This window comes from Stenotrophomonas sp. MH181796, from assembly GCF_009659995.1.
Lineage (GTDB): Bacteria > Pseudomonadota > Gammaproteobacteria > Xanthomonadales > Xanthomonadaceae > Stenotrophomonas > Stenotrophomonas riyadhensis.
In genome coordinates this window covers 230,687-341,740 of sequence record NZ_RAHU01000008.1, presented here as the reverse complement: position 1 = coordinate 341,740, position 111,054 = coordinate 230,687, and the positions used below count along the sequence as shown (strand labels likewise).

Annotated in this window: 105 protein-coding genes, 1 tRNA gene and 2 riboswitches (1 of these 108 running past the window's edge); of the genes, 44 read left to right on the top strand and 62 right to left on the bottom strand. The window is 67.3% G+C overall.

Translation table 11 applies throughout. From position 1 onward, the window contains the following. Nucleotides 1-445: 445 nt before the first annotated feature. The 4 genes from D5301_RS20855 to birA form a co-directional block, all read right to left on the bottom strand. Nucleotides 446-521: transfer RNA gene (locus D5301_RS20855), tRNA-Thr, on the bottom strand. Nucleotides 522-562: 41 nt separating this feature from the next. Beyond that, entirely contained in the window at nucleotides 563-1,417 is an 855-nt protein-coding gene (locus D5301_RS20850) for an SPOR domain-containing protein (RefSeq protein WP_110710771.1), read from the bottom strand. A gap of 9 nt (nucleotides 1,418-1,426) precedes the next feature. Beyond that, on the bottom strand, nucleotides 1,427-2,158 hold the full coding sequence (locus D5301_RS20845) for a type III pantothenate kinase (protein ID WP_004153755.1): 732 nt from the start codon (nucleotides 2,156-2,158) through the stop codon (nucleotides 1,427-1,429). Continuing rightward, on the bottom strand, nucleotides 2,155-3,123 hold the full coding sequence (gene birA / locus D5301_RS20840; protein ID WP_324187364.1) for a bifunctional biotin--[acetyl-CoA-carboxylase] ligase/biotin operon repressor BirA: 969 nt from the start codon (nucleotides 3,121-3,123) through the stop codon (nucleotides 2,155-2,157). The genes D5301_RS20845 and birA overlap by 4 nt, the downstream gene beginning before the upstream one ends. A 144-nt stretch (nucleotides 3,124-3,267) precedes the next feature. Here birA and D5301_RS20835 point away from each other — a divergent pair, with 144 nt between their 5' ends. Beyond that, nucleotides 3,268-3,552, top strand: a complete 285-nt coding sequence (locus D5301_RS20835) for a hypothetical protein (RefSeq protein WP_110710769.1) — start codon at nucleotides 3,268-3,270, stop codon at nucleotides 3,550-3,552. Beyond that, the gene (locus D5301_RS20830; protein WP_324187363.1) at nucleotides 3,519-4,310 is read left to right on the top strand and encodes a M90 family metallopeptidase; all 792 of its coding nucleotides are present in this window, start codon (nucleotides 3,519-3,521) and stop codon (nucleotides 4,308-4,310) included. Before D5301_RS20835 ends, D5301_RS20830 begins: the two co-directional genes overlap by 34 nt. A 469-nt stretch (nucleotides 4,311-4,779) precedes the next feature. Here D5301_RS20830 and D5301_RS20825 read toward each other — a convergent pair whose 3' ends face one another. From D5301_RS20825 to dusA, 4 genes are all read right to left on the bottom strand, one after another. After that, nucleotides 4,780-6,204 (bottom strand): sensor histidine kinase, encoded by a 1,425-nt coding sequence (locus D5301_RS20825; protein WP_094001618.1) that lies wholly within the window; start codon nucleotides 6,202-6,204, stop codon nucleotides 4,780-4,782. A gap of 25 nt (nucleotides 6,205-6,229) precedes the next feature. Further along, entirely contained in the window at nucleotides 6,230-6,913 is a 684-nt protein-coding gene (locus tag D5301_RS20820; RefSeq protein ID WP_004136763.1) for a response regulator transcription factor, read from the bottom strand. A gap of 73 nt (nucleotides 6,914-6,986) precedes the next feature. Continuing rightward, nucleotides 6,987-7,361, bottom strand: a complete 375-nt coding sequence (locus tag D5301_RS20815) for a hypothetical protein (RefSeq protein WP_110710766.1) — start codon at nucleotides 7,359-7,361, stop codon at nucleotides 6,987-6,989. Nucleotides 7,362-7,574: 213 nt separating this feature from the next. Further along, a complete protein-coding gene (gene dusA / locus D5301_RS20810) occupies nucleotides 7,575-8,606 on the bottom strand; it encodes a tRNA dihydrouridine(20/20a) synthase DusA (RefSeq protein ID WP_194936658.1) in 1,032 nt (343 codons plus the stop codon). 247 nt (nucleotides 8,607-8,853) lie between these two features. On the opposite strand from dusA, the gene D5301_RS20805 reads away from it, so the two are divergent. Both D5301_RS20805 and D5301_RS20800 read left to right on the top strand, forming a co-directional pair. Continuing rightward, entirely contained in the window at nucleotides 8,854-9,144 is a 291-nt protein-coding gene (locus D5301_RS20805; protein WP_153856750.1) for a type II toxin-antitoxin system RelE/ParE family toxin, read from the top strand. Nucleotides 9,145-9,182: 38 nt separating this feature from the next. Continuing rightward, on the top strand, nucleotides 9,183-9,491 hold the full coding sequence (locus D5301_RS20800) for an addiction module antidote protein (RefSeq protein ID WP_153856749.1): 309 nt from the start codon (nucleotides 9,183-9,185) through the stop codon (nucleotides 9,489-9,491). A 57-nt stretch (nucleotides 9,492-9,548) separates the two neighbouring features. Here the strand turns inward: D5301_RS20800 and D5301_RS20795 are convergent, their stop codons facing one another. Continuing rightward, complete coding sequence (locus D5301_RS20795; protein WP_153856748.1) at nucleotides 9,549-11,003, bottom strand: SulP family inorganic anion transporter; 1,455 nt, start codon at nucleotides 11,001-11,003, stop codon at nucleotides 9,549-9,551. Nucleotides 11,004-11,235: 232 nt separating this feature from the next. Between D5301_RS20795 and D5301_RS20790 the strand changes: the two genes are divergently transcribed. Further along, on the top strand, nucleotides 11,236-12,192 hold the full coding sequence (locus D5301_RS20790) for a cation transporter (protein WP_153856747.1): 957 nt from the start codon (nucleotides 11,236-11,238) through the stop codon (nucleotides 12,190-12,192). 111 nt (nucleotides 12,193-12,303) lie between these two features. Continuing rightward, entirely contained in the window at nucleotides 12,304-12,729 is a 426-nt protein-coding gene (locus D5301_RS20785; protein ID WP_014035621.1) for an organic hydroperoxide resistance protein, read from the top strand. A 209-nt stretch (nucleotides 12,730-12,938) separates the two neighbouring features. On the opposite strand, the gene mmsB is transcribed toward D5301_RS20785, so the two are convergent. The 5 genes from mmsB to D5301_RS20760 are packed head-to-tail and all read right to left on the bottom strand — an operon-like array spanning nucleotide 12,939 to nucleotide 18,478. Further along, on the bottom strand, nucleotides 12,939-13,829 hold the full coding sequence (mmsB, locus tag D5301_RS20780; RefSeq protein ID WP_004136647.1) for a 3-hydroxyisobutyrate dehydrogenase: 891 nt from the start codon (nucleotides 13,827-13,829) through the stop codon (nucleotides 12,939-12,941). Then, nucleotides 13,826-15,001, bottom strand: coding sequence for an enoyl-CoA hydratase/isomerase family protein (locus D5301_RS20775; RefSeq protein WP_153856746.1), 1,176 nt, complete (start codon nucleotides 14,999-15,001; stop codon nucleotides 13,826-13,828). The genes mmsB and D5301_RS20775 overlap by 4 nt, the downstream gene beginning before the upstream one ends. After that, entirely contained in the window at nucleotides 14,998-15,795 is a 798-nt protein-coding gene (locus D5301_RS20770; RefSeq protein ID WP_153856745.1) for an enoyl-CoA hydratase, read from the bottom strand. Before D5301_RS20770 ends, D5301_RS20775 begins: the two co-directional genes overlap by 4 nt. After that, nucleotides 15,792-16,958, bottom strand: a complete 1,167-nt coding sequence (locus D5301_RS20765; protein ID WP_153856744.1) for an acyl-CoA dehydrogenase family protein — start codon at nucleotides 16,956-16,958, stop codon at nucleotides 15,792-15,794. Before D5301_RS20765 ends, D5301_RS20770 begins: the two co-directional genes overlap by 4 nt. Nucleotides 16,959-16,972: 14 nt before the next feature. Next, complete coding sequence (locus D5301_RS20760) at nucleotides 16,973-18,478, bottom strand: CoA-acylating methylmalonate-semialdehyde dehydrogenase (RefSeq protein ID WP_049399840.1); 1,506 nt, start codon at nucleotides 18,476-18,478, stop codon at nucleotides 16,973-16,975. Nucleotides 18,479-18,593: 115 nt separating this feature from the next. Between D5301_RS20760 and D5301_RS20755 the strand changes: the two genes are divergently transcribed. Beyond that, nucleotides 18,594-19,961: a short-chain fatty acyl-CoA regulator family protein gene (locus D5301_RS20755; RefSeq protein WP_324187362.1), complete on the top strand. Its 1,368-nt coding sequence runs from the start codon at nucleotides 18,594-18,596 to the stop codon at nucleotides 19,959-19,961. Nucleotides 19,962-20,384: 423 nt separating this feature from the next. Further along, a complete protein-coding gene (locus tag D5301_RS20750) occupies nucleotides 20,385-21,338 on the top strand; it encodes a DUF1028 domain-containing protein (protein ID WP_153856743.1) in 954 nt (317 codons plus the stop codon). Between the two features lie 73 nt (nucleotides 21,339-21,411). Here D5301_RS20750 and D5301_RS20745 read toward each other — a convergent pair whose 3' ends face one another. Next, a complete protein-coding gene (locus D5301_RS20745) occupies nucleotides 21,412-23,304 on the bottom strand; it encodes a patatin-like phospholipase family protein (RefSeq protein WP_153856742.1) in 1,893 nt (630 codons plus the stop codon). A 188-nt stretch (nucleotides 23,305-23,492) separates the two neighbouring features. On the opposite strand from D5301_RS20745, the gene D5301_RS20740 reads away from it, so the two are divergent. The 4 genes from D5301_RS20740 (at nucleotide 23,493) to pncA (ending at nucleotide 27,916) form a co-directional block, all read left to right on the top strand. Continuing rightward, the gene (locus D5301_RS20740) at nucleotides 23,493-24,548 is read left to right on the top strand and encodes a bifunctional nicotinamide-nucleotide adenylyltransferase/Nudix hydroxylase (RefSeq protein ID WP_324187366.1); all 1,056 of its coding nucleotides are present in this window, start codon (nucleotides 23,493-23,495) and stop codon (nucleotides 24,546-24,548) included. Between the two features lie 64 nt (nucleotides 24,549-24,612). Continuing rightward, the gene (locus D5301_RS20735) at nucleotides 24,613-26,022 is read left to right on the top strand and encodes a nicotinate phosphoribosyltransferase (protein ID WP_153856740.1); all 1,410 of its coding nucleotides are present in this window, start codon (nucleotides 24,613-24,615) and stop codon (nucleotides 26,020-26,022) included. A 134-nt stretch (nucleotides 26,023-26,156) separates the two neighbouring features. Then, nucleotides 26,157-26,386: riboswitch (cobalamin riboswitch) on the top strand. A 160-nt stretch (nucleotides 26,387-26,546) separates the two neighbouring features. Beyond that, the gene (locus D5301_RS20730) at nucleotides 26,547-27,233 is read left to right on the top strand and encodes an epoxyqueuosine reductase QueH (protein WP_162621986.1); all 687 of its coding nucleotides are present in this window, start codon (nucleotides 26,547-26,549) and stop codon (nucleotides 27,231-27,233) included. Nucleotides 27,234-27,289: 56 nt separating this feature from the next. Further along, entirely contained in the window at nucleotides 27,290-27,916 is a 627-nt protein-coding gene (gene pncA / locus D5301_RS20725) for a bifunctional nicotinamidase/pyrazinamidase (protein ID WP_153856739.1), read from the top strand. A 111-nt stretch (nucleotides 27,917-28,027) separates the two neighbouring features. Here pncA and purU read toward each other — a convergent pair whose 3' ends face one another. Further along, on the bottom strand, nucleotides 28,028-28,879 hold the full coding sequence (gene purU, locus D5301_RS20720; protein ID WP_032128205.1) for a formyltetrahydrofolate deformylase: 852 nt from the start codon (nucleotides 28,877-28,879) through the stop codon (nucleotides 28,028-28,030). A 114-nt stretch (nucleotides 28,880-28,993) separates the two neighbouring features. Between purU and D5301_RS20715 the strand changes: the two genes are divergently transcribed. Next, entirely contained in the window at nucleotides 28,994-29,905 is a 912-nt protein-coding gene (locus D5301_RS20715) for a LysR family transcriptional regulator (RefSeq protein ID WP_110710752.1), read from the top strand. A gap of 3 nt (nucleotides 29,906-29,908) precedes the next feature. Here D5301_RS20715 and D5301_RS20710 read toward each other — a convergent pair whose 3' ends face one another. The 3 genes from D5301_RS20710 to D5301_RS20700 all read right to left on the bottom strand — a co-directional run bounded on the left by D5301_RS20710 (nucleotide 29,909) and on the right by D5301_RS20700 (nucleotide 32,448). Next, nucleotides 29,909-31,009: an NADH:flavin oxidoreductase/NADH oxidase gene (locus tag D5301_RS20710; RefSeq protein WP_110710751.1), complete on the bottom strand. Its 1,101-nt coding sequence runs from the start codon at nucleotides 31,007-31,009 to the stop codon at nucleotides 29,909-29,911. 174 nt (nucleotides 31,010-31,183) lie between these two features. Beyond that, entirely contained in the window at nucleotides 31,184-31,990 is an 807-nt protein-coding gene (locus tag D5301_RS20705; protein WP_110710750.1) for an NAD-dependent protein deacetylase, read from the bottom strand. 56 nt (nucleotides 31,991-32,046) lie between these two features. Then, complete coding sequence (locus tag D5301_RS20700) at nucleotides 32,047-32,448, bottom strand: acyl-CoA thioesterase (RefSeq protein ID WP_004153688.1); 402 nt, start codon at nucleotides 32,446-32,448, stop codon at nucleotides 32,047-32,049. Nucleotides 32,449-32,538: 90 nt separating this feature from the next. Here D5301_RS20700 and D5301_RS20695 point away from each other — a divergent pair, with 90 nt between their 5' ends. Then, nucleotides 32,539-33,174: a LysE family translocator gene (locus D5301_RS20695; protein WP_110710749.1), complete on the top strand. Its 636-nt coding sequence runs from the start codon at nucleotides 32,539-32,541 to the stop codon at nucleotides 33,172-33,174. 34 nt (nucleotides 33,175-33,208) lie between these two features. Here D5301_RS20695 and D5301_RS20690 read toward each other — a convergent pair whose 3' ends face one another. The 3 genes from D5301_RS20690 to D5301_RS20680 all read right to left on the bottom strand — a co-directional run bounded on the left by D5301_RS20690 (nucleotide 33,209) and on the right by D5301_RS20680 (nucleotide 37,620). After that, nucleotides 33,209-33,841, bottom strand: coding sequence for a hypothetical protein (locus D5301_RS20690; protein ID WP_153856738.1), 633 nt, complete (start codon nucleotides 33,839-33,841; stop codon nucleotides 33,209-33,211). A gap of 216 nt (nucleotides 33,842-34,057) precedes the next feature. Then, a complete protein-coding gene (locus tag D5301_RS20685; RefSeq protein ID WP_008264781.1) occupies nucleotides 34,058-35,077 on the bottom strand; it encodes a ribonucleotide-diphosphate reductase subunit beta in 1,020 nt (339 codons plus the stop codon). Nucleotides 35,078-35,217: 140 nt separating this feature from the next. Beyond that, entirely contained in the window at nucleotides 35,218-37,620 is a 2,403-nt protein-coding gene (locus D5301_RS20680) for a ribonucleoside-diphosphate reductase subunit alpha (protein WP_014035599.1), read from the bottom strand. Nucleotides 37,621-38,149: 529 nt separating this feature from the next. On the opposite strand from D5301_RS20680, the gene D5301_RS20675 reads away from it, so the two are divergent. Continuing rightward, nucleotides 38,150-38,986, top strand: a complete 837-nt coding sequence (locus tag D5301_RS20675) for a DUF2884 family protein (protein ID WP_153856737.1) — start codon at nucleotides 38,150-38,152, stop codon at nucleotides 38,984-38,986. Between the two features lie 93 nt (nucleotides 38,987-39,079). Here D5301_RS20675 and zapE read toward each other — a convergent pair whose 3' ends face one another. Both zapE and D5301_RS20665 read right to left on the bottom strand, forming a co-directional pair. Continuing rightward, entirely contained in the window at nucleotides 39,080-40,180 is a 1,101-nt protein-coding gene (zapE, locus tag D5301_RS20670; RefSeq protein WP_059034176.1) for a cell division protein ZapE, read from the bottom strand. After that, nucleotides 40,177-40,848, bottom strand: a complete 672-nt coding sequence (locus D5301_RS20665; RefSeq protein WP_153856736.1) for a CocE/NonD family hydrolase — start codon at nucleotides 40,846-40,848, stop codon at nucleotides 40,177-40,179. The genes zapE and D5301_RS20665 overlap by 4 nt, the downstream gene beginning before the upstream one ends. 43 nt (nucleotides 40,849-40,891) lie before the next feature. On the opposite strand from D5301_RS20665, the gene D5301_RS20660 reads away from it, so the two are divergent. Next, the gene (locus D5301_RS20660; RefSeq protein WP_153856735.1) at nucleotides 40,892-41,749 is read left to right on the top strand and encodes an EamA family transporter; all 858 of its coding nucleotides are present in this window, start codon (nucleotides 40,892-40,894) and stop codon (nucleotides 41,747-41,749) included. A gap of 126 nt (nucleotides 41,750-41,875) precedes the next feature. Here D5301_RS20660 and D5301_RS20655 read toward each other — a convergent pair whose 3' ends face one another. The 3 genes from D5301_RS20655 to D5301_RS20645 form a co-directional block, all read right to left on the bottom strand. Next, complete coding sequence (locus tag D5301_RS20655) at nucleotides 41,876-43,321, bottom strand: ExeM/NucH family extracellular endonuclease (RefSeq protein WP_153856734.1); 1,446 nt, start codon at nucleotides 43,319-43,321, stop codon at nucleotides 41,876-41,878. Between the two features lie 173 nt (nucleotides 43,322-43,494). Further along, nucleotides 43,495-44,013: a c-type cytochrome gene (locus D5301_RS20650; RefSeq protein WP_005407662.1), complete on the bottom strand. Its 519-nt coding sequence runs from the start codon at nucleotides 44,011-44,013 to the stop codon at nucleotides 43,495-43,497. A 220-nt stretch (nucleotides 44,014-44,233) separates the two neighbouring features. After that, nucleotides 44,234-44,848: a TetR/AcrR family transcriptional regulator gene (locus D5301_RS20645; RefSeq protein WP_110710741.1), complete on the bottom strand. Its 615-nt coding sequence runs from the start codon at nucleotides 44,846-44,848 to the stop codon at nucleotides 44,234-44,236. A gap of 159 nt (nucleotides 44,849-45,007) precedes the next feature. On the opposite strand from D5301_RS20645, the gene D5301_RS20640 reads away from it, so the two are divergent. From D5301_RS20640 to D5301_RS20630, 3 genes are read left to right on the top strand one after another with little or no spacing between them, the layout of a single operon-like run. Beyond that, nucleotides 45,008-46,171, top strand: a complete 1,164-nt coding sequence (locus tag D5301_RS20640) for an isovaleryl-CoA dehydrogenase (RefSeq protein ID WP_153856733.1) — start codon at nucleotides 45,008-45,010, stop codon at nucleotides 46,169-46,171. 10 nt (nucleotides 46,172-46,181) lie between these two features. Further along, nucleotides 46,182-47,792 (top strand): carboxyl transferase domain-containing protein, encoded by a 1,611-nt coding sequence (locus tag D5301_RS20635; RefSeq protein WP_153856732.1) that lies wholly within the window; start codon nucleotides 46,182-46,184, stop codon nucleotides 47,790-47,792. Nucleotides 47,793-47,818: 26 nt separating this feature from the next. Continuing rightward, a complete protein-coding gene (locus tag D5301_RS20630) occupies nucleotides 47,819-49,801 on the top strand; it encodes an acetyl/propionyl/methylcrotonyl-CoA carboxylase subunit alpha (RefSeq protein ID WP_153856731.1) in 1,983 nt (660 codons plus the stop codon). A 39-nt stretch (nucleotides 49,802-49,840) separates the two neighbouring features. Here the strand turns inward: D5301_RS20630 and D5301_RS20625 are convergent, their stop codons facing one another. Further along, nucleotides 49,841-50,998 carry a putative peptide maturation dehydrogenase gene (locus tag D5301_RS20625; RefSeq protein ID WP_153856730.1) on the bottom strand — a complete coding sequence of 386 codons (1,158 nt, stop codon included), beginning with the start codon at nucleotides 50,996-50,998 and terminating at the stop codon, nucleotides 49,841-49,843. A 126-nt stretch (nucleotides 50,999-51,124) separates the two neighbouring features. Between D5301_RS20625 and D5301_RS20620 the strand changes: the two genes are divergently transcribed. After that, the gene (locus tag D5301_RS20620; protein WP_153856729.1) at nucleotides 51,125-51,409 is read left to right on the top strand and encodes an NHLP-related RiPP peptide; all 285 of its coding nucleotides are present in this window, start codon (nucleotides 51,125-51,127) and stop codon (nucleotides 51,407-51,409) included. A 10-nt stretch (nucleotides 51,410-51,419) separates the two neighbouring features. On the opposite strand, the gene D5301_RS20615 is transcribed toward D5301_RS20620, so the two are convergent. From D5301_RS20615 to aceB, 4 genes are all read right to left on the bottom strand, one after another. Next, a complete protein-coding gene (locus D5301_RS20615; RefSeq protein ID WP_153856728.1) occupies nucleotides 51,420-53,888 on the bottom strand; it encodes a putative peptide modification system cyclase in 2,469 nt (822 codons plus the stop codon). A gap of 16 nt (nucleotides 53,889-53,904) precedes the next feature. After that, nucleotides 53,905-54,945: a GGDEF domain-containing protein gene (locus D5301_RS20610; RefSeq protein WP_110710737.1), complete on the bottom strand. Its 1,041-nt coding sequence runs from the start codon at nucleotides 54,943-54,945 to the stop codon at nucleotides 53,905-53,907. A gap of 417 nt (nucleotides 54,946-55,362) precedes the next feature. Beyond that, on the bottom strand, nucleotides 55,363-56,664 hold the full coding sequence (gene aceA / locus D5301_RS20605) for an isocitrate lyase (protein WP_004153647.1): 1,302 nt from the start codon (nucleotides 56,662-56,664) through the stop codon (nucleotides 55,363-55,365). 64 nt (nucleotides 56,665-56,728) lie between these two features. Then, entirely contained in the window at nucleotides 56,729-58,351 is a 1,623-nt protein-coding gene (aceB, locus tag D5301_RS20600) for a malate synthase A (protein ID WP_110710736.1), read from the bottom strand. A gap of 109 nt (nucleotides 58,352-58,460) precedes the next feature. On the opposite strand from aceB, the gene D5301_RS20595 reads away from it, so the two are divergent. Together D5301_RS20595 and D5301_RS20590 are read left to right on the top strand one after the other, a co-directional pair. Continuing rightward, complete coding sequence (locus D5301_RS20595) at nucleotides 58,461-59,429, top strand: LysR family transcriptional regulator (protein ID WP_012509737.1); 969 nt, start codon at nucleotides 58,461-58,463, stop codon at nucleotides 59,427-59,429. Nucleotides 59,430-59,704: 275 nt separating this feature from the next. Then, nucleotides 59,705-60,613, top strand: coding sequence for a LysR family transcriptional regulator (locus D5301_RS20590; RefSeq protein WP_032956221.1), 909 nt, complete (start codon nucleotides 59,705-59,707; stop codon nucleotides 60,611-60,613). 82 nt (nucleotides 60,614-60,695) lie between these two features. Here D5301_RS20590 and D5301_RS20585 read toward each other — a convergent pair whose 3' ends face one another. After that, nucleotides 60,696-61,952: an MFS transporter gene (locus D5301_RS20585; RefSeq protein ID WP_153856727.1), complete on the bottom strand. Its 1,257-nt coding sequence runs from the start codon at nucleotides 61,950-61,952 to the stop codon at nucleotides 60,696-60,698. 124 nt (nucleotides 61,953-62,076) lie between these two features. Then, entirely contained in the window at nucleotides 62,077-62,703 is a 627-nt protein-coding gene (gene lepB / locus D5301_RS20580; RefSeq protein ID WP_014035578.1) for a signal peptidase I, read from the bottom strand. A gap of 182 nt (nucleotides 62,704-62,885) precedes the next feature. Here lepB and D5301_RS20575 point away from each other — a divergent pair, with 182 nt between their 5' ends. Further along, entirely contained in the window at nucleotides 62,886-63,287 is a 402-nt protein-coding gene (locus D5301_RS20575) for a hypothetical protein (RefSeq protein ID WP_110710732.1), read from the top strand. Nucleotides 63,288-63,290: 3 nt separating this feature from the next. Further along, nucleotides 63,291-63,737, top strand: coding sequence for a 3-dehydroquinate dehydratase (locus D5301_RS20570; RefSeq protein ID WP_004153636.1), 447 nt, complete (start codon nucleotides 63,291-63,293; stop codon nucleotides 63,735-63,737). A gap of 183 nt (nucleotides 63,738-63,920) precedes the next feature. Here D5301_RS20570 and dcp read toward each other — a convergent pair whose 3' ends face one another. The 3 genes from dcp to arfB form a co-directional block, all read right to left on the bottom strand. Beyond that, the gene (dcp, locus tag D5301_RS20565; RefSeq protein WP_153856726.1) at nucleotides 63,921-66,077 is read right to left on the bottom strand and encodes a peptidyl-dipeptidase Dcp; all 2,157 of its coding nucleotides are present in this window, start codon (nucleotides 66,075-66,077) and stop codon (nucleotides 63,921-63,923) included. 111 nt (nucleotides 66,078-66,188) lie between these two features. Next, entirely contained in the window at nucleotides 66,189-66,791 is a 603-nt protein-coding gene (locus D5301_RS20560) for a lysophospholipid acyltransferase family protein (RefSeq protein ID WP_014035575.1), read from the bottom strand. A 4-nt stretch (nucleotides 66,792-66,795) separates the two neighbouring features. Next, nucleotides 66,796-67,227, bottom strand: a complete 432-nt coding sequence (gene arfB / locus D5301_RS20555) for an alternative ribosome rescue aminoacyl-tRNA hydrolase ArfB (protein ID WP_153856725.1) — start codon at nucleotides 67,225-67,227, stop codon at nucleotides 66,796-66,798. A gap of 133 nt (nucleotides 67,228-67,360) precedes the next feature. Here arfB and D5301_RS20550 point away from each other — a divergent pair, with 133 nt between their 5' ends. After that, complete coding sequence (locus D5301_RS20550) at nucleotides 67,361-67,888, top strand: DUF2059 domain-containing protein (protein WP_010487093.1); 528 nt, start codon at nucleotides 67,361-67,363, stop codon at nucleotides 67,886-67,888. A gap of 75 nt (nucleotides 67,889-67,963) precedes the next feature. On the opposite strand, the gene D5301_RS20545 is transcribed toward D5301_RS20550, so the two are convergent. The 4 genes from D5301_RS20545 to D5301_RS20530 form a co-directional block, all read right to left on the bottom strand. Continuing rightward, on the bottom strand, nucleotides 67,964-68,707 hold the full coding sequence (locus D5301_RS20545) for a pseudouridine synthase (protein ID WP_180846191.1): 744 nt from the start codon (nucleotides 68,705-68,707) through the stop codon (nucleotides 67,964-67,966). A 131-nt stretch (nucleotides 68,708-68,838) separates the two neighbouring features. Then, nucleotides 68,839-69,417: an O-methyltransferase gene (locus D5301_RS20540; protein WP_153856723.1), complete on the bottom strand. Its 579-nt coding sequence runs from the start codon at nucleotides 69,415-69,417 to the stop codon at nucleotides 68,839-68,841. Between the two features lie 5 nt (nucleotides 69,418-69,422). Further along, nucleotides 69,423-71,078, bottom strand: coding sequence for a ubiquinone biosynthesis regulatory protein kinase UbiB (gene ubiB, locus D5301_RS20535; protein ID WP_110710728.1), 1,656 nt, complete (start codon nucleotides 71,076-71,078; stop codon nucleotides 69,423-69,425). Beyond that, nucleotides 71,075-71,710: an SCP2 sterol-binding domain-containing protein gene (locus D5301_RS20530; RefSeq protein ID WP_110710727.1), complete on the bottom strand. Its 636-nt coding sequence runs from the start codon at nucleotides 71,708-71,710 to the stop codon at nucleotides 71,075-71,077. The genes ubiB and D5301_RS20530 overlap by 4 nt, the downstream gene beginning before the upstream one ends. A gap of 424 nt (nucleotides 71,711-72,134) precedes the next feature. On the opposite strand from D5301_RS20530, the gene ddlA reads away from it, so the two are divergent. Continuing rightward, nucleotides 72,135-73,229, top strand: a complete 1,095-nt coding sequence (gene ddlA / locus D5301_RS20525; protein ID WP_153856722.1) for a D-alanine--D-alanine ligase — start codon at nucleotides 72,135-72,137, stop codon at nucleotides 73,227-73,229. A gap of 146 nt (nucleotides 73,230-73,375) precedes the next feature. On the opposite strand, the gene D5301_RS20520 is transcribed toward ddlA, so the two are convergent. From D5301_RS20520 to oleC, 3 genes are all read right to left on the bottom strand, one after another. Further along, entirely contained in the window at nucleotides 73,376-73,531 is a 156-nt protein-coding gene (locus tag D5301_RS20520; protein WP_049429804.1) for a DUF1328 domain-containing protein, read from the bottom strand. 82 nt (nucleotides 73,532-73,613) lie between these two features. Further along, nucleotides 73,614-74,606, bottom strand: a complete 993-nt coding sequence (gene oleD / locus D5301_RS20515) for a 2-alkyl-3-oxoalkanoate reductase (RefSeq protein ID WP_153856721.1) — start codon at nucleotides 74,604-74,606, stop codon at nucleotides 73,614-73,616. After that, the gene (gene oleC / locus D5301_RS20510) at nucleotides 74,603-76,261 is read right to left on the bottom strand and encodes an olefin beta-lactone synthetase (RefSeq protein ID WP_153856720.1); all 1,659 of its coding nucleotides are present in this window, start codon (nucleotides 76,259-76,261) and stop codon (nucleotides 74,603-74,605) included. Before oleC ends, oleD begins: the two co-directional genes overlap by 4 nt. Nucleotides 76,262-76,365: 104 nt before the next feature. Here oleC and D5301_RS20505 point away from each other — a divergent pair, with 104 nt between their 5' ends. Then, nucleotides 76,366-76,791: a YkgJ family cysteine cluster protein gene (locus D5301_RS20505; protein ID WP_097048174.1), complete on the top strand. Its 426-nt coding sequence runs from the start codon at nucleotides 76,366-76,368 to the stop codon at nucleotides 76,789-76,791. 88 nt (nucleotides 76,792-76,879) lie between these two features. Here D5301_RS20505 and D5301_RS20500 read toward each other — a convergent pair whose 3' ends face one another. The 4 genes from D5301_RS20500 to D5301_RS20485 form a co-directional block, all read right to left on the bottom strand. Beyond that, entirely contained in the window at nucleotides 76,880-77,770 is an 891-nt protein-coding gene (locus D5301_RS20500; protein ID WP_153856719.1) for an alpha/beta fold hydrolase, read from the bottom strand. A gap of 140 nt (nucleotides 77,771-77,910) precedes the next feature. Continuing rightward, a complete protein-coding gene (locus tag D5301_RS20495; RefSeq protein WP_014035559.1) occupies nucleotides 77,911-78,927 on the bottom strand; it encodes a 3-oxoacyl-ACP synthase III in 1,017 nt (338 codons plus the stop codon). A gap of 103 nt (nucleotides 78,928-79,030) precedes the next feature. Further along, nucleotides 79,031-79,348, bottom strand: a complete 318-nt coding sequence (locus D5301_RS20490) for a DUF4156 domain-containing protein (RefSeq protein ID WP_005407628.1) — start codon at nucleotides 79,346-79,348, stop codon at nucleotides 79,031-79,033. Nucleotides 79,349-79,537: 189 nt separating this feature from the next. Then, nucleotides 79,538-82,387, bottom strand: coding sequence for a pitrilysin family protein (locus D5301_RS20485; RefSeq protein ID WP_153856718.1), 2,850 nt, complete (start codon nucleotides 82,385-82,387; stop codon nucleotides 79,538-79,540). A gap of 416 nt (nucleotides 82,388-82,803) precedes the next feature. Here D5301_RS20485 and D5301_RS20480 point away from each other — a divergent pair, with 416 nt between their 5' ends. Both D5301_RS20480 and D5301_RS20475 read left to right on the top strand, forming a co-directional pair. Then, nucleotides 82,804-83,280 carry a hypothetical protein gene (locus tag D5301_RS20480; protein ID WP_153856717.1) on the top strand — a complete coding sequence of 159 codons (477 nt, stop codon included), beginning with the start codon at nucleotides 82,804-82,806 and terminating at the stop codon, nucleotides 83,278-83,280. Between the two features lie 69 nt (nucleotides 83,281-83,349). Further along, on the top strand, nucleotides 83,350-83,829 hold the full coding sequence (locus tag D5301_RS20475) for a tRNA (cytidine(34)-2'-O)-methyltransferase (RefSeq protein WP_005407625.1): 480 nt from the start codon (nucleotides 83,350-83,352) through the stop codon (nucleotides 83,827-83,829). A gap of 854 nt (nucleotides 83,830-84,683) precedes the next feature. On the opposite strand, the gene D5301_RS20470 is transcribed toward D5301_RS20475, so the two are convergent. Beyond that, on the bottom strand, nucleotides 84,684-85,847 hold the full coding sequence (locus D5301_RS20470) for an acyl-CoA dehydrogenase family protein (RefSeq protein WP_153856716.1): 1,164 nt from the start codon (nucleotides 85,845-85,847) through the stop codon (nucleotides 84,684-84,686). A gap of 316 nt (nucleotides 85,848-86,163) precedes the next feature. On the opposite strand from D5301_RS20470, the gene D5301_RS20465 reads away from it, so the two are divergent. Both D5301_RS20465 and D5301_RS20460 read left to right on the top strand, forming a co-directional pair. After that, nucleotides 86,164-87,840, top strand: a complete 1,677-nt coding sequence (locus tag D5301_RS20465) for an electron transfer flavoprotein-ubiquinone oxidoreductase (protein WP_153856715.1) — start codon at nucleotides 86,164-86,166, stop codon at nucleotides 87,838-87,840. A gap of 65 nt (nucleotides 87,841-87,905) precedes the next feature. Beyond that, nucleotides 87,906-88,307, top strand: coding sequence for a c-type cytochrome (locus D5301_RS20460; protein ID WP_153856714.1), 402 nt, complete (start codon nucleotides 87,906-87,908; stop codon nucleotides 88,305-88,307). On the opposite strand, the gene D5301_RS20455 is transcribed toward D5301_RS20460, so the two are convergent. Beyond that, the gene (locus tag D5301_RS20455) at nucleotides 88,301-91,900 is read right to left on the bottom strand and encodes a transporter substrate-binding domain-containing protein (RefSeq protein WP_153856713.1); all 3,600 of its coding nucleotides are present in this window, start codon (nucleotides 91,898-91,900) and stop codon (nucleotides 88,301-88,303) included. The two genes, D5301_RS20460 and D5301_RS20455, sit on opposite strands and share 7 nt — an antisense overlap. A gap of 75 nt (nucleotides 91,901-91,975) precedes the next feature. Here D5301_RS20455 and D5301_RS20450 point away from each other — a divergent pair, with 75 nt between their 5' ends. The 5 genes from D5301_RS20450 to pnuC all read left to right on the top strand — a co-directional run bounded on the left by D5301_RS20450 (nucleotide 91,976) and on the right by pnuC (nucleotide 97,507). Continuing rightward, a complete protein-coding gene (locus D5301_RS20450; RefSeq protein ID WP_110710719.1) occupies nucleotides 91,976-92,614 on the top strand; it encodes a response regulator transcription factor in 639 nt (212 codons plus the stop codon). Nucleotides 92,615-92,804: 190 nt separating this feature from the next. Beyond that, on the top strand, nucleotides 92,805-93,212 hold the full coding sequence (locus tag D5301_RS20445) for a glycine zipper 2TM domain-containing protein (protein WP_014035547.1): 408 nt from the start codon (nucleotides 92,805-92,807) through the stop codon (nucleotides 93,210-93,212). A 127-nt stretch (nucleotides 93,213-93,339) separates the two neighbouring features. After that, nucleotides 93,340-94,464, top strand: coding sequence for a phosphotransferase (locus D5301_RS20440; protein WP_153856712.1), 1,125 nt, complete (start codon nucleotides 93,340-93,342; stop codon nucleotides 94,462-94,464). A 109-nt stretch (nucleotides 94,465-94,573) separates the two neighbouring features. Continuing rightward, nucleotides 94,574-94,669, top strand: a riboswitch (TPP riboswitch). Nucleotides 94,670-94,739: 70 nt separating this feature from the next. After that, nucleotides 94,740-96,929: a TonB-dependent siderophore receptor gene (locus D5301_RS20435; protein ID WP_153856711.1), complete on the top strand. Its 2,190-nt coding sequence runs from the start codon at nucleotides 94,740-94,742 to the stop codon at nucleotides 96,927-96,929. A gap of 8 nt (nucleotides 96,930-96,937) precedes the next feature. Further along, nucleotides 96,938-97,507, top strand: coding sequence for a nicotinamide riboside transporter PnuC (gene pnuC, locus D5301_RS20430; protein ID WP_012509709.1), 570 nt, complete (start codon nucleotides 96,938-96,940; stop codon nucleotides 97,505-97,507). Between the two features lie 106 nt (nucleotides 97,508-97,613). Here the strand turns inward: pnuC and D5301_RS20425 are convergent, their stop codons facing one another. Beyond that, nucleotides 97,614-98,027, bottom strand: coding sequence for a hypothetical protein (locus tag D5301_RS20425; protein ID WP_110710716.1), 414 nt, complete (start codon nucleotides 98,025-98,027; stop codon nucleotides 97,614-97,616). Between the two features lie 85 nt (nucleotides 98,028-98,112). Then, nucleotides 98,113-99,087, bottom strand: a complete 975-nt coding sequence (locus D5301_RS20420; RefSeq protein WP_110710715.1) for a Dyp-type peroxidase — start codon at nucleotides 99,085-99,087, stop codon at nucleotides 98,113-98,115. Nucleotides 99,088-99,290: 203 nt separating this feature from the next. On the opposite strand from D5301_RS20420, the gene D5301_RS20415 reads away from it, so the two are divergent. Then, nucleotides 99,291-100,223, top strand: coding sequence for a DUF6624 domain-containing protein (locus D5301_RS20415; RefSeq protein WP_153856710.1), 933 nt, complete (start codon nucleotides 99,291-99,293; stop codon nucleotides 100,221-100,223). Nucleotides 100,224-100,244: 21 nt separating this feature from the next. On the opposite strand, the gene D5301_RS20410 is transcribed toward D5301_RS20415, so the two are convergent. From D5301_RS20410 to D5301_RS20395, 4 genes are all read right to left on the bottom strand, one after another. Next, the gene (locus tag D5301_RS20410) at nucleotides 100,245-100,571 is read right to left on the bottom strand and encodes a hypothetical protein (protein WP_153856709.1); all 327 of its coding nucleotides are present in this window, start codon (nucleotides 100,569-100,571) and stop codon (nucleotides 100,245-100,247) included. 60 nt (nucleotides 100,572-100,631) lie between these two features. Beyond that, nucleotides 100,632-101,000 carry a VOC family protein gene (locus tag D5301_RS20405; protein ID WP_153856708.1) on the bottom strand — a complete coding sequence of 123 codons (369 nt, stop codon included), beginning with the start codon at nucleotides 100,998-101,000 and terminating at the stop codon, nucleotides 100,632-100,634. 68 nt (nucleotides 101,001-101,068) lie between these two features. After that, nucleotides 101,069-101,836, bottom strand: a complete 768-nt coding sequence (locus tag D5301_RS20400; protein WP_153856707.1) for a DUF6597 domain-containing transcriptional factor — start codon at nucleotides 101,834-101,836, stop codon at nucleotides 101,069-101,071. 121 nt (nucleotides 101,837-101,957) lie between these two features. Continuing rightward, nucleotides 101,958-102,533 (bottom strand): Ax21 family protein, encoded by a 576-nt coding sequence (locus tag D5301_RS20395; RefSeq protein ID WP_004134798.1) that lies wholly within the window; start codon nucleotides 102,531-102,533, stop codon nucleotides 101,958-101,960. 206 nt (nucleotides 102,534-102,739) lie between these two features. Here D5301_RS20395 and D5301_RS20385 point away from each other — a divergent pair, with 206 nt between their 5' ends. The 5 genes from D5301_RS20385 (at nucleotide 102,740) to D5301_RS20365 (ending at nucleotide 106,380) form a co-directional block, all read left to right on the top strand. Further along, a complete protein-coding gene (locus D5301_RS20385; RefSeq protein ID WP_153856706.1) occupies nucleotides 102,740-103,690 on the top strand; it encodes a DUF2268 domain-containing putative Zn-dependent protease in 951 nt (316 codons plus the stop codon). A gap of 211 nt (nucleotides 103,691-103,901) precedes the next feature. Further along, nucleotides 103,902-104,174 carry a hypothetical protein gene (locus tag D5301_RS20380; RefSeq protein ID WP_010487149.1) on the top strand — a complete coding sequence of 91 codons (273 nt, stop codon included), beginning with the start codon at nucleotides 103,902-103,904 and terminating at the stop codon, nucleotides 104,172-104,174. Nucleotides 104,175-104,331: 157 nt separating this feature from the next. After that, nucleotides 104,332-105,024, top strand: coding sequence for a L,D-transpeptidase (locus tag D5301_RS20375; RefSeq protein ID WP_180846199.1), 693 nt, complete (start codon nucleotides 104,332-104,334; stop codon nucleotides 105,022-105,024). A gap of 210 nt (nucleotides 105,025-105,234) precedes the next feature. Continuing rightward, nucleotides 105,235-105,525 (top strand): hypothetical protein, encoded by a 291-nt coding sequence (locus D5301_RS20370; protein ID WP_110710709.1) that lies wholly within the window; start codon nucleotides 105,235-105,237, stop codon nucleotides 105,523-105,525. A gap of 480 nt (nucleotides 105,526-106,005) precedes the next feature. Continuing rightward, a complete protein-coding gene (locus tag D5301_RS20365; protein ID WP_110710708.1) occupies nucleotides 106,006-106,380 on the top strand; it encodes a hypothetical protein in 375 nt (124 codons plus the stop codon). 60 nt (nucleotides 106,381-106,440) lie between these two features. On the opposite strand, the gene D5301_RS20360 is transcribed toward D5301_RS20365, so the two are convergent. Beyond that, on the bottom strand, nucleotides 106,441-107,106 hold the full coding sequence (locus D5301_RS20360; protein WP_153856705.1) for an Ivy family c-type lysozyme inhibitor: 666 nt from the start codon (nucleotides 107,104-107,106) through the stop codon (nucleotides 106,441-106,443). A 113-nt stretch (nucleotides 107,107-107,219) separates the two neighbouring features. Here D5301_RS20360 and D5301_RS20355 point away from each other — a divergent pair, with 113 nt between their 5' ends. Continuing rightward, nucleotides 107,220-107,696, top strand: a complete 477-nt coding sequence (locus D5301_RS20355) for a nuclear transport factor 2 family protein (protein ID WP_153856704.1) — start codon at nucleotides 107,220-107,222, stop codon at nucleotides 107,694-107,696. A gap of 88 nt (nucleotides 107,697-107,784) precedes the next feature. Here D5301_RS20355 and D5301_RS20350 read toward each other — a convergent pair whose 3' ends face one another. The 5 genes from D5301_RS20350 to D5301_RS20330 all read right to left on the bottom strand — a co-directional run bounded on the left by D5301_RS20350 (nucleotide 107,785) and on the right by D5301_RS20330 (nucleotide 110,870). After that, nucleotides 107,785-108,810, bottom strand: coding sequence for an NAD(P)H-dependent glycerol-3-phosphate dehydrogenase (locus D5301_RS20350; RefSeq protein ID WP_153856703.1), 1,026 nt, complete (start codon nucleotides 108,808-108,810; stop codon nucleotides 107,785-107,787). A gap of 20 nt (nucleotides 108,811-108,830) precedes the next feature. Further along, on the bottom strand, nucleotides 108,831-109,349 hold the full coding sequence (secB, locus tag D5301_RS20345) for a protein-export chaperone SecB (RefSeq protein ID WP_005407596.1): 519 nt from the start codon (nucleotides 109,347-109,349) through the stop codon (nucleotides 108,831-108,833). Between the two features lie 100 nt (nucleotides 109,350-109,449). Beyond that, complete coding sequence (locus tag D5301_RS20340; protein WP_004153552.1) at nucleotides 109,450-109,887, bottom strand: rhodanese-like domain-containing protein; 438 nt, start codon at nucleotides 109,885-109,887, stop codon at nucleotides 109,450-109,452. A 57-nt stretch (nucleotides 109,888-109,944) separates the two neighbouring features. Next, complete coding sequence (locus D5301_RS20335) at nucleotides 109,945-110,370, bottom strand: hypothetical protein (protein ID WP_110710705.1); 426 nt, start codon at nucleotides 110,368-110,370, stop codon at nucleotides 109,945-109,947. Nucleotides 110,371-110,402: 32 nt separating this feature from the next. After that, nucleotides 110,403-110,870, bottom strand: coding sequence for a YiiD C-terminal domain-containing protein (locus D5301_RS20330; protein ID WP_110710704.1), 468 nt, complete (start codon nucleotides 110,868-110,870; stop codon nucleotides 110,403-110,405). 35 nt (nucleotides 110,871-110,905) lie between these two features. Here D5301_RS20330 and D5301_RS20325 point away from each other — a divergent pair, with 35 nt between their 5' ends. After that, nucleotides 110,906-111,054: the start of a uroporphyrinogen-III synthase gene (locus D5301_RS20325; RefSeq protein WP_153856702.1), read on the top strand. It continues 661 nt past the right edge of the window; only the first 149 of its 810 coding nucleotides appear in the window; its start codon is at nucleotides 110,906-110,908; its stop codon lies beyond the right edge, outside the window.

Here is a 111,054-nt window from a genome sequence, read left to right as displayed (position 1 = left end):
TGCCCAATTGCCACCCTCGACCTGCAGGCAGACGCCCGACTCTTCAACGGCGAAGTTATCCCCCAAAGGATGACGCTCTTGTCGCCCGACATGAAGCCCAGGGGGCCGATGTACCCGCCACACTCATTCTTGGCGTTGGCCCGGCCACAGGCGACGATGCCGAACTCCTCAGTGAAGTTGGCGCACACGTCCCGGACCTGCACGGCGTCCGGGTCCCAAGGGGGCCCGTGAACGGGCCGGCGTGTCGCAGGTCGATCTGGCCGAACGGCTGGGCAACACGCAGACGCTCGTGTCGAAGTGCGAGCGCGGGGACGTCGGATAGAGGCCGGGAGCGGATCAAGTTCTCCGAGGCGCTCGGCCTGCTGGGCGAGTACCTCGAGCAGCGCGCTGCCAGACTCCAGCCGAAGTCCAGAAAGAGCAAAGCAAAGGGGCGCTGACTGTACGATGGTGCCGCTTATCCGAATCGAACGGATGACCTACTGTTTACAAGACAGTTGCTCTACCAACTGAGCTAAAGCGGCATGGGTGCATCACCGGCGGCAGTGCCGCGGTCCGGGGGATTCTAGCGCAATCGCGCGCATTCCAGCGACCGGCTCTGCGCCGCCCCGCTGCGCTGCTGGGCCTGGGCCGGCTGCGTGCCTGCCGCCAGCTGCCCTTCCAGCCACCATTGGCCGGCGTCGCCGCTGGCGACCAGGCGCGGCTGGAAGCCTGCGGCCTGCACCGCTGCCATGCGGCGCTCGGCGCCTTCGCGGTTGCGGTACTGGCCCAGCGCCACGGCGTTGGCTTCCTCGCCCTGGCTGATGATGTAGTAGTCGCTCAGGCCTGCGGCGACGATGCGCTTCACCGTGGCCTGGGCCTCGTCGCGATTGGCGGCGGCCGGCAGCATCACCCGGTAGCGGGCACCGCCGCTGGCAGCAGGCTGTTCGCGCAGGCGCACCTGGTTGAGCACAGCACCGGCCCTGCCCTGTGCACTGGTCGCGGAGGCACGGTCGGCGAACGGGCCCAGCGCGATACAGCGCGGCGGCTCGGCAACCGCAGGCGGAGCTGCGGGCTTTTCCGGTGCCGGTGCGGGCGCCGCCACGGGTTTGGCAGCGGCGGCAATCGATGCAGCGGCAGGCGCAGCCTCGGCCGTCTGCGGCTTGGCAACGTCCTGCTTTGCCGGCACGGCTGGCGCAGGCGTCGCAGCCACGGTGGTCTTCGCCGCTGGTTCGCGTTCCACCAGCGGCGAGGCCGGGGCGGCAACCGTGGCTGCGGCGGCCGCGGTTGCATCCACGCCACCGGGCACCCAGCGCAGCTCGGCCACGCCAGCGGGTTGCGGCGGCGGCGCAGGCTTCTGCGGTGCATCGCGCAGCAGCCACCAGCAGGCGACGCCAAGATTGAGGATGGCCAGTACGACGATCAGGGCACGGGTCAGCATGCGCGGATACTAGCCTGCGGGCTGGTGCACCGCCCAGCGGGCGAGGCCATCCAGCACCAGCGACGGGTGGTAGTCGGCGCCAGGCAGCAGCGGCATCAGCGCCGGTGCGCCGCCACCGTGCACCAGCAGCGACGGTGCCACGCCCAGCAGCGCATGCGCCTGCTGCGCGCTGCGTTCGATCAGCGCCACCGCCGCACCGTCGCAGCCGGAGGCCAGCGCGTCAGCGGTGTCGTTGGCAAATTCGCTGTAGTCGCCGCCGGTCGCGGGCAGCTGCACGGCACGGGCATGCAGCGCTTCACGCATGGTGGTGGGCGACGCGGAAATGCGGCCGCCGTGGTGCTGGCCGTCGGCGTCGAGCAGGTCGATCGTCAAGGCGGTGCCCACGCCAACCACCAGCACCGGGCGCTGCGCCTTGGCAGCGGCCAGCAGGGCCAGGAAGCGATCGACACCGAATTTTTCCGGCTTGGCATAGGCAATGCGCACGCCCGCGCATTCGGCGCTGGTGCGCACCACATGCACATGCTCGAAGCGGCGCTGCAGCTGGTCCAGCATGGCGCTGGTCAGCGACGGCGCGGCCACGCTGGCCACGAACGCGGTGGTGCCGCTGGGCAGGCTGTGCGGCGGCTGCCCGGCCATGCCTTCGGCGCCGTGCGCCCAGGCCTGCACGTCGCCGGCACGGTCACCCTGCAACGGCGCGAACTTGAAGCGCGAGTTGCCCAGGTCGAACAACCAATCGCTCATGCCGCCCTCACGCTGACTTCGCCGGCGTGCAGCAGGCGTTCCTGGCCATCGATGCGCACGCGCAGCGCGCCGTCGTCAGCCAGGCCAAGTGCGGTGCCGTGCTGCCACTGCCCGTCCAGTTCCACGCGCACTTCGCGGCCGGCCAGCATGTCGAACGCGGCGTAGCGCGGCAGGAACGGAGCGAGGCCTTCGCGATCGAATTCTTCCAGCGCCGGCAGCAGGCGCGTCAGCACGGCAGCAACGACCACGTTGCGATCCACCGGCTTGCCGGCCAGCGTATCCAGGTCCACCCACGGCTGGGTGATCTGCTCGGCGAACGACGGCGGCATGTGCGTGTTGATGCCGATGCCGATCACCGCGCGCGCCGGGCCCGCGTATTCGCCACCACCTTCTGCGAGCAGGCCGACCAGCTTGCGGCGGCCATCGACGATCAGGTCGTTCGGCCATTTCAGCTGCGCCTGGGTATAGCCCAGGTCGTGCAGCGCTTCGGCCACGGCGATACCGGCCACCAGGCTCAGCCCGGCCAGGCGGCCAAGGCCACCGGAGTACAGGCGCAGCACCGACAGGTAGATATGCGCGGCCAGCGGCGAGGCCCAGGTACGGCCACGACGGCCACGGCCACCGGTCTGGCGCTCGGCCAGCAGGACGCTCACCCCGCGCTGGGGCGCGCTGCAACGCAGCAATTCGGCGTTGGTCGAGTCGACCGTCCAGGCCACCTGCAGGTCGTGCAGCAGGGGCAGAACCCCGGCAGGCAGGCCAGCACGGATCGCGTCCGGGTCCAGCAGGTCGACCGGGCGGGTCAGGCCATAGCCTTCGCCGGCGCGGCCCTCGACGTCCACACCGGCGGTTCTAAGTCCTTGAATACGCTTCCAAATGGCCGCCCGGGTCTGGCCCAGCTCACGGGCCAGGGCGTCGCCGGACAGGCGACCGGCAGCGAGTTTGGCCAGCAATTGGCGATCGTCCACGGCAGCTTCCACGAAGTCAGGAAGGAATTATGCGGGAAAGCCGCCAGCGACGCCCGCCACGCTGGGTTCCGTGGGGGCTTCCAACGGAGCGGCAAGTTCGGGCTAGAATCGGGAACTCACCTTCCCTTAACGTGGATGTCGTCAATGCGCCGTTATGCCCATTGCCTGATCCTGCTGATGATGCCCTTCGCGGCGTCTGCGACAGCAGCGCTGGACGACAGCCGCGGCGCCTGCGTGTCGTCCAACGGTGATGCCGCCTCTCAGCGCGCACCGACCGCGACCGCCTCGTCAGCCACCACCAAGCCGGCGGCAGTACGCCCGGCCGCCAGCAGTGCCACCAGCACCGGCGGCGGTGGCAGCGACGACGACGTGCTGCAGCGCATCCGCGCACCGAAGTGGCACAGCTACCTGCCGGGAATGTTCCGCTGATCAAGTCGTTGCTGCAGTGGGTGCGGCCTGCGCCGCGGCCGATCGACGATGTACTGTGGAATGAGGCCTGCCGCCGCGCCGCCTGGCTGCACGGTCTGGACGACGAACGCCGCGCGCGATTGCGCGTACTGGCCACACGCTTCCTGCACGAGAAGACCATTACCCCGATCGGCGAGCTGCAGCTGCAGGCCGGTGACGGTGTGCTGCTGGCCGCGCTGTGCTGCCTGCCGCTGCTGGAGTTCGGCGAAGTGGGCCTGGAAGGCTGGTCGCAGCTGATCGTCTACCCCGATGCATTCCGCGTACATCGCAGCCACATGGATGCGGCCGGCGTGCTGCACGAATGGGATGACGAACTGATTGGCGAGTCGTGGGACAGCGGTCCGTTGATCCTGTCCTGGGCCGATGTGCAGGCCGACCTGGCGGCGCCGCACGAGGGCTACTGCGTGGCGGTGCACGAGATGGTGCACAAGCTGGATGCACTGGATGGTGCGATGGACGGCACGCCGCCGCTGCCGCGCGAATGGCAGCGCGAATGGGCGGGCATTTTCCAGCGCGCCTACGACGCCTTCTGTGCACAGGTGGACGCAGGCGAGGAAACGCTGATCGATCCGTATGCGGCCGAGGCGCCGGAAGAGTTTTTCGCGGTGGCCAGCGAGTACCACTTCTCGGCGCCGGATCTGCTGCAGCAGGCGTTGCCGGAAGTGGCCGCGCAGCTGCGGCGGTTCTATGGCAAGCCGCCGGCGATCGAAATACGGTAGTGCCGGCCGCTGGCCGGTACCTTGGCACTGCCACCGAAGATCATGAGGTTGCCGGCCAGCGGCCGGCACTACCGGAACACCACGCGCTGTTGCGCCAGGCGATACCCGGCGGGCGGGAGCGCGCAGCTGCGGCGGTTCTATGGCAAGCCGCCGGCGATCGAAATACGGTAGTGCCGGCCGCTGGCCGGCACCTTGGCACTGCCACCGAAGATCATGAGGTTGCCGGCCAGCGGCCGGCACTACCGGAACACCACGCGCTGTTGCGCCAGGCGATGCCCCGCGGACGGGAGCGCGCAGCTGCGGCGGTTCTATGGCGAGCCGCCGAAGATCGAAATACGGTAGTGCCGGCCGCTGGCCGGCATCCTGGCACTGCCACCGAAGATCATGAGGTTGCCAGCCAACGGCCGGCACTACCGGAACACCACGCGTTGTTGCGCCAGGCGATGCCCGGCGGACGGGAGCGCGCGGCTTACGGTCCCGGCGGCAGGCGCACTTCGAAGCGCGCCCCACCCAGCTCGCTGGAGCGGCCTACGGCCAGTTCTCCGCGGTAATCCTTGATCAGGTCCTGCACGATCGACAGGCCGATGCCGTGGCCCTGCACGCGCTCGTCGCCACGGACGCCACGCTGCAGCACCTTGCCGATGTCGTCAGGGGCAATGCCCGGGCCATCGTCGTCCACCGCCAGCAGCAGGCCGGCGCGACGGGCGTTCGGTGCCGGCAGCGGCTGCGCGGTCAGCAGCACGCGGCGGTTGGCCCACTTGAAGGCGTTTTCCAGCAGGTTGCCGAGCAGTTCCTGCAGGTCACCCGGTTCGCCATGGAAGCGCGCGGCCGGGTCGATGTCGAATTCGCACAGCACGCCCTTGGAGGCATAGACCTTTTCCAGGCCCCGCACGATTTCCTCGGCGTTGGATTCGATCGGCAGCGGCGCGGAGAACAGCTTGTGGCCCGACGACGCAGCGCGTGCCAGCTGGTACGAGACCAGGTTGTTCATGCGCTGCAGCTGCACGTCCAGTTCCTCGCGCAGCGCGCCGTCGCCGGCGCCGCTGTCCATCTGCGTGCGCAGCACCGCGATCGGCGTCTTCAGGCTGTGCGCCAGATCGGCCAGGGTGTTGCGCTGGCGCTCCAGGTTCTCGCGCTCGCTTTCGATGAAGGCGTTGATGCTGTCGGTCAGCGGTTCCAGCTCGCGCGGGTGGCGCTCGCTCATGCGCTCGGTCTCGCCGCGCTGCACCTTGGTCAGCTCGGTGATCACGCGGCGCAGCGGGCGCAGGCTCCACTGCAGGATGACGGTCTGCAGCAGCAGCAGGATCAGGCCGATGCCGCCGAGGTAGAACCAGACCCGGCTGCGGAACACGCGCAGCTGCGCGCCCAGCGCGCGTGAGTCTTCCATCACGTAGATGGTGTACGGGAATTCGGTGGCGGGGTCGGCGTCGGCGTCCCACACCAGGCCCAGGCCATAGCGGTACACCGAGCCCTGGCTGCCATCGATCTGGATCATCGGCAGCGGGCCTTCGAACACTTCCTGGCGCGGTGCCAGCAGGCCGCCGCCGACGGTGGGCAGCATCGGGCCTTCGGCGGACATCGAGTTGCCCTTGCCGTGCGGCATCACCACCTGCAGGTACAGGCCACTGCCCGGCACGTCGAAGCGCGAATCCGGCGGCTGCTCGCGGATGTACAGCGAGCGGTCGCGGGTGAAATCGATGCCGGCCGCATAGGCGGTGGCGTAGTTCTTCAGGCGCTCACGCAGGTTCGCCTTCGCCGTATCGGCGAAGGCGGCGTCGAGCGCGTAACCGGCCAGCGCCAGGAACGCGACCAGACCCACGGACGCGGCGAACATCTGGCGCGCCTGCAGTGAGCGCGGCCGCCAGCGTCGGAAGAACCACAGACGGCCGGACATCGTGTAATCGCCAGGGTGAGCCGGCTCAGCCCTCGTTGCGCGGGATCGCGAAACGGTAGCCGCGGCCGCGCACGGTCTCGATCGGCTTCAGCTCGCCATCCGGGTCCAGCTTCTTGCGCAGGCGGCCGATGAAGACCTCCAGCACGTTCGAGTCGCGGTCGAAGTCCTGCTGGTAGATGTGCTCGGTGAGGTCGGCCTTGGAGACCAGTTCACCGGCATGCATCATCAGGTACTCCAGCACCTTGTACTCGTAGCTGGTCAGGTCGACATTGCTGCCGGCGACGCTGACGGTCTGGGCGGCGAGATCCAGCGCAACCGGGCCGCATTCCAGCGTCGGCTTGCTCCAGCCAGCGGCGCGGCGCAGCAGCGCGTTGACGCGGGCCAGCAGTTCTTCGACGTGGAACGGCTTGACCAGGTAGTCGTCGGCGCCCTGCTTCAGGCCCTCGACCTTGTCCTGCCAGCTCGAACGCGCGGTCAGGATCAGCACCGGGAACTTCTTGCCTTCGTCACGCAGGGCCTTGATCAGCTCCATGCCCGACATCTTGGGCAGGCCGAGGTCGATGATGCCGACATCGAACGGGACTTCGCGCCCCATGTAGAGGCCTTCCTCGCCGTCCTGCGCAGCATCGACGGCAAAGCCTTCGCGCTTGAGCCGGGCTGCCAGGGTCTCACGCAGCGGGGCTTCGTCTTCGACCAGAAGGATACGCATGAACTCTCCCTAGTGTCCTGGGTGTGGCCCGGAGGCCTGTGGGGTACGGGTTGATAACGACGACTATCCCTGTTCAGGGGTTATCGCCGCGTAGTGATGACATATCCGACCGCGGCGTGCGCGGCTGTGAACGCGACGGGGCAGGGTCGTCCATGTAGCGGACCCGGCCCCGGTCGTCCATGTACTTCACCCGGTTGATGTCACGACCATCAAACGGCACACGCTCGGCGCCGAGGATGTGACCGCCGGTGGTGCGCTGCACGCGGCGCACGGCATCGGACAGCGATCGCTCGTCGCCACGATTGCCACGCTCGCCCCGCTCCATCATCTCCGCCCTCGCCTGCTCGCCACGCGGCGGCTGTTGTGCCAGCGCCGAAGACAGCGGCACAGCCGACAGCACCACGCAGGTGGCCAGGGCAATGCGGCAATGGAAGGGAGCGGAAGACATCGATGCGATCCTAGCCGAGCTCGGCGATTCGTTCAAAAGTCGTAAATCCGGGTGCCGGGTTCGGGACCCGGCGTTTTACAAATCCTTTGCAAATTCTTGGTTTGGGGCAGTGAATCCGGTCTGAACTTTTCCGGCCCTTCGCCTGCGTCGTTCAGCTAAGTGAACATTCGGGACGAATCGCCGTCCCTTGTCAAGTCGGGAGTGTGACTGCGGTCACGCTGCGGCGCGATCAGCGTCGCGCTCGGTGACGGCCAAGGCCTGTTCGACCAGGCTCCAGTCGGCGCCCGGGCGGTGTGCGCCCTCGCTCAGCACCTGGCGGAATGCGCGGCCACCGGGCTGGCCGTGGAACAGGCCGAGCAGGTGGCGGGTAATGTGCTTCAGTGCCAGGCCTTCGCCCAGCCGCGCTTCCACGTAGGGGCGCAGCGCGCGCAGCAGGTCACCACGGGCCTGCAGCGGGGCGCCGGTATGCAGCGCCTCCAGCTGATGCAGCAGGTAGGGGTCGTGGTAGGCCGCGCGGCCCAGCATCACGCCATCGACGTGCGCGGCCTGCGCCTGTACCGCCTCGATGCTGGCCAGGCCACCGTTGAGCACCACCGGCAGTGCCGGGCGCTCCTGCTTCAGACGGTAGGCCCAGTCGTACTTCAGCGGCGGAACCTCGCGGTTCTCCTTCGGCGACAGGCCCTTCAGCCACGCGTTGCGCGCATGCACCACCACCATCGCCGCACCGGCGGCAACCTGGCGGTCGACGAAGCTGGCAAACACGTCGTAGTCGTTGTCCTCGTCCACGCCCAGGCGGCACTTCACCGTCACCGGGATATCAACCGCGTCGACCATGGCCGCGACGCATTCGGCCACCAGCGCCGGCTCACGCATCAGGCAGGCGCCAAAACGCCCGGCCTGCACGCGGTCGGACGGGCAGCCGCAGTTGAGGTTGACCTCGTCATAGCCCCACTCCGCGGCAATGCGCGCGGCCTGCGCCAGCAAGGCCGGATCGCTGCCGCCCAGCTGCAGCGCCAGCGGCTGTTCGCTGCGGTCGAAGCCGAGCAGGCGTTCGCGATCGCCGTGGATGACCGCGTTGGCATGCACCATTTCCGTGTACAGGCGTGCGCCCGGCGCCAGCACCCGATGGAACACGCGGCAATGGCGGTCCGTCCAGTCCATCATGGGGGCAACGGACAGGCGCAGGGAATCGGCGTAACGGGCGGTGGCGGACGTCATCGGGGCATTGATCGTGGAGACTGGCATTGCCAGTGAGATCAATAGTTTACACCGCGCGGCTGAATGCGCCCGGTCAGCCGCGCGGCGAGCGCCGGTTGGGCCCGGCTCCCGCTGGCGGCCGCGGCGGGCTGGGGGGCGGAGGCGGACGCTTCCTGCCCTCGGGGAGCTTGGGATTCGCGTTCTCCATGGATACGACCAGCGGGTTCAGCGCAGTACGCCACGCATTGACGCAGATACCAATTGAACGATGTATCCTTATGGATACGATTCATGGATGGCAACCCTCCAGGCAACAGAGACGTTCACGCGCTGGCTGCGCGGGCTCAATAACAGCGGGACCCGGGCCGTGATCGTGGAACGCCTGCAGCGCGTCGCCCGCGGTCTCGAGGGAGATGTTCGATCGGTGGGTCATGGCGTGAGCGAACTGCGTATCAACCATGGACCGGGATATCGCGTGTATTTCACACGCCGCGGGAGATCCATCGTCGTGCTCCTGCACGGTGGCGACAAGTCGAGCCAGCGTCGCGATATCGAGAAAGCGGTCAGGCTCGCGGAGTTGCTGTAGCCACCATTCGATTCCATGCCGTTCCCAGGACTCTCCCCATGAGCAAGCTGAAGACGATTCCCTTCGATCCCGCCGACTATCTGGATGATGACGTCGCAATCGCCACCTATCTGAACGAGGCCTTGGCAGCAGGTGATGCGGGCCACTTCCAAGAGGCACTCGGAACAGTGGCACGTGCCCGTGGCATGGGCGGCGTTGCCGAGGTCTCCGGTCTTGGACGCGAGAGCCTGTACAAGGCGCTGCGCCCCGGAGCACACCCACGCTTCGACACCGTGCAGCGGGTACTGTCAGCGCTCGGGGTGCATCTCATCGTGCAAGCCGACAAGCAACCCGCTGGCACCGCCTGATCGCAGCCACTGCGCTCGCCGGGCATGGCCCGGCGCTACCTGGGGCGCGCTGCGGACTCAATGCCCCCCGCGCGCGCCGCCCACCTGCTCGATCAACGTCTGGCTGGCCGCATTGAGCCCCACCACCGTCACCTCCGCACCGTGCGCGGCCAGCTTTTCCTGCGTCCGCTCCAGCGCGGCCACGGCAGTCAGGTCCCACAGGTGGGCATCGCGCAGATCAATCTGCACCTTCGGCGCCACGTGCTGGTAATCGAACGCCGCACCCAGCTGCCCTGCCGAGGCAAAGAACACCTGCCCACGCACGCGGTAGACCTGGGTGTCACCGGCATCGTCGCGCTGCACGTCCAGCATGCGGCCAACCTTGCGCGCGAAGAACAGGGCCGACAGCAGCACACCGCTGAGCACGCCCTTGGCCAGATCGTGGGTAGCCACGGTGACCACCACCGTCAGCAGCATCACGGCGGAGGAACTGCGCGGATGCGTGCGCAGGTCGCGCAGCGAGCGCCAGCTGAAGGTGCCGATGCTGACCATGATCATCACCGCCACCAGCGCCGCCATCGGGATCTGCCGTACCAGATCGCTGCCGTACACCACCAGCACCAGCAGGAACACGCCAGCCACCAGGCAGGACAAGCGGCCGCGGCCACCGGAGGTCACGTTGATCACCGACTGGCCGATCATCGCGCAACCGGCCATGCCACCGAGGAAGCCGGTGACCGTGTTCGCCACGCCCTGGCCGACGCATTCGCGGTTGCGCTCGCTGGGCGTCTCGGTGATGTCCTCGACGATCTGCAGGGTCATCATCGATTCGAGCAGACCGACCACGGCCAGCGTGGCCGACACCGGCAGCAGGATGCGCAGCGTTTCCCAGGTGAGCGGCACATCGGGGATGAGGAAATGCGGCAGGCTGTCAGGCAACTGGCCCATGTCGCCGACGCTGCGCACGTCTACACCAAAGCCGATCACCACGGCGGTAAGCACGACGATGGCCACCAGCGGTGATGGCACGGCGCGGGTGAGGCGTGGCAACAGGTAGATGATCGCCAGCGCGGCGGCGCACAACACGTAGACCGCAGGGCCGCGGCCGATCAGCTCGGGCATCTGTGCCAGGAAGATCAGGATCGCCAGCGCGTTGACGAAGCCGGTGATGACCGAGCGCGAGACGAAACGCATCAACGCGCCGAGCTTGAACACGCCGGCCAGTACCTGCAGCAACCCGGCCAGGATGCTGGCAGCGAACAGGTACTGCAGGCCGTGGTCCTTGACCAGATCGACCATCACCAGCGCCATCGCGCCGGTGGCGGCGGAGATCATGCCGGGGCGGCCGCCAGCGATGGCAGTGATGACGGCAATCGAGAACGCGGCGTACAGGCCGACCTTGGGGTCGACACCGGCGATGAGCGAGAAGGCGATGGCCTCGGGAATCAGGGCCAGGGCGACGACGATGCCGGACAGCAGGTCGCCACGGATGTTGCCGAGCCATTGCTGGCGCAGGGGGTAGGACGTTTGCATGGGAAAGCTCCGCGCGCAGGCGGGCGTGGCCGCATGGCGCTGCAGTGGAAAGACACGGGTTCCTGAGCCGGGCAGGCCGGCTGCCGATGTGCGGCAAGGGTCAGGGTGGCGTGATCACTGCAGGCGGGCGTCGGTACATGGGAGGGGCGCAGTCTACGGGAAGCGACCCCACGGGGGTAGCGCGGTTGGCCGGCGAAGGCAGCGGAGCCTGGCTCCGCTCTACAATTGAACCATGGCCGCCAACCGCCCGAAGTTCTTCGACCCCACTACCGAACAGGGCGTGCTGCGCCTGTCGATCGCCGCCTCTCTGCTGCTGGCCGCGGCGGCGGTGGTGTTCGGCCTGCTGGCCAATTCTTCGCTGATCATCTTCGACGGCATCTACGGCCTGATCGATGTGGTGATGACCTGGCTGTCGCTGCTGGTGGCGCGCCTGATCGCGCTGTCCACACAGACCGATGCGCTGCAATCGCGGCTCAACCAGCGCTTCACCATGGGCTTCTGGCACCTGGAGCCGATCGTGCTGGGGGTGAGCGGCACACTGATGATCGGTGCGGCGCTGTATGCACTGGTCAATGCGGTGGACGCGTTGATGTCCGGGGGCCGCCATATCGCGCTCGGCCCAGCCATCGCCTTCGCCGGGCTGTCGATCGTGGGCGAAGCCGCGCTGGCCTGGTTCATCCTGCGCGCCAACCGTCGCATCGGTTCGGAGTTCATCGCGCTGGACGCGAAGAACTGGGTGATCGCCGCCAGCATGTCGGCCTGCTACCTGCTGGCCTTCCTCGGCGGCGTGCTGGTACAGGGCACCTCGTGGGCCTGGGTCGGGCCGTACATCGACCCGGCCATCCTCGCCTTTGTCTGCGTGCTGGTGACGATCGCTCCGCTCGGCACCGTGCGCCGGGCGCTGGCCGGCATCCTGCTGGTCACCCCGCCGGAACTGCAGGCCCATGTGGATGCAGTGGCACGCGGGATCGTGGCCAAGCACGGTTTCGTCGAGCACCGCAGCTACGTGGCCCAGGTGGGGCGTGGCGAGCAGATCGAGCTGTTCTTCGTGGTGCCGGAAAACGACCCGCCGCGGCCCTTGGTGGAATGGGATCAGCTGCGCGACGAGATCGGCGATGCGCTGGGCGAAGCCTCGCCGGACCGCTGGCTGACCATCATGTTCACCACCGACCGCGAGTGGACGATCTAGGCCAGCAGGACGATCGATCAAGTTTTTCGTACGCATTGCAACCCAACGTACGCGGAAACCGGGCAAAGTAGGCTCCAACGCAACACCCACCCACCGACCAGGAGCATCCCGATGTCCATCGAAAAGGTTCTGTACACCGCCCAGGCCACCTCCACCGGCGGCCGTGAAGGCCGTTCCGTATCCTCCGACAACGTGCTGGACATCCAGCTGTCGACCCCGCGCGAGCTGGGCGGCGCCGGCGGCCCGGGCACCAACCCGGAACAGCTGTTCGCGGCCGGCTACTCGGCCTGCTTCCTGGGCGCGCTGAAGTTCGTGGCCGGCCAGGCCAAGGTCGCGCTGCCGGCCGACACCACCGTGACCGGCAAGGTCGGCATCGGCCAGATCCCGACCGGTTTCGGCATCGAAGCCGAGCTGACCATCAGCGCTCCGGGCGTGCCGCGCGAGCAGCTGGAAGAGCTGGTGCAGAAGGCGCACATCGTGTGCCCGTACTCGAATGCCACGCGCGGCAACATCGACGTGACGCTGATCGTTGCCTGATGCGGCCGGGGTCGGATCCCTTTGCCACCGGCAAAGGGCTCTGACCCCATCGCAGAGTACTCGGGGGTCAGAGCCCTTTCGCGTTGCGAAAGGGCTCCGACCCCAAAAAAAATGGGCGGATGCCGGTCGAAACCGAACATCCGCCCATCCCACCTTCGTTGTCCCGCACGGGGGCATGAGGTTGCCGGCCAGCGGCCGGCGCTACCAGGTCACTTCTCGCTCGTGATGAGCTGCACGACGCTGGAGAAATCCAGCTTGCCGCGGCCGGCCTGGTGGTTCATCGAGTACAGGTTGCGGGCCACTTCGCCCAACGGAATCGAAGCGCCGACACTCATCGCCGCTTCCACCGCCAGGCCCATGTCCTTCAGCATCAGATCGCTGCCGAAGCCGCCGCTGTAGCCGCGCGACGCCGGGGCGTTTTCCAGCACGCCCGGCCACGGGTTGCACACTTCAGTGGCCCAGCTGCGGCCGGTGCTGACGGCCATCATCTGCGACAGCACCTTCGGGTCCAGCCCGTGCGCCACGCCGAGGGCGATGGCTTCGCCGGTGACCGCCATGATCACGCCCAGCGCCATGTTGTTGCACAGCTTGGCGACCTGGCCGGCACCGCTGGCGCCGACATGGAAGATGTTCTTGCCCATCGCCTGCAGCACCGGGCGGGCGCGCTCCAGCGCATCCTCCTCGCCACCGACGATGAAGGTCAGGGTGCCGGCCTGGGCACCGGCGGTACCGCCGGATACCGGCGCGTCGATCATCTGCAGGCCACGTGCGGCAGCGGCTTCAGAGACCTTGCGGGCGCTGGCCGGCGCGATCGTGCTGCAGTCGATGACCAGTGCGCCGGCCGGAATCGCGGCAAGAATGCCGTCATCGCCCAGGTACACGCCTTCGACGTGGCGGCTGGCCGGCAGCATCGAGATCACCACCTCGGCATCGGCCAGGGTTTCGCGCGCCGATGCGGCCGCGCTGGCACCGGCATCGACGGCGGCCTGCACCGCGGCCGGGACCAGATCGAACACGCGCACGGTATGGCCGTTCTTGACCAGATTGGCGGCCATCGGGCCACCCATGTTGCCCAACCCGATGAATGCAATGCGGCTCATGCAAGGCTCCTTTCAACAAGGGGAGTGCCCAGGTCGGCCAGCGGATGCGCGGCATCGGCCCAGGGGGAAGCGAAGAAGGTGTCGGCCCACGCGCCGGTGGCCTCGGCCAGGGTGGCCGGGTTCCACTGCGGATTGCGGTCCTTGTCGATCAGCAGCGCGCGGATGCCTTCGGCGAAATCACCGTGGGCGGCGCAATGCAGGGCGACGATGTACTCCAGGCGGTAGATCGCGGCCAGGTCCTGGCCGGCACTGCGGCGCTGCAGTTCGTACGACAGCCGTGCCGAACCGGGTGCACCGGCGGCGAGGGTCTTCTGTGCTGCCTGCAGCCAGGCATCGTCGGTCTGCAGACCGGCAATGCGCGCAATGATGGCCTGCAGGTCATCGTCTTCGCACAACGCATCAACCTGCGCCGCATTGGCCAGCAACGGACCCGTGGCAGCATCGCTGGCATGCGACTGCAGCAGATGGCTGAGGCGTTCGTGGTTGTGTGCGGCGTTGCTGGACCACGCGACCTGCAGCAGCGCGTCGAACACCGCGCTGCGGCGTTCTTCGGCCACGTGCACATCGGCCAGGCCGGCATAGATGGCATCGCCTGGATTGAGCAGTGCGCCGGTCAGGGCCAGGAACAGCCCGCCCTTGCCCGGTACGCGTGGCAGCAGCCAGCTGCCACCCACATCGGGGAACAGGCCGACGGTGATTTCCGGGAAGGCCAGCTTGGAGCGCTCGCTGACCACGCGGTGGCTGGCACCGGACATCAGGCCGATGCCACCGCCCATCACGATGCCATGGCCCCAGCACAGGATCGGCTTGGCATAGGTGTGGATGAGGTAATCGACGCGGTATTCGACGTCGAAGAACTCGGCCGCGTAGTCGTTCTCGCGGATGTCGCTGCGGCCGGCCTCGCGGAAGGCGGCCATGCTCTTGTACAGGCTGTGCAGGTCGCCGCCGGCGCAGAACGCCTTTTCACCGGCGCCCTGCAGCACCACCATGGCGATGCCGTCGTCGTCGGCCCAGGCATTCAACTGCTTCAGCAGCAGGTGCGCCATCGGCAGCGAGAAGCCGTTGAGCGTGCGCGGCGCGTTGAGCGTGGCGATGCCGATGCGCGTGCCATTGCCGGCTGCGCGCTCTTCGAACAGCACCGGTGCGTCGTCGGCAGCGGTGTCGGTGCTCATGCGTTCTTCCACTGCGCAGCGCGCTTTTCCAGGAAGGCGGTCACGCCCTCGACCTGGTCGGCGGTGTCGAACAGGTCGACGAAGGCTTCGCGTTCGGCCACCAGCGCCGAAGCGTGAGTGCCGGTGCGGGTGGCCTGCACCAGGGTCTTGCAGGCGGCGATGCTGGTCGGGCTCTGCTTGCCGGCCTTCTTCGCCCATTCCAGCGCCAGCGCCTTGGCTTCGCCCTTGCCGACCTTTTCTTCGGCCAGGCCAATGCGCAGCGCGGTCTCGGCGTTGATGCGCTCGCCCAGCAGGATCATGCGCTTGGCCCAGCCCTCGCCAACCAGGCGCGGCAGGTTCTGGGTGCCACCGGCGCACGGCAGCAGGCCGACGGTGGCCTCTGGCAGCGCGACCTGGGCATGGTCTTCGATGATGCGCAGGTCACAGGCCAGCGCGCATTCCAGGCCACCGCCCATGGCGTAGCCGTTGATCGCGGCAATCGACACACCACGGAAACCGGACAGCGCCTCGAAGGCTTCGCCGAAACGGCGTGCGGCTTCGCGTGCGGCGGCCTTGTCGCCCGAGGCGAACTGGTTGAGGTCGGCACCGGCGGAGAAGAACTTCTCGCCATCGCCGGTAATCACCAGCGCGTAGATCTCGCGGTCTGCGTTGAGCGCGCCCACCAGGTCGCGCAGTGCCGACAGGCTGTGCACGGTCCAGGTATGCGCCGGCGGGTTGTGCAGGGTGATGACCGCGGTGTGGCCATCGGCCTCGACCTTCAGGCCCACGTGCTCCTGGGTACGCCAATCCTTCATCGCAGTTCCTCTTCGGTGTTGAGCAGGTGACGGGCAACGATCACCCGCATGATCTCGTTGGTGCCTTCCAGGATCTGGTGCACGCGGCAGTCACGCAGCAGGCGCTCGATCGGGTATTCGCGGATGTAGCCGTAGCCACCGTGGATCTGCAGTGCTTCGTTGCAGACGTTGAAACCGGCATCGGTGGCGAAGCGCTTGGCCATCGCGCACCACACGTTGGCGTCGCTGGCACCGGCATCGAGCTTGCGCGCAGCGGTGTGCACCATCTGCCGGGCGGCCACCAGCTGGGTGACCATGTCGGCCAGCTTGAACTGCAGGGCCTGGAACTCGGCCAGTGCCTTGCCGAACTGGCGGCGCTCGCCCATGTAGCGGCGTGCAGCGTCCAGCGCACCCTGCGCGGCGCCCAGCGAGCAGGCGGCGATGTTGATGCGACCGCCATCGAGCCCCTTCATCGCCAGCTTGAAGCCGCCGCCTTCCTCTCCCAGAAGGTGGCTGACCGGTACGCGGACGTTTTCGAAGGTGATGCCACGGGTGGGCTGGCTGTTCCAGCCCATCTTCTCTTCCTTGCGGCCGAAGCTGATGCCCGGCAGGTCGGCCGGCACCGCAATGGCGCTGACACCGCCGGCACCGGCACCACCGGTACGCGCCATCACCACCAGCAGCTCGGTGGCACCGGCGCCGGAAATGAAGGCCTTCGAGCCGTTCAGCACATAGAAGTCGCCATCGCGCACGGCGGTGGTCTTCAGCGAGGCCGCGTCGGAACCGGCACCGGGTTCGGTCAGGCAGTACGAGGCCAGCTTGAGGCCGGCGGCCAGATCCTGGCCCCACGCATCGCGCAGTGCCGGCTGGCCCCACTTGGACACCATCCACGAGGCCATGTTGTGGATGCTGATGTACGCCGCGGTCGACGGATCGACGCTGGCGAGCTCCTCGATGACGACGGCGGCGTCCAGTCGGCTCAGGCCGCTGCCGCCCACTTCCGGGTCCATGTACAGACCGCAGAAGCCCAGTTCACCGGCCTTGGCGATCGCCTCGCGCGGAAAGATGCCCTCCGCATCCCATCGCGCGGCGTGCGGCGCCAGTTCGGCCTGTGCGAAGTCGCGCGCCGCCTCGCGGTACGCCTGCTGCACTTCTTCCAGTTCCGTCGTCATCGAGTGGCTCATGGCTGCTCCTGCCGTTACTTCAGGCTGATCGTGGTGTTGACGCCATGGCTGAGCGTCTCGTCATCGAACCAGCGCGCGGTGACCGTCTTGGTCTGGGTGTAGAACAGCACCACCTGCTTGCCGTACGGGCCCAGGTCGCCCAGCTTGGAGGCGCGCGAACCGGTGAACGAGAACAGCGGCACCGGCACCGGGATCGGCACGTTGATGCCGACCTGGCCGACGTCGATGTCTTCCTGGAACTTGCGCGCGGCCGCGCCGGACTGGGTGAACAGTGCGGTGCCGTTGCCGTTCGGGTTGCTGTTGACCATCGCGATGGCCTCTTCCAGCGTCTCCGCTTCGAGGATGACCAGCACCGGCCCGAAGATTTCTTCCTGGTAGATGCGCATGTCGGTGGTGACACCGGCAAAGATGGTCGGGCCGACGAAGTTGCCCTTCTCGAAACCATCGACCTGCGGCTTGCGGCCGTCGAGCACCAGCTTGGCGCCCTGCTCCACGCCCGAGGCGATCAGGCCTTCCACGCGCTCGCGGGCGCTGCAGGAAATGACCGGACCGACGTCGGTGCCGGCCACGGTGCCGCCGCTGACCTTCAGGGTCTTGGCCTTGGTGACCAGGTCCTGCACCCAGTTGCGTGCTTCACCGACCAGCACCAGGGTGGAGGCGGCCATGCAACGCTGGCCCGCGGCACCGAAGGCGGCGCCGACCATCGCGTTGAGGGTCTGTTCCTTGTTGGCGTCCGGCAGCACCACGGCGTGGTTCTTGGCGCCCATCATGCACTGCACGCGCTTGCCGGCCAGCGAGGCACGGTTGTAGACGTGGGTGCCGACGCGGGTGGAACCGACGAACGACACGGCCTTGATGTCCGGGTGGTCGCAGATCGCGTTGACCACTTCCTCGCCGCCGTGGACGACGTTCAGCACGCCCTTCGGAATGCCGGCTTCCAGCGCAAGCTCGACCAGGCGCATGGTGACCATCGGGTCCTGCTCGGACGGCTTGAGGATGAAGGTGTTGCCCGTTGCAATCGCCATCGGGAACATCCACAGCGGGATCATCGCCGGGAAGTTGAACGGGGTGATGCCGGCGCACACGCCCAGCGGCTGCATGATCGTGTAGGTGTCCACGCCATTGGCCACGTTGTTGGCCAGCTCGCCCAGCTGCAGGTTGCCGATGGCGGCGGCGTGCTCGACCACTTCCAGGCCGCGGAACACATCGCCTTCGGCGTCCGGCAGGGTCTTGCCCTGTTCGGCGGTAAGGATGTGGGCCAGCTCGCTCATGTTTTCGCGGATCAGCTGCTGGTACTTTAGGAAGATGCGCGCACGGGTGCCGATCGGGGTCTTGCGCCAGGTCTTGAAGGCTTCCTTGGCGGCGGCGACGGCGGCGTCCACTTCGCCGGTGGTGGCGAACGGCACCTTGGCCAGCACGTCCTGGGTGGCCGGATTGATCACGTCCTGCCAGTGGGAGGTGGCCGATTCAACGAACTGGCCATCGATCAGCATGCGGATACGGGGCGCTGCAACAGTCATGACGACAATCCCACAGGGTGCGAAAGATGCTTGGCATTATTCACAGCGTCCACCTCGATTTCCGGGCTGAATCCGCTTAATCTGGCGAACACGCCAGACGATTCATGTTAATTCTGTGAATTATTCAGCCCCCCAGCGACAACTTGGCCTGCGCCTGCTGCGGCTGCGCGAGCAGCGCGGCTACAGCCAGGCGGATCTGGCACGGGCGCTGGGGCTGTCGGCCAGCTACCTGAACCAGATCGAGCGCAACAAGCGCCCACTCACGCCAGCGGTGCAGAAGAAGCTGGGCGAGGTATTGGGCGACGTTTCCGCACTGTTCGACGAGGATGAGCCCGCCGCGCTGCAGGAAGCACTGGGTGAAACCCTGCGTGACCTGGGCCTGTCCGAGGTCAGCGCCACCGAACTGCGCGCGCTGGCCGGCAACCTGCCGCAGGTCAGCCGCGCGCTGCTGGACCTGCACCGCCGCCACCTGGCGCTGCGCGAGCATGCCGCCGCGCTGGAGTTCCAGCTGGGCGAGCCCGGCGCAGGCAGCACCCTGCCGGCCGGCGACCAGGTCCGCGAATTCTTCAATCGCATGCACAACCACATTCCCGAGCTGGACGAGCTGGCCGAGCAGCTGTTCGCCGAATGGGGGCTGTCGCCCGGGCACGTGGCACCGCGACTGCGCCAGCTGCTGGCCGACCGCCATGGCGTGCTGGTGGAGGTGGCCGCACTGCAGGCCGGGCGCGAAAAGCGGCAATACGATGCCGGTGCGCGGCGGCTGTGGCTGCCCGATTACCTGGAGCCCGGCCAGCAGGCGTTCCAGATGGCGGCCGAGCTGGCCCTTCACGACTACCTGCCGCAGATCGACGCGGTGGTGGCGCGCGCCGGGTTCACCGATGAGGCACGCATCGCGCAGGCGCGGATCGGTCTTTCCAACTATTTCGCCGGCGCGCTGGTGATGCCGTACATGCGCTTCCTGCGTGCGGCCGAAGCCAGCAGCTACGACATCGAACTGCTGGCGCATCAGTTCGGCGTCGGCTTCGAAGCGGTCTGCCACCGGCTGAGCACGCTGGCGCGGCGCAGTGCGCCCGGGCTGCCGTTCTTCTTCATCCGCGTGGATCGCGCCGGCAATGTGTCCAAGCGCCATTCGGCCACCGATTTCCACTTCTCGCAGGTGGGTGGGTCGTGCCCGCTGTGGATCGTCTACGAGGCGTTCAACCAGCCGGGGCGGATCCTGACACAGACCGCGCGCATGCCCGATGGGCGGCGCCACTTCTGGCTGGCGCGGCAGGTCAGCAGTGGCCCGGTGGGCCATGGCCAACCGCGGAAGACGTTCGCGGTGGCGCTGGGCTGCGATCTGCAGCATGCCGAGCGGCTGGTGTATTCACTGGGGCTGGATGTGCAGAGCCCGGGCAATTCGGTGTCGATCGGCCCGGGTTGCCGGGTGTGTCCGCGTGAGGACTGCATGCAGCGCGCGTTCGCGCAGTTGCCGGGGCGGTAGGGGTGGTTCGGCAGGGCTGCGCCCTGCACCTGCGGTAGTGCCGGCCGCTGGCCGGCAACCTCAAAAGCAACAGCTGGCATTCCGTGGAATGGCGGGGCGGTGTCGTGTCGGATTGCGGGGACGCCGTGAACCCGTCCCTGGGGGCTTGGCCGCGGCATCCATCCCGCGGACACCCCCGCAACCGGACCCACCCCGCCTTCGACAGTTTCCGGCTGCTGTTGGTGGGTGCTGACCGTTGGTCGGCACGCTGCTGTTGGTGGGTGTCGACCTTGGTCGACACGCTTGATCCACGCCATGCGTGGATGCTCTTCGATGTTCGAAATGCTCGATTTCGATGGGGTTCCATCCACGCATGGCGTGGGTCTACTAAACCTTTCGTGCGTAGGCTGCATCCCATTGCAATGCCTGCCCACGGAGTTGGCCATGTTCCTGCTGCGTTCCTGCCTGGTCCTGCTGCTCGCTGCCTTCGCTGCGCCGGCGTGGGCGACGTTCTCCATTGCGGCCTGCAACGAGGCCGGCGACTGCGGGGTGGCGGTAGCCACGCACAACCTGGCGGTCGGCGGCGTGGGTGTGCCGTGGGCGCAGGCGAAGGTGGGTGCGGTCGCCAGCCAGTTCGAGACCAACCCGACCTATGGGTCGAAGGGTCTGGAGTTGATGACCAAAGGCCGCACGCCTGCCCAGGTGCTGAAGCAGCTGCTCGATGAAGACGGCAACTTCGATGGCACCACGCTTGCCGAGCGCCAGGTGGGGCTGGTCAGCGCGCGCGGCGGCAATGCGCAGTACACCGGCGCCACCGCGCAGCAGGCGGATTGGGCCGGTGCGCAGGGCGAGGGCATGCTGAGCGTGCAGGGCAATGGTCTGGCCGGGCCAGAGGTGCTGGCATCGATGCAACGCGTCTTCGCTGCATCTCAGGGTGAGTTGGCGGCGCGCTTGCTGGCGGCGCTGGAAGCTGGCCAGGCAGCAGGCGGGCAGCGCAGTGGACAATGGTCGGCGGCGCTGCTGGTACGCACGCCCGGCGGCGACTGGCAGGACACCGACCTGCGCGTGGACGCTGACCCACGCGCGGTCGCAAGGCTGCGCGAGCTGTACGACATGCGCCTGTCCAACGAGGCGATCATCCGCGCCGAGCAGCGCTGGGAGAAAGGCGATGTGGCAGGGGCGCGTGCAGCACTGGCGACCTCGTTGTCGCTGGCCCATGGCTGGGACCGTACCTGGGCGCGCGCTGCGCGCCTGGCCATGCGGCAGGGCGATACGGCGCTGGCGCGCGAGTATCTGGCAGGACTGCGTGCGCTCAATCCGGGCTGGGTGAAGCAGGAGCTGGCGTTGCCGTTGTATGCGCCGTTGCAGGGTGATGCGGTGGTGGCGTCGTGGCGATGAGGCACCGCAGGGGTCAGATCGTGCCGACCAAGGTCGGCACCCACCAGAACAGTTCAATCGGCTGCGGCGGAGATCAGTAGATCGGCGTGACCTTCATCTGCGGCAGCGGACGCGGTGCGCCGTCAGTAAGGTCCGGGCCGAGGTCTTCCCAGGTACGTCCCTGCTCGACCATCAAGCCCCACAGCTGCTGCGAGGCCAGCCGCTTGTCTTCCGAGCCCAGCTTGTACGACGGTGGCGTCGGTTCACCGCGGGCAACCATCGCGTATGCCGCGCGATACGCCAGCACCTGCTGTGCCGGGTCATCGGTGCGCGCCACTTCCAGCGTGTAACGCTGGTAGGCCGAAGCCAGGTTGCGCCAGCGGATCCAGTAGTGGTTCTCGAACGAGAACGAACAGAAGCGCGCACCGGCCAGGCTGCCCTTGTCGGCGATGCGGGTCAGCACCTCCTGCGGCATGTCCAGGTTCATGCCGCCTTCGTCGCCCTGCAGGCTGACGTGCACGATGCGGTCGCGGTAGCCCGGCGCGCGCGCCTGCAGCAGATCGCGCCAGTTCTGCATGGTCGCCACCACCGCGAACAGGAAGCGGCCCAGCTCGGCGGCCGCCAACGGCGTGGCGATCGACTGATAGGTGCGCTGCCAGCCGTGGCGGTTCTCGGTGGGCAGGAACACGGCATGTTCCAGCGCCTGGCGGCCACTGCTGCCGTGGCTCACGTCTTCGGCATGCTGCGGGTAAACCAGATTGATGGCGAAGGTTGGCCAACGCGGCAGGGCGGCATCGAACAGATGAATCGGGAAGTTGCTGCTGATGCCACCATCGGAGAACCAGCAGATGCGGAACGCGGTGATCACCGGGCCGCAGGTCTGCCCGGCACTGGTCAGCCCTTCCATGCTGTCGGCCACGTTGTGCTCCTGGTCGGCAGCAGGTGCGGTCGGTTCGCAGCGACGCTCGCGGCGCGAGGGCTCATGCAACGGCACCGCGCTGATCAGCAGCGGGAAGCTCAGGCTCATGCGCGTGGCCACCAGCACCGGCAGCTTCGGGCCCTGCGGCAGGTGGTAGTACCGGCGCCCTTCCACCTCCAGCGGCGGGCCGGCCTGCGTCACCAGCCACTGCACCACGCTGGCCGGGAACAGCTGCTCGAACTCCTCGCGCAGGAACCAGAACTGCGCACCGCCCAGCGGCAACGTACGCGGCTCGTTGTGCGACACGCAGGTGGTGATCATCTGCAGGCTGATCGCATGCGGGCTGTCCGGCTCGCCGGCATAGCGTGGCGCATCGTGCAGGTCGGCGAACGTGAGCGGTGCATCCAGCGGCTTGCCGGACAACTGCTGCAGGCACGCGTGCAGCCACTCGGTCAACGCCGGCGTGCGTGCATCGCGGCCGAGACCGCTGCACAGGCCCAGCAGATTGCGCCGCGCCACCCGCGCGACCCGCAGCGCGGCACCGGCCACGCCCGCACCGTACGCGCACAGCAGCGACGGCAACAACGTGGCGGCCACGCCACTCCAGCCGCCGCCCCACCAGCCCAGGCCCAGCAGCAACGCCAGCGATACCAACACTTCCAGCGGCGCGATCTCGAATACCGCAACGGCCAGGCACAGCAGCTTGTGCGGCAGGCTGGCATTGCCGGTCAGCACCACCAGCAGCCGGTAGGCGGCGCGTGCACCCCGTGCCGGCTGGAACAGGCTGTAGATGAAGCCGCGCCGCGACAGCTGCGCCGATACCGCCGACAACCCGCCATAGCCGGCATCGCCGGGCAGGTGCTCGCCGGCCTGCTGGCGGCGATCACCGCATGCCGCCGCAGCCGCCACCGCCGCAGCGATGGCACCGGCCGAAGTGCCGCCGATGCTCTTGAAGCGGTACTCGCGCGCCAGCGCCAATACCGCATTGGGGTACACGATGCCGCTGGTGATGCCGCCTTTCATGACCAGATCGCAGTACTTGTCCGCCACTGTCTTGCCCCCGAGCATGCCGTCCGCCGCGTGGGTGCCAGTATGGCGCAGAGGCTTCTCAGGGCCTGAGAACAGCAGCGCAGTCCCGGCAGGAATCTTCGGCGTTCAGCGGAAGGCATGCCTGCAGGCTTGACCCGCCCCGCCATCGGCGTAGCATCTGCAGCAAGCCAAGGGACAGACCCGCGGCTGCCACAACGACATGAGGGATTCTCATGGAATTCGACTATCTCGTCTTCATCGGGCGATTCGAGCCCTTCCACAACGGCCATGCCGCCGTTGCCCGCCTGGCCCTGAGCCGGGCCCGCAAGCTGATCTTCCTGGTCGGCTCTGCCGATACCCCCCGCAGCCTGCGCAATCCCTGGACCGTGGCCGAACGCGCCGTGATGATCCAGGCCGCCCTCGATGGCCACACCGACCGCCTGCTGATCCGCCCGCTGCGCGACCACCTGTACAACGAAGCGCAGTGGATCGCCAATGTGCAGCGCCAGGTGGCCGAAGCCCTGCGCAACGACGGTGCCGCCGCCGATGCAAAGGTGGGCCTGATCGGCATGGACAAGGACGCCTCCAGCTACTACCTGCGCGAATTCCCGCAGTGGCCGCTGGTGGACGTGCAGCACACCGCCACCCTGTCGGCCACCGAGCTGCGGCGCTACCTGTTCGAAGCCGGCGACGTCGACTTCCACGGCGCGCTGCTGATGCTGCGTGGCAATGTGCCGGCGCCGGTGTACGACATGCTCGAAGCGTTCCGCAGGAGCGCGCCTGCGTATGGCCAGCTGGTGGCCGAGTACCGCTTCATCGAACAGTACAAGGCCGCCTGGAAGGATGCGCCCTACGCGCCCACCTTCGTCACCACCGATGCGGTGGTGGTGCATTCGGGCCACGTGCTGCTGGTGCGTCGCCGTTCGGAACCCGGCAAGGGCCTGTGGGCGCTGCCCGGCGGCTTCGTCGGCCAGGAACAGAGCCTGCTCGACAGCTGCCTGCGCGAACTGCGCGAGGAAACCCGGCTGAAGATTCCGCTGCCGGTGCTCAAGGGATCGCTGAAGGGCCAGCGGGTATTCGACCACCCCGACCGCAGCCAGCGCGGCCGCACTATTACCCACGGCTTCCACTTCGAGTTTCCGGCCGGTGACCTGCCGCCGGTGCGCGGCGGCGACGACGCTGACAAGGCACGCTGGATCCCGGTGAGCGAAGCACTGGAGATGGGCCCGCAGCTGTACGAAGACCACCTGCACATCCTGGAGTATTTCCTCGGCCGCGGCTGACAGGCCCGGCTTTCCCACTGGCGGATAGACCGCCGGTGCCACCCGACGCGAAGGAGCTTCCGTCATGCATTACCTCGATAATCTTCTCCTCAACACCGACAGCTACAAGGCCAGCCACTGGCTGCAGTACCCGCCGGGTACCGATGCCACCTTCTTCTACGTGGAATCGCGCGGCGGCCTGCACGATCGCACGGTGTTCTTCGGCCTGCAGGCGATCCTCAAGGACGCGCTGGCGCGGCCGGTCACCCACGCCGACATCGACGACGCCGCTGCGGTGTTCGCCGCGCATGGCGAACCGTTCAACGAAGCCGGCTGGCGCGATATCGTCGACCGGCTTGGCGGCCACCTGCCGGTGCGCATCCGCGCCGTGCCCGAGGGCAGCGTGGTGCCCACCCACCAGGCCCTGATGACCATCGAATCGACCGATCCAGCCGCGTTCTGGGTACCGTCGTACCTGGAAACGCTGTTGCTGCGCGTGTGGTACCCGGTCACCGTGGCCACCATCAGCTGGCATGCACGGCAGACCATTGCCGCGTTCCTGCAGCAGACCAGCGACGACCCGCAGGGGCAGCTGCCGTTCAAGCTGCACGACTTCGGCGCGCGCGGTGTCTCGAGCCTGGAGTCGGCCGCGCTGGGCGGTGCCGCGCATCTGGTCAACTTCCTCGGCACCGATACCGTCTCGGCCCTGTGCCTGGCCCGTGCGCACTATCACGCGCCGATGGCCGGCTATTCGATTCCCGCCGCCGAGCACAGCACCATCACCAGCTGGGGCCGCGAGCGCGAGGTGGACGCCTACCGCAACATGCTGCGCCGGTTCGGCAAGCCCGGCGCGATCATGGCGGTGGTATCGGACAGCTACGACATCTACCACGCGATCAGCGAGCACTGGGGCACGACGCTGCGCGATGAAGTGATCGCCTCGGGCGCCACCCTGGTCATCCGCCCCGACTCGGGCGACCCGGTGGAGGTGGTGGCCGAAAGCCTGCGCCGGCTGGACGAAGCCTTCGGCCACACCTTCAACGGCAAGGGCTACCGCGTGCTCAACCACGTGCGGGTGATCCAGGGCGATGGCATCAATCCGGACACGATCCGGGCGATCCTGCAGCGCATCACCGACGACGGCTACGCCGCCGACAACGTGGCCTTCGGCATGGGCGGTGCACTGCTGCAGCGGCTGGACCGCGATACGCAGAAGTTCGCGCTGAAGTGCTCGGCCGCACGGGTGGACGGTGAGTGGATTGATGTCTACAAGGACCCGATCACCGACGCCGGCAAGACCAGCAAGCGCGGCCGCATGCGCCTGCTGCGGCGTCTGGATGACGGCAGCCTGCACACGGTGCCGCTGCCGGCCAACGGCGACGACACCCTGCCGGACGGCTTCGAGGATGCGATGGTGACCGTGTGGGAGAACGGCCGTCTGCTGCACGACCAGCGCCTGGACGACATCCGCACGCGGGCCGCTGCGGGGCATTGAAGGTGCATTCCGACCGGGGTCAGAGCCCGCTGCGTGGCAGCGGGATCCGACCCCTTCCTTCCGCTGGGGTCGGATCCCGTTGCAGCGCAACGGGCTCTGACCCCTGCGCTCTTGACCCGCGCCACCAATAGGTCCACTTTGCACACGCCGAAGGTATCCCTCCCATCGCTCCGGCGCGGGGAGGGATTTAAACGGGAATCCGGTGAAGGCGCCTCGCGCGCCCATTCCGGAGCTGCCCCGCAGCGGTGAATGGAAACGAATCCTGCCAACAGCACTGGGCTCACGCCTGGGAAGCGGCAGGTAGTAGGTGGGCTGCGGCCCGTGTCCATCAGCCCGAATACCGGCCCCGGCCGGGGGACACGACCGTCCCCTGACTCGACCTGGAATCTCCGCGGGGAGGTTGCCGGGGCCGTCGTCGTCCTGCGCATGCGGGCCGCGCGGCCGCGCGCGTCCTGTTCACGGTATCCGGCCAGACCTGTTCACCCACGCGCTGATGCATGGGCCACCGCCGTTGCCGGCGGTCCATGCGGTACCTGACGATGACCGAGCTCCAACGCCCTACCCTGACCCTGCCCGCCGACGGCACGCGCCTGCTGCTGCATTCATGCTGCGCGCCCTGTTCCGGCGAAGTGATGGAGGCGATCACCGCCTCCGGGATCGACTACGCGATCTTCTTCTACAACCCCAACATCCATCCGGTGAAGGAATACGAGCTGCGCAAGCAGGAGAACATCCGCTTCGCCGAGCAGCACGACATCCCGTTCATCGACTGCGACTACGACACCGACAACTGGTTCAGCCGTGCACGCGGCATGGAAAACGAGCCCGAGCGCGGCATCCGCTGCACGATGTGCTTCGACATGCGCTTCGAGCGCACCGCGCTGTATGCGCACGAGCACGGCTACGACACCATCAGTTCGTCGCTGGGCATCTCGCGCTGGAAGAACATGGCGCAGATCAACGACTGCGGCATCCGCGCCGCCTCGCGCTATGAAGGCCTGCAGTACTGGGACTACAACTGGCGCAAGGGCGGCGGTGCCAGCCGCATGATCGAGATCAGCAAGCGCGAGCAGTTCTACCAGCAGGAATACTGCGGCTGCGTGTACTCGCTGCGCGATGCCAACCGCCACCGCCGCGAGAATGGCCGCGAGCGGATCAAGATCGGCCTGCTGTACTACGGGCAGGACGCTGAGACGCCGCAGGGCGATTGACGTGCAGGCATGGGGCGGCCACGCTGGTCGCCCCTTGAGTTCGCGCTGGACCCACCATGACTGCCCTGCCCGCCGATGTCGCCCTGCTGGTGATCGACCTGCAGCCGGACTTCATGCCTGGTGGCGCGCTGGCCTGCGACCAGGGCGATGCGCTGGTGGCACCGATTGCCGATCTGCTGGCACAGCGCCGCTACCGCACCGTGGTGGCGACCCAGGACTGGCACCCCGCCGACCATGCCTCGTTTGCCAGCCAGCACGCCGGCCAGCGCCCGTTCGAGACCATCCTGCTGCACGCGCAGCCGCAGACCCTGTGGCCGGACCATTGCGTGCAGGGCAGCGCCGGTGCCGCGCTGCACCCGGGCGTGGACTGGACGGTGGCCGACCTGATCCTGCGCAAGGGCACGCGCCAACAGGTGGATTCGTACAGCGCCTTCCGCGAGAACCATGGCCCCGATGGCGAGCGCCCGGCCACTGGCCTGGCCGGCTGGCTGCACGAACGCCGCATCCGCGAAGTGCATGTGTGCGGCCTGGCCCGCGACTACTGCGTGCTGTGGAGCGCACAGGACGCGGTGAAGTCCGGCTTCCGGGTGAAGTTCCTGTGGGAGCTGACCAAGCCGGTAACCGACGCCAACGACGCGATGGTGCGCGAGGCGCTGGGCAAGGCGGGGATCGCGATCATCTGAGCCACCAACGCCGGGCACGGCCCGGCGCTACCGGTAATCCGACCCGAAACGGTAGTGCCGGCCGCTGGCCGGCAGCCTCGGGATCTCTGCGGTGCCGGCCAGCGGCCGGCACTACCGGAACACGACTGTACGGTGCCCATTGAGCAGGATGCGGTGCTCCACATGGCGGCGCACGGCGCGGGCCAGCACCAGCGATTCGGTATCGCTGCCCAGCCGCACCAGCTCGCGCGGCGCCATGGCGTGGTCCACGCGGGCCACGTCCTGTTCGATGATCGGTCCTTCGTCCAGATCCTCGGTGACGTAGTGCGCGGTGGCGCCGATGATCTTGACCCCGCGCGCGTGCGCCTGGTGGTACGGCTGCGCGCCCTTGAAGCTGGGCAGGAAGCTGTGGTGGATGTTGATCGCTCGTCCGGCCAGCGCGCGGCACAGCGTGGGTGACAGGATCTGCATGTAGCGCGCCAGCACCACCAGGTCGATGCGCTCGCGCTCGACCAGGTCGATGATCTGCTGCTCCTGCACCGCACGCGTATCGGCGGTCACCGGCAGGTGGTGGAACGGAACCTGGTAGGACGCGGCCAATGGCGCGAAGTCGGCGTGGTTGGACGCTACTGCGGCAATGTCCACCTTCAGCTGGCCGCTGTGGGCACGGAACAGCAGGTCGTTGAGGCAGTGCCCTTGCTTGCTGACCAGCACCAGCAGGCGTGCGCGGCGGCGGCCATCATGCAGCTGCCAGTCCATGCCGAAGCCGGCGGCGAGCGTCGCCATGGCGGCGTGCACGGTCTCCAGCGGCAGGCCAGCATCGCGATCGAAATGCACGCGCAGGAAGAAGCGGCCGCTCTCCTCGTCGCCGAACTGCTGGGCGTCGAGAATGTTGCAGCCGTGGTCGAACAGCAGGCCGGATACGCGGTAGACGATGCCGGTACGGTCGGGGCAGGACAGGGTGAGGATGGAATCGGGGCGCATCGCCCGAGTGTAGGGCAGCAGCCTGTCCTCGGGATCGATGGTCACCGATGCAACCGACCTGCTTGGTTCAGTCCCAAGCGATACTTTGGTTTCTCCATGGCAAGCTGGTCGGTCATGAACCTGTTGCAACTGATCCGCAGCTTCACCCGCACCGCAGAGACCGGCAGCATTGCCGCCGCGGCCCGCATCCTTGGCATCAGCGCCACCGCAGTCGGCCAGAACATCAACCGGCTGGAGGCGCATCTGGGCGTACGGTTGCTGAACCGAAGTACGCGGCAGCTGGCGCTCAGCGAGGCCGGCGCGCTGTACCTGGCGCAGGTGCGCCACATCGAAGCCGACCTGGCGCGTGCACAGGCGATGGTCACCTCCGGTGACATCGAACCGGCCGGGCCGCTGCGCATCGCCAGCAGCAGCGCGTTCGGCCGCCACGTGCTGGCACCGTTGCTGCCGTCACTGCAGCAACGCTACCCGCAGCTGCAGCTGGAACTGCGGCTGACCGACCGCGCCGTGCAGCATGGTCCAGAGGCGGTGGATGCCAGCATCCGCATCGGCGCGCAGCTGGAAGACGGTGTGGTCGCGCGGCAGCTGGCGCGCGTGCCGTTCGTGTTCTGCGCCTCGCCGGCCTATCTGAAGGCACACGGCACCCCGCAGCAGCCATCCGACCTGGGCGGCCATCGCGGGCTGCTGCATCGCTTCCCCACCGATGGCCGGCCGCTGCGCTGGGGCCTGCTGAAGGACGGTCAGCGCGTGGACGCCGCGCTGCCGCCGAGCATGGTCTGCGATGACATCGACGCGCTGGCGACGCTGGCGGCGGCCGGTGCCGGCATCACCCGGCTGGCTGCATTCGTGGCCGAGCCGTACCTGCGCGATGGCCGCCTGCAGGCGGTGTTCGGCGCCGACACGACGTGGCGCCCGGAGCCGATGGAAGTCTATTTCTGCGTCAGCGACCGCCGCGATTTCACTGCCAAGATCCGCGCGCTGTTCGAGCACCTGCAGGCCGGCATGGCGCCGGCCTGGCGGGTGTGAGCCTCAGCGCGCCTTGAACACGCCGCGCGCATCGCGCGGCTCGCAACGCAGGTACTGCGGCGCCGGTTCCACGCTGTCGCGCAATGCGGCGGCGGCATGCCACGGCCAACGCGGGTCGTAGAGGATGCCGCGCGCCAGGGCCACGGCATCGGCGTGGCGATGGCGCAGGATCGATTCGGCCTGCTCCGGTTCGGTGATCATGCCCACGGCGATGACCGGCATGCGCACCTTGGCCTTGATCGCCGCTGCGAACGGCACCTGATAGCCCGGGCCGACGGTGATCTTCTGGCGCTCGTCGAGGCCGCCGCTGGAGACATGCAGGAAGTTGCAGCCACGCGCGTCCAGCACCTGGGCCAGGGCCTCGCTCTGCACCAGGTCCCAGCCGCCATCGACCCAGTCGCTGGCGGAAATGCGCACGCCCACGGCGACCTTGTCGGACACCGCCGCACGCACCGCATCAAACACCTCCACCAGCAGGCGCAGGCGGTTCGGCAGCGAGCCACCGTAGCCATCGGTGCGGCGGTTGCTCAGCGGCGACAGGAACTGGTGCAGCAGGTAACCGTGCGCACCATGCAGCTCGATCAACTCGAAGCCCAGGCGCTCGGCGCGCACCGCACTGGCGGCGAAGGCGGCGATGACCTCGGCGATGCCGGCTTCGTCCAGTTCCTGCGGTGCCGGATCGGCGGCATGGAACGGCAGCGGCGACGGCGCCACGGTGGCCCAGCCACGCGCATCGTCGGCCGGCAACTGGCCACCACCGTCCCAAGGACGCCTCACCGAGGCCTTGCGGCCGGCATGGCCCAGCTGGATGCCCAGCGGCATCGGCGACCAGCGGCGCACGCTGGTCAGCACCTGTGCCAGCGCGGCCTCGGTGCCGTCGTCCCACAGGCCCAGGTCGGCCCAGCTGATGCGGCCGCGCGGTTCGACCGCGGTGGCTTCCAGGATCAGCAGGCCGGCGCCGGACTGCGCCAGGTTGCCCAGGTGCATGGCGTGCCAGTCGCTGGCGCGGCCATCTTCGGCGGAGTACTGGCACATCGGCGCGATGACGATGCGGTTGGACAGGGTCAGGGGGCCGAACGAGATCGGCGAAAACAGCTGGGTCACGGCGATGCGGGGGTCAGGCGGATGGAGGGGGCGTATTGCACCGCCGCACGGCCTGCGAATCAACCGTCTGGATGGATCGCTGTTTCGCGGGGGCGGGTTCTCGGTAGAGTCGACTGCCAGTCGACTGCTTTTCCAACGGCGGCGAAAAGCCCGCGCTGCACGCGATAGCAGACTCTATCCAGCGATAACCGACGCCAGCGCTTCAGCGCAGTCCCGCTCATCCTTGAACAACAGCAGGTCGTCGGCACGGGTACGGCCACGGTTCAGCGCCGCCACCGGCAGCCCTGCCCTGGCCGCCGCCTGCACGAAGCGGAAGCCGGAATAGACCATCAGCGACGACCCCACCACCAGCACCGCATCAGCCTGCTGCAGATGATCGTGCACCGCCGCCACCCGCTCGCGCGGCACGTTTTCGCCGAAGAACACCACGTCGGGCTTCAGCAGGCCGCCGCAGTGCGGACAGTCGGGCACCACGAACGTGGAAAAATCGGTCTCCAGATCGGCATCACCATCGGGCGCGATGCCTGCCTCCAGCGCGTCCCAGCCGGGATTGGCGTCCAGCAGGCGCTGCTGGAAGTCCTCGCGGCCACTGCGACGCTCGCAGCCCATGCAGCGCACCAGATCCAGGCGGCCATGCAGGTCGATCACGTTGTGACTGCCGGCGCGCTGGTGCAGGCCGTCCACATTCTGGGTCAGCAGCAGCTGCAGCTTGCCCCGGCTTTCCAGCGCGGCCAGGGCCTGGTGGGTGCCGTTGGGCCGGGCCAGGCCGAAGCGTGGCCAACCCAGCAGGCTGCGCGCCCAGTAGCGCTGGCGGGTGGCCGCCTCGCCCATGAAGGCCTGGTAGGTCACCGGCGGCGTGCGTTTCCACTGGCCGTCGGTATCGCGGTAATCGGGAATGCCCGAGGCGGTGCTGCAGCCGGCGCCGGTCAGCACGAACAGGCGCTTGGCGCGGTCGATGAAGTCGGTCAGCGGTGGGGTCATGGCTGCCAGATGGGGGCGCGCAAGCGCCCCCGCAAGCGCCGGTTCAGTCGGCGGGCTCAGGCCGCCGGCAGCGGCGGCACCGCGATCGGGTGGCCTTCCTCGTCCAGCGCGATCATCACGAAGTGGCCGCGGGTGCACAGCTTGCGCTCGCCGCTGTGCAGGTCTTCAGCGACCAGTTCGACCTCGACCTTCATCGAGCTGCGGCCGACTTCGACGATGCGGCCAATGGTTTCCACCATCTGGCCGATGCGGATCGGCAGCTTGAAGTCGACCTGGTCGCTGCGCGCGGTCACCACGGTGCGGCGCGAGTAGCGGGCGGCAGCCAGGAACGCGGCCTTGTCCATCCACGCCAGCGCCTGGCCACCGAACAGGGTGCCGAGGTGGTTGGTGTGGTTGGGGAAGACGATTTCGGCCATGCGCACTTCGGTGGGCGGCACGGTCTCGGGGATCGGGGTCATGGGGGTGCTTCGGTGTGGGGTACGGCGATTTTAAGCCAGGCCCCGTGCAGGCGGCGCTACACTGCGCCACGCCCCCTGCCAGGATTGCCCATGCCCGCCACCTCCGACCTGTTGGCCTTTGCGCTGGTTTCGCTGGCGATGGTGCTCACGCCCGGGCCGAACATGATCTACGTCATCTCGCGCTCGATCTGCCAGGGGCCGACCGCTGGCCTGATCTCGCTGGCTGGCGTCGCGCTGGGCTTCGTGTTCTACATGCTGTGCGCGGCGCTGGGCATCACCGCCCTGCTGATGACCGTACCGTTCGCCTACGACGCGCTGCGCATCGGTGGCGCGCTGTACCTGCTGTACCTGGCCTGGCAGGCGCTCAAGCCCGGTGGCCGTTCACCATTTGCGGTACGCGACCTGCCGCAGGACAGCCCGCGCAAGCTGTTCACGATGGGCTTCCTGACCAATCTGCTGAACCCGAAAGTGGCGGTGATGTACCTGTCACTGCTGCCGCAGTTCCTGCATCCGGACGGCGAAGGCAGCGTGCTGATGCAGTCGATCGTGCTGGGTTCCACCCAGATCGCGGTGAGTGTGACCGTGAACGGCATCATCGCGCTGACCGCTGGCAGCATCGCCGGCTTCCTGGCCGCGCGCCCGACCTGGCAGGTGGTGCAGCGCTGGCTGATGGGCACGGTGCTGGCCGGGCTGGCGGTGCGCATGGCGGTGGAAGGGCGGCGGTAGCGGCGGACGGGACGCTTGCCTGATCGCTGCGGGCTTACTCGGCCGACCAATGCGTATGGTCACCGATCAGGATTGCATCAAGCCGTCCTGTTGTGCCGTACACGAAGTCATAGTCCATCTGCTTGTACCAGCTTGTCGCCATGATTGAACTTCTGGAGATCCTGCTGCCAAGCAGCTGGTCGGATCTCACTGCCCATTGATGAGGCGGGTTCGCAGATACGTAATGTACGGCATCGCTTTGCCTGATCACTCTGGTCAGTGACATCAACCTGTTGCGGTGCTTCTCGTTATCGAAAAGGTGGCAGCTCACGATCATGTCACCGCTGATGAATCTCACCAGCTCCCCATAGCGTTCAACATCCGCATTCAGCCGGCGGATCTCGATGATCGGCAACCCGCCTCCATCAAGCCCATGCTTCACCAGGCGCTTGGAGTTCAATTCCTTCCGCGTCGGCTCGCGAAGCACACGCCCCTTCGTCTCCAGAACGCTGGGAACAAGATGCTCATAGGGAACAAGCTCCAAGGCCTCGCCCACGGAGTACTTCCAATCGACGACCTTGTCCCTGCACGCCGAAAGTGCCGATTCCATTGCCGCGGCGAATGAATGGAACTCCTCCCTGAGCGCGGCAAGATGGCCATTCAAAAATTCGCTTTCGACGATCAACATCCTGTACTCCACCAGAGTCGACACTGGGCCATGATCGACCATCAATGCAGATTATGCCCTTGCGCGCCACACGCGTGAGTCGAGCATGGCGCGACTCTACACAGGCGCGCGCGAAGCCGGCCGGTGGCGCCGGGCCATGCCCGGCGAGCGCAGCAAGCACAAAAAAACCCCGGCGCTGGCCGGGGTTTCTCGTTGCGACAGGCCTGACCGGTTCGATCAGAAGTTCATGTCGAAGGCGACTTCGCCCTGCACGCCGACCTGGTAGGCCGAGACGCGGCGTTCGAAGAAGTTGGTCAGCTCCTGCACGTCCTGCAGCTCCATGAACGGCAGCGGGTTGCGCACGTTGTACTTCTTCTCCATGCCCAGCTTGGCGAAGTGCTGGTCGGCGCAGTGCTGCAGGTACTGGCGCATGTCACGGGTCGAGATGCCGGCCACGCCACCGGACAGCACGTCCTCGGCGAACTGCACTTCGCATTCGATGGCTTCGGCCAGCATGTCGTAGACCTGCTGCTTCATCTCGTCGTCGAACAGGTCCGGCTCTTCCTCACGTACCACGCGCACCGACTCGAACGCGAACTCCATGTGCGCGCTTTCGTCGCGGAACACCCAGTTGGTGCCCGAGGCCAAGCCCGGCAGCAGGCCGCGCGAACGGAAGTAGTACACGTAGGCGAACGCAGCAAAGAAGAACAGGCCTTCGATGCACGCAGCGAAGCAGATCTGGTTGAGCAGGAACTGGCGACGCTCGGCACGGGTCTCGATGCGCTTCAGGTCCTGGATCGAGTCGATCCACTTGAAGCAGAAATCGGCCTTCTTCTTGATCGAGTCGATGTTCTCCACCGCGGCGAAGGCTTTGACGCGCTCTTCCGGATCCGGCAGGTAGTTGTCGAGCAGGGTCAGGTAGAACTGCACGTGCAGCGCTTCTTCGTACAGCTGGCGCGACAGGTACATGCGCGCTTCCGGCGCGTTCAAGTGCTGGTACAGGTTCAGCACCAGGTTGTTGGAGACGATCGAGTCGCCGGTGGCGAAGAACGCGACCAGGCGGTGGATCAGGTGGCGCTCACCCGGCGACATCTTGCTGTGCAGGTCGGTGATGTCGATCTGGAAGTTGATCTCTTCCACCGTCCAGGTGTTCTTGATCGCATTCCGGTACATGTCATAGAACTGCGGGTAGCGCATCGGGCGCAGGGTCAGTTCAAAACCGGGATCGAGCAGCATCTGCTTGGGCTTGTCGGCCATGGGTGTTTCCTTGTCTTCTCGGGTCAAAACGCCGGGCATGGCCCGGCGCTACCTTGGTGTTTTCTGCAGTCGAGCATGGCTCGACTCTACAAAGGGGTGTGCCGGCCAGCGGCCGGCACTACCGCGCGGCGGTGCCGCTCTTACTGGCAAGCCTCGCAGGCTTCCGGGTTTTCCAGCGAGCAGGCGATGGCTTCGTCCGGGCTGAACACCTTGGCCGGGGCCGCAGCGCTGACCGTGGTCTTGGCGATCTTGGTGGCCGGGCGCGAACGCAGGTAGTAGGTGGTCTTGATGCCCTGCTTCCAGGCGTACATGTACATGGAGGACATCGCGCCGATGTTCGGGCTTTCCATGAACAGGTTGAGCGAGGCCGACTGGTCGATGAAGGCACCACGCTCGGCGGCCATGTCGATCAACGAACGCATCGGCAGTTCCCACGCAGTGCGGTAGACCTCGCGCAGCGTTTCCGGAATCTGTGCCACGCCCGCGATGGAGCCTTCGGCCAGCTTGATGGCATCGCGCATTTCCGGCGTCCACAGGCCCAGCTTCTTCAGCTCGTTGACCAGGTAGCGGTTGACCTGCAGGAAGTCACCGGACAGGGTCTCGCGCTTGAACAGGTTGGACACCTGCGGCTCGACGCACTCGTAGCAGCCGGCGATCGAGGCGATGGTCGCGGTCGGGGCGATCGCGATCATCAGCGAGTTGCGCAGGCCGTGTTCCTTGATGCGGGCACGCAGGGCATCCCAGCGTGCGGTGTCTTCCGGCACCACGTTCCAGGCGTCGAACTGCAGTTCGCCACCGGCGGCGCGGGTGTCGTTGAACGACGGGTGCTTGCCGCGTTCCTGTGCCAGCTCGCAGGAGGTTTCCAGCGCGTGGAAGTAGATCGCTTCGGCGATCTTCTTCGACAGGGCACGGGCTTCGGCGCTGTCGAACGGCAGGCGCTTGCGGAAGAACACGTCCTGCAGGCCCATGCAGCCCAGGCCGACCGGACGCCAGCGCAGGTTGGCGCGGCGGGCGGTTTCGATCGGGTAGAAGTTCAGGTCGATGACGCGGTCGAGCTGGCGCACGGCCAGGCGCACGGTCTCGGCCAGCTTCTCGAAGTCGAACTCGTTGTGCTCGTCGAAGTGGTTACCCAGGTTGATCGAACCCAGGTTGCACACCGCGGTTTCATCGTTGGAGGTGACTTCCAGGATCTCGGTGCACAGGTTCGACAGGTGGATCACGTTGCCGGCGCGCAGGGTCTGGTTGCTGGCGCGGTTGCACTTGTCCTTGAAGGTCATCCAGCCGTTGCCGGTCTCGGCCAGCGTACGCATCATGCGGGCATACAGCTTGCGCGCGGAGATGGTGCGGTTGGCCTTGCCCTGGGCTTCGGCCTGCAGGTAGGCCTGTTCGAAGGCTTCGCCGAACAGGTCGGTGAACTCCGGCACGACGCGCGGATCGAACAGCGACCATTCCTGGTCGGCCTCGACGCGCTTCATGAACAGGTCCGGCACCCAGTTGGCCAGGTTCAGGTTGTGCGCACGGCGGGCTTCGTCACCGGTGTTGTCACGCAGCTCGAGGAAGTCCTCGATGTCGGCGTGCCAGGTTTCCAGGTACACGCAGGCCGCGCCCTTGCGCTTGCCGCCCTGGTTCACCGCGGCCACCGACGAATCCATGGTCTTCAGCCACGGCACGATGCCGTTGGAGTGGCCGTTGGTCGACTTGATCAGCGAACCACGCGAACGCACGCGGGTGTAGCTGACGCCGATGCCGCCGGAGAACTTCGACAGCTGGGCGATGTCGCCGTACTTGGAATAGATCGACTCCAGCGAGTCCTGCGGCGAGTCCAGCAGGAAGCACGAGGACAGCTGCTCGTGGGTGGTGCCGGAATTGAACAGGGTTGGGCTGGACGGCAGGTAGTCCAGGTTGCCCATGCGCTTGTACAGCGCCAGGGTCTCGGACACGTCCTCGCTCAGTGCGCTGGCAATGCGCAGGAAGAACTGCTGCGGGGTCTCGATCACCTTGCGGGTGTGCGGGTGGCGCAGCAGGTAACGGTCATACAGCGTACGCAGGCCGAAGTAATCGAAGTTCAGGTCCAGCGCGCCGTCGATGGCGTCGTTGAGCTTGCGCGCATTGGTCTGCACGAAGTTCAGCAGGCGGTCGTTGATCAGGCCGACTTCATGGCCACGGCTGACCGACTGCGAGAAGGCGTAGATTTCCTGGCCCGAGACTTCCTTGGCGATGTAGTTGGCCAGCAGGCGCGCAGCCAGGCGGCCGTACTCGGGCTCTTCACCGATCAGCAGGGCGGCGGTGCGGATGGACAGTTCGTCCAGCTCGCGGGTGGTGGCACCGTTGTACAGGCCGGAAATGGTACGGGTGGCCACGCGCATCGGATCGACGGCGTGCAGGCCTTCGGAGGAACGCTGCACCGCGCGCACGATCTTGTTCAGGTCCACCAGTTCGGTGGTCCCATTGCGCTTGGTCACACTCATCGCGTTGGCCGTCGGCGGCGACGTCAACAGGAATTCGCTTTCCTTCTCGATGGTGGCGCTGGATTCGGTGCTCACGGCGTGTGTCCTCTTGGCGTGATTGGGGGTGCTCGATGCATCGGGTGACGCAGCCCGGGACATGACAGCCCAGGATGGCAGGACGGCGTCGCAGGGGATGAGACCCTGCGCCTGCCACTGCCGTTGACGATCGCGGATGGGTACCCCGGGCACCCCCTGGAATTGGGGTTGCTGCGACCGACGGCCACAAGATAGTGGGGGTAATTGGGTCCGTCAACGCCAAATGTAGTGAAATTCGGCAATCCCTTGCGCCGCAAGGATCGTGCCATCGGCGCCCGGATCAGACGCTTCAGACCTGCCGGAACGGGCTGCGCAGTCAAGCCCGAAAGGCGTCATCGCGGTGGTACAACGCCGCGCGGAAACGGAACAATGACAGCTTCACATGACAGTGATGAAGCTGGCTAGGGACAACCCTGTGGATAGGTGGTGGGCAGTCGGTGGGAATCCGGTGGACGGGTGACTTCCGGCCGGTGACGCCCGCACACTGGCAGCAGATGCTGGCCATCCGGTTCCGGAGAAGGAGATTCCGATGCACGTGCGACTGCCCGCGCTGGCCCTGCTGGCTACGCTGTCCGCCGCCCCGGCGTTGGCCGCCGAGGGGCCGGAACTGCGTTCGGACCAGTGCGGCATCCATACCGACTACGACGTGCTGGTGGACAGCGGCGGCATCTGGCTGCGGCATGGCCCGCAGGCGCCGCATGAGGTGGTGTTCCACGACGGCGAGCTGAGCCTGGACGGCAGGATGGTCACGGTCAGCGCCGCCGACGCCGCCCGCCTGCGGCAGATGGAAGCCGGTGCCCGCCAACTGATGCCAGCGGTCACCGCACTGGCCCATGAAGTCTCCGGGGTCACCTTCGATGCGCTGGACGCCGCCTTCGAAGCCATCACCGGCAAGTCCCGCAACCGCCAGATGCGTGTGATGCGCGGCGAGATGCAGACCTGGATCGACGCCAGCCTGGGCCGAGGCTACTGGGAGCAGGAGACGTTCGGCGACGGCTTCGACGCGCACATCGACCAGATGGCCGAGACGATGGCGGCGTCAATGACCCGCAGCGTGCTGTGGCAGGTGTTCACCGGCCGCGCCGGCGCCATGGAACGCCGTGCCGACCGCCTGGACGCAGAGGTCGACCGCCGCATGGAAGCGCGCAGCCAGCAGCTGGAAGCCAAGGCGATGGCACTGTGCCCGCTGGTGCAGTCGCTGGCAGCGGCCCACGACGCGCTGGAAGTGCGCTACCAGGGACAGCCGCTGCGGCTGCTGGAGCGCGGCGAAAGCGTACGGGTGGAGCACGGCAACGGCTCGGGGCTGCATGTGTCGGCCGGGCCGGATGAGCGGCCGCGCGGGAATGCGGTGGCGCCGACCCGGTAACCGCGCGGCGGATGCCGGCCAGCGGCCGGCACTACTGGAACCCTGGCATGGTAGTGCCGGCCGCTGGCCGGCAACGCACTCCCGCGAAATCCCTCACGCCCGGTGCGGGGTACCCAGGTATTCGGCGCTCTGCATCTCGATCAGGCGCGAGGCGGTGCGCTCGAACGCGCCCTGCAGGCGCTGGCCGGTGTACAGCTCGATCGGCGAGGTGCTGGCGGTGCAGACCAGGTTGACGTGGCGGTCGTACAGTTCGTCGATCAGGTTGACGAAGCGGCGCGCGGCATCTTCGTTCAAACGATCGAAGGCGGGAATGCCGCCCAGCAGCACGGTGTTGAACTCGTGCGCGATCTCGATGTAGTCCGACGGGCCACGCGGGCCCTCGCACAACGCGGCGAAATCGAACCAGGCGATGCTCTTGCCACGGCCGCGCACTGGGATCTTGCGGCCTTCGATCTCGATGTTGCCGGGCTTGGCCGGCTGGCCGCCGCTCAGTTCGTTCCAGCGCGTGGCCAGCCACTCATCACTGTCGGCGGCCAACGGCGCGCGGTACACCGGCGAGCGGGTCAGCGCGCGCATCCGGTAGTCCTCGGTGCCCTCGGCGTACAGCTCGACGCAGAAGCGCTGCAGCAGACCGATGGCCGGCAGGAAGCTCTCACGCTGCAGGCCATTGAGGTACAGGTTCTCCACCGCCGTGTTGGAGGTGGTGACCAGGGTCACGCCCTCGGCGAACAGGCGCTCCAGCAGCCGTGCCAGCAGCATCGCATCGCCGATGTCGGTGACGAAGAATTCATCCAGCACCAGCACGCGCAGGTTGCTGCGCCATTCCTGGGCAATCTTCGCCAGCGGATCGCTCTGCCCCTGGTGCTCGCGCAGGCGCTCGTGGACGCTGCGCATGAAGCGGTGGAAATGCGTGCGGTACTTCTGCTTGATCGGCAGGCCGTCGTAGAACAGGTCGACCAGGAAGGTCTTGCCACGGCCGACGCCGCCCCAGAAATACAGGCCCTTGACCGGCTCGGGCTTCTTCCAGAACGAGGACAGACGGTCCAGCCAACCGTCCTCGGCACTGTCCAGCAGGCCCAGGTGGATGCGGTCCAGCTCGGCCAGCGCCGCGTGCTGGGCCGGGTCGTTCTGCCAGTCGCCACGGGCAACCCCTTCCGCGTACCGCTGCGACGGGGTCAACTCGGTTGCACTCATGCCGCCGCGCCCAGCCAGTGCTTGACGCCGTGGGTCAGCGCGCCGCGCAGGTCGATCAGCTTGCGGTGGAAGAAATGGCTGGTCTCGGGCATGCGCACCAGCTCATGCGGGACGTCCAGCGTGTCCAGCCACTGGTAGACGGCCTGCGGATCGACGATCTCATCCTGCTCGCCCTGGATCACCAGCCAGCGGGCCGGCGGCGCGATGCCATCGAAATCCCAGCGGCCGGCCGGCGGTGCGATCGAGATCAGCGCTTCCGGCTGCAGCGCGGCAGCGGCCTTCAATGAAACGAACGCGCCGAAGCTGAATCCGGCCAGCCACAGGCGGTCGTCGGGGCGCTGGCTCTGCACCCAGGCGGCGACGGCTTTCAGGTCGTCCTGCTCGCCCACGCCGTGGTCGAACTCGCCCGCCGAACCGCCGACGCTGCGGAAGTTGAAGCGCACCGTGGCGATGCCCAGCTCGCGCAGGGTGGTGGCGGTCATGGTGACCACCTTGTTGTGCAGGGTGCCGCCTTCGGTGGACAGCGGATGGCAGATGATGGCCACGATCGGCTGCGCCGGCACATCGGCCTTGGGCAGGTCGACGACGACTTCCAGCGGGCCGGCCGGGCCGGCCAGTTCGAGGCAGGCGGTTTCGCCGGGGGCGACGGGGAACGAAGGCTTGTGCATGGCACCATGATACCGTCCCCCGCCCCTGCCCTGTGCCCGCCCCATGCTCTACCTGTCCTTGGCCGTGATCTGCAGCGTGCTGGTTTCGGTGTTGTTGAAGGTGGCCGGACGCCGCCAGCTGGATGTTTCGCAGATGGTCACCTGGAACTATCTGGTGGCGGCAACGCTCACCGCCGTGGTGCTGCAGCCGCCGCTGGATGCGCTGCGCGCGCCGCATGCGCCGTGGCTGTCGCTGCTGGCACTGGCGGTGGTTCTGCCGTCGATCTTCCTGGTGCTGGGCCGCGCGGTGGCGGTGGCTGGCATCGTCCGCAGCGACGTGGCACAGCGCTTGTCGCTGCTGCTGTCATTGGCCGCCGCGTTCCTGTTCTTCGGCCAGACTGCGACGCCGTGGAAGCTGGCCGGTCTCGGCCTGGGCCTGCTGGCGATGGTGGCGATCAGCCTGCGCCCGCGCGGCCCGGCCGTGGCGTCCTCACCCGGCGGCTGGGGCTGGCTGCTGGGCGTATGGGCCGGGTTCGCGGTGGTCGACGTGCTGCTCAAGCAGGTGGCGCTGTCCGGCACGCCGTCGATGGCGGCGGTGCTGGCCAGCTTCAGCGTGGCCTTCGTGCTGATGCTGGCACTGCAGCTGTGGCGGCACGCCAGTGGCCGCAGCCGGTTGGCCTGGCGCAACCTCGGTGCGGGCGCGCTGCTGGGCCTGCTCAACGGCGGCAACATTCTTTTCTATGTGCACGCGCATCAGTCCATGCCGGACAGCCCGGCCACCGTGTTCGCCGGCATGAACATCGGCGTGGTGGTGCTGGGCGCGCTGGTGGGCGTGTTCGCCTTCGGCGAGGCCACCACGAAGTGGAACCGCGTCGGCCTTGCACTGGCGGTGCTGGCGATCGGATTGATCGCCTGGGGGTGAGCGCGGCCTCGGGGTCGGATCCCATTCCAACGGAATGGGCTCTGAGCCCGATACATCACCGGGCCATGAACGCGTGGGGGTCGGATCCCATTCCGTTGGAATGGGATCCGACCCCGGCGCTGGGCGTTATCTGTCGAAACCCAGCAGCAGCGGATCGTGGTCGGAGCTGCGCCACGGGCCCTGCACGTTGCGGCCCTGGTAGCCGCTGGCGTCCTGCTCGTCGGCGTTGCTGTGCCATTCGGCGGCGCCACGCAGGCGCTTGGCCATGCCCGGGTTCAGCAGCGCGTGGTCGAGGCGGCCGGTATAGCCGTTATAGACGTAGCTGTAGGGATGCTCGACCTTGGCGACCTTGAACGCGTCCTGCCAGCCCAGCTCATGCAGGGTGCGGATCGGGTCTTCCATCGCGTAGGCGTTGAAGTCACCCAACAGCACCGCGTCCTTGGCACCGGTACCGGTCGGATCGGTCTGCAGCCAGGCGTGCAGCTGCTGCGCCGAGGTCACCCGGGTGGCGTTCCAGCAGCCCTGGTTGTCGTTGTGGTCGGCGTCGGCACCGGCCGCGTCGCGGCAGCCCTTCGACTTGAAATGGTTGGCGACCACCACGAACGGTGCACCGTGCTTGCCCTGGAAAGCCTGCGCCAGCGGCACGCGGCTGTGCTCGACGAACGGGCCGCCGGTCAGCGTGGCCGGCGTGCCCACCGGCTGCAGGCGCGTGCTGCGGTAGATGATGCCGACCCGGATCGGGTTGTCGCCGGGGCCATTGCCGGCGTCGACGAAGCGCCAGTCGCCCTGCGCGCCGCGATCGCGGTTGAGCGCGTCGACCAGTTCGGCGATGGCCGACTGCGGACCGTAGCCGTCGTTCTCCAGCTCCATCAGCGCGGCGACGTCGGCACCCAGCGCGTTGACCGTGGTCACCAGCTTGGCCACCTGCGCCTTGTGCTCGTCCAGCGTGCGTGCGCCGCGCAGTGTCGGGAAACCGCCGCCCTGGCCATCACCATTGAAGAAGTTCTCCAGGTTGAAGGCAGCGACATGCAGGCTGCCCGGCACCGTCGGTACCGCGGGGCGCTTCAGTTCCGGCAGCTTCAGCACACCTTCGACCTGCAGGCGCGGACGGCCCTGCGCGTCCACGTGCACCACGCCTTCCACATTGCGCAGCTGCATGCCGGTGCGCAGCACCGGGTTGGCCGGCAGGTAGGCCACGCTGGCCGGGTCGCGGGCTTCGCTGCCGTCGTCCAGCAGCAGGCGGCGGCGCTGGTTGTCGGCCATCACCTGCTCGTAGCCGGCAGTACCCGGCGCGGCCACTTCGGTGGGCTGCCAGAGGCGGCCATCGAAGGCCACGGTGAGCTGGCCGAAGCGTTCCAGGCCATCGGTACCGGCCAGGGTGAGCGGTGCGGCGATGCGCACGCGCTGGCCATCCAGCGCACGCCAGTCGGCCGGCGCGGCGGTCAGCACCACGGTGGCGCTGCTGCGCGCAGCGGAGGGCGACGCGACCGGTGCGGCCTGCGGCTGGGCCTGGGCAAAGGCGCCGGCCGGCAGCAGCAGGGACAGGGCAAGAGCGAGGGAGCGGCGGCGCATCGACGGGCGATTCCTTGGAAGAGGGCGCACAGACTAACCCTGAAATGCGAAACCCCGCCTGCGGACAGGGTTTTGACCTTGGTGGGCAAAGCCTGGGTCGTGCCGGCCGCTGGCCGGCAACCTCATGACCTTCGTGCCATGCGTGGTTGCCGGCCAGCGGCCGGCACTACCGGTTACTTCAGGTTGCCCAGCATCCAGTCCACGGTGGCGTGGATCTGTTCCTCGGTCAGGGCCGGGTTGCCACCCTTGGGCGGCATGATGCCGCCATCCGGGCCGGTATAGCCCTCGATGGCGTGCTTGTAGAGGGTGTCCTTGCCCTGCGCGATGCGCTTGTCCCAGTGCGAATGGTCCAGCGTCGGCGCCATGCCCACACCGGTGGTGTGGCAGGCGGTGCACAGGTTGTCGAAGATGACCTTGCCGTCCTTGGTGCCGCCGTAGGCCACCTGCGAGGCGGCCTTGGCCAGCGCGGCGGCCTTGGCCGCAGCCTGCGCGGCGGCGCCGGTGCTGCCGGCATAGACCGCGCCGGTGGGCGAGATGCGCTGTTCGGTGCGCTTGGCCGCGGTCGGCGACACCTCGGGCGGAATCCGGGTGTGGATGTAGGCAGCTAGGAGGATGAGGCCGAGGGTGATGGTCGCCAGCAGCGCGATCACCATGGAGAAGCGTTTCAGGAACTCCAGATCGTAATTCCGCACTCTTCGTTACCCCTGGCTGATAGTCGTTGGACCACGGCTGAGCGACTGCGTGATGGACCGAGTATAGAACGCGCTTTGCGTGCGACAACAGGCGTCACTGCTGGTGCGGCGCAGCATGCCGGGGGATGGGGTCGGATCCCTTTTGCGACGCAAAAGGGATCCGACCCCGGCAACAGAAGCCGGCCAGCGGCCGGCAAAAGCAGTCGAGCATGGCTCGACTCTACAAAACCCGGGCGCCGATCGCGCGCAGGCAGAAGCTGCAGATCGCATCCACCAGCGCGCCTTCGTCGCGGTGCGCTTCGCGGCTGGGCGCGGTCGGGCCGACCATTGCTTCGGTGAAGGCGCCGACCAGGCACGCGGCCGTGGCGTGCGCGTCCTGCGCCGGCAGCTCACCGGCGGCCACGCCCTCTTCCACCAGGCGCAGGAAGACATCACCAAAGGCACGACGGCCGCGCATGCGCTCAGCTTCCACGTCCGGATCGACCGGTTCGACGATGAAGGCGTGCGCCAGCCCCGGCCCGGCCAGGGCGCGGCGGACGAAGGCGGTGATCGCCAGCCGCAGGCGCTCGCTGGCCACCTCCGGGCCGCTGGCGATGCGTTCCATGATCGCGACCTCGTGGGCCACCGCGGCGTTGAGCACCTCCACGAACAGCTCGGCCTTGGACGGGAAATGGCGATAGATCAGGCCGGTGGATACCCCCGCCTGGGTTGCCACGGCGGTCACCGGGGCGTTGCGCCAGCCGCCGGTGGCGACCAGCTCGCGGGTGGCCAGCAGGATCCGTTCACGGGCGCCCGCCAGGCGTTCTTCCATCAATGCAGAGCGTTTATAGGCCATGTTCTGATTCTAGTTTCAATTTTTGAATTCGTATTCACTTCTTACCCGAACCCCGCTACGCTGGGCCCATCGCCCGTGCGGGTCGCGGTCCTGCAGACCGCCGCCCGCTCCCCCGCCGGGTGCGTCCATTTCCTGCCATCCCGCCGTGGAGCCACCACAATGCACGTGCCATCCCTGAACTTCGATCTTGGCGAAGACATCGACCTGCTGCGCCAGAGCGTGGCCCATTTTGCCGCCGCCGAGGTCGCGCCGCTGGCCGCCGAGGCCGATGCCAGCAACCAGTTCCCGCTGGCCCTGTGGCCGAAGCTGGGCGAGCAGGGCCTGCTCGGCCTCACCGTGGAAGAAGAATACGGTGGTACCGGCATGGGCTACCTGGCCCACGTGGTGGCGATGGAAGAGATCTCGCGTGCCTCCGGCGGCATCGCCCTGTCCTATGGCGCACACTCCAACCTGTGCGTGAACCAGCTGCGCAAGAACGGCAACGAAGAACAGAAGCAGCGCTTCCTGCCCGGCCTGTGCAACGGCAGCCTGGTCGGCGCGCTGGCGATGAGCGAGCCGGGTGCCGGTTCGGACGTGGTGTCGATGAAGCTGCGCGCCGACAAGCGCGGCGACCGCTACGTGCTCAACGGCAACAAGATGTGGATCACCAATGGCCCGGACGCCGACGTGCTGGTGGTCTATGCCAAGACCGACATGGAGGCCGGTGCCAAGGGCATCACCGCGTTCCTGGTCGAGAAGGGCATGAAGGGCTTCTCCACCGCGCAGAAGCTGGACAAGCTGGGCATGCGCTCTTCGCCCACCTGCGAGCTGGTGTTCCAGGACTGCGAGATTCCCGAAGAAAACGTGCTGGGCCAGGTCGGTGGTGGCGTGCGCGTGTTGATGTCCGGCCTGGATTACGAGCGCGTGGTGCTGTCCGGTGGCCCGCTGGGCCTGATGGCCGCGGCCATGGACGTGGTCATGCCCTATGTGCACGAGCGCCACCAGTTCGGCGAACCGATCGGCAGCTTCCAGCTGATCCAGGCCAAGATCGCCGACATGTACGTGGGCCTGGGCGCGTGCCGCGCCTATGTGTATGCCGTGGCGCGCACCTGCGACCAGGGCCGCACCACCCGCCAGGACGCCGCCGGTGCGATCCTGTACGCCGCCGAGAAGGCCACCTGGCTGACCGGCCAGGCGATCCAGATCCTGGGCGGCAACGGCTACATCAACGAATACCCGACCGGCCGTTTGTGGCGCGACGCCAAGCTGTATGAAATCGGCGCCGGCACTTCGGAGATCCGCCGCATGCTGATCGGCCGCGAATTGTTCCAGCGCACCCTGTAAGGCCAACGCGATGACCGTCCTGAACAGCCAGCTGCAACCGGGCAGCGAAACGTTTGAAAGCAACCGCACGGCCATGCAGGCCGTGGTCGATGACCTGCATGCCACCCTCGCCCGCACCGCACTGGGCGGCAGCGAGGCCGCGCGTGCCAAGCACACCGCACGCGGCAAGCTGCTGGTGCGCGACCGCATCGACGCCCTGCTCGACCCGGGCAGCGCCTTCCTGGAAATCGCGCCGCTGGCCGCGCATGGCATGTATGAAGACGCCGTGCCCGCCGCCGGGGTGGTGGCCGGCATCGGCCGCGTGAGCGGGGTGGAATGCGTGATCGTGGCCAACGACGCCACGGTCAAGGGCGGCACCTACTACCCGATGACGGTGAAGAAGCACCTGCGCGCGCAGGAGATCGCCGAGCAGAACCACCTGCCGTGCATCTACCTGGTCGATTCCGGTGGCGCGTTCCTGCCGCTGCAGGACGAAGTCTTCCCCGACCGCGACCATTTCGGCCGCATCTTCTACAACCAGGCCAACCTGTCGGCGCAGGGCATTCCGCAGATCGCCTGCGTGATGGGCAGCTGCACCGCCGGTGGCGCCTATGTGCCGGCGATGAGCGACGAGACCGTGATCGTGCGCGAGCAGGGCACGATCTTCCTCGGTGGCCCGCCGCTGGTGAAGGCGGCCACCGGTGAAGTGGTGACGGCCGAGGAACTCGGCGGCGCCGATGTGCACACGCGCATTTCCGGCGTGGCCGACCACATGGCCGACAACGATCTGCAGGCGTTGGCACGGGTGCGCGCGATCATCGCGCAGCTGAACTGGCGCAAGCCGGAACCGGCGATGGCGATGCAGGCCAGCGAAGAGCCACTGCTGCCCGCACACGACCTGTATGGCGTGATCCCGGCCGACACGCGCAAGCCCTACGACGTGCGCGAGGTCATCGCGCGGCTGGTCGATGGCTCGCGTTTCGATGAATTCAAGCCGCGCTACGGCGCAACGCTGGTGACCGGCTTCGCCCATCTGAACGGCTACCCGATCGGCATCATCGCCAACAACGGCATCCTGTTCTCCGAGTCGGCACTGAAGGGCGCGCACTTCATCGAACTGTGCACCCAGCGCAGCATCCCGCTGGTGTTCCTGCAGAACATCACCGGCTTCATGGTCGGCCGCAAGTACGAACAGGGCGGCATCGCCAAGGACGGGGCCAAGCTGGTGATGGCGGTGGCCTGCGCCAAGGTGCCGAAGTTCACCGTGGTCATCGGTGGCTCGTTCGGTGCCGGCAACTACGGCATGTGCGGCCGTGCGTACTCGCCGAACTTCCTGTGGATGTGGCCGAACGCACGCATCGGCGTGATGGGCGGCGAGCAGGCCGCCAGCGTGCTGGCCACGGTCAAGCGCGATGGCATCGAAGCCAAGGGCGGCCAGTGGCCGGCAGCGGAAGAGGATGCGTTCAAGGCGCCGATCCGCGAGCAGTTCGAGCAGCAGGGCCATCCGTACTACGCCAGCGCGCGCCTGTGGGATGACGGCGTGATCGATCCGGCCGACACCCGCCGGGTGCTGGCCCTGGCGCTGTCGGCCAGCCTCAACGCCGCCCCGCAGCAGACGCGCTTCGGCGTGTTCCGCATGTAACCCGTGCCATGACCGAGCCTGTTGCCATGTTCACCAAAGTCCTGATCGCCAACCGCGGCGAGATCGCCTGCCGCGTCATCGCCACCTGCCGCCGCCTCGGCATCGCCACCGTGGCGGTGTATTCCGATGCCGACCGCAACGCGCGCCACGTGCGCCTGGCCGACGAAGCCATCCACATCGGCCCGGCCGCCGCGCGTGAGAGCTACCTGCGCAGCGATGCCCTGCTCGACGCCGCACGCCTGACCGGCGCGCAGGCGATCCACCCCGGCTACGGCTTCCTGTCCGAGAATGCCGACTTCGCCGATGCCTGCGCGGCGGCCGGCATCACCTTCATCGGCCCGCCGGCCAGCGCCATCCGCGCGATGGGCGACAAGAGCGCGGCCAAGGCGCTGATGGCCGAGGCCGGTGTACCGCTGACCCCGGGCTACCACGGCGACCAGCAGGCGCCGGACTTCCTGCGCGCGCAGGCCGACGGCATCGGCTACCCGGTGCTGATCAAGGCCAGCGCCGGCGGCGGTGGCAAGGGCATGCGCAAGGTCGAACGCAGCGAGGACTTCGTCGATGCGCTGGCCAGCTGCCAGCGCGAAGCGGCCTCGGCGTTCGGCAACGACCACGTGCTGGTCGAGAAGTATGTCGAGCGCCCGCGCCACATCGAGATCCAGGTGTTCGGCGACAGCCACGGTGAGGCGGTGTACCTGTTCGAGCGCGACTGCTCGGTGCAGCGCCGCCACCAGAAGGTGCTGGAAGAAGCGCCGGCGCCGGGCATGAGCGCAGAACGTCGTGCTGCAATGGGCAAGGCGGCAGTCGATGCCGCGCGCGCGGTGGGCTACGTCGGTGCCGGCACGGTGGAGTTCATCGCCGGCCCGGACGGCGATTTCTACTTCATGGAAATGAACACCCGCCTGCAGGTCGAGCACCCGGTGACCGAGTACATCACCGGCACCGACCTGGTGGAGTGGCAGCTGCGCGTGGCCTCGGGCCAGCCGCTGCCGCTGCGCCAGGAACAGCTGGCGATCCACGGCCACGCCATCGAAGCACGCCTGTATGCCGAAGATGCCGATCGGGGCTTCCTGCCCTCCACCGGCACCCTGCGCCGCCTGCGCCTGCCGACGCCGTCGGCCCATGTGCGCGTGGATACCGGCGTCGAAGAAGGCGACAGCATCACGCCGTACTACGATCCGATGATTGCCAAGCTGATCGTCTGGGACGTGGACCGCGACGCCGCACTGCGCCGCATGAGTCAGGCCCTGGCCGACTGCCAGGTGGTGGGCGTGACCACCAATGCCGGCTTCCTGCGCCGGCTGGTGAACACCGATTCGTTCGCGCACGCCAAGCTGGATACCGCGCTGATCGAGCGCGAGCAGGTCGCGTTGAATGCAGTGGGCGACACAGATGATGCCCTGTGGCAGCTGGCTGCGGTGGCTGCGGTTGCAAGCACGGGCGGCGCCAGCACCGACGCGCGCGATCCGCATTCGCCGTGGCAGGCACAGGATGGCTGGCGCCTTGGCGCATCGGCACCGCGCGTGCTGCCGCTGCAGCAGGGCGAACGCAAGCACACGCTGCAGGTATGGGTGCAGGCCGATGGCTGGCGCGTGCAGTGCGATGCTGCTGCACCGGCCACGGTGCTCGGCAGTGCCAAGGGCAGCAGCCTGTCAGTGCAGCTGGACGGCCGCCGCTGGCAGCTGCAGCTGCTGCGCGAAGGCGACCAGCTGTATCTGTTCGGTGCCGATGGCCAGCACCGTTTCACCCTGCACGACCCGGTGGGCGAATCGGACCACGCCGTGGCCGACGCGGGCAGCCTGCTGGCACCGATGCCGGGCAAGATCGTCGCGACATTGGTCGCGGCCGGTACCGAGGTCAAGCGCGGCACGCCGCTGGTGGTGCTGGAAGCAATGAAGATGGAGCACACCCTGCAGGCGCCGGCAGACGGCACGGTGAAGGGCTACCGCGCCAAGGCCGGCGACCAGGTGGGTGACGGTGCGGTGCTGGTGGACTTCGAAGCGGCGTGATGAAGTGGCAGTGGCGCGCTGGCAACGGCGCGCCACGCCTCAACCCGGCCAGACCCGCTGCAGTGGATCAAACTCGCTGGTGGTCTGGTCCGCTGCCCGCCACCCCAATCCACACATCATTACCGGACTGGCGTCGATGCCATCCAGGCCCAGCAGGGCTTCGATATCCACTTCATTGATGGCAGCGGTGACGTAGGCCGCCAGCCCAAGTTCGGTGGCAGACAACATCCACTGCTGTGACAGGTGGCCTGCATCCAGCAGCACTGCCCGATAGGCCTTGGGATGGTTGCGATACTTCCAGAAGCTTCGCGGGAACCGCGCAACCTGGATGATGTGCAGTGGCGCAGCCGCGAACCAGTCCTGTCCAGCCAGCAGCGTCAGCACGCTGCCGCGAAGACCGGTGCCATCCACCGGCAGCGGCCGCAAGGTGTGTTCCAGCGCGTGATAGTGATAGACACCTGCGGCAAGGCCATCGACGTCCACGGCGATGACATAGGTTTCCAGCGGATGCAGGCCTCCACCGGAAGGAACATGCTTCTTCAGAAAGGCCATGTCTTCGCCGGGCTCCACCACGGCGTGCGCCTTCACCGTCCGCTTGAACACCTGGGCGAGCATGCGCAACGGCAATGATCGTGCGGTATCGAAGTTGCGGCAGGTCGCGCGCCTCGCAAGGAGCAGATCACGCGGCTCGTCTTCTGGCAGGGGCAGTGCCAGCGGCTCGGTGGCGGGGGGCATCACGGCTGGTGGTGGAGGGCCGAATCTACGTCGCAGGTCCTGCGCCGTGACAAGCTTCTCTTCGCGCATCTGCTGCGCGCTGTCGATGCCGCTCCAGCGCCCCAGCCGATGGGCCAGCGCCGACAGCGGCCACCAGCTGGCATCGCGTACACGCTGGTCTCGCTGGCGGTGCCCAGCGTAGGCTGCGCCGTCACTGATCAGCAGGCCACTGTGCAGCAACCGGTCGAGATCGGCTTCGCCAATGTTGCTGTGCGCCGCGTCGACCCAGGCGTCGGGCACGATACGGCCCAACAGCTCCACGTCGCCAGCCTCCACCCTGAGCGGCGCATCAAGGTGCGCGGCCAGCGCGTACCACTGCATCGTGGTGCCCAGGCCGGCCTCTCCCTTGAGCAGCAGGTCAAGGTCCAGCGCCACTTCCGCACGGGGCTCGAACATCACGATGGAGCAACGTCTGATCTGCATGGAGGCATCGGTGTGGAGCGGGACGCGCAGGATGCCATGCATCGCCCCAGGGCGCGCGGAGGCTAAACTTTCCCTGCAACAGGCCGAAACAAGAGAACCCTACCTGCAACGGCCAGCGCGATCACCATGAGTACTTCCGACAAGACCCTGCTTACGGCTGCACAAGCCGCCCAGGTACTGTCGCTGCTGCAGAGCGATGACAGCTTCCGCAGTGCCTTCGCCGCTTCTCCCAGCCTTGCGCTGCAGGGTCTGGGCATTGCTCCCAATGCCGATGGCTCGATGTGCGCTCCAGTGGACGCGCTGGCCAGCAAGGAAGCCTTTGCCGCTACCGCCGAGGCCCTGAACCAGCACCTGCAGTCCTGCGGCGCCTTCGTCCTGCCGCACTTCTTCGAAGCCGGCGCCGACAGCTGATGCTGCGCTGTCAGTCCGCGCCCAGCGGTGCGCGGCTGTCACGGACATTGAGCGCCTGCAGGATGTAATTGCCGGAATCCTCGGCATAGGCACGACCGCGATGCGCGGCCAGCCAGCGTGCTTCTGCAGCGGCCGCCGCGGAATCTCCCGAGGCATGCCTTGCATCGCGCAGCGCCACGTGCAACTGGTACAACTCCGTGCCGTCGGCCCACGGCAGCAGGCGCTCGACGGCCGCGACCGCCTGCCCGGCATGCAACTCGCGGGTGGCTTCGATGATGTCCAGCAACTGGCGCGAGCGTGGGTCGCTCCTGAGGTCGATCGCGCGACGCGCCAAGCGCAACTGGGGCGTCACGTCCACGCCTTCGCGCTGAGCCAGGCGAATCAGGCCCAGAACCATGAACTGCCGGGTGTGCAGATTGCCGCTGGGCTGCTGGCGCAGGTCGGCCAACGCCTCTCCAATCCGCTTGCGGCTCGCTGCGGGATCCGACCGCTCTCCTGCCATGCCGGCAATGCTGGCGCGCCAGGCCGACGCCAGCCGGCAAAGGGCCGGCTCATTGCACTGCGCCTGCAGTGATCGGGCAACCTCTTCGGCCTTGTCCAGCTCACCGAGATCGACCAGCACCGCTGCCTGCTGCATGCGGGCGCCGAAATCATCGGCCGACACGCCCACCAACTGGGCACGTGCAGCGCTCCAGTCTCCAAGTACGGCCATCGCCGTAGCCAGGTTGGCGCTGGTTCTCCAGCCTCCGACATCACCGGCCATGCGGAAATCCGCAACCGCACCGTTGGTGTTGCCCGCAGCCAGCTTCAACCGTCCTGAGAAATCCAGCGTGTGGCTGCGGGCCCACGCCTGCGGAACCCGCGCCGGCTGCACCACGGTCACCGCTTCGGCGTAGCGCCCCATTCCGGACAACGCCAGCGCCCGATTGACATACCCACCGTGGTAGTCGGGATACAGGTCGGTCAACAGCTTCCAGCGTCGGGCGATGTCAGCCTCCGGCAGATCGCTGGCCTGCCCTGCCCATCCGTCCAGGTACAGTGCATCGCGCGGCGTCAGTCGCGCCCGCAATGCCTGCGCACGCGCATGGGCATCCAGTGCCATGCGGCTTTCACCACGCATCCAGTGGATGCGCATGATTGCCACATGGGCCATCGCAAATTCCGGGTCGACCTTCACCGCCTGCGCGAGAAAGCCCAGCGCCTCATCGGTCTGGCGCCGGTCCAGCGCCCTGATGCCTGCGGCGTAAGCACGCAGCGCGTCCAGGCTGGACGTCGCCACCTGCGGCAGATTCACCGAATGTCGATCAATCTCCATACCGCCTTCGCCAAGACGCTCGCGCAGACGCCCCACCACTTCATCGGTGGATGCCAGAAGCGAGTCCAGGCCTTTGCCATCGACATGCACGGTGTAGACGGTGGCTGCGGTCGACGGATCGATCACATCGACCGCCACCCGCAGGCGGCCATGCACCTCCAGGACCGAAGGCGCCAGCACCGCGCGTGCACCATCACGCTGGGCCACCTCGCTGGCAACCCCCCGGTCCAGCCCGGCCCCAGGATTGATCAGCATGCGCTGCATGGTGTCGCGCACCTTCAGGTCACTCAGCACGTTCACATACCGCGACTGCTCCAGGCTGATGCGGAACGCCTGGTTGATCGACTCGCTCAGCAGAGGATCGCCAGTCAGGTTGCGCGGCTCCGCGATCACCACCCAGTCGCGTTCGGCAAAGGCGATGGCCGGTTGTGGACGAGTCAGCAACCACAAGCCCATTGCGCAGGCTGCCACCAGCGTTACCTGCGCCGCCATCGCCATCGGGCGACGCCAGAACGGGACATCCGGCCTGGCCTTGTCACTCGCACGCGGCCGTCGCAGCGCTGCCTTGCCGACCGCCGAGACGCCGATCACCTCCATCGGCTGCGCCACACCACGGAAGCGCCAGCGGCCGAATGACTTCCAGTACAACCGGTCGGCCGGCTCGCCAAGCTGGGAGGCTGCACGCCGGACCAGCGATTCGGCCGCTGCCGACAACAGCAGTTGGCCCGGTCGTGCCAGCTGCATGAGGCGCGCCGCCATCGGCTTCGCCAGACCTTCCACCTCTACGGCCTTGGACCCCAACGCAACGGACTCAGCGCTGTTGTTCCACAGAATCACCTCACCCACGTGCAACCCGGCCCGCGCCTGCAACCGGAGATCACGCGACTGCCCCAGCGGCTGCAGCCCACGCTGGTAATCCAGGGCGAACCCAAGCGCATCAATCGGGCGCTCGAACAGCATGAACAATCCATCGGAACGGTCGATCAACTGGCCGTTCCAGCGCTGCTGCAGCGCCAATACCAGCCGGTCGTGTTCCTGGAACAGTTCGGCGGCGGCGACATCGCCAATACGTTCAACCAGCAGCAGGGAGTCGCACAGATCCGTGAACAACAGCGCGCGCAGTTGCTGGTTGTGCGGCGTCGACGTTCCGTTGTCGCCATTCATCGCCTGACTCTCCCGATCAAGGTGTATCCGCTGCATCCACCCAGCGCAGGCAGTTGCCGCCATCGCGCTTGGCCTGGTACAGCGCGCGGTCCGCGCTGGCATACCACTCGCTCCAGCCGGCCTCCGGCGCCAGCAGGCTGGCACCGATGCTGACCAGGCTGACGTGCGGCGTACCGTGGCTGCGCTCGAGCAGGCCATGCACCGCGCTGAGGATGAACTCGGCCGCGTGCTGCACGATCTCGTGGTTGCCACGGCGCAGGATCAGGCAGAACTCATCGCCGCCGAGCCGGCAGGCCAGATCCTGCTCACCGGCCATCGAGCGCAGGATGTTGCCCATGCTCTGCAGCACGCGGTCACCGGCCTGGTGGCCATGGCGGTCGTTGATCTGCTTGAAGCGGTCGCAGTCGATCAGCAGCAGTGCCTGCGGCAACCCATCGCCGTCGGCACGGCATTCCTGCAGGTACAGCGTAAGGCCGCGGCGGTTGTGCAGCCCGGTCAGCTCATCGGTGCGCACCAGCTCGCGGGTGTGGGTCAGCTGATGGGTGGTGATGTACAGGTTGTCCAGCGCGGTTTCCAGATCATGGTTGCGCCGGCGCAGCTGGCTGATCAGCGCCTGCTCGTTGGTCAGCACGCGCATGATCGTGCGGCGCAGGAAATAGGCGACCAGGCCAGGATCGGATTCGACCAGGCGATGGAAGTCGGCCGGGCCCAGCTCGAGCACTTCGCAGTCGGCCAGCGCGCGGGCACTGGCGCTGCGCAGGTGGTCGCCGACCAGCAGGCCAAGCTCACCGAAGAACTCATGCTGGCCGAGGGTCTTGATCACCAGGTCTTCGCCGAAGTCCAGTTCGATCTGGCCTTCGAGGATCACGTACATCCGTTCGCCGCGATGGCCACGCTGGAACAACCACTGTCCGGCATGAAGCTTGCATGGACGGGCATATCTGGCGAACAATGCGACCTCGGCAGCGGACAGCAGCGCGTGCACGATCTCGGCCATCGCCACCCGGGCGATACCTGACGTCACATCACTGTTCTCGGCCGCACCCCTGCCGGTCATTCCCTGCACCCGCCGCCAGCGTCCCCTGGTGAGCCGCGGAGCATAGCACCGCTTTAAAGTGTGCGCCCTATCTCATTTTGAGCCTTCGGACCCACTTCTCTGATGTGAAGATGCGTGGTGACCCGTTCTGGGCATGCCTGTCCGCACAAAAGTCCTGCTGGATCAATCCGATGGCCATCTTCACGGGCTTTCGGCCAAGTTGCAGGGCCTGGGGGTGCGCCGGATTGACGCTGCCCGCGTTCACGGCTGTTCCATCGATACAACAACGCCGGCAGGTCCCCCGACCGGCCGGCGTTGTCTGGCCCTTCCCTGGCCACCCTGATCGCTCTATGGCCCGGTAGTGCCGGCCGCTGGCCGGCAACCACGTGGACTCCGGGAACATCGACGGGTTGCCGGCCAGCGGCCGGCACTACCGCATCACGCCGCGCGTTCGCTGCGCCCGCCGTGGAACTGCTCTTCCTCGGTCGAGCCGGTCAGCGCAGTGGTCGACGACTGGCCCTGCTGGATCGCCTGGGTCACGGCATCGAAGTAGCCGGTACCGACCTCGCGCTGGTGCTTGACCGCAGTGAAGCCGCGCTCTGCCGCCTCGAACTCGGCTTCCTGCAACTCGACGAACGCGCTCATCTGGCGGCGCGCGTAGCCGTGGGCCAGATTGAACATGCCGTAGTTCAGCGCATGGAAGCCGGCCAGGGTGATGAACTGGAACTTGTAGCCGTAGCTGCCCAGCTCGCGCTGGAACTTGGCAATGGTGGCGTCGTCCAGGTTCTTCTTCCAGTTGAAGCTGGGCGAGCAGTTGTAGGCCAGCAGCTTGCCCGGGAACTTGGCATGGATCGCCTCGGCGAACTTGCGTGCGAACTCCAGGTCCGGCTTGCCGGTCTCGCACCACACCAGGTCGGCATAAGGCGCGTAGGCCAGGCCACGGCTGATCGCCTGGTCCAGGCCGTTGCGGGTCTTGTAGAAGCCTTCCACCGTGCGTTCGCCGGTGGCGAACGGCTTGTCATTGCCATCGATGTCGCTGGTCAGCAGATCCGCGGCTTCGGCATCGGTACGTGCCACCAGCAGGGTCGGCACGCCCAGCACGTCGGCGGCCAGCCGCGCGGCGTTGAGCTTCTCGATCGCCTCGCGGGTCGGCACCAGCACCTTGCCGCCCATGTGGCCGCACTTCTTCACCGAGGCCAGCTGGTCTTCGAAATGCACGCCGGCGGCACCGGCCTCGATCATCGCCTTCATCAGTTCGAACGCATTGAGCACGCCGCCGAAGCCGGCTTCGGCATCGGCCACGATCGGCTGCAGGAAGTCGATGTCGTCCTTGCCTTCGGCGTGGTGCAGCTGGTCGGCGCGCAGCAGCGTGTTGTTGATGCGCTTGACCACCGCCGGCACCGAATCGGCCGGGTACAGCGACTGGTCCGGGTACATCTGCCCAGCCAGGTTGGCGTCGGCCGCCACCTGCCAACCGGACAGGTAGATCGCCTTCAGGCCCGCCTTGACCTGCTGCATGGCCTGGTTGCCGGTCAATGCACCGAGCGCGTTGACGAACTCGCGCTCATGCAGCGACGCCCACAGCTTCTCTGCGCCCAGGCGGGCCAGCGAATGCTCGATGTGGACGGTGCCGCGCAGGCGCACCACGTCGGCGGCGCTGTAGTTGCGCTGGATGCCTTCCCAACGCGGGTTGGTGTCCCAGTCGTGCTGGATCTGTTCGGCAGTGGGCAGCTTGCTCATGTCTTTCTCCAGTTCGGTTCGTGCGTGCAGCGGGGAGGGAAATGGCGGGAAACGCGGGCGGCGATCAGTCGATGCGCGCGTAGGCCGGCAGGGTCAGGAAATCGGTCAGTTCTTCGCTGCGGCTCAGTTCGCCGAGCAGGGTGATGGCCTCGCCGATGCGTGCACCACCGGGCAGCGCGGCGGTATCGCCCAGCCGTGCCGGCAGCTGCGAGAGGGTGGAATCCAGCAACGCCAGATCGATCGCAGTGCCATCGTCCAGCTGCTGGCCCGGCGTATGCAGCCACTGCCACAGCTGGCTGCGGCTGATCTCGGCGGTGGCCGCGTCCTCCATCAGGTGGTGGATCGGCACGCAGCCGTTGCCATCCAGCCACGCCGCCAGATAGCGCACGCAGACTTCCACGTTGCCTTCGAAGCCGGCGCGGGTGATGGTGCCGGGCGGCCGCGCGATCAGTTCGTCGCGGCCCACGCGCACATCCTGGCGCAGCACGCTGTGCTGGTTCGCACCGGGCATGTGTTCGTCGAAGATCGCCATCGCCACCGGAATCAGCGCCGGGTGCGCCACCCAGGTACCGTCGTGGCCGGCGGTGACCTCGCGCAGCTTGTCAGCGCGCACGCGGGCCATCGCCTGCTCGTTGGCGGCGGCATCGTTGTTGATCGGAATCTGCGCGGCCATGCCGCCCATCGCATGCGCACCGCGGCGGTGGCAGGTCTGGATCAGCAGCTCCGAGTACGCCTTCAGGAACGGCTGGGTCATGGTCACCTGGCCGCGTTCGGGCAGCACGCGGTCGGCGTGGCGGCGGAAGGTCTTCAGGTACGAAAAGATGTAGTCCCAGCGCCCGCAGTTCAGGCCGACGATGCGGTCACGCAGCGCGTGCAGGATCTCGTCCATCTCGAACACCGCCGGCAGCGTTTCGATCAGTACCGTCACCTTGATCTGGCCGTGCGGCAGGCCGAGCATGCCCTCGATGTGCGACAGCGCGGTTTCCCACAGCGCTGCCTCTTCCATGCTCTGCAGCTTGGGCAGGTAGAAGTACGGGCCACGGTCCTTCGCCTGCAGGGTGCGGGCGTTGTGGAAGGCGAACACCGCTGCGTCGAACAGGCCACCGGCAATGAACTGGCCATCGATGCGCACGTGCTTCTCGTCCAGGTGCCAGCCACGCGGGCGCACGATCAGCACCGCCTGCTCGTCGTAGGGGCGCAGGGCGTAGTGCTTTCCATTGGGTGCGGTGTATTCGAGATCGCCACGCACCGCGGCGGCCAGCGACTGCTGCCCGGCCAGCAGGTTGCGCCAGGTCGGCGAGGTCGAATCCTCGAAGTCGGCCATGAACACCTTGGCGCCGGAGTTCAGCGCATTGATGACCATCTTCGGGTCGGTCGGGCCGGTGATCTCGACGCGGCGGTCCTGCAGCGCGGTCGGCAGCGGCGCAACGCGCCAGTCGCCGCTGCGGATCGCGGTGGTGTCTCCGCGGAAGTCCGGCAGGCCGCCCTGGTCGAAGAATGCCTGGCGCTCGCGGCGTGCCTGCAGCCGTGCCTGCCGGCCCGGTTCCACCGCACGGTGCAGCGACACCAGCAGGGCCAGCAGCGGCGCCGGCAGCAGGGTGTCCTGGCCGGCCACGCGGGTCGCCAGGGCGATGCCGGGGGTGGCCTTGCTGGCGGGGGTGGGAACAGCGGAAGCGACGGCGGACATGGGCGACTCCAGCAGTGGGGGAACGCCTCCACGGTGCCGCCGGGGCCGAGTATTTGGCAAAACAGTTTTTGCAATGTTCTACATAAATTGTGCTAATACTTGTGACGCGATGACCACACGCCCCCCGCCAAGTCCGCGTTTTTCCTACAAATCCGACCGGCTGAAGCCATTGCGCGCGTTCTGCCAGACCGTGCGCCTGGGCTCGGTCTCACGGGCGGCTGAGGCACTTTTCGTCAGCCAGCCGGCCATCAGCCTGCAGCTGCAGGCGCTGGAGCGTGAACTGGGGGTGCCGTTGTTCGAGCGCAGCGGGCGCCGCCTGGTGCCCAGCCGCGAGGGTCAGCTGCTGTACGAAATGGCACAGCCGCTGGTGGAGAACCTGGACGGGCTGGAGGCGCGGTTCCGCGACAAGGTGCGCGGCCTGGACGCGGGCGAGCTGAACATCGCCGCCAACAGCTCGACCATCCTCTACCTGCTGCCGAAGATCGTCGAACGCTTCCGCCTGCATCATCCGGACGTGCGCCTGACCCTGCACAACGCGATCAGCGCCGATGGCACCGACCTGCTGCGCGAGGACGCCGCCGACCTGGCGATCGGCTCGATGACCGATGTGCCGGCCGACCTCAGCTACGCCCCGGCCTACCGCTTCGAGCAGGTGCTGATCGCGCCGCACGACCATCCGCTGGCCAGTGGCGGCGAGCTGGAACTGGCCGACATCGCGCGCTATCCGCTGGTGCTGCCGCCGAAGCGGCAGATCACCTACCGCCTGGTGGACCAGGTCTTCCAGCGCCACCGCATCGCCTACACCGTGGCGCTGGAGGTGGGCGGCTGGGAGGTGATCAAGCAGTACGTGGCGATGGGCATGGGCATTTCCATCGTGCCGGCGCTGTGCCTGAACGAGGCCGACCGCGAGCGGTTGGCGGCGCGGTCGATGAAGCGCTGGTTCCCGGAACGCAGTTACGGGGTGATCGTGCGGCGTGGCAAGGCGTTGTCGGCGCAGGCGCGGGCGTTCATCGAGCTGATCCAGCCGGAGTTGTTCAGCCCGCGCGATTACGACCAGAGCGGGCATTCGGAGCGGTGAGGGATGTTCGGCAGGGCTGCGCCCTGCACCTGCCGAATCAACGTCAACGTCAACGTCAAAAGCGGGCATTCCGTGGAATGGCGGGGTGGATCCGGTTGCGGGGGACGCTGCAAGTACGTCCATGTAAGCTCGGTCGCCGCATCCATGCGGCTCACGCCCCCGCAACCGGACCCACCCCGCCTTCGACAGTTGGCCGCGATCTGTCGGGGTCGGATCCCGTTGCTGCGCAACGGGCTCTGACCCCATTTCCGGCTGGCGATGAATAAACTGGCCCCATGTCCATCGAACTCCGCCATCTGCGCTACTTCCTCGCCGTTGCCGATACGCTGCACTTCGGCCAGGCGGCGGAGCGGTTGGGTATGTCGCAGCCGCCGCTCAGCCAGCAGATCCGCCAGCTGGAAGATCTGATCGGTGCGCGGCTGTTCGTGCGCAGTCATCGTCGTGTGCAGCTGACGCCTGCCGGTGAGCTGCTGCAGGAACGTGCACGCGCCATCGTGCAGCAGGTGGAAACGGCGGTGGACGAGGTGCAGCGCGCGCAGCGCGGCGAGCAGGGTGAGCTGCGCATCGGGCTGACCCGCGCCACGCCGCTGTCGCCACAGATTCCGCGTTCGATCCTGCGCTACCGCCAGCAGTACCCGCAGGTGCGGCTGCAGCTGAGCGAGATGAACACCCTGCAGCAGATCGATGCACTGCTCGATGGCAGCCTGGACGTGGGCATCATCCGCAAGCGCGCGTTGCCGCCGGAACTGGTGGCGCACAGCCTGTTCGTCGATCCGTTGGCGTTGATCGTGCATGCCGATCACCCTGCCCTGCGCAGACTGTCGAAACAGGGCACGCTGTCGCTGCGCGACTTCGCGCAGGAGCCGTTCGTAGCATTCCGGCGCAGTGCCGGTGCGGGCATCCATGACCACATGATCGCGTTGTGTGCGGCGGCGGGCTTCACCCCGCGTATCGTGCAGGAGGCCGGTGAGGCGTCAACGCTGATCAGTCTGGCCGCTGCTGGCCTGGGTGCGGCGATCCTGCCGTCGTCCTGCGATCACATCCGGGTGGAAGGCGCACGCTTCGTGGCGCTGGCCGATGCCGGTGCGCATTCGGAGGTGCAGCTGGCGTGGCACCGCGAGGGTGTGACGCCGCTGATCCGCAACTTCGCCGGGCTGTTGCGTGAGGCGTTCGCGGAAGGGTGAGGTGCAACCCACCCGGTAGCGGCCAACCTTGGTTGGCCCACGGCCACAGCGCCGACCAAGGTCGGCATCTACCAGAGCAGGTTCACGCCGTCACCGGCTGCGGGGCGCGCTGCTGCAGCGCCCAGACGATGCCACCGCCGATCAGGGTCAGCACGGCGGCGAACAGGCACACACCCAGCCAGTCCCACGCTGCATAGGCCAGGCCGCCCACACCACCGAGCACGCTCGAACCCAGGTAGTAGGCGAACAGGTACAGCGCCGAGGCTTCGGCGCGCATCGCGCCGGCGCGGCTGCCGACCCAGCTGCTGGCCACCGAGTGACCGCCGAAGAAGCCGAACGTCACCAGCGCGATACCGAGTGCCATCGTGCTCAGCCACGGCATCGCCAACAGCACGATGCCGGCACCAATCAGTGCGAACGAGATCGACAGGATGCGACCGCGCCCGTAACGCGTGGCCTGCTGGCCCATCCATGCCGAACTGAAGGTGCCCACCAGGTACACGCTGAAGATCAGGCCGACCACGGTCTGGCTGAGGCGGTACGGCGGTGCCAGCAGGTGGTAACCCAGGTAGTTGTAGAGAGTGACGAACACGCCCATCAGCACGAAGGACGTGGCGAACAGCCACGGCAGGCCCGGGTCGGCGAACAGCGTGCGCCAGCGTGATGGCAACTGGCGCAGGCCGCCACGACGCGCCTGGAAATGCCGCGACGGCGGCAATTGCAACCACAACAGCACGGTACTGGCCACGGCGATGATCGAGACGACGCCGATGCCCCACCGCCAGCCCCAGTGGTCGGCGATGATGCCGGCCAGCAGGCGCCCGCTCATGCCACCGATGGCGTTGCCGCCGATGTACAGGCCCATCGCCAGGCCCAACGCGCGGCTGTCCATTTCCTCGACAAGGTAGGTCATCGCCACTGCCGGCACGCCGCTCAGCGCCAGACCGAGCAGCGTGCGCAGCACCAGCAGCGTGGTCCAGTCATCCACCAGCGCCGTGCATAGCGACAGCGTGGCCGAGGCCAGCAGCGCGGCGATCATCATCGGGCGACGGCCGACCGCATCGGACAGCAGGCCGGCCAACAGCATCGCCACCGCCAGCGTGCCGGTGGTCAGCGACAACGACATCGCGCTGCCGGCGGCGGACACGCCGAAGTGACGGCTGAACTCCGGCAGCAGCGGCTGCACGGTGTACAGCAGGCCGAAGGTGGAAAAGCCGGCCAGGAACAGCGCCAGCGCGGTGCGGCGGAAGGCCGGCGTGCCCTGCTGGATGCGGGTCTCGGCGATGGGATCGACAGTGGGGGGGCGGCGTTCGAGGGCCGCCGCGGTTTCGCCAGTCATGGGATCGATGGGCCGGTGGGGGCGGCCGGGCGTGGGAGGGAACGGGCCTCAGACTAGGCCCGTCCATCCAGTCGATCCATAACCTGATAGGTCAGGATTGATATGCAGGAAGTATCAATTCAGCTTACAGGCGCTGCCACTCGAAACCGTCGCCACGACGGTAGTACACCGCCACGGCGCGGCCGTAGAGCTTGTCGGCGTCGACGAAGCCGAAGAAACGACCGTCGAAGCTGTTGCCGCGGTGGTCACCCAGCACCAGCACCTTGCCGGCCGGCACCACCAGATCGGCGATGTCCGGACCGCCGCCCATGTCCAGGTCGAGGCGGGCACGGCGCTCGCCGAAGGCTTCCACGTCCTGCAGGTCGGCGATCTGCAGCGGCTGGCCGTTGATGCTCAGATGGCCCTCGCGCATCTGCACATGGTCACCGGCCACCGCCGCCACGCGCTTGATCAGGCGGGTGCCGTCGGCCGGTGAATCGAACACCGCCACTTCACCGCGCTGCGGAACGCCGGTCGACATCAGTTCCTTGCCGGTGAACGGCAGGCGCAGGCCATAGGCGCGCATGTCCACCACCACCCGGTCGCCGGGCTGCAGGGTCGGCTGCATCGAGCCGCTGGGCACCACGTAGTGGTTGGCGAGGGTATCGCGGGCGGCGGCGAGCAGGCCGAGCATCACCAGCAGCGGCAATGCTTCCTTCTTCAGCCAGGCCAGCGCGCGTTCGGAAAAGGGAGGGCGGGCAACAGCATCCATGACAGGCTCCGGGTAGGTGATAGCGGTATCAGACCACACGCAGGCGCCGCAGGTTCCCGGTAGCGCCGGACACGGGTTACGCAGGTTTTACGCCCCGGCGCGGCAGCGGGCATCGCACCTTTACGGGCAGCACGCGCATCGTGTGCCCACCGCGCCACAGGGCGCATTCCGCAAGGTGTTGTATGACCCTCCTGGTGATCCGCCACGCGTCTCCGTCGGCGCCGCGCCCGCAGCTGCCGGCGCAGCTGAGCGGCCATCGCGTGCTGTGCAGCGACTGCGCCAGCCTGTCCGAAGTGCGCCAGTGCCTGTGCCAGCCGCAGGCGCGCTCGGCCGACTGGGTACTGCTGGATGTCGGCGCCGCCGACGAGGCGCAATGGCAGGCCGAAGGTGGCGCGCTGCAGGCGGCGCTGGAACGGCTGCCGGCGCAGTACATCGAGCTGCAGGCCCCCAGCGAACCCGGCCTGGATTCGCGCCTGCGCCTGCAGCATGGTCCTGCCGCGGTAGTGGTCGACCAGCGCAGCCAGCAGGCCGGTTACCCGTTGTCGCTGGCCATTGTCGGCCGCCGCCTGGCACAGGAGGGCTGAGCCATGTCGATCTTCATCATCCGTGGCCCGGAAGCAGCCGGTGCATTGATCCGCACGGCGATGCCGCTGCCGGCGCCGGTACTGAAATCGCTGGTGCACCGCGCGATCGACGCCGGTACCAGTGTGGCGATCCGTGCCTGCGGTTCGGAACAGGAACTGCTGGACGCGCTGCGCGTGGCCGACCACAGCCGCGGCGAGGTGACCCTGCTGGACCCAGGTGCGTGTGCCAACAGCCTGCGCCTGCAGCGCCTGCTGCCGTACCTGCACAACGCCTATGTGGAAGTGCATGACGACGGCGCAGTGGCCGAGCCGTGCCTGCCGGCCGGCGTCGGCCAGCGCTTGGGTATCGCCGCCGGCTACGGTGCACAGAGCTATGTGCTGGCGCTGGACATCGCGCTGGATCACCTGGGGTTGGCCGAACAGGCGAACCGCGTGCACGTGGGGACGTAACGCTGTTTGTAGCGTCGAGCCATGCTCGACTGGTTTTTCATCGAAAGGCAGCCGAGCATGGCTCGGCTCTACAAGGGCGGGAATCGCAGCCGAGCGTGGGCTCGGCTCTACAGAAGAACGTCGAGCATGGCTCGACGCCACAGAAAGAAAAACGGCGGGGTTGCCCCCGCCGTTTTCGTTTTCTTATTTCAGCCCGCGGAACTTCAGCAGCGGTTCCACCGACGGGTCCTTGCCGCGGAAATCGCGGTACAGGGTCGACAGCTCCACACTGTTGCCGCGCGAGAGGATCTTGTCGCGGAACTCCTGGCCATTGGCCGCGGTCAGGCCACCGTGTTCGGTGAACCACTGGTAGGCGTCATGGTCCAGCACTTCGGCCCAGAAGTAGGCGTAGTAACCGGCCGAGTAACCGCCACCCCAGATGTGGTCGAAGTAGGTGGTGCGGTAACGCGGCGGCACCTGCGGCAGGTCGACCTTGAACTTCTTCAGCGCGCTGGCTTCAAAGGCGCCGACATCCTGCAGCGGCGCATCGGCCTTCTGCGTGTGCCAGGCCAGGTCGAGCAGTGCGGCCGACAGGTACTCGGTGGTCGCATAACCCTGGTTGAAGCTGCGTGCCTTGAGGATCTTGTCGACCAGTTCCTGCGGCATCGCCTCGCCGGTCTTGTAGTGCTTGGCGTAGTTGGCGAACACCTTCGGATCCAGCGCCCAGTGCTCGTTGAACTGCGACGGGAACTCGACGAAATCACGCGAGGTGGCGGTGCCGGCGATCGACGGGTACTTCACGTTCGAGAACATGCCGTGCAGCGCATGACCGAACTCATGGAACATGGTGGTGACGTCGTCGAAGCTGATCAGCGCAGGCTGGCCGGCGGCCGGCTTGGTGAAGTTGCAGACGTTGTAGACCACCGGCTTGGCACCGGTCAGGCCATCCTGTTCGACGAACACGTCCATCCAGGCGCCGCCGGACTTGCTGTCACGCTTGAAGTAGTCGGTGTAGAACAGGGCCAGCGAGGTGCCGTCCTTGTCGAACACTTCGTACACCTTCATGTCCGGGTTGTAGGTCGGAATGTCGGTACGCGGCTTGAAGGTGATGCCGTACAGCTGGGTGGCGGCGTAGAAGACGCCGTTCTGCAGCACGTTGTCCAGTTCGAAGTACGGCTTGATCTGCGACTCGTCCAGATCGTACTTGGCCTTGCGCACCTGCTCGGCGTAGAAGTCCCAGTCCGAAGCGGCTACCTGGAACCCCCCCTTCTGCGCGTCGATCACCTTCTGGATCTCGCCGGCTTCGGCACGCGCCTTGGCGGTGGCGGCCGGCACGGTGTCGGTCAGTAGCTTGAGCGCGGCGGCCGGGGTCTTGGCCATCTGATCGCCCAGCTGGTAGTCGGCGAAGGTGTCAAAGCCGAGCAGCTTGGCCTTCTGCGCACGCAGCTGGGCCAGGCGCTGCACGGTCTGCCGGGTGTCATTTGCATCGCCGCGCTCGGCGCGGGTTTCCGAGGCCTTCAGCACGGCGGCGCGCTGGTCGCGGTCGCTCAGCGAGCCGAGTACCGGCTGCTGGGTGGTGTTCTGCAGCGGCAGCAGGAACTTGCCATCCAGCTTGCGCTCCTTGGCAGCCGCCGCAGCGTTGTTGATCGCGTCCTCGTCCAGCCCGGCCAGCTTGGCCTTGTCGTCGACGACGACGGCAGCAGCGGCGGTGGCGGCCACCAGGCGGGTATGGAACTGGGTGGAAAGGGTGGTCTCTTCCACGTTGAGCTTGCGCAGGGTCGCCTTGTCGGCGTCGGACAGCTGCGCACCGGCGCGCACCAGGCCATCGTAGTAGTGCTCGACCAGGCGCTTCTGCACCGGGTCCAGCTCCAGCGTGTCACGCTGGTCGTACAGCGACTTCACGCGCGCGAACAGCTTCGGATCGAGGTTGATCTCGTCCTGGTGCGCGGCCAGCTTCGGCGCCACTTCTTCCTGGATCTTCTGGCGCGCATCGTTGGTATCGGCCTGGACCAGGCCGAAGAAGATGCGCGACACGCGGTTCAGCGTCTCGCCGCTGCGCTCCATCGCCACGATGGTGTTGTCGAAGGTGGCCGGCTCACTGCTGTCGGCGATCTTGCGCACGTCGGCCAGGTGCTGGCGCATGCCTTCTTCGAACGCCGGCAGGTAGTCGCTGTCCTTGATCTTGTCGAACTGCGGTGCCTGGAACGGCAGCGTGCTCGCACTCAGCAGCGGATTGGTGGAGGCTTCGGCCGGCTGCTGGGCCGGGGTCTTCTGGGCTTCGGACACGGGGGTGGACTCCTTGCCGGAACAGGCCGCCAGCGCCAGGCTGATGGCGGCGGCCAGGACTACGGTACGCGACATGTGAAACGCTCCTTGGGCAGACGGTACGGGATACCAGCCCTCCACCCTACTCCTGTCGCGCTCGCCCGGCATGTGCCGGACGTGGCGTCTATGCGGCGGCCTGCGGCCGGCTCAGACCGTGCCGCGGGTCTTGCCGATCCACGGCCGGTAGAACTCGCGGATGGCGGCCATGTCTGCCACGTCGTCGCCGGTTGGCGTGAACAGCGGGCCGATGCCGATGGTCTTTTCCGGGTAGTGGAAATACGCGGCCAGGATCGGCACGTCGGCCATCCGGGCGATCTTCAGGAAGCCAGCCTTCCAGTCCTTCACGGCCTTGCGGGTGCCCTCGGGCGTGATGGCGAACCACATCTTCTCGTTGTTGCGCAGCAGGTCCACGGCCTGGCCGACAGTGCCCTGCGGCGAGCTGCGGTCCAGCGGGATCACGCCCAGCTTGTGCAGCAGCGGGCCCAGCGGCCACCAGAACAGCGAGGCCTTGCCCAGCACCTTCACCTTCATGCCCAGCGCGATCTTGGCCGCCATGCCCCACAGGCCGTCCCAGTTGGACGAGTGCGGAGCGATGATGAAGACCAGCCGGGGGATGTCAGGCAGGGTGCCGGTCACCTTCCAGCCACCCATGCGCAGGGTGCAGCGCGCCAGCCAGCGCAGGAAGGCGTTGGGTTTGACCTGCGGCATCTGCGGCGGCACGGCCGGCAGCAACGAAGTCGGGTTGTTCAAGCAATCACTCCCAGTCACGTGATGAGCGCCCGCGCTTGACCTGCGCGCGCCCGCGTTTGGCGTCCAGACGACGCAGTTTCGACCCGAGGGTCGGCTTGGTGGCCTTGCGCGGTTTGGGCACGCTCAGCCCGGCCTGGATGAAGGCCGCCAGCCGCTCGCGCGCATCCTCGCGATTGCGATCCTGGGTGCGGAAACGTTGCGCGTCGATGACCAGCACGCCTTCGCCGGTCATGCGCCGGTCACGCCGCGCCAGCAGGCGCGCGCGCAACGGTTCGGGCAACGAGGGCGAGTTGGCCACGTCGAAACGCAGTTCCACCGCGGTGGAGACCTTGTTGACGTTCTGGCCACCGGCGCCACTGGCACGCACGAACCGCTCGACGATCTCGCCGTCGGGGATTTCAAGCTGCGCGCTGATGGTGACCGGTCCACTGCCCATCCGCGCATTGTAGCGGCAGCCACGCACCGGAGTGCGGCATCGCGCCCCGTATGCCGCCGATCAGGTACCGAACACGCCGCCTTCGCCTTGGCTGCGGGTATGCTGGCCGTCCCATGTACCGCAGGAAGCCCGCATGACCCGCACCGCACCCGCCCTGCCGTCCCTGCTGCGCCGCGCCGCCCTGCTGCTGGCGCTGGCCGTGGCCAGCGTCCCGGCCCTGGCTGCGCCGCCGACCGATGGCGACATCAACCGCCTGCTGTCCGCCTCGCGCGCGCAGAGCATGATCGACACCATGCTGCCGCAGATCGAGGCGATGCAGCAGCAGCAGTTCCAGCAGGTGGCCGCGCAGCGCCAGCTCAACGCCCAGCAGCAGGAGCAGCTGAAGCGGATCCAGGCGCGGACCAGCCAGACCCTGCGCCAGGCCCTGTCCTGGCAGCAGCTGCGGCCGATGTACGTGGACCTGTACAAGAAGACCTTCAGCAAGGAAGACGTGCTGGCGATGGCCGAGTTCTACGAGAGCGCGGCCGGCCAGAGCCTGCTGGACAAGACCCCGGCGCTGATGCAGAACGTGATGGTAGCGATCCAGGCGCGCATGCAGCCGCTGTTCGCGGACCTGCAGAAGGATCTGGAAGCGATCGTCAACGAGCCGGAAAAGAAATGAGGTAGTGCCGGCCGCTGGCCGGCTCCCCATTACATCTGGAATCGCGCAGATGCCGGCCAGCGGCCGGCACGACCGTCAATCGGTATCCACCTGCCAACCAAACAGGTCCAGTGCCTTCTGGAACTCACGGTCCAGCGGCGCGCGCACGTCCACGGTGCCGCCCTCCGGATGCGGGAATCGCAGGCGCTCGGCGTGCAGCAGCATGCGGTGCACGCCCTGCATGCGGAAGATGCGGTTGTGGCGACCATCGCCGTGGCTGGTGTCGCCGATCATGTGATGCGAGAGGTGCTTGAGATGCCGGCGGATCTGCCGGAAGCGCCCGGTCTGCGGCTGGCAGCGCAGCAATGCGTAGCGCGAGCTGGTGAATTCACCCACCGGCACCGACAGCTCGCCGGTGGCCAGGCGCTGGAAGTCGGTGATCGCCGGCTTTTTCACCGGCTTGCCCGGGCCGCCGTCCAGATCATGATCGACCTGCCAGGCGAGCTCGGCCGGCCAGCCCCGGCAGACCGTCAGGTAGTCCTTCAGCACTTCGCCGCCCATCAGCGCCTTGCCCAGCGCGCTGGCGGTATCGCGGTCGAAGGCCAGCAACAGGCAGCCACTGGTGGCCCGGTCCAGGCGATGCACGAGGAAGATCGGGCGGCCCAGCTGCTCGCGCAGGCGGTCGGCCAGGAAGTCGTCTTCGCCACGGGCCAGCTTGCTGTCGTGGACCATCAGCCCGGCAGGCTTGTTGACCACGGCCAGGCGTTCATCCAGGTGCAGCAGCTGCAGGGGCGCGGTGTCGGTCTCGACCGCGGCGAGGGTATCGGGTTCGGTGCTCACGGCAGGATTATCGGGGCTGGGCATTGAATGGGGTAGAGCCGGCCGCTGGCCGGCTGCCTCCGGGCAGTCGGATGGCTGCGGTTGCCGGCCAGCGGCCGGCACTACCGGATCAGACGCGGGCAACGCGGCAGTCAGGCGTTGCGCACGGCCAACAGCTCGCCGTTGCCCACCGGCACCAGGCTGGTGCTGAAGTCCGGATCAGCGTCCAGCAGCACGCGCAGCGGTTGCATCTCTTCCGCATGTGAGGTGGCGTTGTCCACCACCAGCAGGCCACCCGGGCGCAGCACGCGGCGCAGCTGTGGCCACCAGCCGGCGTACTGCCCGCGGTCCGAATCGAGGAACAGCAGGTCAATGCTGGCATCGGCGGCCTGTGCCAGCCACTGCCCGGCATCGTCGTGGACCAGCGTGATGCGATCGGCCAGGCCACTGCGCGCGAAGGTGTCACGTGCCATCGCCACCTTGTCCTCGGCGTACTCCAGCGTGGTCACGTGGCCGTCGATGGCGGCGGCGGCCTCGGCCAGCCATAACGTGGAATAGCCGTTGGACGTACCGATTTCCAGCACCCGGCGAGTGTTGCCGAAGCGCACCAGCACCAACAGGAATTCACCGGTCTCCGGCGTGATGTTGAGCATGCGTCGGCCGCGCTCGCTTTCGCGTGCGTCGTTGTCGGCGCCGAAGCGGACCAGTTCGTCCTTGAGTGCCTGCAGCATGGGGCCTACTTCCACCACGCGCGCAGCAGCGCCACTGCGCCGACCGCACCGGACAGCCAGCTCCACGCCGGCACGTCGCCCCAGTACCAGCCCGGCGGCTGCAGCACATACATCAGTGCAGCGATGGCCAGGAGGCCGACGCCGGTGATCGCGCCGACCGCATGCTTCTGCAGGCGCTGCACGCTGGCATCCAGTGCGGCCAGGTCGCGCGAACGCATCGACAGTTCGTGGCGGCCTTCCACCTGCTGGGTCAGCCAGGCGTGCACCAGGCGTGGCATGTCCGGTGCATGGGTCATGATTTCCGGCAGGCGCTTGCCGATCTCGCGTACCACCCGGCGCGGGCTGTAACGTTCGCGCAGGATCTTTGCCAACACCGGCTTGGCCACCGCCCAGATGTCGATCTGCGGGTCGAGCTGGCGGCCGACGCCTTCGATGTTCAGCAGGGTCTTCTGCAGCAGGATCAGCTGCGGCTGCAGGGTCAGCTGGTAACGCTGGGCCACGCGGAACAGCTTCATCAGCACTTCGGCCAGCGAGATCTGCGACAACGGCCGGGTGAAGTACGGCTCGCACACCGAGCGCACGGCCGCTTCCAGATCATCGATGCGCACGTTGTCGGGCATCCAGCGCGCCTGCACGTGCAGTTCGGCGATGCGGCGGTAATCGCGGTTGAAGATGGCCATGAAGTTCTCGGCCAGGTAGTACTGATCTTCCTGCGAGAGCTGGCCCATGATGCCGAAGTCCAGCGCGATGAAACGCGGGTTGGCGCGGCGCGCCGGATCGGTGTCGACCCAGATGTTGCCGGCGTGCGCATCGGCGTGGAAGAAGTTGTCGCGGAACACCTGGGTGTAGAACACCCGCACGCCCTTGGCGGCCAGCGCCTTGCGGTCGATGCCGGCCTTGTCCAGCGCAGCGATGTCATCGGACGGGATACCCCACACGCGCTCCAGGGTCAGCGCGCGCTCCGCGGTGTGGCTCCAGATCACTTCCGGCACGTACAGATCGTCGCTGTTTTCCCAGAAGCGGCGCAGCACGCTGGCATTGGCGCCTTCGCGCTGCAGGTCCAGCTCGGCAGCCAGGGTGTTCTCGACTTCGGCCACCACTTCGCGCGGGCGGATCTTGTCAGCGCGCGGATGGGTGCGCTCGACCAGGGCAGCGAGCGAGTTGAGCAACGCGATATCGGCGTCGATCTGCTTCTCGATGCCCGGGCGCAGCACCTTGACCACCACCTGGCGGCCATCGGCCAGCGTCGCTGCGTGCACCTGCGCGATCGAGGCCGAGGCCAGTGGTTCGGTATCGAAGCTGGCGAAGGCCTCGCTGACCGGCAGGCCCAGCGCTTCCTCGACGATACGGCGTGCGGTCTCGCCATCGAACGGCTTGACCCGGTCCTGCAGCAGGGTCAGTTCATTGGCCACGTCCGGCGGCACCAGGTCGCGGCGGGTGGACAGGATCTGGCCGAACTTGACGAAGATCGGGCCCAGATCCTGCAGCGCCAGGCGCAGGCGCGCGCCGCGCGACTGTGCGGCGATGTCGGCCGAGGCGCGCGGCACGAACGGCTTGGCCAGGCGCAACCAGCGCTCGGCCGGGGTGCCCTGCAGCAGGTCGTCGAGGCGGTAACGCAGGATCACCCGGCCGATGCGGCTGGCGCGCAGCACGGCCTTCATGCGGCACCCCGCAGGCGCTGCACGCGTGCACCGAGACGTTCGACGTCATCGCGCAGCACGTCCACATCGTCGTGGAAGGCATCCAGCTCGGCACGAGGCACCACGTCGCGCGATTCCTCGGTGATGAACTCGGCGGCGCTGTGGGCCAGGTCGATCGCGCCCTGGCGCGCATGCTGCAGGGCGCTGCGCAGGGTGTTGGCCACCTGTACGCCCAGCACGTCGCCGAACACGCTGACGAACGGCTGCTGCCAGTCCGGGTCAAAGCCCTTGGCCAGCTGCTGCAGGCGACGCGCCAGTTCGGCGTCGCCGGCCACGCGCACGCGACCCTTGCCGTTGTTGTCGGCACGCCGTGCGTTGGCCAGCAGCGGCAGCTGCGCGAGCACGCCGGCCAGGCTGCTGCGCACGGCCAGATCGGCTTCCTGTGCGTCCACGGGGCCGACCCGCAGCTGGTCGCCATCGACGCTGATGCGCATCGCCAGCAAGGGCGCTTCCAGGGTCAGATCGATGTGCCGGCCGTCGAGGCTGGCCAGTGCATGGCGGGTATCCGGATCCAGCGCCAGCGCGCGGTTCAGGGCGATCTGCAGGGCGCGGCCAGCGACCGGCTTGAGGGACTTGAGCAGGGAGAGAGCCATGTGCGCATTCTACCTGCGTGGGTGGTGGGCTTGGGCCGGGCTGCCACCCGGCACCCGCAGAGGCAACGGCAGCGGCAACAGCCGAAGCAACAGCAACAGCGGGCATTCCGTGGGTTGGCGGGGTGGGTCCGGTGGCGGGGGACGCCGTAAACCCATCCATGGGGGCTTGACCGCGGCATCCATGCCGCGGACACCCCCGCCACCGGACCCATCCCGCCTTCGACAGGTTCCTGCGATCTGTCAGGCTATCCGGGGTCGGATCCCGTTGCTGCGCAACGGGCTCTGACCCCCCTATTGATGGGCCATGGAGGACGCTAGATCCACGCCATGCGTGGATGGATTTCTGGTTCATCTGTGCCTCACGCGGAGGGCCGATGAAGGTTCATGCTATGAGGCCACGCAACGCACAGGACATCGCAACACCATGGCACGGACCCGGGTCGGCATCATCTTCGGGGGCAAGTCCTCCGAGCACGAAGTTTCGCTGCAGTCGGCGAAGAACATCCTCGATGCGCTCGATCGCGAGCGCTTCGAGCCGGTGCTGGTCGGTATCGACAAGCAGGGCCAGTGGCATCTGAGCCAGTCGGATACCTTCCTGATCAATGCCGATGATCCGTCGCGCATCGCGCTGCATCGGTCCGGTACGTCGCTGGCGGTGCGCCCGGGTGTGGAACAGGCGCAGCTGCAGCCCTCCGATGCGGCCAGCGCGCTGGGCCAGATCGATGTGGTGCTGCCGATCGTGCACGGGCCGCTGGGCGAGGACGGTGCGCTGCAGGGCCTGCTGCGCATGGCCAACCTGCCCTTCGTCGGTTCGCCGGTGCTGGGCTCGGCGGTGGCGATGGACAAGGACGTGACCAAGCGCCTGCTGCGCGACGCCGGGCTGAAGGTTGCGCCGTGGCTGTGCATCAGGCGTCACCAGGCCGCTGACGTCGATGTCGATGCGGTGATCGCGCAGCTCGGCCTGCCGCTGTTCGTGAAGCCGGCCAACCAGGGTTCGTCGGTGGGTGTGAGCAAGGTCAAGGATGCGGCGGGCTTCGCCGCGGCACTGGCATTGGCGCTGCGCTACGACCACAAGGTGCTGGTGGAATCGGCGGTGGTCGGCCGTGAGATCGAGTGCGCGGTGCTGGGCAACGAACAGCCGCAGGCCAGCCTGTGCGGCGAGGTGGTGGTGCACGACGAGTTCTACGCCTACGACACCAAGTACATCAACGAGAATGGCGCCGAGGTGGTGGTGCCGGCGGACATCGATGCCGCAACCCAGGCGCGCATCCAGCAGATCGCGCTGCAGGCCTACCAGGCGCTGGAGTGTGCGGGCATGGCGCGCGTGGACGTGTTCCTCACCGCAGACGGTGAGATCGTCATCAACGAGGTCAACACGCTGCCCGGCTTCACCCGCATCAGCATGTACCCGAAGCTGTGGGGCGCCAGCGGTGTGGACTACACCACGCTGATCACGCGCCTGATCGAACTGGCGCTGGAGCGCCATGAAGCAGATCGCGGATTACACAGCGCCGTGTAGGGGCGCTCTGTGTAGAGTCGAGCCATGCTCGACTGCTTTTCATGAGTCGAGCATGGCTCGACTCTACAAAGATGCGTGCCGACCGACGGTCGGCACCCACCGGAAAGAACAGTGCCGGCCAGCGGCCGGCACTACCCTGCGGTCTTCTAGCCGCGCTTGCGGAACATCGAGATCACCGCCAGCACCAGGAAGATCACGAACAGGATCCAGGCGATGTTGCTGGCGGCACCGGCGATGCCGGAAAAGCCGAGCACGGCGGCGATGATGGCGATGACGAAAAAGATGACGGCGTAATGCAGCATGGCGCTCCTCGCAGATGTCCGGGCCGTTGGATGGCGTGGGTCCATCCTCCCGATCTGGCGGTGTGCAGCCAGTGATGGCGATCTATGCAGCAGATGAAGCCTTCAGCCTGCGCAGTCCTTCTTCGATGCTGACCTGCGGCACGTAGCCGAAGTCACGGCGCGCCGGCTCCATGCTGTACCAGTGCGGCGTGCACAGCTGCTCGGCCAGGAAGCGGGTCAGCGGCGGCTCACCACGCAGGCGCAGCAGCGGCCACAGCCGCTCGCAGACCGCGCCGATGCGATAGGCGGTCTTGAAGCTGATCGCCTTGTCCACCGTCGGCGCACCAACGGCGGCCAGCAGCTTGTTGACCAGCTCGCGCATCGGCAGTGGTTCGCCGTTGGAAATGAAGTAGGCCTTGCCCGCACAAGCGGCGCCCGGCGCCAATGCTTCGAAAGCGAGGAAGTGCGCGAGCGCGGCATTGTCGATGTAAGTGGTATCCACCTTGTTGTTGCCATCACCCACCAGACGCAGGCGGCCCTGCCGCGCACGTTCGGCCAGCCTCGGCACCAGCTGTTGGTCGCCCGGGCCCCAGATCAGGCGCGGGCGCAGTGCCACCGTCGCCAGCGAGGCATCGTTGGCGGCCAGCACGCGCTGTTCGGCGATCGCCTTGGTGGCCGCATACGGCGCCTGGAAGTCCTCGCCGTATGGCACCTCGTCAGCCCCCAGGCCTTCCACCGGATGCGTGGCGCGGTGGGTCACGCTGGGCGTTGAGGTGTAGACCAGCCGGTGGATGCCATGCGCGCGGCAGGCGGCGATGACGTTGTCGGTGCCGACCACGTTGGCCTGGTGGTAGCTGTCATAGCTGCCCCAGGCGCCGGCCTTGGCACCGTTGTGGAATACCGCATCGACGCCGGCCACCGCATGCAGCACCGCCTGCGCATCGGCCAGATCGCCGCGGATCTGGCCCACGCCCATGGCCTGCAGTTCCGGGTAGTGGCTGCGGTTGAACGCCAGCACCTGGTGGCCACGTTCGACCAGCCCGCGGCACAGCGCCTGGCCAAGGAAACCACCACCACCGGTGACCAGGATCTTCATGCGCGCTTCTCCAGTTCGGCGCTGGCCCAGACGGCGAGCTTCTCGCGGCCGATCTTGGCGTTGTGACGGATATCGACGGGGAACGCGGGATGCATCAGTACGTGCTGCAGGTTCGCCTCGGGCAATCGCAGGGTGGCCTGGGCGCGCAGCGCCTCGCGCAACGCCGGACTGTCGCTCTGGCCACGCTGCAGTTCCACGCACAGCACCGGCACCTGCGCACCCGCCGGGCCAACGCCAACCAGTGCCGTGCGCGCCACGCCGGGCACGGTGTTGAACACCGGCTCGACCTGTTCGGTGTACAACGGCCCCTGCGCGGTTTCCACGCGATGGGTCTTGCGACCGCAGAACCACAGGCGGCCCTGCGCATCGAAGTAACCCACGTCACCCATGCGATGCACCACGCGCGTGCTGCCATCGGCCAGCGTCTCGCGGATCTTCGCCGCCGCGGTGGCCTGCGGACGGTTGAAGTAACTGTCGGTGGCGGTCGGTCCCGCCACGGTGATCTCGCCCACCTCGCCGGTGGCCAGCACACGCGCCTGCGACCAGTCGGCCAACGGTGCGTCATCGATGGCGATGATGCGCACCTCGTTCGGCGCCACCACGCTGCCCACGCAGGTCCCGGCGCCGGCCTCGGTGGCCGCGCGGGTACGCTCCAGCTCGCGTCCCTCCACCACCGCCACCGGCAGGCACTCGGTGGCGCCGTACGGGGTCCAGAACTGCGCGTCGGCGGGCAGCAGGCTGCGGATGGTGGCGACCACATCCGGCGGCACGGGGGCGCCGGCCGAGGTCACCCGGGTCACCGTCGGCAACGGCCGGCCGTGACGGGCCAGCACCCGCATCAGCGCAGGCGAGCCAAACAGTTGGGTCACGCCGAAGCGCTGGATGGCGTCATGCAGGCGTGCCGGGTCGGCCTGTGCCGGCCGGGTCGGGTCCATGTCCGGGATCACCGAGGTCAGGCCCAGCGCCGGGTCGAACAAGGCAAACGGCGGGAAGGTCGGCAGGTCCACCCCGCCCGCTTCCATGCCGAAGGCGCTGCCCAGCAGCTGGATCTGGCCGACGAAGTGGCGGTGGCGGTAGACCACGCCCTTGGGCACGCCGGTGGAGCCACTGGTGAACAGGATCGCGGCCATGTCCTCGCCATCGGTGGCAGCCAGCATCGGCCCCCCGTTGGCACCGGCGCGCTCCAGCGCAGCCAGGGTGGTCCCGCCCCAGCCGAGGCGGCGGCCGACGGTCACCAGGCGGGTCGCCGAGGGCGCCCAGCGCAGCACCAACCGCGCCACGTGCGCCAGCGGAATGCCAATGAAGGCCTCCGGCTGCGCCTCGTCCAGGCACTGCTTCAGTGCGCGCTTGTCGATGCCCGGGTCGACCAGCACCGGCACCGCACCCAGTTTGAACAGGGCAAACATCAACAGGAAGAACTCCGGCGACGGCCGCACCATCACCACCGTGCGCACCCCGCGGCCGATCCCGTAGCCGGCCAGGCCAGCCGCCATGGCGTCGCTGCGGGCGTCCAGCTGGCGGTAATCCAGGGTCACGTCGTAGGCGGCCATGCCGTTGCCGGCGCCACGGCGGCCCGGGCAGCGGATGGCGATCTGGTCGGGTCGTTCACGCGCCAGTTCAGGCAAACGGGCGGCAATGTTGCAGGGTCGGTTCATCCGTTCATTGTCGCCGCTTACGGAATTTCTTGCGCGGCGGCCCACTTCGTGGAAAATCCGCACCTTCGTTCCTGATTCCGACTGCCGCCCGAGGCGGCTTGCCCATGCAACATCCCTGCATGACCTGCGGCGCCTGCTGCACCCAATACCGCGTGGCCTTCCACTGGATGGAATCGGACGAGGTCACCCCCGGCGGCGTACCGCACCAGCTGACCGAGGTGCTGGACCCGCATCGCCTGTGCATGCGAGGCACCCACTCCAAGCCGGTGCGCTGCGTGGCGCTGGATGCGCAGATCGGCGTGTACTCACGCTGCACCATCCACCCCAACCGGCCCAGTGTGTGCCGTGAGGTGGATGCGTCGTGGGAGTACGGCAAGGCCAGCCCGCAGTGCGACAAGGCGCGCATCGCCTACGGCCTGGATCCGCTGACCCTGGCCGACTGGCGCTGGCGCGACGCGGCCGACAACGACGACGACCATCCAGACGACAACGGCAACAGCCCGTCGCCGCAGGCACCGGTCGCGGCGTAGGGGTAGCGCCGGCCGCTGGCCGGCAACCTCATGAACCCGGCGCGCATTGCGCGCTTGCCGGCCAGCGGCCGGCACTACCGGGATCCGATCAGAGCGGGTTGGCGTCCAGGAACGCGCGGATTTCCGGCACCAGCACTTCGTGCTTGTCTTCCAGCACGTAGTGGCCGGCGTCCTCGAAGGCATGCACCTGGGCCTGCGGTAGCGCGGCCTGGAAGCCCTTCAGGAAATGGTGGTCGAACACGAAGTCGCGCAGGCCCCAACCGAGGAAGGCCGGGCGGTCGGCGAACGACGGCAGCGCCTTGCCGGCCCGCTCCAGCAGCGACCAGGCCTTGTCGGCCGGCGACAGCGGGATGTCCTGCATGAAACGGATGGTGCTGATGCGGTTGGCGTAGCTGTTGTATGGCGACACGTAGGCGCGGCGCACATCGGCCGGCATCTTGCGCTCCACGCCCAGCCGCGAGGCGCCGGACGAGAACGCGTTGAAGGTGCGGATGATCCACTCGCCGATCTTCCAGTGGCGGCCCAGCGCGATCTGCCACGGCATCGTCTTTGCCGCCGGCATCGGGAACGCGGCGGTGTTGAGCACCACCAGGCGCTTCACCTGGTCGTGGTGCGACAGCGCCCAGCCGAAGCCGATCATGCCGCCCCAGTCGTGCACAGCCAGCGTCACCGGGCCGGTGATGCCCAGGTGCTTCAACAGCGCGTCGAGATCGTCCACGCGCGACTGCAGGGTGTATTCGTAGCGGCTATCGTCCGGCTTGTCCGACAGGCCCATGCCGATGTGGTCCGGCACGATGCAGCGGTACGTGTCCGACAGGCCGGCCACCAGCGTGCGCCAGTAATAGCTCCACGACGGGTTGCCGTGCACCATCACCACCACGTCGCCATCGCGCGGGCCTTCGTCGAGATAGTTCATCGACAGGCCGGGGCGAACCTCGAAGCGCTGCGGGTGGGCGGGGTAACCGGGAAGATCGCGCATGCGGAGCACCTAAGGAGAGTCGCGGCGCAATGTAGAGCCGAGCCGATGCTCGGCTGCTCTCCGGTCCGCTGCGGAAGAGCCGCGCTGCGCGCGTGAGCCGAGCATGGCTCGGCTCTACAGGAGGTCGGGCAGCGGGCTGCTTACCAGACCACTTCAGCCATCGAGCAGTTCAGGCCCGAGCCGATACCCAGAAGCGCGATGCGATCGCCCTTCTTCAGCTTGCCCAGCTGCTTGAGCTTGCTCAGCACGATCGGCACCGAGGCCGGGCCGATGTTGCCGTGCTCACCGAAGATGGTCATGACCTTCTTCGGGTCGATGCCGAAGTTCTTGATGAACGCAGCGGTGTGCGGCTGGCTGACCTGGTGGATCACGAACTGGTCCAGCTCTTCCACAGCCCAGCCCAAGGCGATCTTGGCGGCGGTGAAGGTCTTCTGGGCCAGCTTGATGCCTTCGATCAGCAGCAGGCGGGTATCGGTGACCATGCGGTCCAGGTTGCCCAGGCACAGCTGGTTCCACTCGGTGGCCGAGCGGGTCACGCCGCCCTTGTAGCGCGGTGCGTCCGGCACCAGCTCCGAGCGCGCCATCACCATCGCGGCGGCACCCGAACCGGTGGTCAGGGCAGCCAGCTCGTTGCGGAAATCGTCAGCGGTGACGTCCGGGGCGGTCATGCGCTCCAGGGTCTTCTCGTACACCAGGTTGGCGGTCTCGCCATCCACCACCAGCGCGTAGTCGATGTCGCCGCGCTCGATCATTCGCGCCGCGATATCCATGCCGTTGATGAAGGCCAGGCAGGCATTGGCGACGTCGAAGGTCATGCACTCGTCGCTGACGCCGAGGTTGCCCGACACGATGGAGGCCGTGGACGGCTCCAGGTAGTCGCGGCTGACCGAGGTGTTGACCAGCAGGCCAACCTGCGTTGCATCGATGCCCGCGTCTTCCAGCGCCTTGCGGCCGGCCATGGTGGCGGCATCGGACGCAAGCACGCCGTTGTCCCACAGGCGGCGGGCATGGATGCCGGCGATATCGCCGAGCACGTCGGTGCGGATACCGAGGCGATCCAACGTCGGCTGCAGCCGCTCGTTGATTTCCTTGGTCGTCAGCGTGTGCGGCGCATCAACGTGTGCCAGGCCGGCGATCGAGACATTCTTGAAGAGCATCGAGGTTAGCGCCAAGGCTCAGGCAAAAGGGGGCGCTATTCTATAACCCCCGGGGCCTTCACCGCATCTTTACGAATTCAGGCTTGGCCGTATGGTGAAGCGTTCAGCGCGGCGGGCACTGGAACGCGGCGAAGCGCTGGCTGCCATCGGCGGGCGCGGCGGCGGCCTGTACGGCGTTGGCGCCGGCGCTCGGCGCCTCGTTGCGGGCCAGGGTTTCCAGCTCTTCCTGCACGCGCAGCGGGTTGCGGTTGTAGAAGCCGACCTTGCTCTTCACGGTGACCACCACCTCGCCCTTGGCGATGCAGCCGGCCGGAACCGGACCTGCCGGCAGCACGCGGGTCGCCTTGCCGGCCGGTTCGATCGGCACCCAGGTACAGGCGGTGACGGTGAGCAGCAGGGAGGAAAGCAGCAGAACGCGCATGGGCAGATCCTGGAAGGGTATGGGGGGATTCTGCCTGAACAGCCTGAATCGGGGGTAGCCGGTGGGGGTCGGATCCCCCGCAGGGGGCTCTGACCCCGAATGCACGGTAGGGGTCGGAGCCCTCCCGGGGGAGGGATCCGACCCCTTCAGGGTTGCCGGCCAGCGGCCGGCACTACCTGGCGCGGTGCCTTATTTCTTGACCGGGTTGCCTTCGGCGTCGATCACCGTCACCTCGCCCAGGTTCAGCGCACGCACGGCCGCTTCGGTCTGCTTGAGGTCACCCACCACCACCCAGGTCAGCGCCTGCGGCTTGATCTCGGCGGCCGCCTGCTGCACCTGCGCCGGGGTCATCGCCTCGATCTCGGCCTTGCGACGCAGCACGTAGTCATCCGGACGCTTGAACTGCACGATCGAACCGATGGTCGACGCCACCGCGCTGGCGGTCTCGTAGGCACCGGGCAGGCTCAGGGTCTGGATGTTGCGGATGCGATTGACCTCGGCGGCGGTGGCCGGCTTGCTGCCGTCGGCGAACGCGGCGATCTCCTTGCGCATTTCCGCCAGCGCCGGGCCGGTCTTGTCGATCTGCACCGGCGCGCTGGCCATCCACGGGCGCTGGCCCACCGAGTTGCTCGCACTGCTGCGCGCGCCGTACGACCAGTGCTTGTCCTCGCGCAGGTTCATGTTCAGGCGCGAGGTGAAGTCACCACCGATCACGCCGTTGGCGATATCGAAGCGGGTCGAACTGGCGGCGCTGGACGGCGGCACCACCTGGCCGGCGAACAGGTTGGCCTGCACCGCACCCGGCTGGTCGATCAGGAACACGCGCGGGCCCTTCGGCAATGCGACGTCGGTGGCGGCCTTCACCTGCGGGGCATCGCCCGCAGCCTTCCAGTCGCCCAGCTGCTTGTCCAGCAGCGGCACGATTTCCGCCAGCGTGGTGTCACCGACCACGATCAGGGTGCCGTTCTGCGGACGCAGCCAGTCGTGGTGGAAGTCGACCAGGTCCTCGCGGGTCAGGCCGTTGATTGCCGCTTCGTCACCGCTGCCGGTGAACGGAATGGCGTACGGGTGGCCCTTGCCGTACAGCAGCGGCGGCAGCACGCGCATCGCCACCGCACCCGGGTTCACCTTCTCCTGCTGGATGCCGGCGATCCAGGTCGCCTTGACCCGGTCGATCTCGCCCTGCTCGAAACGCGGTTCGCGCAGCAGGTCGCGGTACAGCGCCAGCGACGGGGCCAGGTTCTCCTTCAGTGCCGACAGGTCCACGCTCATCGAATCCAGGCCGGCCGAAGCATCCAGGCTCGCGCCCAGCGCGTCGGCGGCATCGGCGAAGGCCAGCGAACCGAGCTTGCCGGCGCCTTCGGTCATCAGGCTCATGGTGAAGTTGGCGGTGCCCGGCTTGCGGCCCTGGTCGGCGCTGAAGCCGCCCGGGAACTGGTAGCTGAACTGCACCACCGGAATCTCATGGCGTTCGGCCAGGATCACCTGGGTGCCGTTCTTCAGGGTGGCGCGCTGCAGTGCCGGGAACTTCAGCTGCGGGAACTCGCGGGTCTGCGGCACGCCGGCCTTGCGGTCCACCTGCTCCGGCAGGGTGCTGTACTTCGGGTCCACCGCCGGCACGGTGAACGGCTTCGGCGTCTGGCTCGGATCTTCCTTCAGCGCCACGCGCTCACCCGGTGCGATCACCAGGGTGTGGCTGCCCTTGTCCAGCCACTGTGCACCCAGGCGGCTCAGATCGGCGGCACTGGCCTTCTCGATGTTGGCCAGCGAGGTGCGGAAGCAGCCCGGGTCGCCGGTGAACACCGCGCACTCGGCCAGCGCATCGGCCTTGCCACCGAAGCCACCGATGCGCTCGATGCCACGGATGAAGCCGGCGCGGGCGCCGGTCTTGGCGCGCGCCAGCTCGGCCGCGGTCGGGCCCTGCTTGATCAGGCGGTCCAGTTCCTCGTCGATGATCTTCTCGACCTTGGCCGGGTCCTGGCCCTGCTTCACGGTCGCCACGATCACGAAGTTGGAGCCCAGCTGAGACGTCGACAGGCCCGAGCCGATGCTGTCCACCAGCTTGTCCTGGTGCTGCAGGCGCTGGCTCAGGCGCGAGGACTTGGCGCCGCCCAGCACTTCGGAGAACAGCTGCAACTGGTCGATGTCGGCGGTGCCGACCTGCGGCACGTTCCAGGCGCGGTAGATGCGTGCCTGCGGCACCTTGTCGGTCATCGTCTCGCGGGTATCGGCACTGCGCTTGGCCACGTTCACCGCCGGCTGCGCCATGGTCGGGCCAGCGGGGATGCTGCCGAAGTACTTGGCGACCTTCTCCTTGGCGGTGGCCAGATCGATGTCACCGGCCAGCACCAGCACCGCGTTGTTCGGGCCATACCAGGTGCGGAACCAGGTCTTCACGTCGTCCAGCGAGGCCGCGTTGAGATCGTTCATCGAGCCGATCACGCCGTGGTGGTACGGGTGGCCGACCGGATACAGCGCCTTGTTGATCTGGTCCCAGGCCTGGCCGTAGGGCTGGTTCTCGCCCTGGCGCTTCTCGTTCTGCACCACGCCGCGCTGCTCGTCCAGCGCGGCCTGGTCGATCGCACCCACCAGATGGCCCATGCGGTCCGACTCCATCCACAGCGCCATGTCCAGCGCGGTGGTCGGCACGTTCTCGAAGTAGTTGGTGCGGTCGGTGTTGGTGGTGCCGTTCTGGCCGGTGGCGCCTACCTGCTTGAACGGCTCGAAGTACTCGCCGTCGTGGTTTTCGCTGCTCTGGAACATCAAATGCTCGAACAGGTGCGCGAAGCCGGTGCGGCCGGCCGGTTCATCCTTGCTGCCCACGTGGTACCAGACGTTGACCGCGACGATCGGTGCCTTGCGATCGGTGTGCACGATCACGCGCAGGCCGTTGGGCAGGGTGAACTGCTCATACGGGATATCGACCTTGGCCGGTGCCGCCGGCTTGGCGGCCAACACAGGAGTGGGCGCAAGCGAGCCCAGGGCGGTGCTGAGGGCGACGGCCAGCAGTGCAGCGCGCGGGCGAAGGGCGAGAGACATATCCGGATCCTTGGTCACATAGGTGAACCCCGATCCTAGCCTGCGCACGCAGCGGCAGGAATCGGTCGGCAGTCACTGGGGGTGTTTGCCCCTGTGCACCATCCGCGGTCGCGCGCCGCCGTGTCCTGGGCGGTCACATGCACCGGCAGCCATCGTCCGGACAGTGTCCGCGGCACATCGAGTGGACAGGTGTCCGCCCACCGGACACTTCTCGGTCAAACAAAACCCCTTGCAAATCAACAACTAAAAGTTGGCACGGGGATTGCTTGGTACTTCCTGCGCCAAGAAGGGCTTCAGACAAAAGCTGACTGAAGACTGAACAAATGCAGAAAACCGAAAATTTTCCTTGCAAGCCCAGAATAGGTGTACTACCTTACTACCACACCACTGATCACCAACACTAAACAGGCCCCGTCATGAACGCCAAGACCATTGCCATCGCCATCGCCCTGATCGCCGGCACCGCGGTTGTTTCGTCGGTGCAGGCCTCCGAATCCATCAAGACCCTGTCCACCGTGCAGGTCCGCCCGGCCGCCGACCAGCTGGCCCAGCAGGCCTGGGAACAGGCCAGCGGCATCCCGACCCTGGCCACCGTGGAAGTGCGCCCGAGCGCCGACCAGCTGGCCGAGCGCTACGGCTACGTCGCCGCCCCGGTCGCCGCCGCGATGCCGATCACCACCCTGGCCTCGGTGGAAGTGCGCCCGAGCCTGGAACAGCGCGTCGCCCTGGCCGCCGAGCTGGAAGCGCAGCGCTACGCCGCCACCCTGGCTGCCGCTGCCACCAACGTCGCCAACTCGGTCATCGTCAACCTGCCGGCCCTGCAGGTGCGCCCGAGCGCCGCCGACCTGCAGGCCCTGGCCACCGAAACCGCCCAGGTCCTGCTGCGCCCGTAACCGGTGCCGCCCTGCCCCGTGCAGGGCGTGCGCCGTAAAGGCGGCGGTCGTCGCAGGTACACTGCGCCGATGAATGCCGCGCCCCAGTTCCACGTGATCCTGTTCCAACCGGAAATCCCGCCCAACACGGGCAATGTGATCCGGCTCTGCGCCAACACCGGCGCGCAGCTGCACCTGGTCGAGCCGCTCGGCTTCGCACTGGAAGACAAGCAGCTCAAGCGCGCCGGCCTGGACTACCACGAGTACTCGCGCCTGCAGGTCCACCCCGACCTGGACACCGCGCTGGCGCGGATCGCACCAAAGCGCCTGTTCGCCCTCAGTACGCGTGCCAGCGTCCGCTATGACAGCGTGGCGTTCGAAGACGGTGATGCCTTCCTGTTCGGCCCGGAAAGCCGCGGCCTGCCGCAGGACGTGCTCGATGCCTTGCCCGATGGCCGCCGCCTGCGACTGCCGATGCGGCCGGACAACCGCAGCCTCAATCTTTCCAACACCGTGGCCGTGGTGATGTACGAAGCCTGGCGCCAGCATGGGTTTGCCGGCGGGGCGTAAACCGCCTCAGGTGGGTGTGGACCGCTCTGGTGGGTACGGACCGCTTCTGGTGGGTGCGGACCTTGGTCCGCACCGATGCCTGGTCGCGCGCTGAAGGAATGTGCCAACCAAGGTTGGCACCTACCAAAGGCAGGTCCAGGCAGCCGCCGAGAACCTCTGATGGCTGTGGACCGCTTCTGGTGGGTGCGGACCTTGGTCCGCACCGATGCCTGGTCGCGCGCTGAAGGAATGTGCCAACCAAGGTTGGCACCTACCAAAGGCAGGTCCAGGCAGCCGCCGAGAACCTCTGATGGCTGTGGATCGCTTCTGGTGGGTGCGGACCTTGGTCCGCACCGATGCCTGGTCGCGCGCTGAAGGAATGTGCCAACCAAGGTTGGCACCTACCAAAGGCAGGTCCAGGCAGCCGCCGAGAACCTCTGATGGCTGTGGATCGCTTCTGGTGGGTGCGGACCTTGGTCCGCACCGATGCCTGGTCGCGCGCTGAAGGAATGTGCCAACCAAGGTTGGCACCTACCAAAGGCAGGTCCAGGCAGCCGCCGAGAACCTCTGATGGCTGTGGATCGCTTCTGGTGGGTGCGGACCTTGGTCCGCACCGATGCCTGGTCGCGCGCTGAAGGAATGTGCCAACCAAGGTTGGCACCTACCAAAGGCAGGTCCAGGCAGCCGCCGAGAACCTCTGATGGCTGTGGATCGCTTCTGGTGGGTGCGGACCTTGGTCCGCACCGATGCCCGGTCGCGCGCTGAAGGAATGTGCCAACCAAGGTTGGCACCTACCAAAGCACATCCCAGGTGGCCGTGGCAGGTGCCATGTGCAGTAGACCCACGCCATGCGTGGATGGTGTTCCCCGCACCGCCTAGAACGCGTTGATGCCGGTCAGCTCACGGCCGATCACCAGCTGGTGCACGGTCTCGGTGCCTTCATAGGTGATCACCGATTCCAGGTTCAGCGCGTGCCGGATCGCCACGTGCTCGGTGGTGATACCGGCCCCACCCAGCAGATCGCGACACTCGCGGGCGATGTCGATGGCCATCCGGCAGTTGTTCCACTTGGCCAGGCTGACCTGCTGCGGCTGCAGCTGGCCGGCCTCCTTCAGGCGGCCCAGCTGCAGCGCCAGCAGCTGCGCGGTGGTGATGCGGCGGGCCATTTCGGCCAGCTTGATCTGCGCGCTCTGCGTGGCCGCCAGCGGGCGACCGAACAGCACGCGTTCCTTGGCATAGCCCAGCGCTTCATCCAGGCAGGCAATGGCAGCGCCGATCGGGCCCCAGCTGATGCCGTAGCGGGCCTGGGTCAGGCAACCCAGCGGGCCCTTGAGGCCCTTCACGTTCGGCAGGCGGTGGCTGTCGGGCACGCGCACGTCGTCGAAGAACAACGCGCCGGTCAGCGACGCGCGCAGGCTCATCTTGTGCTTGATCTCCTGCGTGGTGAAGCCGGCCATGCCCTTTTCCAGCACGAAGCCCTGGATGCCGTCTTCGGTCTGCGCCCAGACGATGGCCAGATCGGCCACCGGGCCGCTGGTGATCCACATCTTGCTGCCGCTGATGCGCCAGTTGCTGCCGTCACGCACCGCGCGGGTCTTCATGCTGGCCGGATCGGAACCGCCGTGTGCCTCGGTCAGGCCGAAGCAGCCGATCAGCTCACCGCGCGCCATCGCCGGCAACCACTGCTGGCGTTGCTCCTCGCTGCCGTAGGCATAGATCGGGTACATGCACAGCGAGCTCTGCACCGAGACGAAGCTGCGCAGGCCTGAATCGCCGCGCTCCAGCTCCTGGCAGATCAGGCCATAGCTGACCGCGCCCAGATCGCCGCCGCCGTATTCGGCCGGCAGGGTGGCGCCCAGCAGGCCCAGCGCGGCGATCTCCGGCACCAGCTCTGAAGGGAAGCGGGCCTGGTCGAAGGCATCGCCGATGATCGGCAGCACGCGCTCGTTGGTGAAGCGGGCGACGCTCTCCTGCACCGCGCGCTCTTCCTCGTTGAGCAGGGAACGGACATCGAACAGATCGTACGGATGCAAAGCCATGGCACTCACGCGCAGTCAGGACCCGGCCATTGTCGGTCATCCGCAAGCATCGCGTCTGGTAGGTGTGGACCTTGGTCCACACGGAAGCGGGTCCGGGCGGTGAAACAATGTGCCAACCAAGGTTGGCACCTACCTGGCCACGCGCATTACGCTGCACCGCAGCAATCATGACGTGAACATCGTCGATCTAGCTCGATCACGCGCGGCCCGGTACCCTGACACATTCAAACAACCGTTTCGCTCGTGGCTGCACGCGCGATTCCCAGGCAACCGCCGGTGGCCCCGATGCCGGCACTACCCACGAGTCATGCAATCGATGAGCGCTGAAGCCAACGCCCTGCCCCCGCGTGAAGTAATGGAGTTCGACGTGGTGATCGTCGGCGCCGGCCCCGCCGGCCTGGCCACCGCGATCCGCCTGCGCCAGCGTGCGATCGAAGCCGGCCGTGAACTGTCGGTGTGCGTGCTGGAAAAGGGCTCCGAGCCGGGCGCGCACGTGCTGTCCGGCGCGGTGATGGATCCACGCGCGCTGACCGAGCTGTTCCCGGACTGGGCCGAGCGCGGCGCACCGCTGAAGCAGAAGGTCACCCGCGACGAATTCCTGTTCCTCAGCGAAACCGGCGCGCGCAGCACGCCCAACGCGCTGCTGCCGGAGTGCTTCCACAACGAAGGCAACTACATCATCAGCCTGGGTGAAGTGACCCGCTGGCTGGCGCAGCAGGCCGAAGCGCTGGAAGTGGCGATCTTCCCCGGCTTCGCCGCAGCCGAGGTGCTGTACGGCGACAACGGTGAAGTGATCGGCGTGGCCACCGGCGACATGGGCATCGAGAAGGACGGCAGCATCGGCCCGGCGTTCGAACGGGGCATGGCGCTGCAGGCCAAGTACACGATCTTCGCCGAAGGCGCACGCGGCCACCTCGGCCGCCAGCTGATCGCGCGCTACAAGCTCGATGAAGGCAAGGACCCGCAGGCCTACGGCATCGGCATCAAGGAACTGTGGCAGATCGACCCGGCCAAGCATGAGCCGGGCCTGGTGGTGCACGCCGCCGGTTGGCCGCTGGACAGCGATACCTATGGCGGCGCGTTCCTGTACCACGCCGACGGCGGCAAGGTCGCCATCGGCTACGTGGTCGGCCTGGACTACAGGAACCCGTGGCTGAGCCCGTTCGAAGAGTTCCAGCGCTTCAAGACCCATCCGTCGATCCGCAAGCACCTGGAAGGCGGCACCCGCATCGGCTACGGCGCGCGTGCGATCACCGCCGGCGGCCTGCTGTCGCTGCCCAAGACCGTGTTCCCCGGTGGCGCGCTGGTCGGCTGCGAGGCCGGCTACCTCAACGCCAGCCGCATCAAGGGCAGCCACGCCGCGATCAAGACCGGCATGCTGTGCGCCGACGCCGCGTTCGATGCACTGGCTGCCGACCGCCAGCACGACGAACTGAGCGCCTATCCAAAGGCCTTCGAAGCCAGCTGGCTGTTCACCGAGCTGCAGCAGGCCAAGAACTTCAAGCAGTGGTTCAAGAAGGGCCAGACCGTGGCCACGCTGATGACCGGGGTGGAGCAGTGGCTGCTGCCGAAGCTGGGCGTGCGCAACCCGCCGTGGACCCTGCACCGGACGATGCCGGACCATGCCTGCCTGGAACCGGCGGCCAAGCACACCCGCATCGCCTACCCGAAGCCGGATGGCGTGCTGACCTTCGACCGTCTCAGCTCGGTGTTCCTCAGCAGCACCAACCACGACGAGAACCAGCCCAGCCACCTGACACTGAAGGATCCCAGCATTCCGGTGAAGGTGAACCTGGCCGAGTACGCAGGCCCGGAAGCCCGCTACTGCCCGGCCGGCGTGTACGAGTTCGTCGGCGAAGCCAACAACGCGCGCCTGCAGATCAACGCGCAGAACTGCGTGCACTGCAAGACCTGCGACATCAAGGACCCGACCCAGAACATCGTCTGGGTGACCCCGCAGGGCGGCGGCGGCCCGAACTACTCGGGCATGTGATCGCTCCGGGCTGCGACCGCGTGTCGCAGCCCGGCCGCTCCGCTGCACCGCTATCCTGCCCGCCCATGCGTGCCTTCCGCCTGCTCATCACCGTTGCCGCAGCGCTGGCTGCCACGGCCTGCCAGCGCCCGCCTGCGGCACCCACCACGCCGCAACAGGCGCAGCAGCAGGCCATGCAGCGCGCATTCGAACTGTGTGCCGGCTGCCACACCGTGCAACCTGGTGGCATCCACCGCTTCGGACCCAATCTGCACGGCGTGATCGGCCGCCGCGCTGGCAGCCTGCCGGACTATGGCTATTCCGACGGCATGCGCCGCGCCGATATCACCTGGACCGCGCAGACCCTGGATACCTTCCTGCAGTCGCCAACCCACCTGGTGCCCGGCACGCGCATGTACAACGCCTTCCCCAGCGCCGAACGCCGCGCCTTGGTGATCGCCTACCTGCAGCAGCAGTCGGCTCAGTGAGCCAGGCGCTGCAGCTGTTGCTGCAGCCGCACCACGAATTCCGCCACTGCTGTGAACAACGGCGCCACATCGGTTTCCGCCGCATCCTGCAGGCGCTCGACCAGTGCGTTGGCCTGCCCGGCCAGTCCCGTTGCCCCCACGGCGCCCAGCCCGCCGGCCTGACGATGCAGGTGCAGCGCGGCAGACGTGCGGTCACCGGCCTGCAGCGCACGCTGCACGGCCGCCAGATCACCTTCACTGGCGCGCAGCAGACTCTCGCTCAGCTGCTCGGCCACTGCGCGCGAGCCGAAGCGCTGCTGCAGCGTCGCCAGATCGGGCAGCGCATCGCCATCGTCGCCTGCCGCCTCGACCACCGGCGCCTCGAATGACTGGCCCTGCGCCTGCGGCAACCAGCGCAGCAGCGCGGCGCGCAGCGTGGCCAGCGACAACGGTTTGGCCAGCACCTCGTCCATGCCCGCCTCGCGACAACGACGTGCATCGTCATCCAGCACGCTGGCGGTCAGCGCCAGCACGGTCAGCCGCGGCTGGCCATTGCGGCCTTCGCGTTCGCGCAGCAGGCGGGTGAAGCCGAAGCCATCCAGCACCGGCATCCGGCAGTCGGTGATCACCAGGTCGAAATGTTCCAATGCCAGACGATCCAGTCCCTGCTGGCCATCGCCGACCATCACATGCGGCACGCCCAGCTGCTGCAAGCGCCAGGCCATCATGGCCTGGTTGGTCGGGTGGTCCTCGATCACCAGCACCCGTGCCTCGCGCAGCGGCGCGGGCAGCAGCGCCGCCTGATCCTGCTCGGCCACCAGCGCCTCGACATCGCCGCTGCCGGCCTCCACCAGCGACAGCCGCACCTCGGCGCGGGTGCCCTCGCCCAGCGTGCTGTGCAACGCCAGCTCGCCGTCCATCATCTGCACCAGGCGCTGGCAGATGCTCAGGCCCAGCCCGGTGCCGCCGTGGTCACGCTGGATGTAGGCGCCGGCCTGGGTGAACGGCGCGAACAGGTGCTGCAGCTGTTCCGGTGCGATGCCGATGCCGGTATCGGTGACGCTCAGGCACAGTGGCTGCCCCCCTTCCTCGCTGGTCGGCCCCACCACGTCCAGCTGCAGGCGAACCTCGCCCTGCGCGGTGAACTTGATGGCGTTGCTGAGCAGGTTGAACACGATCTGGCGCAGGCGCACGCCATCCACTTCGTGGGCCGGCGCCAACTGCGGATCGATCTGCACGTGCAGCGCCAACCCACGTGCACTGGCCTGCGCGGAGAGCAGGCGGCACACACTTTCCAGCAACGGCCGCAGCGGCTGCGGCACCGGCTCCAGGCGCAGTGCGCCAGCCTCCAGCCGTGAGTAGTCGAGGATGTCGTCCAGGATCTGCCGCAGCATCTGCGCCGAGTCTTCGATCACCCCCAGGATGCGCTGCTGTTCGGCGTCCAGCGGCGAATGCGCCAGTACTTCCAGCATGCCCAGCACGCCACTCATCGGCGTGCGGATTTCATGGCTCATGGTCGCCAGGAAGCGCGACTTCGCTTCCGCCGCCTGCTCGGCCTCGGCCTTGGCCGTAACCAGGGCGTCGGCCTGTGCACGTGCTTCGCTGACATCCACCCAGTAGCCACTCCAGGTCACCGCGCCGGCTTCCGTGGCATATGGATGGGCCTCGCTGCGCACCCAGCGCGCGCCTTCGCCCTCGGCGCGCAGGCGGAACTCGAGGATCAGCGGCGCGAACTGGCGCGCGGCCTGTTCGACGGCCTGCAGAATGTGTGCGCGATCGTCTTCTTCAATGCGTTCCAGCAGTGTCCTGGCGTCCTGCTCGGCCTGCTGCCGGCTGATGCCGAACAACGCCTGCAGATCGCCGGCGATGAACGGGAAGCTGAGCATGCCATTGGCGTCGCGGCGTGCCTGGTAGACCACCGCAGGCAGGTTGTCGGTAACCTCGGCCAGCCGCTGTTCCAGATGACGCCGCCCAGCCACTTCGCGGCGCAGGCGCCAGTAGCCGATGCTGTGCACCAGCAGCGCGGTCAGCAGTACCAGCAGCAGTGGCAGGCCCCAGCGCAGCACGCTTTTCCAGTCAACGCCATGGCGATACTCCACCGCCAACCAATCACCCCGCAGCGCCTCATGCTTGCGCGGCGTGATCTGCAGCAGCAGGCGGTCGAAGGTGGTCGCCAGCGCGGCATGCCGGCGCTCCACGGCCAGCACCAGCTGATCGTTGAAGCCTGCCGGCGCTGCGACCTGCAGGCGGCCGGGGAAACGGGTGCGCAGCAGGTGGTCGACCAGCGCCAGATTGCCCACGTAGGCATCGGCGTCGCCATCAAGCAGCCGCTGCATCGCCTGCTCCGCACTGCGTGCCGCCATGATCCGGGCCTGCGGTGCCTGCTGCAGTACGTAACCCCGCACGCGCTCGGGATCGGACAGCAGCACACGCTTGCCCTGCAGGTCCGACAGGCCCAGCAGCGCAGGGCTGTCGACGCGGCTGACGATCACGTTCGGCACACTGATGAAGGGCTGGCTGAACACCCAGTCCGGCCCCAGATAGCGCGAATCGGCGGGAATGCCCATCACCGCCTGCAGCTCGCCACGGCGGGCCTTCTCACGCACCTCATACCAGTCGTGGCTGCTTTCCGGCTGCAGGTTGGCGCCGGCCTGCATCAGCCGCCGCAGGTACTCACTGGCCAGGCCGCTGGGCTTGCCTTCCTTGTCGGTGAACGACAGCGGCGCTGCGTTCGGTGCGAAACCGATCTTCAACGGCTGCTCCAGAACCCGTTTTTCGGCCTGGCTCAACGCCATCCGGGCCGATGCCGACCACTGCGGTGGTGGCAGCCAGCGCTTCGCCAGGGCATCGCGCTGGGCCTGGCTGGTTGCAGCCAGCGCCAGATCCAACGCTTCGGCCAGTGGCTGCTTGCTGTTGGGTATGCCGAAGTGCAGGCGTTCGGGGGGCAGATCACTCGGCCGCAGCAGCACCACGCCCCGCAGGCGGTGGATGGCGATCAGCTCGGTGGCGACATAGGCATTGCCGATGTAGACGTCAGCTTTGTCGTCTCTGACCATCTCGAGCGCCGCCAACGAGCTGTTTGCGACAAGCTGGCGGGCCTGCGGGAAACGCGCCCGCACCTGCGGACCGGTCAGGAAGTCCTGCTCGATCACCACCCGCAGGCCATCCAGATCGGGATTGTCGGAAGCACGCAGGTCGTCGGGGCGGCCCACCAGCGCCAGCGGCGCCTCGCCGTAGGCGGCGGTGTAGACCATGCAACGGGTACGGTCGGCACTCAGACCGACATTCATCACCACATCGATCTCGCCACGACATGCCGCATCCAGCACGGCGGTCCAATCGGGAAAGCGACGGGCCTCGACCTTCACGCCCAACTGACGGGCAAGAAGCGACAGATAATCCGGACCCAGACCCACCTGCTGGCCATCATGGAGGGACTCGAACGGCGGCCAGCCGCTGTCATACTGCCCCACGACGATGCTCGGATGGGTGGCCAGGTACTCGCGCTGCAGGGGACTGAGCGGCAGCAGGCCTGGAACGGCCTGCGCCAACGCTGCCGGCAGCGCCAGTACGGCCAGCAGCAGGACCAGCCCGCGAACAGCCCAGCTACGCATCGGCATCGATCTCCTAGAATCCTGCCAGGGACCGCGATGGTCGCGGCCCGGCCAGCCCGGTGGCCATACTAGAGCATGAGCTTGCGCATCATCATCGCAGACGACCACCCGGTGGTCCGTATCGGTACCCGCGCCGTCATCGAATCGAGCGGGGTCGGCCGCGTGGTCGGCGAAGCCGACAGTGCACAGGCGCTGATGGGCCTGCTTGGCAGCCAGCCCTGCGACCTGCTGGTCACCGACTACTCGATGCCTGGCAGCCCCCAGGCCGACGGCTTCGCCATGATCGGCATGATCCGCCGCCGCCATCCCGATTTGCCGGTGTTGATGCTCAGCGTCTCCAACAACCTGGCCATCCTGCGCATGGTGCTCGACAGCGGGGTGCTCGGCCTGGTCGACAAGAGCTCATCGATGGACGAGCTGCCGCAGGCCATCCAGGCGGTCTATCGCGGCCAGCCCTATATCAGCCGCAGCCTGCGTGAGCGCGTGGAGGCCGCCGGCAGCTGGCGCATGCGCGAAGGTGACGGCAAGCCCTTGTCGCCGCGCGAGGTGGAGGTGCTGCGGTTACTTGGCACCGGCATGACCGTGAAGGAAATCTCGCTGCAACTGCACAAGAGCGTCAGCACCATCAGCCGGCAGAAGGGTGACGCCATGCTCAAACTGGGCCTGAAAGGCGACGCCGAACTGTTCGACTACCTGCGTGACGGCAGAATCTGAACCCCGCACATCGGACGGTTGAACTTTCAGCCTTGCTTCATGCCGCCTGCCGCTAGATGAATGCGCAAGCCGCACGGTGGGCCAGGCAATGTTCCGGCAATGTTGGAACGCCAGCGTGGACACCACGGCAGCCGGGGCGCCCCAACGCCCTCCCTGCCCAGCGTGGCATGCACCTCACAGGAGAACGAACATGCTCAGTACTTCCACACTCAGCTTCCGTGGTCTGGCGATGGCCCTGGCACTGGTTGCCGGTGTCGCCGTGGTCAGCGATGCCAGCGCGATGTCGAGGAAGGACAAGCGCACCCTGGTCGGCGCCGTGGTTGGTGGCGTAGCCGGCAACCTGCTCTCCAACGGTGATCCCGCCGCAACCGTCGGCGGTGCCGTGGCCGGCGGTGCGATCGGCAACCTGACCACCTCCGACCGCCGCGACCGTCGCTATTACGACAACCGCTACTACGACAATCGCTACGACCGCCGTTACGACCGTGGCTACTACCGCAGCGGCTACTACGACCGCGGTGACGACCGTCGCTGGCAGCGTGAGCGCTACTACGACAACCGCTACTACAACGACCGCGGCCGCCATCGCGGCTGGTAAACAGCGCATCGGCAACGCCGGCGCCGATGCAGGGACGGGCGGGTCGATGACCCGCCCGTTTGCGTTGACCACGCGCATGGCGTTGAATGCGCAGCCTTGGATGTGACTTTCCCTCTCGGGCTGCGGCATGACTTCTTCCTCCCACCGCGTGCAGGGCCTCAACAACGATGAGGTCGCCGCCGACTGGCCGCCGATCAGCGCCGCAGACCTCGCGTGGCTGCGCCAGCGCTTCCCGCAACTGGATGCAGACAGCCCCCCGCATTGGCACAGCCCCCGGCCACTCTCGGCCGCTGCCATCGTCAATGGCGCTTGCGCGCCGGTGTTCATCAAGCGCCACCACCACAGCGTGCGCAGCGCGGCCTGCCTGGAAGAAGAACACCACTTCATCGCCCATCTCGCCGCCGCCGGCGTACCGGTGGTGCAGGTGCTGGCGGCCACCGATGGCCACACGGCGCTCGAACACGGCGAATGGACCTTCGAGCTGCATGCGGTCGGCGTCGGCGAGGACCTGTACCGCGACGCCGTGTCGTGGTCGCTGCTGACCGATGCCGCACAGGCCCGCGAAGCCGGCCGCATGCTGGCCCAGCTGCACCGTGCCGCGGCCAGTTACCACGCGCCACAGCGCAGCACCCACCTGCTGGTCGCGCGCGACGATCTGATCCGCGCCGATGATCCGATCGCGGCCATCAAAGCGGGGCTGCACGAGCGCCCCGGCCTGGCCCGCTATCTCGCGCGCATTCCGTGGGAAGCGCAGCTGCAGCGCGACGTGCTGCCGTGGCATGCCGGCCTGGCCACGCGCCTGCGCGACGAACCGCGCCTGTGGGCGCACAACGATTGGCATGTCTCCAACCTGCTGTGGCGCGAGGGGCAGGTCAGCACCGTGCTGGATTTCGGGCTGGCTTCACCCACCAGCGCACTGTTCGACCTCGCCACGGCGATCGAGCGCAACGCGGTGGCGTGGCTGGAACTGGAGCGCGGCATGGAGGCGGTGCGCATCGATATCGCGCTGGCCCTGCTCGACGGCTACCGCCAGGTACTGCCGTTATCGGCGGCACGCGTGCACCTGCTGGCCGACCTGCTGCCCATGGTCCATTTCGACTTCGCACTGTCCGAAGTGGAGTACTTCGAAGGCATCACCGGCTCGACCGCGAATGCCGACGTGGCCTGGCAGCCCTTCATGCTGGGGCACCCGGCATGGTTCCGCACCGCGCCGGGGCAGACGCTGCTGCAGGCCCTGCACGCGGCGGCGTGACCCGGTTGGCGCACCGTTGGGGCCAGATCCCTTTCCTGCGGAAAGGGATCTGACCCCGCAGCCTGAAGGACACCGGCTCGCAAATCCGTACCATTTGTAGTGAAATGGTCACCTGAAGCGGGGGTGCCTGGATCTGCCAGGCTGAGAGAGTCCCTTGGAACCTGATCCGGTTTGCACCGGCGTAGGGAGCTTTGAGCCGCAGCCACACCCCCGTCATGGGCCGGTGCACCTGCGCGCCGTCGCTTCGTCTCCCTTGTTGTCCGAAGACGAACCGAATGAACCGCTGCCTGCGCCCCACCCTGCTCTCCCTCGCCCTCTGCGCCGCCTTGCCGCTGCATGCCAGCGAGGCCGACGCTGCCACCGATGCGGCTGCCACCGGCGCCGAGCGCTCGCCCACCGAACTGGCGGCAGTACGGGTACAGGCCGGCAAACCGAAGACCGATACCGCGCGCGTGAACGCCTTCGGCGGTGGTTCGTGGAAGGACACCCCGGCCTCGGTGAACGTGCTCAAGCGCGATTACCTCGACCGCCGCCAGGTGCGTTCGCTGTCCGAGCTGGCCAGCAACGATGCCTCGCTGGGTGATGCGTACGCGCCGGTGGGCTACTACCAGAACATCGCCATCCGCGGCTTTGCGCTGGACGCCGCCACCGGCTACCGCTTCAACGGGCTGTCCATCGCCGGCGAACAGCGCCTGGCGCTGGAGAACGTGCAGTCGGTGGAGATCCTCAAGGGTGAAGCCGGCCTGGCGGCAGGCGTGATGGCGCCGGGCGGCATCATCAACTACATCGGCAAGCGCCCGGCCGAAGTGCGCACCGCCACCCTCGGCACCGATTCGGAAGGCTCGCGCTACGTCGCCGTCGATGTCGGCCACTGGATCACCCCGCGCTTCGGCCTGCGCCTGAATGCCGCATGGGATTCCAGCAATTCCTACGTCGAGCACGCCGATGGCCGCCGCAACTTCTACTCGCTGGCCGCCGACTGGCTGATCGGCGAGCGCGGCAAGCTGGAAGTGGATGCCAACTACCAGACCAGCTCGCAGCGCTCGGTGTCCGGCTACCAGCTGCTGGGCGCGCGTGACCTGCCGCGCGGCGTCGACCGCGAGCACCTGCTCGGCTACCAGCCGTGGCAGCGGCCGGTGGATATCGCCAGCACCAACATCACCGCCCTGCACACCTACGACTTCAACGATGCCTGGCAGTCGCGCGTCTCGGTCGGCCACAGCCGCTCGGTGATCGATGACAACGTCGCCTTCGCCTACGGTTGCTACTACGCCGCACAGTGCGCCGATGGCAGCGTGCCCGGCAACTACTTCGCGCCCAATGGCGACTACGACGTCTACGACTACCGCAGCCCGGACGACACCCGCCGCAACCAGCAGGCCCGTGCCGAGCTGCGTGGCCGCTTCGAGACCGGCAGCGTGGGCCATGAGCTGACCCTCGGTGCCGACTACTTCCGCCGTACCGTGGACAAGCGCCCGAGCGTCAACGAGTACGTCGGCACCAGCAACATCCACGACGCGCAGGTGCCGGTGTTCGCGCCGTCGCCTAAGATGCCCGGCCCCTCCGCACGGCGCCTGGACAGCCGCCAGACCGCGTTCTTCGCGCTGGACCGGATGAGCTTCGGTGATGACTGGCAGTGGCTGGCCGGCGGCCGCTTCGTGCGCCTGGACGAGCGTGCCTACGACAAGCGTGGCACCCCGCAGCGGCACAGCCGCCTGTCGCGCTTCCTGCCGCAGACCGCCGTGGTGTGGAAGGCCACCGACCAGCTCAATGCCTATGCCAGCTACGTGCGCGGCATCTCGCTGGGCCAGGAAGCACCGTTCTGGACCAGCAACGCCGACACCTTCCTGCCGTCGGTGCAGTCGCGGCAGCTGGAAGTGGGCGTGAAGTACGTGCCAGTCGAGGCGCTGACGCTGGGCGCAGCCGTGTTCCGCATCTCGCAGCCGTACCAGTACGCCAAGCCGGACAGCAGCGACGTCGGCTACAGCTTCGTCGAGGAAGGCACGCAGACCCACACCGGCCTGGAGCTGACCGCCAACGGCCAGCTGACCGAAGCGCTGCAGATCGTGGCCAGCGCCAGCGTGCTGCAGGCGCGCGCGCGCGACACCGGCACCCCGGCCTATGAAGGCCATCAGCTGGTGAACGTGCCGAAGGTGCGCGCCAGCGTGCACGTGGCCTATGCGCTCCCGTTCGTGCAGGGCCTGGATGTGACCGGCGGCTGGCGCTATGCCGGTGCCAACGTGGCCCGCGCCGACGGCGGCGTACGCGCACCGGACTACTCGGTGTTCGATGCCGGCCTGCGTTTCCAGCATCGCCTGCACGAACGCGCGGTGACCTGGAACCTGTCGGTGGACAACGTGTTCAACCGCTTCTACTGGCGCGATACCGGCAGCAGCGGCGGTGACTACTACCTGTTCCCCGGCGCACCGCGACAGGCCCGCCTGTCGGTGACGTTCGCGCTGTGAGCGGCGTCATGCTCGAGTGGACCGCCGCGCTGTGCAGCATCCTCGGCGTCTGGCTGATGGCCAAGCGCCGGCTGGTGGCGTGGCCGGTCGGCCTGCTGTCGGTGACGCTGTACGGGCTGGTGTTCGCCGAGGCCAAGCTGTACTCGGACACCCTGCTGCAGGTCGCCTTCGGTGGCTTCCTGGTCTATGGCTGGCTCAACTGGCGGCAGCACGCCGCCGATGAGGGCAGCGTCCGCATCGTGCCACTGGCACGCGGCAAGCTGCTGCGTGACCTGGCCATCGGCCTGTGCGGCGGCGTGGCGCTGGGGGCGGCCATGCACACCTTCACCGATGCGGCGCTGCCGTGGCTGGACGCGATGCTGACCGCGCTGAGCCTGGTCGGCCAGTGGTGGCAGGCGCGCCGCCACGTGGCCTGCTGGTGGGTGTGGATCGCGGTGGACGTGGTCTACGTGGGTGCCTACCTGTTCAAGTCGCTGCACGTGACCGCAGCACTGTACGTGTTCTTCCTCGGCCTGGCCGTGTTCGGCCTGCGCGCGTGGAGCGCGGCCGCTCGCGAGCCGCAGGTGGCAACGCAGTAGAGCCATGCCATGCTTGGCCGGGGTTTACCGGTAGTCGCCAACCTTGGTTGGCGTGCGTGCCGACCAAGGTCGGCATCTACCAGGCGCATCCACGCAGGGCGTGGCTCTACTGGGTAAGCACCAGGCCCAGCCGCAGCGGCTGGCGCATGTCGGCCGGTGGCGCGGCCTGCAGGGGTGCGCTCTGCAGGGTCGCGCGCAGATCGGCGTCGACCTGGGCATCGCCCAGGCTGTCGAATTCCAGTTTCGAGATGCGGCCGTCCGCCGCGATCCACACACTCACCGGCAACGGCGTCGGCGTGTCCGGGTGTGCCTGCATCCATTCCAGCACGCGCTGCGCCTGCGGCGCCTCCTGCTGCAGGCGCTGCTGCAGCTGGCCGCCCACGGCGGCGGCATAGGCCATCCAGTGCGCGGGGGCTTCCTGCGCGGAAACACCGGCACTGCCCAGTGCCAACGCGCCGAACAGCGCAGCCCATGGCCGCCACCAGCGGCGCGCGCCGGTCCTGTTCCCTGCCATGGTCATCGCCCGTCTCCTGCGCTTCCATCCAGCGGACCATGGTCGGCGCCGCAGATGACAGGCAGATGGCGGGCAGTGATGGCCGGCGCGGTTACTCGCCCAGGTCGGCCAGCACCTTGCGCGAAGGCGCAAAGAAGGTCACGCCGGTGGTGGCGGTGGAGAAGTCGAGAATGCGGTCGTGCAGCGGCGCAGGATTACCGATGAACATGCGCTCGAGCATCGTCTCGATCACCCACAGCCGACGGGTGTAGCCGATGAAGTAGGTGCCGTACTCGCCGCGGCCCGGATTGGCGAACGGCATGTTGTCACGCAGGATCTCGTGCTCGCCGTCGGCGTCCTCGATGGTGCACAGCGTCTTGTGCGACTTCTGCGCATCCGCCGGCGCATCGTCCAGCTCGATGTTGTCGTGCTTGGTGCGGCCGATGATCGCCTCCTGCGCCTCGGTCTTCTGTGCGCGCCAGGCATCGAGGTTGTGCAGGTACTTCTGCACCACCACGTAACTGCCACCCGCGTGGTCCGGGTCCTCGTCACCAACGATGGTGGCTTCCGGCAGTGACAGCCCTTCCGGGTTGGCGGTGCCGTCGACGAAATCAAGCAGGTCACGGCCATCGAAGTAGCGGAAGCCGGCCACGTCATCCACCGTTTCCACTGCATCGCCGAAGGCCATCAGCAGGTTGCGCTCGAACGCCACGATCAGATCCATGGTGCGCGCACGGATGTGGTACAGCAGGTCGCCCGGCGTGGAGACGGCGGTATGGGTGGCACCCTTGATCTCGCGGAACGGCTTCAGTTCACGCGGCGGCGTGGTGCCTACCAACGGCTGCCACACGCGGTGGCCGATGGCCACGTTGCAGGTGAAGGTGCGTTCAATCTCGCGGATGGCGGTGTTCTTGATCAGGTCGTCGGTGCTGGCCAGCACCTCGCGCGCCTTGGCGATCGACGCCTCGTCATCCTTCACCTTCAGCACCAGGAACGCGGCCGAATGGGTCAGCGGTGCGGTGATCTGCTGCGGCTCGTTGTCGAGCGTGTGGTTGAGGGCGGTGATCGGTGCGGGCTGGGAGTTCACGGCGGTTCCTGCTGGCTTGAGGCGGGCGCATCGCGCAGGGCGATGTGCGGGCGATCATAGCCGAAGCCCCTGACCGGCGACGGAGCGGTTCTCAGTACGCGGTCGATGCTGCGTCCGTTTGAGACGGGAGCACGACGCTGCTAGCCTGCACCCATGAGGCCTGCGGCAGCGGCCGTCCATGCACTTCACGGAGGAAGAAGCCGATGTCCCACGCATTGATGCAATGGCTGCACGCACCCGTCGCAACCGTCGCCCTCGCACTGCTGTTGAGCACACCACTGCGTGCGCATGCCGCAGTCGAGGATCCCTTCTTCACCGCCCTCGACCGCTACAGCGCCGATGACTTCGGCGGATGCGCGCGGCTGCTCGGCGAGCTGTTGCAGCGTGGTAGCCGCTTCCCCGACGGTGGCGAACTGCTGCTGGTTGAATGCACCGCCGCTGCTGGCGACCGCAGCCAGGCAATGGACTACGTGAACCAACTGCTGCCCAGCGGACGCCTGTCATTCGATGATCTGCTGCACAAGGATCGGCCGGGCTTGAACGCCCTGCGTGTCGATCCGGCGTGGCCGGACATGCGGCGGCGCGTGGAGGCCGCCGAGCGGCAACGCCTCGCGCAGCTGGATGCGCCGCTGCGCAGGGAACTGCTGGAGCGCGCCGCACGTGACCAGGCCGCCCAGCATGTGGCCATCGACGCTGGTGGTGGCGACGCGTTCAAGGGCGTAGCACCGGTGGCCCAAGCCAATGCCGATTGGTTGAAGACCGTGATTGCCGACAAGGGCTGGCCAACCTATTCGATGGTCGGCCGTGATGGGGCCAAAGCGGCGTGGCTGATCGTCCAGCACGCCGATCACGATCCCGCGTTCCAGGCTGAGATCCTGCCGCTGGTCGAAGAGGCCGCCAGGGCCGGCGAAGCCGATCTTCCCGATCTGGCGCTGCTGACCGACCGCGTGCTGTTGGCACAGGGCAAGCCGCAGCGTTATGGCAGCCAGTTCACCACCGCCGGCGACGGCACGATGGCGCTGCGCCCCACCGAGGACATGGATGGCCTGGACGTACGCCGCCAGGCCATGGGGCTGCAACCGCTGGCACAGTACAAGACCACGCTGTCAGAGGCGTATCGCAAGCCGGTCCGCTAGCGCCGTATCCGCCAGGACGCATCACGGGTCGCTGCAGACGTAGTACTGCTGCGGACCGGTCCAGGCGATGCGCAGGCACGGCCCTTCAAGCAGGCCGCGGTCGCGAAGCCAGGCAAACACCTCCGCCGGGCACCATTCACGGCCGGCCGAGAACGCTACGCCGAGATCGCGCAGGCCAGCGAACAGACGAGCTTTGCCGATGTCGTCGCCCACTTCAGCACGCAAGGTGGGTGCCTGCCCCTGGAAGCCAAGGGCATGCAGCGCCACGAGCACGCCTGCGTCCAGCACCACCACCTGCACGGTGCTGCCGTCGGCCTGCTGCACATACGCGGGAATGGGGATCAGCATGCGGTGTACTCTTCCGGACTCGGCCCAGTATGCCCGGTCCGCGACGTGCCCCGGCACGTTTCAACCGACATCACTCCAGACCGCCAGCTCGTAGCCATCCAGATCGCGGAAGTGGAAGCGGCGGCCACCGGGGAACGCGAACACCGCCTGTACGACTTCGCCACCGGCAGCGATTACACGCTGCTGTGCACCGGCCAGGTCCGCGCAGTACAGGATCACCAGTGGACCGCCGTGCGCGCGCACCGGTGCGTCGGAAACGAAACCACCTTTCAGGCGGCCGTCGTCGAACTCGGTGTAGGCCGGACCGTAGTCGGTGAAGTGCCAGCCGAACACCTCGCCGTAGAAACGTTTGCTGCGGGCGATGTCGGCAACGTTGAATTCGATGTTGTCGATGCGGCGTTCGGCATCGTGGGCGGCTGCATGGCTCATGGCGTGGCTCCGTGGTTGGAACCCCAGCTTCGGTCAGCGCGGCACGGCGGTCTTGAACGAAACGGCCATCATCGGCCCCATTCCAGGCGCAGCTGCCGTGCGGTCGTGCTGGCAAGCTCGCGCGCCTCGCGGCTGAGATGGGCCTGGTCGGCATAGCCGGCCTCGACGGCCAGCATCGCCAACGAGTGCTGCGGTAGTGCGCGGCTATGACGCAGGAAACGTTGCAGGCGCAGGATACGCTCCAGCGTCTTCACCCCGTAGCCGAACTGCGACTGGCTGAAGCGCCGCAGGCTGCGCGGGCTCAGGCTCAGATGTGCCGCCATATCATCCAGCGTGGCGTTCCCACGGGCGAGCGCCTGGAACAAAGCGTGTGCGCGCTGCGCCGGAGTATCCAGCGCGGCCGCACCCATGCGCAGCTGCAGGCATTGCGCCATCCGCTGCAGGCGCTGCGCAGGCGCGGTGTCGCCGATGGAGGCCGCAACCTCTACCGCCCATCGCCCCTTCAGATCAGCCAGCGGTACCGCCTGGCCGATGATCTCGGCCATCGGCAGGCCCAATGCAGCCAACGCCTGCCCCGGACGGAAGCGTGCACCCAGTACCTGCGCACCGGGTGCCAGTGCCGGATGTGCAGCCACCCGGTCCGGACCGACCACGAACAGCGCACCGTCGCGCCACAGGATGTCCACGCAGCCATCGGGCAATACGGTGATGTGCCCATCGGCATCTTCAGGAAGCTGGCTCTGCCACAGCTGGCCGAAGTGACCACGCAACGGCGCAGGCGCCGGATGCTCCTGGTAGGTCGTGCCAGTACCTGCGAGGGAAGAAGGATCGCCCATGCCGCATTGTGGCGCCCCAGCGCCCATAAAAGTGAAGCCCGGCGCGAGGCCGGGCTTCGGTTGGCGTGTGGGAGAGAGAGAGTCACACGCCAGCACAACACGCACTAACGACAGGCGTTTGTTACCAGGTGAAGCGCGGGCCCACGAACCACTCGCGGTCGCCGGCCTTGGCCAGCTTCACTTCGCCACTCAGGCCCCAGTTCTGGTTGAACTTGGCGGTGGCACCGACGCGGCCGTAGAACTCGCCGTCCGGGTTGTAGCCGTGCTTCTTGCTGAAATCTTCGTAGCCGGCCATCACGTAGCCTTCCACGTACGGGTTGAACGCGGTGCGCACGCCCACTTCGGTGGAGTAGCCGTTGAAGTCAAGGCCGCGCTTCTCGTCGTACTTCTGGTAGGCAACACGGGCCACCAGGTCGGTGTTCGGTGCGATGCCGTAGTTGTAGCCGACACCCAGGCGCCACTGATCGACGTCATTCTTGAACTTGTCGGTCTCCTGCGCGCTGTAGTCGCCAAAGACGTGGAAGTTCGGGTGCACCGCAACGGAACCCTTCACCTTCCAGCCATCGGCGTCGCCGCCCTTGGCATCGGTGTTCACGTAGCCGCCTTCAACGTAGTTGTACGACAGGCCATCGGTTGCCGATGCAGCGAACGGCAGAGCAGCCAGAAGACCCAGGGCAAGCAGCGAATTCTTGTTCATCGGGACACACCTTTAATTATTTTGGTTTTGTCGGCCGCCCCCTGGGAGGGGGAGAGAGAGGAGGCGGTCGACAGGTGTGAATTATCCGTTAGGGGGTCTAATCGCCCCTGAATATTGAACTGACTGGTGTATAAATAAGGCTGGCGTTCAGGGAACTCCGCATGCCATTGCTATCAGCTTCGTGTAGGCGCAAGGCTCGACGCTTGATGCGAGCCCTGATCCTGATCGCCTCACCGATCGCCCTGCCCGCAGTGCAGGCAACCGAGCGCGTCGTTCCTGCCGGGCACGTCGTCGTGCAGACAGACGATGTCACGCGCTTTTTCCAGGTGCTGGATGCCAACCACGGACGCCCGAGCGCCGACGACCTGCAGCGCGGCTATCTGGATGCGGGTACGGATGCACTGCGCAGCTTCACCAAAAGCCGTATCGGTTCGATGGAGCGCCTTGCCCAGGCCCTCCGGGACAAACCCGCGTTGTTCGCAAAAGCGAGAACCTGCGCGACAGCATTGCCAACGATCCGCACGCGCGTCACCGCGGCCGTCGATCAGTTGGGCACGCTGTTGCCGTCTGCACGCTTTCCCCCGGTCACGGTGCTGGTGGGCCGCGGCAACAGCGGCGGCGTTACCACCGGAGAAGGTGTGGTCATCGGCCTGGAAGCGCTGTGCAACGCAGACTGGATGCAGGCCGATGTGGGTGACCGCTTCGTGCACCTGATCGCCCATGAATATGTGCACGTTCAACAGCGCGGCGCGAGCGTCGAAGTCGAGCAGCCCACCCTGCTCTATCAGACCCTGCTGGAAGGCGGCGCCGAGTACATGGGCGAGCTGATCTCCGGGCAACCGGCCAATGCGCATCTGCAGCGCTGGACGCAGGGCCGCGAATGCGCGTTGGAGAGTGAGTTCGCGAACGAGGCCACAGGCATCGATCTTTCGAAATGGCTCTACAACGGTCCTGGCGATGACGCTCGCCGTGGAGACCTCGGCTACTGGATCGGCTACCGCATTGCCCGCGACTACATTTCGCACGCACCAGACAGGACGAAGGCCATCATCGCATTGCTGGACGTGCGCCCCGAAACAGCTGCGTTACTGCTCAGCGCGAGCGGATGGCAACCCGCGTGTCCTGCCGGCGAACACACGGAAACGCGGACGTTGTGATACCCGCTTCATACTGATGAATTGGCAGTTCTGAACAGGCGCAAGGCGTTGCGCCGGTCTGGATCAGCTCGCCTGATCCCGCTTGTTAATGCAGGGTCAGAAGCGGGCTTCACAGTGCTTCCACGTACTCAAATTCCAGCTGAAAGCGCTTGGTAGCGCCGGGAACAAACGCCGCTATATTCCAGCTTCCCCAGACGAAGGAGGGAGTGCAATGAACCTGAACCCGCAACACATGAAGACGGCCCGCGCACTTGCTGTAGCGCTCATCGCCACCGTCAGCCTTGGCGCCTGCGCCTCATACAAGAACGAGTTTGCAACCATCAACTCGCGTCTCGATCAGCTCGACGTCAAGGTGCAGGGTGCTGCGCAGAGCGCGGAGTCCGCCAACCAGTCCGCACAGCAGGCCAATCAGCGCCTGGACCAGATCGAAGGCCGCGTCCAGCAGCTTGAAAGGGCACCTGCCGGCCGCAAGCCGCGCGGGTAATCGCTCCCTCACCGTTTGAATTGATCCACCTCTGTATCGGGAGCCAGTGGCCTTCGCCGGCCACTGGCATCCTTCCGACCAAGATTGCATTGCAAGGAGCCGTCCCATTCGTACTTCCTCCTCCCCTGCACGCCGCGCCCTCCATGCCGCACTGGCCGTGGCACTGGCCGTTGCGTGCAGCGGCGTAGCCAACGCCAAGGACAAGGACAAGGACGCGCCCACGCAACCGGTTGCCGCGGTCGATGAGCTTCCGCCCGACCAGAGCGTCTCCGAGACGGTGATCGAACTGGCCGGCTGGGTCGTCGCCAGCAAGGACAACCAGGGGTATCCGTTCGCGATCATGGACAAGGCGGCTGCGCAGGTACTGGTCTTCGGTGGAGACGGCAAGCTGCGGGGCGCGGCGCCGGCGCTGTTCGGTTCGGCCATCGGCGATCATTCCGCACCGGGCGTCGCCAAGCTCGCACTGAGCGCGATTCCCGGCCACGACCGCACCACGCCTGCCGGCCGCTTCATTGGCGGCTACGGCCCCTCCGACGATGCCGGGCGCGTGCTGTGGGTGGACTACGATTCCGCAGTCTCGATGCACCCGCTGCCGCCGGGCAGTCCGAAGGAAAAGCGCGCCGAGCGACTGGCAACGCCCACGCCGGACGACAACCGTGTCACCCACGGCTGCATCAACGTCTCGCCCGCGTTCTACGAGCAGATCGTGCAGTCCACGTTCGAGAAGGGCGGCGTGTTCTATATCCTGCCGGACAAGGATTCGATCGCGAAGACGTTCCCGGAATTCGCGCAGAGCCGGGGCGATGCAAAGGGCGAAGACGAGAAGGGCGCGCGGCGCGCGAGCAGATAGAACACGCTGACATGCTGCCTCGCGGTTTCTCCGCGAACAAGCCTGTCCAAGCACGATCAGAACCAACGGCACGCGTCTTCGCTGGGTGCCATCATTGGCTGATGCCGGCGTCTGGTCGATTGCAGACACCAGGCTGGCAGTCCCCTCTGCAATCACGCCGATATCGCCGGGCGACTCGGCCCTGTTCCGGCATCCGGCTGGCGGTGAAACATGTCGCACTACTATGTCCACAATGGCTACAGTGGCTGGTCCTACGGTACGCCAAGCAATCCCCAGCTGATCTCGCCGGAGGATGCTGCCAGGCTGATGAAGTCCGCTGGACTCAGTTCCATGCAGGTTTCCACCACCCTGCCACCCGCCCAGTATGCCGAGGCCGGAACCCGACTCTTTGACGTGACTGGCGGCAATCGATTCCTGTTCTTTGGTGACTACACCGAGTGTTTTGATGTCGACGCGGGGAAGGTCTCTTCGCCGCTCATCATCGACTGGACGGCGGTCTGACACTGTCGGTGTCCAACTGCGTTCTCGGCCCCGCCCTGTCGTCATCGGCTTGGTGCGGCACCCGTACGCCACGTCATCAACTTCGACCCATGTCGCATATTCCCCATGCTGCTACGGCCGTTGCGGCGCCTGCGTCTGCGACGGCTTAACAGCATGCAAGAATGCCAAAAGCGTCTTTGATCAAAAACTGTTTGCAACTCTTCTGATTGGCGTTGTGCAGCGACGGCGGTACAGATGGTGGGCCACCGGAAAATGGGTGGCCGGGCCTCGAAAACCCGTTAGATCACGAACGTTGTTTGCGCTTGCCAGCCGGCGTCACCCCGCGTGGCGCCGGCTGGCATTCCGTCTGCCGGCTATGGCGGGCGGAGCGTGGAGGCCTTGCGCCTGCCGGTCTTGTTCGTGATCTCCCGGTTTTCGAGCCACGTCTCCGCCCGCCACCTTTGCGTGGCGGCTACCGTCTGTCCTGCACGGAGCATTGCCATGACCACACCGGACTTCCCTCGCCTGCATCCACATCACTCGCCCGCCAATGCCGGTGAGCCGTCAGACCAGGCACCTGCGGCCGATCCGAACGCCTTCGTCGCCACGCTCCATCGCATCGGCAAAGGAGCTGCCGCCGATGGCCAGCCCTGGCCCGAACGTCATCAGATGCCCGGCCGGCGCATGGCGATGGGGGATGCGGACTGTGCCGTGGCGGGCCAGCGCGTAACGTTGGAACTGCTGCTGGCCGCCGAGCGTGTTCGGCAGAACGGTGCGGAGAGCGAATACGTGGGTGACCGCGTACTGGAAGGGCTGGCCATGGCCTCGCTGGCGTTGAACGCACAGATCGGCATGCGGATGCGGCCGGAAGGGTGATACCGGGAACATCGCCTGCTGTTGCGCCGGGCATGGCCCGGCGCTGCAGCGGGCACCACATCACTCGCAGAGCGCGCTGTCTTCCTTCAACGCGGCATCCTGCAGTGGCTGGCGTTGTTCGATCTGCTCACGTTGTTCCGCGGTCGGTTCGCCCAGCCACCACACACGGCAGCGCGCGGTAAGACGGCCGACCATCTTCGACTGATCGGGCGAATACAGCATCGCCAACGCGGTACCGGGGCAGTCGTGGGCCTGGCAGGCGGTATAGAACCACCACGGCTCGCCCTGCAGCACCACCAGTTCGCCAGGCCCGCTGGGCCCGCTCAACAGGCGTTCGCGCAGCGACGGAATCTCTTTGTCGGCGGATTCGGCCGCCGCCGTGTTCTTCATCAGGGCGTTGAACGCGGCCAGCACTTTCGGGTCCTTGCGGCCGCAGTCGTCCACGGTATTGCCGCCCACCAGGGTGAAGAAATGCGTCGCCAGCGGGTTGTCCGCGCAGGTGAGTTCGCCGCCGGCGCTCGGGTCTTCCGGTTCGCCTTCGTTGTCCCACACCGAAGGGTCCACGCCGTCTTCGATGGACGGCGCCTTCTCGACCACCGTTGCCGTGGCCGCAGGTGCTTCTGTGGCCGGTGCCGGTGCGGCGGGTGCTGCATCGGGTGCCGGTGCCTGTCCGCAAGCGGCCAGCAGTGCGACCGTCAGTGCCATCCCTGTGATTCGAATCTTCATTCCGTGTCCTTGTCTGATCTGCGGTGCCGGCGCCACGCGGGCGGCTGCGTGATTCTAACCAGCGGCGCGCTAGGATGGTTCGCCACTTCCCCTCATCGTCAGGGCTTGGATGCATGCGCCGCACACGACTCGCCGTGATCTTCTGCAGTGCCCTGCTGCTGGCATCGCCGGCCATCGCCCACGATGCTGAAGGCGCGAAACCTGCACAGCCTCTCCCGGATGCAGCCCTGCCCGCGCCGCTGGACCGCGTGCTGCGCGACTACGAGCAGGCGTGGCGGAGCGGCGATGCCAGGGCGCTGGCAGCACTGTTCGCCGAAGATGCTTTCATCCTGCAGAGCAACCAGCCGCCGGTGCGTGGACGCAGTGCGATCGAAGCCGCTTATGCCGGCCAGGGCGGCAGCCCGTTGCGGCTGCGTGCGCTGGCGTACTCGGTGGAGGGGAACGTTGGCTACATCATCGGTGCCTACACCTATGGCAACACCGTAGGAGACATCGGCAAGTTCACGCTGACGCTGAAGCGCGTTGGCGATGGACCCTGGTTGATCTTTTCGGACATGGACAATGGCAACGCGCCGCCGCGGGCGCGGTGATGGACGCCGCAGGTTCCGAGGTAGATCCGCGCCATGCGTGGATGGATCGCGCAGAAAAAACCCCGGCACGTGGCCGGGGTTTTTCGATTCACTTGAACAGCGTGTCCGGATATTCCGGCTTCTGTTCCCGCGCCAGCAATGCGCGCAGGCCTTCTTCAGGTGTCTGCTCGCCGTGCAGCACGGCACGCACGCGGTCGGAGATCGGCAGGTCGATGCCATGGCGGCGCGCCTGTCGCATCACTTCGTCGGCGGTCTGCACCGACTCGACCACCTGGCCGATTTCACGCACGGCGTCCTGCAGCGTCTGGCCACGGCCCAGGGCCAGGCCCAGGCGGCGGTTGCGCGACAGGTCACCGGTGCAGGTCAGCACCAGGTCGCCCAGGCCGGCCAGGCCCATCAGCGTTTCCGGCTTGGCACCGATCGCAGCGGCCAGGCGCAGCATCTCGTTGAGGCCACGGGTGATCAGGCCGGCACGGGCGTTGAGGCCCAGCTGCATGCCATCGGCCACGCCGGTAGCCACGGCCAGCACGTTCTTCATCGCGCCGCCCAGCTCGGCACCGACCATGTCGTCGCCGGTGTAGACGCGGAACGCCGGGCCATGCATCGCCTCGGCCACCGTCTGCGCGAACTCGGGCACGTCGCCGTGCACGGTGATCGCGGTCGGCAGGCCCTGGGTCACTTCCTTGGCGAACGACGGCCCGGTGACGACGGCCAGCGGCACGTCCTCGCCCAGCACTTCGCGCGCCACTTCATGCAGGAAGCGGCCCGAACCGGGTTCGAAGCCCTTGGTGGCCCAGGCCACGCCGGCACCGGCCGGGCGCAGCGGCGCCAGCGCGCGCACGGTTTCACCGAACGCGTGCGACGGGGTCACCACCAGGATCCAGGCCGCGCCTTCCACCGCCGACGCCAGGTCGGTGGTGGCACGCAGGCTGTCCGGCAGCGGGATGCCCGGCAGGTAGCGCGGGTTCTCGTGGCGCTGGTCGATGGCCTCGACCATGGCAGCGTCGCGCCCCCACAGCACGGTCGGGTGACCGTGCCGTGCGAGCAGGCTGGCCAGCGCGGTTCCCCAGGAACCGGCGCCCAGCACGGCGATCTTGTCAGCGGTAGTGCTCATCCGTGACGTCGCGGCAGGAATCAGGCGTTGCCAGCCGGCTCGGAGTCAGCCAGCGACGGTGCGTCGCCCTGCTCCTGGCGCTGGCGCAGGGTTTCTGCGTACAGGCCTTCGAAGTTGATCGGCTGCAGGAAGAACGGCGGGAAGCCGCCGGCCTGGATCAGGTCGCTGATCAGCTGGCGCACGTACGGGAACAGGATGTTCGGGCACTGGGTGCCGAGCAGCACGTCGATCGACTGCGGGTCCAGGCCGACCAGGCCGAACACGCCGGCCTGCTTCACTTCGGCCACGTAGGCGGTGCGCTCACCGGCCTGGCAGGTCAGGGTCACGGCCAGCACGACTTCGAAGGCGTTCTCGCCCAGGCGCTGCACCTGCTGGTTCAGGTTGAGCTGCAGTTCCGGCTGCACCTGGTCATTGAAGATGGTCGGAGCGTTCGGCGACTCGAAGGAGACGTCCTTGACGTAGATCTTCTCGACGGTGAAAGCAGGGCCGGTGGCGGCATCGACCGGCGCAGCGGCGCCGTTGGTGATCTCTTCGGACATTTCCAGTAACTCCAGGTGAATGCAATGAAAACGATGGTCGAACTACTGCGATGGGGGCGGGATCAGGCCCATACAAGGCCGGATCCGCCACCTGCGGCAATCAGTTGCGGCCCTTGACCAGCGGCAGCTCGGCCTGCTGCCAGGCGGGAATGCCGCCGTCGAGCACGTAGACCTTCTCGAAGCCGGCCTTCTTCAGCGCCTTGGCGGCGGTTTCCGAGGCGTTGCCGCTGCGGCACACCAGCACCACCGGCGACTGCTTGGCATTGGCCACCAGCTTGTTGTCCGGGCCGAAGGCACTGGCCTGGGCGTTGCGGCTGCCGGCGATGTGGCCCTTCTCGAAGTCACCGCTGGCCGACAGGTCGACCACCACCGTGCCGCCCGCGTTCATCAGCTGGGTCAGTTCGGCGGGCTTTATGCCCTTGAAGCCCCGGAACAGGCGGCGGATCTCGGTGACGATGATGGCCACGGTCAGGCCGACCAGGGCCGCGGACAGCATCGGGTTTCGGCCTGCAAAGGCCAGCAACTCTTCGTAATTCACTCAGGTCACGGGTCGATTAAGCGGGCGCCGATTGTCGCACAAGCCGGACGCGGCCCGTCACTGCCCCTTCCACAGGTCCGGCAGGCCGGCGGTCTGCCACCAGCGCTTGGCCTCCGGGTCCCAGCGCCAGCGCTCGACCACCACCACGGTGCGTTCGGCCTGGGTGTTCTGGTTGATCACCCCGATTTCGACCCGGCGCTCGACCTGGCCCCCGTCCAGCGAGGCGCTGCTGCGCTCGCGGTAGGACGACACGCGCAGCTGCGCGTAGCGGTTGAGCTCGAACTCGGTGGGCGGCTTTTCCTTGCGCAGCTTCGGGTCGAGGTAGCCGATGGCATCGTCCATGCTGCCCCAGCGGATGGTCGCCCCGTAGGCAATCTGGGTCTCTTCCAGCAGTTTGCGCTGCTTGCGGCTGAGGTCGTCGGCCGAGGCCACGGCGCTGGCCAGCAGCAGGGAACAGATCAGGAACTGGATCAGGCGGCGCATCGGTGGATTCCCCAGAACGTCAGCCTGCCATCCTACCCTTTGGCGAAGGCAACGAAGCGACCGCTGAACTCGGCGGCGGGCTTGCCATCGGCACCGGGCTGGGTGGCGATGATGCTGATGCGGGCCTTGCGGCGCTGGCGGAAGGTATTCAGGAAGGCATCCCAGCCGGTGGCTTCGGCCGCCTCGGCATGAGCGTGCAGGTCTTCGTAGACCGGTGCCAGATAGCGCAGGTTGCTGTCGGCCACGTAGACCTCGGCGTCGTGGCCGGCCAGACGCAGGCGCAGGCTGACCAGCGCCCAGCCGGACAGGGTCAGCACCGAGGCCAGGCTGCCGCCGAAGGCGTTGCCCTTGTCGTTGACGTTGGCGGCCAGCGGCGCGGTGATGCGCAGCACGCCATCTGCATAGCCGTCGAGCTGGATCTGCATGGCGCGGACCGCCGGCATGCAGTCCAGCACGTCCTGCAGGGCGGCCAACGAGGAAGTCAGGGCATCAACGGGCATTGGAGCAGCGACCACGACAACGAAGGGCCCGCATAATGCAGGCAATGGCCGACCATACGATACCCACTGGCGCCGCCAGTTCCGACGCGGGCTGGACCCTCGTTTCACTGCGCCCTCAGGGCCAGCATGTGGCGCTGCGCCGCGCCGTTGCTGGGCTGGGCGGGCATGTACTGGCGCTTTCACC

What these genes read in the sequence shown, in the direction of transcription:
- D5301_RS20760 (WP_049399840.1), bottom strand. Translation starts at nt 18,478, where the DNA reads ATGACTGTTGCAGCGCCCCGTATCCGCATGCTGATCGATGGCCAGTTC.
- D5301_RS20800 (WP_153856749.1), top strand. Translation starts at nt 9,183, where the DNA reads ATGAGCAAGCTGAAGACGATTCCCTTCGATCCCGCCGACTATCTGGAT.
- D5301_RS20805 (WP_153856750.1), top strand. Translation starts at nt 8,854, where the DNA reads ATGGCAACCCTCCAGGCAACAGAGACGTTCACGCGCTGGCTGCGCGGG.
- D5301_RS20490 (WP_005407628.1), bottom strand. Translation starts at nt 79,348, where the DNA reads ATGCGCGTTCTGCTGCTTTCCTCCCTGCTGCTCACCGTCACCGCCTGT.
- D5301_RS20735 (WP_153856740.1), top strand. Translation starts at nt 24,613, where the DNA reads ATGCATTACCTCGATAATCTTCTCCTCAACACCGACAGCTACAAGGCC.
- mmsB (WP_004136647.1), bottom strand. Translation starts at nt 13,829, where the DNA reads ATGAGCCGCATTGCATTCATCGGGTTGGGCAACATGGGTGGCCCGATG.
- D5301_RS20625 (WP_153856730.1), bottom strand. Translation starts at nt 50,998, where the DNA reads ATGCAGATCAGACGTTGCTCCATCGTGATGTTCGAGCCCCGTGCGGAA.
- D5301_RS20355 (WP_153856704.1), top strand. Translation starts at nt 107,220, where the DNA reads ATGCGCCGCACACGACTCGCCGTGATCTTCTGCAGTGCCCTGCTGCTG.
- D5301_RS20500 (WP_153856719.1), bottom strand. Translation starts at nt 77,770, where the DNA reads ATGCGCGATCTTCCCGGTTACCCCGCCCACCCGCAGCGCTTCGAGGTT.
- zapE (WP_059034176.1), bottom strand. Translation starts at nt 40,180, where the DNA reads ATGAGTGCAACCGAGTTGACCCCGTCGCAGCGGTACGCGGAAGGGGTT.
- D5301_RS20330 (WP_110710704.1), bottom strand. Translation starts at nt 110,870, where the DNA reads ATGCCCGTTGATGCCCTGACTTCCTCGTTGGCCGCCCTGCAGGACGTG.
- lepB (WP_014035578.1), bottom strand. Translation starts at nt 62,703, where the DNA reads ATGGATGCTGTTGCCCGCCCTCCCTTTTCCGAACGCGCGCTGGCCTGG.
- D5301_RS20370 (WP_110710709.1), top strand. Translation starts at nt 105,235, where the DNA reads ATGTCGCACTACTATGTCCACAATGGCTACAGTGGCTGGTCCTACGGT.
- D5301_RS20635 (WP_153856732.1), top strand. Translation starts at nt 46,182, where the DNA reads ATGACCGTCCTGAACAGCCAGCTGCAACCGGGCAGCGAAACGTTTGAA.
- dusA (WP_194936658.1), bottom strand. Translation starts at nt 8,606, where the DNA reads ATGCCAGTCTCCACGATCAATGCCCCGATGACGTCCGCCACCGCCCGT.
- D5301_RS20540 (WP_153856723.1), bottom strand. Translation starts at nt 69,417, where the DNA reads ATGCTGCAGGCACTCAAGGACGAACTGGTCCGCTTCGGCGCCGACAAC.
- D5301_RS20730 (WP_162621986.1), top strand. Translation starts at nt 26,547, where the DNA reads ATGCGGTACCTGACGATGACCGAGCTCCAACGCCCTACCCTGACCCTG.
- D5301_RS20495 (WP_014035559.1), bottom strand. Translation starts at nt 78,927, where the DNA reads ATGCTCTTCAAGAATGTCTCGATCGCCGGCCTGGCACACGTTGATGCG.
- D5301_RS20615 (WP_153856728.1), bottom strand. Translation starts at nt 53,888, where the DNA reads ATGAATGGCGACAACGGAACGTCGACGCCGCACAACCAGCAACTGCGC.
- D5301_RS20475 (WP_005407625.1), top strand. Translation starts at nt 83,350, where the DNA reads ATGAATGCCGCGCCCCAGTTCCACGTGATCCTGTTCCAACCGGAAATC.
- D5301_RS20845 (WP_004153755.1), bottom strand. Translation starts at nt 2,158, where the DNA reads ATGAGCGATTGGTTGTTCGACCTGGGCAACTCGCGCTTCAAGTTCGCG.
- D5301_RS20425 (WP_110710716.1), bottom strand. Translation starts at nt 98,027, where the DNA reads ATGACCATGGCAGGGAACAGGACCGGCGCGCGCCGCTGGTGGCGGCCA.
- D5301_RS20550 (WP_010487093.1), top strand. Translation starts at nt 67,361, where the DNA reads ATGACCCGCACCGCACCCGCCCTGCCGTCCCTGCTGCGCCGCGCCGCC.
- D5301_RS20455 (WP_153856713.1), bottom strand. Translation starts at nt 91,900, where the DNA reads ATGCGTAGCTGGGCTGTTCGCGGGCTGGTCCTGCTGCTGGCCGTACTG.
- D5301_RS20645 (WP_110710741.1), bottom strand. Translation starts at nt 44,848, where the DNA reads ATGGCCTATAAACGCTCTGCATTGATGGAAGAACGCCTGGCGGGCGCC.
- D5301_RS20520 (WP_049429804.1), bottom strand. Translation starts at nt 73,531, where the DNA reads ATGCTGCATTACGCCGTCATCTTTTTCGTCATCGCCATCATCGCCGCC.
- D5301_RS20415 (WP_153856710.1), top strand. Translation starts at nt 99,291, where the DNA reads ATGTCCCACGCATTGATGCAATGGCTGCACGCACCCGTCGCAACCGTC.
- D5301_RS20360 (WP_153856705.1), bottom strand. Translation starts at nt 107,106, where the DNA reads ATGAAGATTCGAATCACAGGGATGGCACTGACGGTCGCACTGCTGGCC.
- D5301_RS20350 (WP_153856703.1), bottom strand. Translation starts at nt 108,810, where the DNA reads ATGAGCACTACCGCTGACAAGATCGCCGTGCTGGGCGCCGGTTCCTGG.
- D5301_RS20745 (WP_153856742.1), bottom strand. Translation starts at nt 23,304, where the DNA reads ATGCTCGGGGGCAAGACAGTGGCGGACAAGTACTGCGATCTGGTCATG.
- D5301_RS20690 (WP_153856738.1), bottom strand. Translation starts at nt 33,841, where the DNA reads ATGTTGATCGTCGAAAGCGAATTTTTGAATGGCCATCTTGCCGCGCTC.
- D5301_RS20640 (WP_153856733.1), top strand. Translation starts at nt 45,008, where the DNA reads ATGCACGTGCCATCCCTGAACTTCGATCTTGGCGAAGACATCGACCTG.
- D5301_RS20795 (WP_153856748.1), bottom strand. Translation starts at nt 11,003, where the DNA reads ATGCAAACGTCCTACCCCCTGCGCCAGCAATGGCTCGGCAACATCCGT.
- oleD (WP_153856721.1), bottom strand. Translation starts at nt 74,606, where the DNA reads ATGAAGATCCTGGTCACCGGTGGTGGTGGTTTCCTTGGCCAGGCGCTG.
- D5301_RS20750 (WP_153856743.1), top strand. Translation starts at nt 20,385, where the DNA reads ATGTTCCTGCTGCGTTCCTGCCTGGTCCTGCTGCTCGCTGCCTTCGCT.
- D5301_RS20575 (WP_110710732.1), top strand. Translation starts at nt 62,886, where the DNA reads ATGACCCTCCTGGTGATCCGCCACGCGTCTCCGTCGGCGCCGCGCCCG.
- D5301_RS20470 (WP_153856716.1), bottom strand. Translation starts at nt 85,847, where the DNA reads ATGGCTTTGCATCCGTACGATCTGTTCGATGTCCGTTCCCTGCTCAAC.
- dcp (WP_153856726.1), bottom strand. Translation starts at nt 66,077, where the DNA reads ATGTCGCGTACCGTAGTCCTGGCCGCCGCCATCAGCCTGGCGCTGGCG.
- D5301_RS20460 (WP_153856714.1), top strand. Translation starts at nt 87,906, where the DNA reads ATGCGTGCCTTCCGCCTGCTCATCACCGTTGCCGCAGCGCTGGCTGCC.
- D5301_RS20405 (WP_153856708.1), bottom strand. Translation starts at nt 101,000, where the DNA reads ATGAGCCATGCAGCCGCCCACGATGCCGAACGCCGCATCGACAACATC.
- D5301_RS20335 (WP_110710705.1), bottom strand. Translation starts at nt 110,370, where the DNA reads ATGCGCCGCCTGATCCAGTTCCTGATCTGTTCCCTGCTGCTGGCCAGC.
- ddlA (WP_153856722.1), top strand. Translation starts at nt 72,135, where the DNA reads ATGGCACGGACCCGGGTCGGCATCATCTTCGGGGGCAAGTCCTCCGAG.
- D5301_RS20790 (WP_153856747.1), top strand. Translation starts at nt 11,236, where the DNA reads ATGGCCGCCAACCGCCCGAAGTTCTTCGACCCCACTACCGAACAGGGC.
- D5301_RS20675 (WP_153856737.1), top strand. Translation starts at nt 38,150, where the DNA reads ATGCACGTGCGACTGCCCGCGCTGGCCCTGCTGGCTACGCTGTCCGCC.
- D5301_RS20505 (WP_097048174.1), top strand. Translation starts at nt 76,366, where the DNA reads ATGCAACATCCCTGCATGACCTGCGGCGCCTGCTGCACCCAATACCGC.
- D5301_RS20450 (WP_110710719.1), top strand. Translation starts at nt 91,976, where the DNA reads ATGAGCTTGCGCATCATCATCGCAGACGACCACCCGGTGGTCCGTATC.
- D5301_RS20485 (WP_153856718.1), bottom strand. Translation starts at nt 82,387, where the DNA reads ATGTCTCTCGCCCTTCGCCCGCGCGCTGCACTGCTGGCCGTCGCCCTC.
- D5301_RS20400 (WP_153856707.1), bottom strand. Translation starts at nt 101,836, where the DNA reads ATGGGCGATCCTTCTTCCCTCGCAGGTACTGGCACGACCTACCAGGAG.
- pnuC (WP_012509709.1), top strand. Translation starts at nt 96,938, where the DNA reads ATGCTCGAGTGGACCGCCGCGCTGTGCAGCATCCTCGGCGTCTGGCTG.
- D5301_RS20440 (WP_153856712.1), top strand. Translation starts at nt 93,340, where the DNA reads ATGACTTCTTCCTCCCACCGCGTGCAGGGCCTCAACAACGATGAGGTC.
- D5301_RS20655 (WP_153856734.1), bottom strand. Translation starts at nt 43,321, where the DNA reads ATGCGCCGCCGCTCCCTCGCTCTTGCCCTGTCCCTGCTGCTGCCGGCC.
- D5301_RS20365 (WP_110710708.1), top strand. Translation starts at nt 106,006, where the DNA reads ATGACCACACCGGACTTCCCTCGCCTGCATCCACATCACTCGCCCGCC.
- D5301_RS20825 (WP_094001618.1), bottom strand. Translation starts at nt 6,204, where the DNA reads ATGTCCGGCCGTCTGTGGTTCTTCCGACGCTGGCGGCCGCGCTCACTG.
- D5301_RS20660 (WP_153856735.1), top strand. Translation starts at nt 40,892, where the DNA reads ATGCTCTACCTGTCCTTGGCCGTGATCTGCAGCGTGCTGGTTTCGGTG.
- D5301_RS20590 (WP_032956221.1), top strand. Translation starts at nt 59,705, where the DNA reads ATGTCCATCGAACTCCGCCATCTGCGCTACTTCCTCGCCGTTGCCGAT.
- purU (WP_032128205.1), bottom strand. Translation starts at nt 28,879, where the DNA reads ATGCGCCCCGATTCCATCCTCACCCTGTCCTGCCCCGACCGTACCGGC.
- D5301_RS20695 (WP_110710749.1), top strand. Translation starts at nt 32,539, where the DNA reads ATGCCCGCCACCTCCGACCTGTTGGCCTTTGCGCTGGTTTCGCTGGCG.
- D5301_RS20595 (WP_012509737.1), top strand. Translation starts at nt 58,461, where the DNA reads ATGACCACACGCCCCCCGCCAAGTCCGCGTTTTTCCTACAAATCCGAC.
- D5301_RS20530 (WP_110710727.1), bottom strand. Translation starts at nt 71,710, where the DNA reads ATGGCTCTCTCCCTGCTCAAGTCCCTCAAGCCGGTCGCTGGCCGCGCC.
- D5301_RS20835 (WP_110710769.1), top strand. Translation starts at nt 3,268, where the DNA reads ATGCGCCGTTATGCCCATTGCCTGATCCTGCTGATGATGCCCTTCGCG.
- D5301_RS20465 (WP_153856715.1), top strand. Translation starts at nt 86,164, where the DNA reads ATGAGCGCTGAAGCCAACGCCCTGCCCCCGCGTGAAGTAATGGAGTTC.
- D5301_RS20785 (WP_014035621.1), top strand. Translation starts at nt 12,304, where the DNA reads ATGTCCATCGAAAAGGTTCTGTACACCGCCCAGGCCACCTCCACCGGC.
- aceA (WP_004153647.1), bottom strand. Translation starts at nt 56,664, where the DNA reads ATGAGCAAGCTGCCCACTGCCGAACAGATCCAGCACGACTGGGACACC.
- aceB (WP_110710736.1), bottom strand. Translation starts at nt 58,351, where the DNA reads ATGTCCGCCGTCGCTTCCGCTGTTCCCACCCCCGCCAGCAAGGCCACC.
- pncA (WP_153856739.1), top strand. Translation starts at nt 27,290, where the DNA reads ATGACTGCCCTGCCCGCCGATGTCGCCCTGCTGGTGATCGACCTGCAG.
- D5301_RS20410 (WP_153856709.1), bottom strand. Translation starts at nt 100,571, where the DNA reads ATGCTGATCCCCATTCCCGCGTATGTGCAGCAGGCCGACGGCAGCACC.
- D5301_RS20380 (WP_010487149.1), top strand. Translation starts at nt 103,902, where the DNA reads ATGAACCTGAACCCGCAACACATGAAGACGGCCCGCGCACTTGCTGTA.
- D5301_RS20585 (WP_153856727.1), bottom strand. Translation starts at nt 61,952, where the DNA reads ATGACTGGCGAAACCGCGGCGGCCCTCGAACGCCGCCCCCCCACTGTC.
- secB (WP_005407596.1), bottom strand. Translation starts at nt 109,349, where the DNA reads ATGTCCGAAGAGATCACCAACGGCGCCGCTGCGCCGGTCGATGCCGCC.
- D5301_RS20610 (WP_110710737.1), bottom strand. Translation starts at nt 54,945, where the DNA reads ATGACCGGCAGGGGTGCGGCCGAGAACAGTGATGTGACGTCAGGTATC.
- D5301_RS20850 (WP_110710771.1), bottom strand. Translation starts at nt 1,417, where the DNA reads ATGCTGACCCGTGCCCTGATCGTCGTACTGGCCATCCTCAATCTTGGC.
- ubiB (WP_110710728.1), bottom strand. Translation starts at nt 71,078, where the DNA reads ATGAAGGCCGTGCTGCGCGCCAGCCGCATCGGCCGGGTGATCCTGCGT.
- D5301_RS20705 (WP_110710750.1), bottom strand. Translation starts at nt 31,990, where the DNA reads ATGACCCCACCGCTGACCGACTTCATCGACCGCGCCAAGCGCCTGTTC.
- D5301_RS20775 (WP_153856746.1), bottom strand. Translation starts at nt 15,001, where the DNA reads ATGAGCACCGACACCGCTGCCGACGACGCACCGGTGCTGTTCGAAGAG.
- D5301_RS20630 (WP_153856731.1), top strand. Translation starts at nt 47,819, where the DNA reads ATGTTCACCAAAGTCCTGATCGCCAACCGCGGCGAGATCGCCTGCCGC.
- D5301_RS20395 (WP_004134798.1), bottom strand. Translation starts at nt 102,533, where the DNA reads ATGAACAAGAATTCGCTGCTTGCCCTGGGTCTTCTGGCTGCTCTGCCG.
- D5301_RS20715 (WP_110710752.1), top strand. Translation starts at nt 28,994, where the DNA reads ATGAACCTGTTGCAACTGATCCGCAGCTTCACCCGCACCGCAGAGACC.
- D5301_RS20620 (WP_153856729.1), top strand. Translation starts at nt 51,125, where the DNA reads ATGAGTACTTCCGACAAGACCCTGCTTACGGCTGCACAAGCCGCCCAG.
- D5301_RS20445 (WP_014035547.1), top strand. Translation starts at nt 92,805, where the DNA reads ATGCTCAGTACTTCCACACTCAGCTTCCGTGGTCTGGCGATGGCCCTG.
- D5301_RS20480 (WP_153856717.1), top strand. Translation starts at nt 82,804, where the DNA reads ATGAACGCCAAGACCATTGCCATCGCCATCGCCCTGATCGCCGGCACC.
- D5301_RS20765 (WP_153856744.1), bottom strand. Translation starts at nt 16,958, where the DNA reads ATGAGCCACTCGATGACGACGGAACTGGAAGAAGTGCAGCAGGCGTAC.
- arfB (WP_153856725.1), bottom strand. Translation starts at nt 67,227, where the DNA reads ATGGGCAGTGGACCGGTCACCATCAGCGCGCAGCTTGAAATCCCCGAC.
- D5301_RS20770 (WP_153856745.1), bottom strand. Translation starts at nt 15,795, where the DNA reads ATGAAGGATTGGCGTACCCAGGAGCACGTGGGCCTGAAGGTCGAGGCC.
- D5301_RS20665 (WP_153856736.1), bottom strand. Translation starts at nt 40,848, where the DNA reads ATGCACAAGCCTTCGTTCCCCGTCGCCCCCGGCGAAACCGCCTGCCTC.
- D5301_RS20700 (WP_004153688.1), bottom strand. Translation starts at nt 32,448, where the DNA reads ATGACCCCGATCCCCGAGACCGTGCCGCCCACCGAAGTGCGCATGGCC.
- D5301_RS20820 (WP_004136763.1), bottom strand. Translation starts at nt 6,913, where the DNA reads ATGCGTATCCTTCTGGTCGAAGACGAAGCCCCGCTGCGTGAGACCCTG.
- D5301_RS20685 (WP_008264781.1), bottom strand. Translation starts at nt 35,077, where the DNA reads ATGGCCGACAAGCCCAAGCAGATGCTGCTCGATCCCGGTTTTGAACTG.
- D5301_RS20570 (WP_004153636.1), top strand. Translation starts at nt 63,291, where the DNA reads ATGTCGATCTTCATCATCCGTGGCCCGGAAGCAGCCGGTGCATTGATC.
- D5301_RS20385 (WP_153856706.1), top strand. Translation starts at nt 102,740, where the DNA reads ATGCGAGCCCTGATCCTGATCGCCTCACCGATCGCCCTGCCCGCAGTG.
- oleC (WP_153856720.1), bottom strand. Translation starts at nt 76,261, where the DNA reads ATGAACCGACCCTGCAACATTGCCGCCCGTTTGCCTGAACTGGCGCGT.
- D5301_RS20815 (WP_110710766.1), bottom strand. Translation starts at nt 7,361, where the DNA reads ATGTCTTCCGCTCCCTTCCATTGCCGCATTGCCCTGGCCACCTGCGTG.
- D5301_RS20435 (WP_153856711.1), top strand. Translation starts at nt 94,740, where the DNA reads ATGAACCGCTGCCTGCGCCCCACCCTGCTCTCCCTCGCCCTCTGCGCC.